The organism is Desulforhopalus sp. IMCC35007 (assembly GCF_005116575.1).
Classification (GTDB): domain Bacteria; phylum Desulfobacterota; class Desulfobulbia; order Desulfobulbales; family Desulfocapsaceae; genus Desulforhopalus_A.
Genome location: NZ_SWCN01000004.1, coordinates 230,687 through 346,029, shown reverse-complemented (window position 1 = coordinate 346,029; position 115,343 = coordinate 230,687). Strand labels below are relative to the sequence as shown.

Here is a 115,343-nt window from a genome sequence, read left to right as displayed (position 1 = left end):
ACCTTGCAATGGCATATTAAACGGAGAGGATGTGTTCACTCCCACTGATTACCACAAGTCCGGTGACAAGAATTCTCGATTATAAAGTGCTGCAGCGTTTTGGACTTGAGGAGCTGAAACATTCTCAGGATATTCTGATATTCAATAGGCACCCTTCTTTGATGGATGATTACACCTATCTCATCTATACAGTTTCTGGAAGAAAAGGCATTTGCTTCTTGCAGAGGCAGGAAACAAATATCTGCTCCATCTCGTCGAGACCCTTCAAAGTCCTATCCGCGCGGCTGATGTGATGTACTGAATTGTCGGCGACGAATATGTAGTTGACCTGTCCCGTTGTTCCAGAAAGAAAATTGAACAGTTGTGGGACTGTATCAACAGCGACATTCAACTGAAAAAACAGAGCAGAGTTATAACGATTCAAGCAAGTATCAGCATATGGCTATACTGAACTCGACCCGTATTCTCCGGTCACCCCTGAGGTCTTAATGGAAACGGAAGACCACAATAATTATCCTCGTAAAATGTCGAAAAAGGGTCAATTGTGGCGGCTGTAATGTCTTCCTTTTAAAAGGCTTGAGCATTGCGTGCCTGTGCCGCTCTAGTTGTCCTTTTTCGAAAATTCATCTTTTGATGCCCCACAGACCGGACATGTCCATGTGTCGGGCAGGTCTTCAAATGCGGTGCCCGGGGCAATACCGTCATCGGGTTCACCGAGAGCGGGGTCATATACATAGCCACAGAGGGCGCAAACATATTTCTTCATCGTAGTCTCCTGGGGGTGTTTTAATTAGGGGAAATTTGTGTTCTGGTTTTCGTCAATCCTGTGCGTTACTGATGAGCTACATATTTTGCCCGGAAACAGGGTAGTCTCTTTTTCCTGGTATAACTCCCCGAACTCCACCACGGGGAGAGGGGGTGTCACCGTCTCTACGAGGGATCAGATGAACATGACAATGGAAAATTGTCTGTCCCGCAGATTCTCCACAATTTACACCAACATTAAAGCCACTGACGGTCGGATCTTCTGACATGATATTTAACCTGCAGATCGCAAGTAGTGCATCGATATTTTGTTTTTCTTTGCTGGTGAGCAGGAAATAATCGACCACATGACGTTCAGGTAAAATGAGCAGGTGACCTCTGGTTACCGGGTTGCGATCCTGAATGGCCATCGCTGTTTTGTATTTTGCCACTACTGAATCTTGAACTGCAGACGAACAAAACCGGCAGCCTTCTTTTGCACTATGAATAGACTCTTTGGTCAAGAGAGGGGGGCTGTGCTTATGCTTTTGCTGACCCGTCATATCTTCTGATCCGTTGTTGTAATGGGGGCGTTCCAATTTCTCAATATTTGCCGACTGGTGCAAGATAGACGGCGAATTCGTCTTTACCATCTACCCCGAGTAAGGCGTCCATCGCTTCTTGATCGTAGGCTGCAATGGCACACGTCCCGGCTCCTATGTTTTCACAGGCCAGATAGAGATTCTGGCAAACATGACCAGCATCAAGCAGAATAACCCGGTGTGCCGCCTCAAGGTAGCGCCACTCCATCCGGTAAGGGACTGTGGTCCAGACAAAGGTAACGGCACTGCTGGCGATGAATTTTTGACCAAAGGTTGCCTTGGCAAGCTTTGAGGTAGACATCTGGTCACTTGCGTAAAGGAAAACGATTTCGCCTGAAAGCGGCAGAAAACGATAGAGGCCAGCAGGAATTGTTTCAACTCTTTGGATGAACAGATATGTTTCAAAACTGTGTCTGGCACCAGCTGATGGTACGGTGCGAAAATGAGGGGTCCGCCTGTCGGCGTTGCGCTGTCCTTGTGTAGCCCAGAGAAGAAAGCTGAGTTCTTCGATGGAAAGGGGCGCATTGTTAAAGCTGCGCCTGCTTTTTCGGTTTGTTATTGCACTTATAAGATCTGTCTTTGGGATGCAAGGCTGCCAATCTTTTTTCTGTGGTAACGCTATGCGGGGGAGGTCTTGAGCAAGTGGTTGCTGCGGAGGAGGCTCGGGTACTCCTCGGTTCTGGTCACTGTTGCGAAAATCAATTGATTTTCGCAGGCTGTCTTTGAGAAAATTGCGGTGAGCTGTAAAATCTTGCATATTGGTTCGCTCCCATGTCGATATGGTACATTTAATATTTTCAAAGCAGTCATCTTCAGCAACGGGCCGTTGGATAATGTACTTTTCCAGTAGTGGAGATTGTAACCAGTTACAGGTTTATTTTTCAACACAATTGTCTTTTGTCCGAATGCCTTTAGATGAAAAGTCCCAGATGTTCTTGTTCATTTTTCTATCAGAAAATAGATAGATTATCCGCATTATCAGAAAATTTGATGAGCCTTGATTTTTATCCGCTATTGTGTTAGGGCAAATTGACTTTCACTCGACAAAATTGTAGGATGACTGAATATCTATTCATCTTTTGCGTAACAGTTTCACCTTATCCTGGACCGGTTGGCGGCTGGGAGGGGCTTGTTCTTTTTACCTATTGGAGGAGAAATGCTTCACTTTACACGAGGAGTAGGGGTGGGTATGACGTTCCTGCTGTTGGTCGCAGGAAATCTATGGGCCAGTGACAATTGTATCGATTGTCACACGAAGGTTTCGCCGAGGATGGTAATGGATTGGGGGGCTTCCAAGCACTCCAAAAATGAGGTTACCTGCTCGACCTGTCATGGAGAAGACCACAAGACGGCAGAAGATTACAAAATGGCAAAACTGCCGGACGAAGCGGTTTGTGCGGAATGCCATGAGGAACAGTTTGAATCTTTTAAAATGGGTAAACACAATCTGGGCTGGACGGTTTTAAATGCGATTCCAGCAACGCATATGGCTCCCGATGAGTTGATTGAGGGTGGTCGCGGTTGTGGTGGTTGTCATAATATGGGTATTCGAACAGAAGAGCAAAAGAAAGATCAGTTAGATAAAGGGTATCGTTATCAGGTGAATTCCTGTGATGAATGTCATACCCGTCATGCCTTTTCTTTAAAAGAGGCCCAAAATCCGAGGGCATGTCAGCAGTGTCATATGGGCTATGATCATCCCCAATGGGAGATGTGGTCGAGTTCCAAACACGGCACCCGTTATTTTGCTAAAAAAGATGGAGACCTGCCTGAAGGAGCGGCGGCACCTACCTGCCAAACCTGCCATCTTCCTGATGGAACACATGAAAATCATACAGCATGGGGTTTTCTTGGTGTTCGACTTCCGCTTCCAGAAGATAAACAAGAGGCGGCAGACCGGGTAACAATCTTAAAAGCACTTGGTGTACTCAATCCCGAAACAGGCGAGCCCACAGCCATTTTGGATGCTGTAAAAGCGGCTGATATGGCACGACTTGACCAGGCGTCCTGGGAGAAGGAAAGGAATAAAATGCTCGCCACCTGCACCCAGTGCCATTCTCAATCCTATGCCAAAGAGCAGCTTGATATGGGAGATGCCATTCTTGGTAAAGCGGATCGGCTCATGGCTGAAGCAATAGAAACGGTAGCAGCTCTGTATAAAGAGGGCATTATTGAAAAGCCCGCCGGATATCCACATAACTATCCATTCCTTCTTACCATGATGCACACAAACGGTGCTAACTGGGACACAGACCTGGACAAATTGTCGTATATAGATCAGGTTCTGGTGCAAATGTATATGAAGCATCGTATGCGCGCCTACCAGGCCTTTTTCCATGTCAATCCTGATTATGCCTACTGGTATGGTTGGAATATGATGACTCAGGACCTGGGTGAAATTAAAGAACTTGCGAAAACAATGAGAGCGACCCATAAGAAATAGGGTTTCCTCAACAAAGCAGTAAGGTTGCAGTATGTAAAAACCGTAATTCCATAGATACACATGGAGTTACGGTTTTTGTGTTTTTTGGTCGTACCTCATATGGCAGCAGGTTGTTCTCAGACTCGGGTGGTATATGACATTTCCTGTAATCTACACATGTAACGTAGTTTTCATTAGGCTCAGTGAAATATATGGAGAGGTTGAAAAATATGCTTGAAATTATATTTAATAATTAGTTAAATAATATTGATATAAAATGGTTTTATTTTTCAAATCGCTTTGTCAAGCAGGCTGTAAATATTTCTAATACGTTGTCTTTTCAGGTATTGCGCTACATTTTTGCTCTCCGATAGAAAGTAATATGAAATTATCATCTTACAGGAGGTTCAATGGACGCTGCTCAAGACACCACCGCTACCCGCCAAAAATCTCGTACTCTTATAGCTGAGATTGACCCTCCTAAAGGTGTTAATCTTGATTCGTTTCTCAGTACTGCCCAGCAGATAAGGGGCCGTGTAGAGAGTGTCCGCATCACTGACTGTGAACACGCTATCATGAGAATGTCCCCGATTGCTCCCTGCCTTGCCTTAAAAGACAATGGTTACGAACCGGAGATGGTAATCACTGGCCGGGATAGAAACAGAATCTCCTTTCAGGCAGATCTTCTCTCCGCTGCAGCTCTTGGTATTAAAAATATCGTTATAAAAGAAGGCAATGATCCGGCAGAAGGGGATCAGCCTGTGGTGAGGACAAGTGGTGATCTTGATCTGGTCTCCATGCTCGAGTGTGTGAGTGCGCTCAATGGTGGCAAGGACCTGGGCGGTGAAGCGCTTGATGGAGCAACTGAGTTTAAGATTGGAGTGGCACTTGACCTGTCTGATGATGTGAATCTTAACAGGGCGCGTGCCGAATTTTTTAAACCAATGCAGAGGTACGGTGTGAGTTCCGTGACCCTGGGTCCAACCTATGATCTGAATATCATTGAGCCTTTTTTGCAATTTTCCGAGGAGACAGGGATAGAGCTCTTTGCCTCGGTGATGTTTTTAAAATCAGTCACCATGGTCCGCTACCTCAATAACCTGCCCGGTGTACCATCGATTCCCCAGGAATTTTTAAAGAAAATGATCAATGCCCCTGTTAAAAAGGATGCAGGTCTGCAGGCGGCAGCCGAGCTGATGACCGAGCTTGCAACCCTTACCAGCGGAACAGTTCTTCTTGCAATGGGAGGAAAAGACAGGCTCCCGGAATTTCTTGACCTTATTGGACGGTAATCGACGTGAAGAGTTCATTTGTTGTTTCGACAGCAAATAGGGACCCAAAATCGTTGATGGAAGAATTGGGGCCCTATCAATATCTGTATACCATTCTCGAACAGACTCCGAATGGTGTTCTCGTGGTGGCCCCTGACCACCGGCTGATCCACATCAATCCTGCGGCCAGAGGATTTTTAGAGGCGTCCTGTGGAGATTTGACGGACGCACCACTTGAACAAATCCTTGGCAAGGATCATGGGGATTTTTTTCTACTCATTCAGGACCAGGCTAAACTACAGGGGAAAAAGAAGGGGTTAAAGATACGCCATGAACTTGAGTTTTCCCATAATGGCACCCTTTGCATACTTGATGCAGTTGCAGTTTTTCCCGAATCCTGTCCAGATTATTATCTTCTCTATCTCATAGACATTACGCAGCAAAAAACCTTAGAGGGCGAGCTGCGCCGCCGCAATAGTTTCTTTCAGAACCAGATAGACAGCTCGGTTGATGGTATTATTGCCTCTGATAGGCAGGGCCGTATCATGCTCTTTAACAAAGAGGCTCTCTCTCTTCTCGGTTACGATGAAAAAGATCTAGAGACCCTTCACGTCAAAGCACTTTACAATGAAGGCGTGGCCTACGAGCTGAAAAAAAGGATGCGCAGTAAGCATTTTGGCGGCAAGGGAAAACTTCTGCGCCACGAGATGATCGTCAAACACAAGGACGGCCATGATATACCTGTGAGTTTTTCCGGGGGGATTATCTACGATCAGGGCGAGGAAATAGGTACCTTTGGTCTCTTCACTGATCTTCGTGCTATCCAGCAGGTGGAAGAAGACCTGCAGCAGGCCCAGCGACTTTTGATGCAGTCGGAAAAGATGGCCGGTCTTGGTCGGCTGGCCGCAGGTGTTGCCCATGAAATTAATAATCCGATGTCAGGAATCATGCTGTACGCCAACCTGATCAAGGAAGAGTTGGGCAATGAACATAAAGTAGCCTGTGATCTGGATACCATTATCCATGAAGCAGAACGTTGCAAGGTTATCGTCGCTGATCTCCTGGAGTTTTCCCACCAGACGAGCTACGAAATGGAGCCTACTAATCTCAACGAGGTGATACGAAAAACTCTCAGTATCCTGCAGCACCAGCCTCTCTTTCATAATATTGATTTCGTCATTGACCTCGACGAGGATTTGCCGACTATTTATGGCAACTCGATCAGGCTTAATCAGGTGGTTATGAACATCATAGTCAATGCAGCGCAAGCAATGGATGGCAACGGCAGGCTGGTTATTACCAGTAAAGTCCGGGCAAATAAAGATCTTGCTGAGGTTACCATTCAGGATTCAGGGCACGGAATCCCTCCAGAACTTCTTGAAAAAATATTCGATCCTTTCTTTTCCACTAAGGCCACAGGGGAAGGATCAGGGCTTGGACTGTCCGTTTCCTATGCCATTGTCAAGGAACATAAGGGCACAATCCGAGTGACCTCCACCCCTGAGAAAGGGACCACTTTCAGTCTCAGGTTTCCCGTTGTTATGGAAACATTGATGGGAGAAAGCCATGGATAAAACCGTTATTTCCCCAAAAACAAGAAATCGAAAATTTCTCCATAAGCTTGAAATGAGAAATGTTGATGTCCATGCCTGTTATCAGTGTGGCCGCTGCTCTGCCGGTTGTCCCATAGGTGATTATTTCGATATGAGCGTAATGCAGGCGGTACGTCTGGCTGCATACGGCCAGGAGGAAAAATTACTGCAAAGCGACATTATCTGGTTGTGTGCGGCCTGTGAAACCTGTGCAACAAGATGCCCGAACAATATTGATATCCCTGGCCTGATGGACGTACTCCGAGAACTGGCGGTTAGAAAAGGTGTGCCTGCTGATCAGCAGAGAGTTCCGGCTTTTCATAAATCTTTTCTTGGTTCTATACGGCGCTGGGGCAGGGCCTGGGAGGTTGGCTTGATTGCTGGCTATAAGCTGAGATCAAAAGACTACCTCGGTGATATGGGACTGGGCATGCAGATGTTGTTAAAGGGAAAATTGAAATTGAGCCCCCATGCCATCAAAGGAAAAACCGAGATCAAAGATATTTTTTCCGGAAAGGGAAAGGAGTATGACAGATGAAACTATCTTACTACCCTGGCTGTTCCCTTGAGGGAACAGCGCTCGACTACGACCATTCGGTCAGGGAAGTCTGCCTGACTTTAGACATTGAACTTATCGATATTCCGGACTGGAATTGCTGTGGCGCATCATCTGCCCATATGACAGACCACGAGGTAGGAATGCGTCTGCCAATACGGAATTTACTTCTAGCACGAGAGCTTGGACACAACATTCTGGTTCCCTGTGCTGCATGTTTTCAACGTTTGAAGGCAGCCGACCGCGCCTTGCGGGCAGACCCCTTGCGCTGGGACGTGCAGGAGTACGCTCCTGACTATGAGATCATCCATATCACCCGTTTTCTGGCAGGAGAAGATATTCTCCAAACCATCCACAGTGCCATTACCCGGAGCCTCGATGATCTGCCCCTGGCCTGTTATTACGGTTGTCTGTCTTTGAGAAATCCACATATCACGGGCGCCCCCAACTGGGAGATGCCAGATACCCTGGAGAGGATTGTGACCGCTCTGGGGGCACGCCCGGTCGACTGGTCTCATCGTACCGAGTGCTGTTCCGGAAGTCTTACCATGGCAAGACCTGATATAACGGAAAAACTTGTGGGAGATATTGCAGTTGCTGCAAGAAGAGCGGGGGCCCAAGCCCTCGTCACGGACTGCCCCATGTGTCAGGCCAATGTGGAAAGTCGCCAGGTATGTAAAATAGAAGGGGAAGTGTGTTTGCCTGTTTTCTTTGCAACGGAACTCATTGTCGCAGCGATAAGCGGCCATTATCCCGAAAGTCAGCAAAAAACACATCTTATCTCTCCAGAGATACTAAGAGGCACTCTTGCAGAAAATGCAACGGTAAAGGAGGAGTCGTTATGACAGGAAACCTCAAAAGTCTGCCTCAGCCAGGTCCCTCTCTCACTGGAGCGGTAATGGTTATTGGTGGCGGGATCAGCGGGATGCAGTCAGCGCTTGATCTCGCAAACTCCGGTATCAAGGTCTATCTGGTGGAGCGCTCTTCTTCCATTGGTGGGAAGATGGCCCAGCTCGATAAAACCTTTCCAACCAATGATTGCTCCATGTGTATCGTTTCCCCCAAGCTGGTTGAAGTTGGGCGGCACCGGGATATTGAGCTGCTCACCCACAGTGAAGTGAAGGGGCTTTCCGGGGAGCCTGGAAATTTTACGGCAAAGGTGGTTCGTCATGCGCGCTATGTGGATGTCGGTACCTGTACCGGATGCGGGTTGTGTGAGTTGGTCTGCCCGGTTACCCATATATCCACTTTTCCGCCACAACCTGAAGAGGGCGAAAAAAAGAAAAAACTCCGTGCTAAGGTGAAAGAAACCATAACCGGAGGTGGCTCACCCCAGCCGACCAGCCTCTATAAATGGACCTTTACTGTAGACGAGAGCGCCTGCTCCATGTGTGGAGGATGTTTTAACGCATGTCTACAGGGTGCCGTCAAGTGGGAGAAAAAAAGCGTCGCCACTATTGACCAGGACAAATGTACCGGCTGTGGCGCCTGTTATGTTGCCTGCCCTGAAAAATTTAAGGCAATAACAGTCTCGTATGCAGCCGATCTTGATAAAAGTATTGGCGCTGCGCTGTATGCAAGATCTGAACTGCTCAAAAAAGGGTTTGCGTCAAAGGGACAGAGCGATTGTCTGCGCTGTGGTCTTTGTGTTATCACCTGTGACAAAGTTATGAATATCGGCGCTCTGAAGATGGTTGAAACAGGTATTGAGGCAGGGGTAGACATCTGTCAGGTCTGCGGAGCATGTGTTTCCATGTGTCCTGTAGGTTTTCTGGCCATCGACAAGCTAACGAATAAAAGTGTTCATCTTCTGGAAAATGATTTCAACGAAGGCTTAAACGGGCGAAAGCCAATTAATATTCTCTATCCCCAGGCGGTCCCCCGGGTTCCTGTGATTGATGAGAAGAGTTGTGTTCATCTTAACACCGGTGCCTGCGGGACCTGTGCCACGATCTGTGGAGTGGGGGCTATCCACTATGAATCTAGAGAGGAAGAAATCGAAATCGAGGTTGGCTCCGTCATCTTTTCCCCGGGAATTGAAGTGTTTGATGCAAGAATCAGGGGAGAGTTTGGCTATGGCTACTATAAAAATGTGGTCACCAGCATTGAGTTTGAACGGCTGCTTTCCGCATCAGGGCCAACATCGGGTACGGTTGCACGACCTGGAGATAATAAACATCCAAAAAAGATTGCCTGGATTCAGTGTGTCGGCTCAAGAGATCACTCCTGCGATCGCGATTACTGTTCTTCAGTCTGCTGCATGTACGCGACCAAAGAGGCGTTTATCGCACGAGAACATGACTCCTCCATAGAGCCCACGATTTTTTATATCGATATGCGATCCTTTGGCAAAAATTTTGATGACTATGTGGAGAGAGCAAAGGAACACAAGGTTCGATTTGTACGGGCCATGGTTAGCCGAATCTTTGAGGATCCGGTCACGGGGGATCTGGAACTCCGTTATGTCGATGCGGCGGGACTCAAAAGGATCGAACAATTTGATATGGTGGTCCTCTCTGTAGGAGTTCAGGTGCCGCAGGCCGTGAAAGATCTGGCAGGCACCCTTGATATTGAACTGGATAAATATGGTTTTGCGGTAACCGATGGCTATACGCCTCTTGCGACCTCAAGACCTGGAGTGTTTGTCAGCGGTGCTGTCAATGGGCCAAAAGATATTCCGGAAACGGTATGTGAGGCGTCGGGTGCAGCAGAAGCGGCCTCGGCCGCTCTTGCCGGGGCACGGGGCAATTTGATTAGGGTCGAAGAGCTCCCACAGGAGCAGGTATTTTCTGATGATGATGAACTCAGAATAGGAGTTTTCATCTGTCACTGCGGTACCAATATTGCCTCGGTGGTCGATGTCGAGGCGGTGATGGAATACGCGAAGACGCTTCCCGGAGTGGTCTACGCAGAACATCCTCTCTATACCTGTTCCCAGGATAGCCAGGAACGGATGCGCTCAATCATTAAAGAACACAGACTCAACCGCGTCGTTACCTCAGCCTGTTCTCCAACTACCCACGAACCACTCTTTCAGTCAACGCTGAGACAGGCGGGGCTCAACAAATATTACTTTGATATGGCAAATATCCGTGATCAATGCAGCTGGGTGCATCCCGACGACCCGGTTGCTGCAACGGAAAAATCCAAGCGCCTGACCCGAATGGCGGTGGCCAATGCAACAGCGGGAAAACCGCTTGAAGAACTTGAGTTTTCAGTGGATTCCCGCCTGCTCATCGTGGGCGGTGGTGTTGCTGGAATGACCGCGGCCCTGGAGGCGGCAAAACAGGGTTTTGGGGTCTATCTTGTGGAAAGAGAGCCGATACTGGGGGGGCATCTCCGTAATCTGCAGAGAGGACCGGATGGCAGAAAATTCACCACATTTATTGATGAACTGGTTGAAGAGGTTCTCGTTGATGAGCGTATCAGGATTTTTACCAGCAGTGAGGTAGTGGAGCAGGCAGGCTTTGTGGGTGCATTTGAAACCGATATAGTGATGCCATCCGGAGCCACCAGAACCTTAAAGCATGGGGCTATTCTGATCGCCACCGGCGCTGAGGAAAACCGACCTGAGATTTATGGTCTTGGCAGCCTGGAGACGGTCATAACCCAAACGGATTTTGAACAAGCCCTTGAAGGTGGCGGTGGTGCAGGGTGGGAAAATCTTCAGGTTACCATGCTGCAGTGTGCAGGTTCAAGAGACAAAGAGTATCTCCCCTATTGTTCCAGGGTTTGCTGTAACCACGCGGTGAAAAACAGTCTCCACCTGAAAGAGATGTTCCCCCATGCCCGGGTTGATGTGTTGTACCGGGATATGCGCTGTTATGGTCTCGGAGAAATTGATTACCGCCTTGCACGCCAGGCTGGAGTCAACTTTATTCGGTTTGATCCTGGGGAAAATCCTCCAAAGATCAGGGCAACGGAGGAGGGAATTGAAATTACGATTACCGATCCTTCTGTCGGTTTTCCAGTGGAGCTCCAGCCTGACCTACTTGTACTCTCAACAGGAATGCGGCCAAGAGACACAGAGGACCTGGCTTCCATGCTGAGGGTGCCTCGAAATGATGCGGGATTTTTTATCGAGGCCCATGCAAAACTTCGTCCTGTGGATCTGCCCAGCGAGGGGCTCTTTATGGCAGGTACCGCACATGGCCCGAAAAGCAGCAGCGAGGCCATCGTTCAGGCCCAGGCGGCGGTGGCCCGGGCTGTAACCCTGTTGTCCCAAGAAAAACTGCAGATGTCTGGCGTCGTGTCGACGGTGGACCCGACGCACTGTGCCGTATGCCTTACCTGTGTTCGGGCCTGCCCCTATGGGGTACCGTTTATTAACGATCAGCACTCGGCCGAGATTAATCCTGCACTCTGTCAGGGGTGTGGTATCTGCGTTGCGGAATGCCCAGCAAAGGCAATACATCTTGGTCGTTTTGGTGATAGAAATATAAGGGCGAAGATTGAGGCGTACAGTGTGATGCAATCTTGAGTAATCCCCTAAAGGCTTTTGGGGTTGGTAAAGGAGTTTCACTTATGAAGGAATTTTCACCAAATGTCATCGTTTTCGCCTGTCGCCACTGAGCCTATTCTGCAGCGGACCTGGCAGGTTCGGAAAGAAGAGCGTATCCACCGGCAATCAGTATTGTCATGCTGCCCTGTACCGGAAGAATTGATGAGGCCCTGTTGCTGGCAGCTTTTGAGAACGGGGCGGACGGGGTGATGGTGATCGGCTGCCTGGAAGGAGATTGCCATTATATCTCGGGCAATATTCGTGCAAGGGCCCGGGTTGAGCGGGTATATAAAATTTTAGAGCAGATCAAGATCGGTCCGGATCGCATACGTATGTATAACCTCAGTGCCGGAGAAGGAGAGCGCTTTGCATCCTACGCCAATGCGTTTGTAGACCAGGTGAGAAACCTCGGCCCCAGTCCGATAAACCTGGTTCGTTCTACAAATGCACAGTCAGCAGTACAGACAGCCGTACAAGGGGAGGCAACATGATTACAGGAACACCAAAGCCCATCGAAGAGGTTCTGGAGATGCTTGAGCCATACGATAATATTATTGTGGCCGGCTGCCATGGTTGTGTCACCGTTTGCAGGGTCGGCGGGGAAAAGGAGGTGCAGGTGCTTGCCTCAACCATCCGTCTTGCCCGGGAGGCTGCGGGGAATAAGATCAACATTAAAGAGGTGAGTCTTGAGCGCCAATGTGACCCTGAATATGTTGAATCAATGCGTCCGTATGTAGGCGACTATCAGGCGGTACTTTCCATTGCCTGTGGCGCAGGTATCCAATTTTTAGCAGAAAAATTTACCACAACACCTCTTCTTCCAGGGATCAATACGGGGTTTCTTGGGGTAACAGAAAGACAAGGAGAATGGGCCGAGCGCTGTCAGGGGTGTGGAGACTGTGTTCTGCATCTCACCGGAGGAATCTGTCCTGTCACCCGTTGTGCCAAATCCCTCTTTCATGGTCCCTGCGGAGGTTCTGTCCGGGGAATATGTGAGGTGGATAAAGAGATTAAATGCGGCTGGCAGCTTATCATAGACCGGCTGAAGGCCCTGGGGCAGATGGAAAATTACGGAAAGCTCAAACCCTATAAGGGCTGGAGCTCTGCAAGAGATGGCGGACCACGCCGAATTATCCGGGAGGACATGATCTCATGAAATCTGGAAGCAATCTGGAAAAAGTACTGGCGGCAGGGCATTTTTCAGTTACAGCGGAATGTGGGCCACCCCGTGGAGCTGATCCTGAGATTGTCCGGAAAAAAGCAGCCTTTGTCAGGGGCCATGTGGATGCCTGTAACGTTACGGATAACCAGACCGCGATGGTGAGGATGAGCTCTCTTGCCGGTTGTATGCTGATTAAAGAGCAGGGGATAGAGCCCCTTATTCAGATGGTGGTACGCGACCGAAACCGTATAGCGTTGCAGTCGGACCTGCTTGGGGCATCTGCTCTCGGGGTGCGCAATCTCCTCTGCCTCTCCGGAGATCACCAGAAATTTGGTGATGATCCGCAGGCAAAAAATGTTTTTGATATCGACTCTATGCAGCTGATTCATCTGGTTAGAACCATGCGTGATGAGGGTGTTTTCCCCTCAGGAGACAAACTCGAAGGTGCACCGCAGTTCTTTATTGGTTGCGCTGTAAATCCCTTTGCCGATCCCTTCGAGATTCGTGTTCCCCGCCTGAAATTAAAGATTGATGCGGGTGCGGATTTTGTCCAGACCCAGTGTATCTACAACATGGACAAATTTAAGAAGTATATGGAAGATGCAAGAAAAGAAGGCCTGCATGAAAAGGTGAAAATTCTGGCAGGTGTTACACCTCTGAAATCAGCAGGGATGGCAAAGTTCATGCGCCGTATGGTGGCCGGCATGGATATACCTGAGGCTGTGATAGAGCGTATTGCTGCAGAGCCGAAAGATAAGCAGGCGGCCAAGGGCATCGAGATGTGTATCGAACAGATAGAAGAGCTCAAAGAGGTGGAAGGGGTTGCCGGCGTGCATGTTATGGCGATAGAGTGGGAAGAAAAATTAGAAGAGATCATTGGCGGTGCCGGGCTTTTACCCCGTCCCGTTCTGGTTTGAGAAGAGATATGCTACCAATCTTAGGGGAGGAACCTTATGTCTGAAAAAAAGAAAATTCTGTTAGTTGACGATGATCCTGACTTTGTTGAAGCCGTCAAGGTGATCGTGGAAAGTGGCGGGTATGAGGTGCGGGTTGCTTCCGACGGAAAGGAGGGACTGGAGGCGGTGGCCGCTGACAGACCGGATCTTATCATCCTTGATGTTATGATGCCGGTCATGGATGGACACCGGGCTTGCGCCGCCTTAAAAGGAGACAAAAAGACCGCAGATATTCCTATCATTCTCCTTACAGCTGTGGCCGACAGGGTAACGACCAGTACCTACACCCACCGGGACATGCTGGAGAGTGAGGCGGAAGATTACATGCCCAAACCCGTTGAGCCAAAGGAGTTACTGGAGCTCATTAAAAGCTGGCTGAAATAGAAAACGCACCCTTTTGTATGCAATTTTCCTGCAGACAGAAGGGTGTTGAATCTAAGTTATTTTTGTCTCCAGGTAATAAAGGAGATGTTTATGGATGAAGTGCGCATTCTGGTTATCGATGATGAACAGGTCATCAGAGAGGGTGTAGAACGTGCCCTTACCACAGAGGGTTATAGTATTGCAAAGGCGGATAATGGGGCGATGGGCCTTGAGATGCTGCAGAACCAGAGCTTTGATATTGTTCTCACTGATCTCATGATGCCTGGCCTGGACGGGTTTGCGGTACTTGACTGGATCCGTGAGAATCAGCCCCATGTTCAGGTGATTGTCATTACTGGCTTTGCAACGGTCACAAAGGCAGTGTCTGCCATGAAGCAGGGCGCCTTTGATTTTGTCGGTAAACCATTTACACCTGATTATATACGGCTGGTGGTGAAACGGGCGGCGGAAAGGCTGAGGATGCAGGAGGAAACCGCAAGGCTCCGTGTAGAAAAAAAAAGGGGCCTGGAGGCCATCGACAAATCTGAGAGTCGCTTAAAGACTGTTTTTGCCTGCATGGCGGAGGCGGTGCTGATCACTGATGCTGAAGGAGTTGTAGTGCTCCATAATCCGGCCGCTATTAAAAATCTGGAAATACAGACTGATCCATTTATTGGAAAACCACTTTACGCTTCGATCCGTGATCTTACGGCCGTGGCCATGGTCGAGGAGGTGGTGAAAAACTCTTCGGCTGTGATCCGTGAATTCAAACCGGGGAGTATCTCACGAAAATTCTTAAGGGCGTACTGCTCGCCGGTGATTACCGAACAGGGAAATGTGGTAGGCTCTGTTACCATTTTTGAGGACATCACCTCACAAAAAGAAATCGATCAGATGAAATCAGATTTTGTGGCGATGGTAGCCCATGAACTGAAATCTCCACTTGCCTCGGTGGAACAGATGATCTACGCCGTGCAGGTGGGTTGTGAGCATGAGCAGAGTGCCGCCTGTCATACACTTCATAGCAGAATGACCGCGAGAACAAAAGATCTCCTGCGACTCATCGAAAATCTTTTAAATCTATCTAAACTTGAAAGTGGTACTGTGGTCTTTAACTTAGAAGCTGTCAAAGGTGATGATATTATTAATGATGTGCTTGAAATTTCAAGACCGCAGGCAGAAGCGAAACACATAACCATCAGTTATGAACCATGTGACGAAGAATGGTGGTTCAAGGTCGATTACGATCATATGCGCAGGGCCATCATAAACATTATCTCAAACAGTATCAAATATACACCAGAACATGGCCGTATAACTGTCCAATCCAAAGTAAGCGCAGGTTTTGTCAACCTGCTTTTCTCAGATACCGGTATTGGTATCAGTCAGGAGGACCTTCCTAATATTTTTGACCGGTTTTACCGGGTTCGGGGCAAGGCTACCCGGAATATTATCGGTTCAGGACTCGGACTGTCCCTGGTCAAAGAGGTCGTCGCAACCCATCAGGGCTATATCGATGTACAATCCACTCCGGAGGTAGGTACAACCTTCACCCTCAGTTTTCCTTTGGTGCAGGAGAATGGCACTTCAATAAAAAATGAATATATCTATACCTGAATGCAGTAAATAGTCAGGGGTACAGATAAATGCCGTCGTATTTTCCGTCGCTTGAGGTATCTCTCTTGAAGGGGGAAGAACCGTATTCTGTACCGTTATTCGTTTGTTCCAAAAAGGAGATTGCGATGAAATTGCTCTTGCGTCTTGTACTGGTATTATGCCTGGTGGTTTCCAGCTCCAGCGTCTGGGCCGACAGTTTTGACGACACAAAAAAGATGTTTGAAGAAGCGGGCATCAAAGACATGTTTGAGACAGCCTTTGGCTACGCCCTTTTTCCAACCATTGGTAAGGCCGGTTTCGTTGTTGGTGGGGCCTATGGCAAAGGGCGAGTATATATGGGTGGTCAGTATTACGGAGACAGTGCGATGACCCAGGCTACAATAGGCTTTCAGCTTGGGGGAGCGGGTTTCAGTCAGGTTGTGTTTTTTGAGGATAAAAGAGCCTTTGGAGAGTTTGTTCGAGGTAATTTTGAATTCGGGGCAGATGTTCAGGCGGTAGCCCTCACTACGTCTGTCGGGGCCAAAGCGAACACCGGTGGAAGTTCTGCCACGGCAAGTGGCGGCAAGAACAACGCTGCAATAGAAGGAACGGGATACAACAGAGGCATGGCAACCTATACGATCACCAAAGGCGGGTTGATGTATGAAGCCACCGTCGGGGGGCAGAAGTTCAGTTTTATCAAGAGATGAAACTGGCTGAAAAAAAGCGTTGCAGCTGTTTGTTGCATTCGGTGTTTCGATTGGGCTAAAGAGCTGTGCCTTCCTTCATGATGTTCCCTTGACCGAAAAGATTGTATCCATGCTAACTCAAGATGTCAGGTATACGCTTAAACAGACCAAGACACCGGACGTTACAGAGGTAGCGCCTGTTCAGTCAATGGCCTATAGTTGTCGGTTACATAAAACGATAGCAAAAACGTCTTACAACATTAACAAGTACTTCGCCTATTTGTTTATGGGGATTACACCTCTTAAAATTCATGGGCAGAGTGAGTGGTGTTGTGTGGAGTCCGGCTGGCTGTTGTCACCTCAACAGAAGTGCCAGCAACAGATAAATACATTTTTAACTACAGGCAAAGGCATGGAGCGACCGCAGTTAGATATAATTGGCGTGGTTCATGATGATATCAAGCATCGTAAGGACGCACCTAAAAACTATAGTGAATCAAGACACACAGGGGTTCTGGAAATATATTCACAATATACTGAAGGGATAAGGGATATCGTTGCAGGTCAAACAATTGTTGTTCTTTTCTGGTTTCATAAGTCGGCGAGAGATGTCCTCACGGTTTACCCCCGGGGGGACCAATCCAAGGGGTTGCGTGGCGTGTTCTCTACCAGAAGTCCGGCAAGACCTAATCCTATAGCTATTTCTGAACTTGAGGTTTGTTCCGTAGAGGGAAATTTTCTCAAGGTAGTCGGTTTGGATGTGTTGGATGGCACTCCCATTGTCGATATCAAGAAAAAAATAGATTGATTGCAATGGAATCCTGGACAAAAACCATAGGAAAGACGTTTTTCTGGTTAATCTGTTGCATTATTATTAGTTCAGTACAGGTAGATTCAGCAGAACTTATGCTGCCCCAAACCTACGACGAGAGTGTCGATGTTTCGGGCTGGTTGATGAGCGAAAAATATGACGGAGTTCGTGGCTATTGGGATGGGCAGCGCATGTTGTCCAAAAATGGCAAGCAGTTTTTTCCGCCGGCTGAGTTTACCAGGGATCTCCCTCCATTTCCCATAGAAGGGGAGCTGTGGGGAGGGCGTGGCACATTTGAGAAAACAGTTTCAATCGTCAGCAGGTCGGAAGCCCATGATGGTTGGTTGGACCTGAGGTTTGCAATTTTTGATGTGCCGGAGGAGCCCGGTGGCTTTGAAAATCGAATCAGTCGAGCTCATCTTTGGTTTCAGAAGCATCCTTCTTCCTACGCCTTTGTTATTGATCAGATACCGGTAAATAACAGTATGGAGGTCCAACGCGAGCTAGAGCGGATAGAAAAACTTGGCGGCGAAGGCTTGATTGTCCGTAAGCCTGAAGCTCTGTACCTTGCGGGACGGAGCATGGAGATTCTCAAGGTCAAAAAGTACAAGGATGCTGAAGCGGTTGTTCTCGCTCTTTTGCCTGGTAAGGGTAAGCATAAGGGCCGGCTCGGAGCGCTATTGGTCGAGCTGGCCAATGGCGTTCGCTTTAAGATTGGCGGTGGATTCAGCGATGTGGAACGCCAGTCACCACCTCCTGTTGGAAGTGTAGTCACTTTTAAGTATTATGGTCTGTATGAGTCAGGAATTCCTAAATTTCCTTCCTATCTGCGCATTCGCAAGGATGCTGAATTTTGAAAGTATTGCAAGTTTGACCTACTGTTTTTTTAAAGGAGCAAGCAAGAGAGTGCGGTCCCTTCAAGGAGATACTGATCGCTGGGGTGTACCCTCTCAGGTTGTTTTAGCGAATTTCCTGCAGCGACGGTTGTAACCCTTTTGTCATTTTGAGCCTGGTCGCTTCTCCGAGAGCTTCTGCCTTATTTTGCCGGCCACTCATGGTGGTGATGAGGTAGCTGTTACTGCTGATTTTTAGGATTTTTACAGGTATTTTTTGGCGTAAGGCTCCGGCTTTTTGTTCTGCCTCCTGTCTGGAAGACGCCTGATCCAGAACCACCACATAGCTCGTTTGTGCCTTCATAACACCAAAATTAAAACCTGCCCGCTGTATGGTGTCTGGTGCTGCGTATGCCGGTGACACGAATGAAAATGTGATGTCGTTTTTTTTCTGCGACAGGTCATTTCCCATCGGTTCTGGTATCACTGCAGGCAGTATGGGGATTTCTGATATTGATTGAATGGTTTTCTGGTAGCTGCTGTTTTCCTGCTGGAGCTTTTTGATATCATTTACTGTGGCTGTGGTATTCAAGGCTCCAGAGAGGATTGCCGGGATGGCAAGAGCCGAGGTAAAGATGTCTTTTGGAGAGCGTGAGGTGTCCCACTCGAAAATAGTTATGACGACTCCTATAAATATTGAAAAGACGATGGAAAGAATGAGGTAGTTTTGGTTAAACAAGGAAAGTGCCTCTCCATTACCCGGTGTTGTGAGTTCTGCTACCAGGCGTGGGAAGAGAGAGGCGCATAATCCGGCAAAAAGGCCGATTGAAAATTTTAATGGGCGTGATTGTTTCATGGCTCATACTCCTTATGAAGATATTAACGCTATGAAATCATTTTTTGTATTATCCTCCGTGAAGGCAATTGTATTGGTAATGCGATATTTTATTTCCTGCCATCCAGTTTTTTCTTATGCTCAGCTCGAAAAAAGCTGGATATGGGAATGAGCTGTTCAGTGTTCTGCTGGTGATCTGTGCCCTATTACTGTTGCACTGAAACGAAAACAGCCGACTACCTTTTTGCGTAAAGGCAGCTCGGCTATCTCTGTGGATCCGTGGCTTTCCGGCCCTGGTAATCTCCAGGTGTGGCTTTATCTTTATTTGGCCTACTATAATAATCTTGGGATGAAAGTACAAGTCAGGCCCAGGATAAAAACTCTCCCAGGAAGGCCAAGGATGGGGGACTCTACATCTGCTGTTGACGTATGTTTTGCAGAAATATGTTGTACTGATGGGGCAGACTTCGTTTTGCGGGGGTGACAATATAGAAATGTCGCTTCATGGTCAGCCCCTCAACTGTAATCTCTTTCAGTTCACCATTTTTCAAGTCTTCAGCGATGGCATGCCGTGAGATAATCGAGACACCTAAATTTGCTTTTATGGCTTCTTTAACTGCGGCACTGGACCCCAGGGTCGCACAGATTGAAAGTTGCCTGAGGTTTACTTTCTCATTAGCAAGAAGCAGTTCTGTGCTTTTTCTCGTCCCTGATCCCTGTTCCCTTACGATGAGGGGCAGGGTTTTAATCCCTGCAATGGTGATCTCAGCTGCTCCACCGTAGTCTTTTGAGGCCGCCAAAACGAGGTCATCTTCCACAAAAGGTTCGTGGGCTACCTTGGAGGTTTGAGGCATTGCACCGACAATGCCAAGATACAGTTCATTTCTGGCGACAGCGTCTATGATTTTTTTTGAGTCCTTGATTCTGACTTCAAAGGAAATAGCTGGATATTTCTTTTTAAACGATGCGGCAAAGTGGGGAATAAGATAGGTGCCTGGAATGGTACTCGCTCCAAGAATCAGGTCTCCTGATATGGATGTTCTGGCGGCGACGATATCATACTGTAACTGTTGGAGATCATCCAAAATTGCAAGTGCACGGGGATTGAGTAGATCCGCTTCAGGTGTCGGCAGGATGGTCCTGCCGAGCCGGTCGAAAAGCTTGCACCCAAGCCTTGTTTCCAGATTTTGAATATGCTCACTGACCGTAGGCTGGCTGGTGTAGAGCTCTTCAGCCGCTTTGGTAAAGCTCCTGGTCCTGTAGACGGTGACAAATATTTTCAGATGTCTGGTTTCGATGGCGACTACCTCTTGTACAAATAGGGATTATTTATTAAAGCCATGGAAACATACTATGGGTGAGTGCATTTTACCAGTATAAATCAGCGGTAAAATGCACAGTTTGGTAGCTACAGCTACTGTTCAATAAGAGGAGTGCTCAGATATCGTTCACCTGTATCCGGGAGGATGACAACGATATTTTTTCCTTTGTTTTCCGGTCGCGCGCCAACCTGGATGGCGGCATACAGTGCAGCACCACTGGAAATTCCACAGAGAATACCCTCTGCTCGCGCTACTTCTTTTGCGGTTGCAAATGCGTTGTCGTTACTGACAGGTATTATTTCATCAATGATTTCTGTGTTGAGAATGGATGGAATAAACCCGGCACCGATGCCCTGAATCTTATGCGGGCCGGGTTTACCACCGGCAAGGACCTGCGAATCCTCCGGCTCAACTGCCACGATTGTAACTTGCGGATTTTCTCTTTTTAAGATTTCAGATACTCCGGTAATGGTTCCTCCCGTTCCCACGCCCGCCACAAAAATATCTACCTTGCCTTCCGTATCTTTTAGAATCTCCAGTGCCGTTGTTTTTCTATGGATTTCAGGGTTGGCAGGGTTGCCAAACTGATCGGGCATGTAGCTGTTTTCGGTGGTCTGCAGAAGTTCAGAGGCCTTTGCTATAGCGCCTTTCATTCCTTCTGCGGCAGGGGTAAGTACGAGTTCAGCCCCAAGATGTTTGAGGAGAGCTCTTCTTTCAATGGACATGCTTTCTGGCATGGTGAGTATGAGGCGTAACTTTTTATGGGCACAGACAAAGGCCAGGCCGATACCGGTATTGCCACTGGTCGGCTCGATGATGGTTGTCTCTTTGCTGATCAAACCATCACGCTCTGCGGTTTCAATCATGTTGACTGCAATCCTGCATTTTACGCTGCCAAGGGGGTTCCGGGATTCCTGTTTCGCAAGAATTGTTGCCCCGGTCTTTGCTGAATAGGTGTGCAGTTGAAGAAGGGGCGTGTTGCCAATGGATTCGAGTATTGTTTTGGACATGGTGATATCCCTATTTATAGTAGTTGATGAGGAGAAATTATGAGTTGGAGTAGATGAGCTCGGGGCGTTTGAGCAGGACTTTCGTGTTCGTCGCAACGCTCTCTGTGATCCAGATATTACCGCCGATTATTGAGCCTTCCCCAATGATGGTGTCCCCTCCAAGTATAGTGGTGTTTGAGTAGATGATAACGTTATCTTCAATGGTAGGATGACGTTTTTTATCACGCAGTTTCTGGCCGGCATCGCGTGGCAGGGAGAGAGCGCCCAGTGTGACGCCTTGATAAAGACGGACATTGTTACCGATAATCGTTGTCTCTCCTATAACCACTCCAGTTCCATGGTCAATAAAAAAGCCCTCTCCTATGGTGGCCCCGGGATGAATATCTATCCCGGTAAGGCTATGGGCGTATTCCGTCATGATTCTAGGGATGATTGGAACGTTGAGAAGGTAGAGTTCATGGGCCACACGAAAGATCAGGGTGGCCAGCAGACCGGGGTAACAGAAGATAACTTCATCCGGGCTTTTGGTTGCCGGGTCACCTGTCAGTGCCGCACGGATATCTGTCGCCAGCAGGGTCGTAATTCTGGGGAGAGACTCAATAAAATTGAGGGCCAGTTTATGACTACGCTCCTCACATTTGGTACATGGGAGTTCATTTCTTCTGCAATCGTGGCGGATCGCCATGGTGATCTGCTCTGAAACTTTATCGTACAGATCGGTTGTCTGTTTACCAATATAATATTCAATATTGGAGGCATGAAGCTTGGTGCTGGTGAAATATCCGGGAAAAAGAATACGTTTCGCCTGATCTACAATTTCAATGACTTTTTCATGGGAAGGGAGCGAAACCGGGCTGATATGTTCGAAACAATCCTCGGTATTCCAGGAGGCAAGTAACTGTTTTACGACGCGAGGAACCTTATCCTGCTGACTGCTGTTGGTTATTTCAATATGATCACAGGGAGCTGAAAGGTCCAGGTGGTTCCTGCTGTTTGTGTATGTTGATCCGGCCATGATATTTTTTTGTCCTTGGTTCTAAGGGGCAGAGTCCCGTTAACGTCGTACTTTCTCGATGATATAAATGCCGTAGGTGGCACGAAGATTGGTAAAATTGTGGACAACGTGTCCATCACTATTAGCGGGGTTTGTGTTGATCAGTATCTCTTTTGTAATATTATAACCAACATCACGGGAGAATTTTTTAAAGTCTCTGATTGTGATTACCCTGATATTTGGTGTGTCATACCAGGAGTAGGGAAGGTTGTCACTTTTGGGTGCGATCCCTTTGAAAAAGAGCTGAAGTCTGTTGGCGTAGTGACTGAAATTTGGAAAACTGACGATTACCTTTCTGCCGATTCTGGCAAGTGAATAGAGCAGCGCTGCCGGTTCAAAGACCTGTTGCAGGGTCTGGCTCAGGATAACATAGTCAAAGCAGCAGTCGGGATAGTCGCGGACCTCTTCGTTGAGGTCACCTTGGAGGACGGTGAGCCCGCGGGCGATGCAGTACGCTGCTTTTGCTTTATCATGTTCAATGCCAGTACCGCGTACGCCCTTGTTGGCTGTAAGCCAGGCAAGGAGGTCACCGTTGCCACAGCCGAGATCGAGCACCCGACTGCCTTCAGGAATTTCGGCACTGATAATAGACAGGTCAAAGCGGATAGCTGCAGGATCAGGAGATACCATTGATAAACCCCCTGATAAGTGAAATGAATCGTTCATCGGCTATGAGGAATGCGTCATGGCCGCAATCCGCTTCTATCTCGCAAAAGCTGACATCCTCACCTCGACGTTTGAGAGCCTGGACAAGTTCTTTTGCCTGATATGTCGGGTAGAGCCAGTCGGAGCTGAACGAGACCACAAGGTATTTGATTTTTTTGTCTGACAACTGTTTGGTAACCGGCCTGTTCATCAGGTCTACCACGTCAAAATAGTCTGCGGCCTTGGTGATATAGAGCAGGGAGTTTGCGTCAAAACGATCAACAAATTTTGAACCCTGGTGGCGCAGATAACTCTCTACCTGAAAATCACCGTCAAAGCCGTAGGATAAGGTTTCTTTGTTTTGAAGTCTTCGACCAAATTTCCGCCGCATGGCCTCGTCGGAGAGATAGGTGACGTGGCCTACCATCCGGGCTACGGCAAGGCCCATTTTCGGAGGTTGCGAGCCGTAATAGTCACCTTTGTTCCAGTTGGGATCAGAGATAATCGACTGCCGGGCAATTTCATTAAAAGCTATGGCAAGTGCTGAATGGCGCATGGTCGTGGCAATGGGAATCGCTGCCTGGACCGCTTCAGGATATTTCACGCACCATTCCTGAACCTGCATCCCACCGACGGAGCCGCCAACAACCGCCCGCAACCGCTTGATGCCGAGGTGATCGATCAATATTTTTTGAGTGACCACCATGTCGCCTATGGTCATCATGGGGAATTTCAGACCGTACGGTTTGCCGGTTTCCGGGTTGATGGAGCTGGGCCCCGTAGAGCCCATACAGCTGCCGAGAATATTAGGGCAGATGACAAAATATTTATTGGTATCTATACCTTTTCCAGGACCCACCAGAAAATCCCACCAGCCGGGCTTGTCCCCCTCTTTGTCCGAGGCATAATGACCCGCCACATGGGAATCCCCTGAGAAGGCATGGGCTATTAAAATTGCATTATCTTTTTTCTCAGAGAGCGTACCGTATGTCTCGTATGCAATGGTGACAGGTCCAAGCGTTGCACCGCTCTCAAGGGTAATCTGGCGGGGTGGCTCTGCAAAGGTGTAGAACTGTTTTTCAACTATGCCAACAGAATTTTCCATGCTCCTCATTTCTTCTTTCAACACATCTATGCAAGCAGACACCGTTGGTATCTGCTTTAGGTTTCAGACCGCTTTTTCAAGAGCCTGACTGAGATCTTCTATTATATCGTCAATATGCTCTATGCCAACAGAAAGACGAACCATGCCTTCATCGATATCCGCCGCTTTTAACTGCTGCGGTGACAGTTGAGAATGGGTGGTGGATGCCGGATGAATGGCAAGTGATTTTGTATCACCCACATTGGCCAGGTGGGAAACAAGCTGCAGGGAGTCAATAAAGGCCTTTCCCGCCTGCAGACCGCCCTTGATACCAAAGGTAATCATACCGCCAAAACCATTTTTCAGGTATTTTGCAGCGGTTTTGTGTCCGGGAGAATTGCTGAGACCGGGATAATATACCCAATTGACCCCTTCATGGCTATCGAGATATTGAGCAATGTGCATCGCGTTTTCGTTATGTTTGCTCATGCGCAGGCTGAGTGTTTCGATACCCTGTAGAAAAGACCAGCAGTTATCCGGACTGATAGAAGCCCCGAGGTTTCTCAGAGGAACCAGGCGCATTCGAAGGGCAAAAGCAACAGGGTTGAGATCTCCGAGGTCATGGGCGTAGCGCAGGCCATGGTAGGATGGGTCCGGTTCGTTGTAGAGGCTGAATTTCGGGTCCTGCCAGTTGAAAGTTCCTGCGTCAATGGCGATACCCCCGATTGCCGTTCCATGGCCGCCAATCCATTTCGTGAGAGAGTGGATGACGATGTCTGCCCCATGGTCAATAGGTCTGAGAAGACATGGTGGGGTAAATGTTGAGTCGACTACAAGGGGCAGGTGATGTTCTTTTGCAATTGCTGCCAGGGCGTCGAGGTCTGTCATGCCAAGAGAAGGGTTACCTAAGGTCTCACAGTAGAGTGCCCGGGTTTTCTCGGTAATTGCCGCCTTGAAGTTTTCTGGGTTGGCAGGGTCGACAAAGTGTACCTTAATCCCAAGCTGGGGAAGAATTGTATCGAACTGGGTATAGGTTCCCCCGTAAAGATTATTGGCAGCCACGATCTCATCCCCTTGGGCACAGATGTTAATCATGGTGTAAAAGATAGCTGAGGTGCCTGAGGCCAGAGCAAGGGCCGCTGCACCTCCTTCCAGTTTTGCCATACGCTGCTCTAAAACATCCTGAGTGGGATTGCCTATGCGGGTATAGATATTTCCAAGCTCTTTTAAGGCAAACAGATTTGCAGCATGCTCGGTATTTTTAAAGGTATAAGCCGCGGTTCGGTAAATAGGGACGGCCCTTGACCTGGTTTCCTGGTCAATATTCTGTCCTGCATGCAGGGCAAGTGTTTCAAATTTCATAGAGAGCTCCTTTTGAGCGTAGAATGTTCAGGATGTTTGGGGGTCGGCTTACTTTTTATCCGCAAGCTCTTTTTTCATCTGTGTTATAAAGTCTCGGACGGTTTCGCCACTCCCCGTTCTCGCATCGGGATCAATAGCGAGGATTGATTCCCAGCTGGTGATGGCCCCTTTCGCATCATCGAGGTCATACATAAGCACAATGCCTTTGTTGAACCTTGAGGGAAGGTGGCTACTATCCAGGGCAATAGCCTTGTTAAATGCTTCGATAGCTTTTTTCGGCTGATTTGCCCTTCTGTACATGACCCCTAGGTCGGTAAAAATATTGGCATTGCCGGAATGGAGGTCGAGGGATTTGTTGTACGCGGTAATAGCTTTTTCTGGTTGGTTTGTATCAAAATACAGATTGCCAAGCTGTACCCATGTTTGAAAATTGTCTGGATTGGCAGTTACTTCCGCCTCCAGATTCAAAAGAGCCTGACTTGTTTCTGTATCGTGCTCGTGTTCTTGCTGCTGATTGGCAACAGGTACAGCGACTGTGTCTGATGATTTATATATGGTGAATGCGATCCCACTCAAAAAACCGGCGATAAAGATTACCGCGTAAATTATCAGACTGTTATCAGACTTTTTTACAGCCGGAGATTCTGGTGTTTGCGGGGTTGATTTCCTTTTGCTCATTTTTTTTAATAATCCTGTTGATGTTGTTTGATTCTGATGATTATATCAAGCTGTGGTTCGTTTAATTGTTTGTTTTAGGGAGTTTTACGTACCACATGGTGGTGTTTTGTTCAACTGTAATCCAGAGATATCAATGCCTGTGGCCTTATCTTCCATAAATGCAAGTTTAAAAAATTAGTGTGGAGTCTACAAATGGTGAAAAGAGACTTATATTGATCAGCATGTTTTGTCGGAGAAGCTCAGCCGTGCTGGAAATTAAACCAGAACAGGAGGATTCTCGTCAAAGAGTGTATTTTCAGTGGTGCTTGCCGGAGTTCCGTTTTTGGTTCCCGGGTAGTTACATTAGATATATCCATTGTAAAAGTTTGTCCAGTGCGCAAAGCAGACTGTCTCCATCGGGGTGGACACTGAGTGTAATCTGGAACAGACTGTTATTGTGGGAAACATCCATCAGGAGGAGCCTGAGATGAAGATATTGGAGAAGATGAAAGCACAGGCGGAAACAGAGAGAGAGGCCGGGATTATTGATGCCTACCCTCCAACTGTGACCGCAATTAAAGAGAGTATTATCCACCACCTGATGAGTTTTCAGGGGAGGGATCCAGAGCGTTCCGGAGCTCAGGATGTTTACAAGGCTCTGGCCTACACCATGCGTGACATCATGGTACAAAAATGGATAGCCACCCAGAAGACCTTCTATGCAAAAGAAAAAAAACGGGTGTATTACCTTTCCCTTGAATTTTTGATCGGTCGATCTCTTGGCAACAGTGTCAGTAATCTTGGTTTGTTTCACGATGTGAAAACCGCCGTGGAAGAACTTGGTTTTGACATGGAGGAGATCAGAGACCAAGAAGAAGATGCGGCTCTTGGTAATGGTGGTCTTGGTCGTCTTGCCGCCTGCTTCATGGATTCAATCGCCACTCTCAAAATTCCAGCCTATGGCTATGGCATTCGCTATGAGTACGGATTGTTTTTTCAAAAGCTGATTGATGGTTATCAGGTGGAAGGGCCGGACAACTGGTTACGAAATGGCTGCCCCTGGGAGTTTGAACGTTCAATGCCAATCTTTAAGATACAATTTTTCGGCAATGTGACTTCCTACCAGGACGCAAACGGCAGATACAGAACAAAGTGGGTGAATACCAAGAATGTAATGGCCAAGGCGAGTGACATCATGGTTCCTGGCTACAAAAATGATCATGTGATTAATATGCGCCTCTGGTCAGCCTCATCTTCCAGGGAGCTTGATCTTGCGGACTTTAGTCGGGGAGACTACATCGGCGCGGTTGAGTCAAAGGTGAGTTCTGAGACCATATCAAAAGTTCTTTATCCCCCCGATCATAACTACGCAGGCCAGGAGTTGCGTCTTAAACAGCAATACTTTTTTGTGGCGGCCACATTCCAGGATATTATGCGGCGATACAAGAAAAAGCATGGGAATTTTGAGAGATTCCCGCAGCTTGTCGCCGTACAGCTTAACGACACTCATCCTTCCATTGCCATTCCTGAACTGATGCGGTTGCTGCTCGATATCGAAGGTCTGAACTGGGAGCAGGCGTGGAAGATCACCGTTGATACCTTTGCTTTTACCAATCACACCCTCATGCCTGAGGCGCTGGAGCGTTGGACGGTTGATATGATGGGCCGGGTACTTCCCCGTCATCTTGAAATAATCTATGAGATTAACCAGCGATTTTTAGATGAAGTCACTGAACAGTATCCGGGTAATGAGCGGAAGCTTCGCGATATGTCCATAATTGAGGAAGGCCCTGTCAAGATGGTACGGATGGCTCACCTTGCAATTATTGGCAGTCACAGCGTCAACGGGGTGGCCGAGTTGCATTCGCAGCTGTTAAAGGATCGTATTTTTCCAGACTTTCATGAGTTTTTCCCGGGGAGATTCAATTCGAAGACCAACGGTATTACCCCGAGAAGGTGGCTGCTTGATGTCAACCCCAATCTGGCGACACTCATCACGGAAAAGATCGGGGTCGACTGGGTGACCAATCTTGATCTATTGCGCGGACTGGAACCTTTTGCGGAAGACCCGGCGTTTTGCAGGGCCTGGGAAACCATTAAGCTGGATAACAAGACCCGACTTGCAGGATATATCAAAAAACACTGTAATGTCGTGGTGGACCCCACAACCATGTTTGATATTCAGGTGAAGCGTATCCATGAATACAAGAGACAGCTGCTCAACGCCCTGCATCTGATCCACCTGTATCATCGTATTATCCATGGTGAGGCAGAGGGTGTTGCGCCGCGAACTGCTGTTTTTGCTGGCAAGGCTGCCCCTTCCTACTGGCGGGCCAAGCTCATTATTAAACTGATCACCTCCATCGGCGATGTTATTAACAAGGACCCAAGGGTTAAAAATCGTCTCAAGGTTGTTTTCCTGCCCAATTATAATGTTTCCCAGGCAGAGATCATCATGCCGGCGGCAGACCTCTCAGAGCAGATTTCAACCGCGGGTACCGAGGCTTCGGGTACGGGGAATATGAAATTTTCTCTCAACGGAGCTTTGACCATCGGGACTTTGGACGGGGCGAATATTGAGATCCGTGAGGAAGTGGGGGAAGAAAATATCTTCATTTTTGGCATGACTGCAGAAGAAGCTGAGTTTGAAAGAAAAAATATCAGCCGCACCCCATGGCAGGTCTGTCAGATGAATCCTGCCATTAATGCGGTTATAGAATCCATCGAAGACGGATCGTTTAGCGGCGGGGATCGGGAACTGTTCAAACCACTTGTGGACAGTCTCATGGATCGGCATGATCCCTACCTCCTGCTTCTGGATCTCGAATCTTATATCTCCTGCCAGAATCAGGTCAGCGAGGCCTTTCTGGATCCGAAGACCTGGACGAAGAAATCCATCCTCAACGTGGCCAGGATGGGGAAATTTTCAACAGATCGAACAATTAAACAGTATTCAGAAGAGATCTGGGGAATTCCTGTGGAGTAAGGCGGGAGAGGCTGCAGGGTGTGATGTAGCTTGACCTTGCAAGCAATATGGGTTATTTCTTGCGCCAGCGCACCAGGCACGCTATGGGCTTACGTATCCCATGGGTGTCTGGTTGCGGTATCATCCACAGACTGAGTGGAGCCCGTTGACACAGGACAAAAAAAGGGATTACAGATTGTTATATCTGTAATCCCTTTAGAATTCCTGGAGGCGGCGATCGGAGTCGAACCGATGAATAATGGTTTTGCAGACCACTGCCTTGGCCACTTGGCTACGCCGCCCCTGTGAAGGACACCTTTATACCATACTAAAAAAATTTGACAAGGAAAATTTATAAAAATGGGATTGAACATTGATTCGATGGTACGAATGAACAAAGACAGACTGTGTGAGTTTGAAAAAATACTTGAATATCGATTCACAGATTTACGTCTGTTACAGCGTGCTCTCGTCCATTCCTCCTATGCTTTTGAACAGTCGCAGGATATTGAAAACAATGAAAAACTCGAATTCCTCGGCGACGCAGTGCTTGACCTTGTCATTGGTCATATTCTCTCTAACCGCTACGAAGAAATGCGGGAAGGGCAGTTGACCATGCTGCGAGCATCTCTTGTCAATGAACAGCATCTGGCAAAAATGGCCAGAGAGATCAGCCTTGGGGACTTTCTTTATTTAGGTAAAGGCGAAGATGCTTCGAAGGGGAGACAGAAAGCCTCCATTCTTTCCTGTGCCTATGAAGCTGTTGTCGGAGCAGTTTTTGAAGATGGCGGCTATGAAGTGGTTGCAAGTCTTGTAGAACGTTTTTTTCTGCCCACATTCGATGGCAAAAAGGAAGAGCTACTCGTTGCTGATTCAAAGAGTCGACTTCAGGAACTTCTACAGGAAAAATATAATGAAGCGCCTGTATACGTCCTCGACGGGGAGGAAGGCCCTTCCCATAAAAAACTTTTTTCCATTTCTGTAATTTTTCGTGAGCAGGTTCTTGGTTCTGGTCAGGCGGGGTCAAAAAAAGTAGCGGAGCAAAGGGCCGCTGCCATGGCGATTGCTGAACTGCAGGCAAACAATACATGAAAAACGTCCTTGTCATCCCGGTCTTTATTCCCCATAGAGGCTGTCCCCATGATTGTCTGTTCTGTAATCAACAGGAAATCTCAGGGACAAAAAGGCAGGAAAAGGCCAGGGTACCGGTCCAGGAGATCATTGAGGAATGGCTGGAGCACCAGGGAGCGCGGGAGCAGGTACAGGTTGCTTTCTATGGAGGATCTTTTACCTGTCTGGAAAGAGAGGAACAGGCAGCTCTTCTTCAGGCAGTACAACCTTTTATCGCAGCAAATAAAGTCCATTCAATCAGGTGTTCCACCCGTCCTGACTGTGTGGATCAGGCGGTCTGCGATCATTTGAGGCAATACAATGTAACCACTGTAGAGCTTGGGGTGCAGTCGCTGGACGACACTGTTTTGCAACGTTCCAGACGCGGCCACACTGCGGCGGACTGCGAAAAAGCATTTAGAATGTTGAAAAAGGATGGTATAGAAATTGGCATTCAGCTGATGCCGGGATTGCCGGGTGATACAATTTTTTCATTTTTAAAAACTGTTGAGCAGGTCATAGGACTGGGGCCTGATTTTGTGCGCATCTATCCTTGTCTTGTGGTAGAAAATTCAGGCCTTGCCCAGCTCTACAGGCAGGGTGGCTTTCTCCCGTTAAGTCTGTCCAAGGCCATAGCCCTTACCGCCTATAGTTATGAAAAATTTAGCCGGGCAGGAATCGGTGTTATTCGCATGGGTCTGCAGCCCTCGACAAGTCTTGAAAAAAGTCTCATTGCAGGACCCTATCATCCCGCCTTTGGGGAACTTGTACAGTCAAGACTCTGGTTAAAGCAAATAAGGAAACAACTGGCCATGCTACAAAGCGGGGAAGTGCTTGAAATACACCTTTCAGAACGTGATCTCTCTTCTATGATTGGTAACAGGAAACAAAATATGAACCGTCTGGAGGAACTCGGTTTTAAAAATCGTTTTACTTTGGTGGTCGACAGGAATATGCAAAGGGGATGTACAGAGTATGTTGTCAGTAAATAACCTCGATCTACGATTTGGCGAGAAGTATCTTTTTAAAAATATTTCCATACAGGTTCACAAGGGCAACCGTGTCGGCCTCGTGGGGGTTAATGGTGCAGGAAAGACCACTTTACTCAAAATCATGGCTGGAATAACCAATACCGATGATGGTGTTGTAAGCTGTTCGAAATATTTTTCCATCGGTTACCTGGCTCAGGAATCCACCGAGTTCTTTTCTGAAAGGACCCTTTTTGCCGAGGCAGAAACAGCCTTTGCGCCTCTGCTTGCTCTACAGGCAGAGGCTGACCGCCTTCATGAAGAGATGGAATCCGCCGATCATGAATCAGAAGGGTTTCAGCAGCTACTGCTCGATCATGGCGAAATCATGCAACAACTCGAAGGCAGTGATATCTATTCCATCAGCGGCAAGATTGAAAAGGTACTGCTGGGGCTTGGTTTTAGCCGGGAAGATATGGAAAAGCCGGTTGCCTCTTTTTCCGGTGGCTGGCAGATGCGCCTCAAACTTGCCAAGATGTTACTGGAATCACCCTCACTTCTGTTGCTCGATGAACCCACCAACCATCTTGATATAGTCTCACTCACCTGGGTTGAGCAGTTCCTGAAAAATTATAAAGGTTCCATGGTTATTATTTCCCATGACAGGACCTTTCTGGATAAGACCTGCGAGCGGATATGGGAATTGAGCTTTGGTAAAATAGACGTATATAAGGGTAACTACACCTATTACACCCAGGAAAAAATAGAACGACGAGCCATAGAAAAAGGCGCCTATGACAACCAGCAGGCAAAGATCAAGCAGACCATGCGCTTTGTTGATAAATTCAGAGCCAAGGCCACAAAAGCGCGGCAGGTACAGAGTCGGGTTAAACAGTTAGAAAAGATGGAACTTATTGAGCTTTCCGATGAAGAAAGTCAGATTAGATTCCGTTTTCCTCCGGCACCCGATAGCGGCAGAGATGTGCTGAAGGTTACTGGTTTGAGTAAAACGTTTGACCAGCAGAAGGTCTTTAGTGGGGTAGACCTCCTGTTAAACAGGGGCGATAAGGTTGCGGTCGTTGGTGTCAATGGTGCTGGAAAAACAACCTTTTTAAAGATTGTGGCCGGTGAAATGGAGCCCGATGAGGGCAACATTGTTTTTGGCGCCAATGTAAAAATGACCTACTTCGGCCAGCATCAGGCCCAGGAGCTTTCACCCCAGTATTCAGTGCTTGAGACCATGTCTTTTGCAGGTGAAGATATGACCATAACCCGAATCCGCTCACTGCTCGGGGCTTTTTTGTTTCGTGGAGAAGAGGTCGATAAAAAGGTTGCTGTTTTGTCCGGAGGTGAAAAGAGTCGTCTGGCACTGGCCAAGATGATCGCCATACCCGCCAACTGTATGCTGCTTGATGAACCGACCAACCATCTGGATATGAGTTCCCAGGATGTACTCATGGAGGCAATGGCCCAGTACGACGGTACAATTGTTGTTGTTTCTCATAATCGCTATTTCCTCGATAGCTTTGTGAACAAAGTCCTTGAGGTTCGGGATGGTAATATCACCATGTTTGAGGGTAATATTACAGAATATCTTACCAAGGTTGAAGAACTTGAGGCCCAGGAAAAAGATCTAAAAACAGCTGATGAGAAAGTGACCGACAATGGCAAGGCTGGCTCATCTGAAGGCGTTGAGAACCGTAAGGAGAAAAAGCGTCTGGAAGCCTTGAAACGCCAGGAACGCAGTCGTCGTGCGGGACCTTGGTTGAAAAAGCTTTCCGAGGCAGAGGCCCAGGTGGAGGAGTTCGAAACCAAGAAAGAGCAGCTCGAGACAAAGATGGCAGACCCTTCGCTTTATAGTGATGAAAAAGGTTGGACCGATACTTCAAAAGAGTATGAAGAATGTAAACGGCATCTGGACAGATGGTACGCTAAATGGGAAGAAGCCCAGGAAAAAATAGATGCAATCGATCTTGAACTGGAAAAGATGTCCTAACTACTTCTGTATATTTAATCTCTGAAGGTATAGTAAAAACATACTGACTGTAAAAATATAAAATTGGCCTGATAACTTTGATATCTCACATCGGTCTAACAACTTAATGGACCGCGGCAAAGGGTCCGCTCTCACATCAAGGCTCTTTAGACCCGTATGGACAATAGAATTGCTATAGTATTAGAGGATGGTGGAAAGCTTGGAATTAACGACTACTTCACATGAAAACACCTACAATCACTCTTCTTTTTTACCAAGAGTAGTATCCATCATCTCCTGATACCAGCTCTCATTTGCATACAGTTTTTCAGCACAATCTTCACATATACCATGAGTGAAATCCGCTAGAGAATGTTCTCTGATATATTGTTCGAGCAGTGTCCAAGAACCTTCTTTACCACGAACTTTTTTACAACACGAACAGATAGGAATAATCTCTTTCAAAGTTTTGAGTTCTTCTAGAGCTTTTTCGAGCTCTAAATGTGCAATTCTCAACTTCGCATCAGCTGCCGCCTTGTTCAGCGCCATTTCTATAGTTGAGCTAAGGTCTCTGATGCGATATGGTTTTATAAGATAGCCATATGGTTCAGAGAGCTTTCCCTTGTTCAAGGTTTTTTTGTCAGAATAGGCTGTTACAAATACTACAGGTACATGAGTTGCTTCAAAAATTTTTTGAGCAGCTTCTGTACCATCTATAGCACCATCAAGCTGAATATCCATCAAAACAAGATCCAAAGACTCTTTTTCATTGACAACGATTGCTTCTTCACCAGAGGCCACATTGGCACATACTTCGTACCCCAAACCTACAAGCTGTTCCTCTAGATCTGCTGCTATAATTCTTTCGTCTTCGACAATCATTAAACGTGGGGTTGCCATAATCACATCACCAATATTAAAGGGAAGATGGAAATTTTAAATTAAACTCCAAACCTGTTTCCAAACTATTAATCTCCAACTCCCCATGCAGTTGTTCCGTTAAAAGTGAGATGATCTTTAACCCCATGGAACCAGAACTACTCTTTGCAGTTTCAATATCCTTAATGCCAATACCATTGTCACTGACTTTCAGTTCAATAGCATTATTCGTAGAACGTTTAACCTCGATATAGACGGTCCCTGCTTGACTTGGAAAAGCGTGTTTCAAAGAGTTTGTTATAATTTCATTTAAAATCAAGCCAAATGAAACCGCCTGACTTAGTTCAAGAAATATCTCTGAAGACTCAATCTCATAGTGTACGACTCTATTCTCATCAGCCGTAAAGACATTGTCTAAGCACAATACTAATTTTTTAATGTAGTCATTGAGCAATACTTTACCAAACTCATCAGAACGATAAATTGTATCATGAATAAGTGCCATCGCCTGGATTCTGTTCTGTGCTTCTTGTAGCGCACCTGCAACTTCACTATTCTTGGATTTACCAGACTGAAGGTTCAGCATACTTGAGATCACTGCCATATTATTTTTTACTCGGTGATGTATCTCCCTTAAAAGTACTTCTTTTTCCGCAAGTGAGGATAATATCTGTTTATTGGAGTCCTGCAATCTCAGACTCATGTCTTGCATGGACTCAGCAAGGACATTTATTTCGTCAGTTCCCTTTAAGTCTATTGTAGCAGAAAAATTTCCTCGTCCTATTTCTTCTGCCACCTTCAACAATTTCCCGACAGGTATGACAATAGTACGTCTGAGAAATTCTCCGAATAATTTCATTGTGATCAATATGGTCATTACCGTGAAAAACGAAACAAGCAGAGCTAGACGTTGTCTGGCTGCTCGGTGCTCATTTTCTGGAAGCACCGCGAACAAGAATAGATCGTCACCTAGAGTTCTACCTTGGACAATCGAAGAACGTCCATCAATTTTTGTCTCTAATCTGGCCTCCTGACGTATAGTCTCAACAATATTTTGAAAGAGAATTGGTGGTAAGTTGGTCCTGATTTTCTCCATGTTGACATGGAACAACACTTTGCCGCTGTTATCCGTGAGAAACATATAGCCACTCTCTCCAATGGGATTGTCGAGAATCAGTTGTTGTAGAAAATCCAAGGCAACTGTGAGAACAAGGTAACCATACACCTGGTGATTTTGTACTGTAGAATCTGGATTCTGATCATATGGCCGAAGACGTATTTTTTTTATAACAAACAGTTCGGTATGGCTGTTGTCGTGATTTTCTAAAAATAGGGAATTGACATCTCGTTTGGAGGTTTGACTGATTTTAAAAACAGAAGTGTCAGATTCATTTACTGAGTTCTTATTGAGGCTGTTAACAGCATAGCGGGTATCTTCTGTACCGTCAGGTGAAAGAACTCGAATCTCATGATAATAAGGATATGCCGATTGATAACTAGCAAATTGTCTAATCAGAGGTGGCTGCATGAGGTAAAAGCGTTGCCACTCATTTTCCGTGCGTAAATATTGCTCCAGAATATCTGACTTAGAAAACAGCTCTATATTGGCCTCGGCCGTCTGACGAATGAAACGGATCTGTGTTTCAAGTTGAGCCATCTTGGTATTTATTTCTACCTGGCTGGCTTTTTCAGAGATGTTTTTCAGAGTAATATACGAAATCAAGCCAATGGCAAGTACCGGTCCTACAATAAGAGGAATCAGAAAATAGCGTATTTTGGTTTGTAATTTCAAGCAAGCCCCTATTTCTGTAGAATGCGACTCAAAATACTGTTTTTCATTTTCGTTATATTAACAGGCAACGGCAGATATATTTCAGATTTTGCCAGAACCTCTTGAGAGGGATATATCGTAGGGTTGTTGAGAAAATCTTCCGGTAATAATTTCTCTGCAGCCTTGTTCGGTGAGGCATAATAGGCAGACACCGCAATACGTGCAGCGTTTTTGGGTATATTCAGAAAATTTATAAATTTTGCAGCCAGTTTTTTATTATCTGACGACTGCATTACACAGAGGTAATCGACCCATATGTTTCCACCTTCATCTGGGACAATGTATTCGATCGAGGGCTGATATTCCATGAGCGCAATTGCGTCACCGTTATATATCATTGCCATCCAGACATCGCCTGTGACGAGAACCGATGATTCGTCAAGGGAAATATAGCCATAATTTCTGACGAACGGCCTTTGGCTGACAAGGAGTTTCTCGACCTCTTCATAGTTCTCAGGGTCTGTACTGTTTGCTGAATACCCTAATAATTTAAGTGCCATACCAAAGATATCACCAACATCATTTACCATCAGAATTTTTTGACGTAATTCTTCATTCGGCTGAAATAAAGCCTTCCAGCTTTTCACAGGGGTAGTAACCTTATCTTTCCTATAGGCTATACCGGTGGTTCCCCAAAGATAGGGGACGCCATACCGCTGACTTTCTGGGGATAGTTTTTGCCATCTGGGATCAATATATTTGAGGTTAGGAATTTCTTCTCTAGCCAGTGGCTCAATCCAGCCAATTTTAGCATATGCTCTGATAGCAATATCGTTGCAGACCACTAAATCTATTTTTTTACCAGTTGCCCGAAGTAACATGTCGGTCCGCAAATCCTCTGTTTCAAAATACACTTCTTTTACCTGAACATTATACATTTCTTCGAATTCACGAATGACTTCAGAATCCATATAGTCAGACCAGTTAAGAATGGTCAGTATTTCTTTTCCATCCTCTTGAGGTTGTAATGTTTCTTCAGCATGGCTCAAAGATGAAAACAAAAGGACTGTTATTGCAACAGTCAAGAAATATAGATGGTTTTTTTAAAACATTGGATTTTTTTTGGCTGATTTATTGTTCACGTAAACGTCAAAAAATATAGTATGATCAAATAATCGGGCAACCCTGGAATATTATCTACTCAGTAGGGTTGATTCATCGAGAAAAGAACCAAACTGGAACCAAAAGAGGGATCTTAGCCTCCCCCATACACAACCTAACATGTTAATGAGTATTTGAAGGCAAATCAACAGGGATTTTCTGTATTGGTGTGTGACCAAAAGAGGGATGAATACAGATCGATCTGTTCCTGCAAAGATTCCCGCTGGCAATGCCAAGCTCACGTCAGTGTAATTCAGTAAGGGCTTTCCGGTGCAGGTAGGCCTGTCTATTTATATGGAATAGTTCAGAAATGGCGTAATTTCAGGCCGAGCTTTATCAAAGATAGTTTAAAAATGAGCAAAGCAATAAGGGCACTAGAGTTACCCTGATCAAGTGGTTTGAAAATGTCGACCGATAAGAAAGTATCAACGCCGATGATGGTCAGAAATTGAGTAATCGTCTCGGTTGATTTTTTGGAAGTATACGTAATCTGAAATGCTTTATATCACACTAGGATCTCAATGAATATTTTGATCTTCCAGAGATTGAAAGTATCTTTTTGAATTCTGATTACCCCTAAAGTTCAGTAGAGGTGAAAAGAGTATTGAGGTAGGACACTATTTGTCCTACCAGGTGTGTCATAATACCTCTAAAAAACAGGAGGAGGGATATGCCTAAAAACAAAATACAATTTCAAAAAGGTTTGAGCTTGCAGAACTTTCTAAAATCATATGGTACTGAAGAGGATTGTAGAAATAGGCTCTTTAACATGAAATGGCCTACTGGGTTTTGCTGCCCTCAATGTGGTTGCAACCACTATTATACCATAACAACACGCAATCTATATCAATGCACTACTTGCAAACATCAAAGCTCTCTCATAAGTGGAACAATCTTCGGATCGTCTAAACTTCCCCTTACTACTTGGTTTCTGGCTATCTACTTCATAACTCAATCTAAAGATGGCTTATCGGCTCTCCATTTGAGAAGGCTACTTGGAATTTCTGTAAATGCGGCCTTCAGGTTGAAGCAAAAAATTCAGCATGTCATGAAGAGTTCTGATGATTCTCTACGTCTTGATAACCTTGTTGAGCTTGATGATGTGTACTGGGGTGGTAAAAAAAGTGGAAAACGAGGTCGCGGAGCATCTGGTAAAACACCATTTCTCGCAGCAGTCTCCCATAACGATAATGGTCACCCAATTCACATGCGGATGAGTAAAGTTAAAGCATTTACCTCCAATGAAATTGAGAGATGGGCTTTAAGGCACCTCGACGATAATTGTGTCGTCGTTACAGATGGCTTTAGGTCATTTTCTAGTATTTGCCATGTAGTGGATCTTCATCACTCAATCAACACTGCTGGGATATATGAAGATCCAGACAACAAGTTCTTTCATTGGGTCAATACCATGATTGGCAATGTCAAAAGGTCTATTCACGGCACATATCATTCTGTGAGTTGCAAGCACTTGCCTAGATGTTTAGCTGAATTCAATTTTCGATTTAATAACAGGTTTGATATGGGCTCCATGATTGAGATTTTGATTAAGCAGGCGATTAAAACCCAACCTCTACCTCAGTATAAATTAAAACGTGCTGAAGAATGGGGGTAATCAGATTTTGAATTGTTAGGTTTTTGAGACAATTTCTTAAATACACACAGGGGAAACTTCCTCGGCTCATCTCCATTTTATCGGCCACCATTTTCTAGAGACCTTCTGCATGGTCAGGCAATGACAGTAAGGTGTAACCGAGAACGACGGCGAGGGCCAGCAACATTATCAATAACAGCCGACGATCCCTAGCTATATCACCGGTTTTGTGAGGCTTCTCTGAAATTTCATGCCTGTAGAGGAAACTACGAAGTAACCAGCGACGAGGGCAAGAATAATGACCCCAATGCCGATGAGTGTCAAGCCACTATATTTGTCAGGCTCTAGAATTATGATCTTTCGGCCAATGGCAATCAGTGCGACGGTAAAGATCACTTTCAGTTCGATCTTGCCTTTGAGGTAATAACATTTAACTGTTTCTAGCAGTTCGAGGCCAATGAGGACTAGGAGGAAAACACCGAATATTTCTAGCAAATCTCCTATCTCAAGAATGAATAATGGGGGCTTCAAAATGTCCTGAACCAGAAGCCAGCCAAGATCGATCAATGCTAAAACGACCACCAAAGCCAACATTATAACCAATAGCCCAGTAACGATACGTTCAAACTTTTTCAGTAAATCAATCATCTTTCCTCGTTCCGTTTTTAGGATCTCATTGAAAGCACTGTGAATGTGTGACTGAACATCCTCGGCGCTAGACGCAATTATATTGGCACCCTGGAGTCGCCGCCAGGACTGCTATCAGGCGCATCCAAACGTACCCATGTCAGCGCACAGAAGCAAGAGGCCAAAAAGAGATGAACAACATAATGGACCTGAACAGAGCTGCCCTGGCCAACGCTCATCAAAGCCAACCACAATACCCCCAAACCGAATAGGCTATCAAATGTCAACTGCAACGAGGTTACCGGAGTTAGCTTTTATCTCTGATACGAATGGCATAACCAAAAAGATATGTGCAAAATGGTACACCTAAAAGCAACCCCCCAAAACCAAACAGTTTTCCACCTATTGTTAGAATAATGAGGATAATGACCGGATTGATCCTCATATATGAACCATAGATTCTCGGATTGAGTATGTATCCTTCAATCAGATGAATAAAAGCGATGAGCAGCACCGCTAAAAACATGATTTGAATTCCAGAGGTCTGTAGAGCTATCAGACAGATTGGTACTGAGCTGATAAAAACACCGATGACCGGAATGAAACTGCAGAAAAAAACGATCACTGAAAGAAAAGCCACATGTTCGCCAATCCCGAGTATTGATATACCTATGGCGGTCAAAATGCTGTTGACTGTGGCGATGATCAACTGCGCCTCAAGTGCTCTCCCCAGGACTAGAGAGAAGTCGCGGATATCATCGGCAACACTCAGGTAGATGAAGCGAAGTTTGGTATTTTCCAACTCCCGGACGCTTGCCGCCAATCTCGGCAGATCTAGAAGGATAAGAAAAGAAAACAATATTGAAAGAATAAACGTTGAGGTCACAGCGGCAATTTTCCCGCCAATATTGCCCAAAGTCCCAAGGACATGATTGACATTTTCGATGCCACCGGATTCTTCACCGACCTTGAGGAGCTGTTGGAGCATTGATCGGGATGGCGAATACTCAATGACATTGGTTTCCACCGCCTTTTTGTTATTTTCCGGCGCTTCGACGACTAATTCCGGAAGGATTTCGGCGAGCAGGGGATAGTTGATGCTCAGTTCATGAATCTCCTGATCGACCCGTTTTAGATAGGAAGGGAACTGACTCATAAAGAGTTCCGTTTGCACCTTTACCTTAGGCAAAAGGAATACGCCTACCATACTCAGCACGGCAAGGAACAAGATTTCTACAAGGAATACCCGGAACGTCCTGTTTTTGATGAATTTATCTAAACGAGCGACCCCGTTAACCTGTATCGTTGAAAAAACAAAGGTCAGAAAAAGAAGAAGAAAGAACGAGCGAAGTAGAAAAACTAAGGCAAACAGCAAACCCCAAACCATAACGATGGCAATATGAAGAACAATTCGATCCCAGGGGTGAGGCAATGAACTGAATGGTGGATGGCTGGTTTTCATGAAAGCTTCGTGTAGTTTTTATTATAGAGTTCCACAAAAACAATTTGTGAGATGCTAATGCTTTTGTAACCAAGGAGCTTATACTGTTACTCCGTGTACTGCAATGGTATTCAATTTACGGAAATTAAGAGTCTCAATTAATCTCAGGATAACACTGAAGACGACCTGACTCCGCTATGCTACGCAGGAGATCTTCGGTGTTGGGCATCAATCACACACTAGCTTGGGGTTCTTATGTCAATTTTCTTTTTCGTCACTGGGCTGGTTTCTTTAATTGTCGGTGCAGAAGCATTAGTGCGGGGTGCATCCCGCTTAGCGGCCGTTATTGGTATATCACCACTGGTTATCGGGCTGACTGTCGTGGCGTTCGGTACCAGTTCACCTGAACTTGCGGTAAGCGTCAATTCAGCACTATCCAATCAGGCGAGTCTTGCCGTTGGAAATGTTGTCGGAAGTAATATTTTCAACGTTCTCTTTATCCTCGGCCTTTCAGCCTTGATTGTGCCACTTGTTGTATCGCAACAACTGGTGCGGTTTGATGTACCTATAATGATAGCGATCTCGATTGTTGTGTTCATCTTCTCGCTGGATGGGAACTTCAGTCGCACTGACGGTCTCATGCTGGTCGTAGGTTTAGCTATCTATGTCTCGTTTTTGATTAACCAAAGCCGCAGAGAAAACGCCGCTGTGAAAGAGGAGTATGCGAAAGAATTTGGGACTGAGGCGAGTGTAAAAAGTAGCTGGGCTAAAAACATAGTCATGGTCCTTGGCGGCCTCGTACTATTGGTGCTTGGCTCGCGCTGGCTCGTCAATGGAGCAGTTTCCTTTGCCAAATATCTAGGTGTCAGCGAATTGGTTATAGGGCTGACGATTGTCGCAGCTGGTACATCTCTGCCTGAAGTTGTTACCTCAGTCATTGCGGCGGTTCGCGGCGAGCGAGACATTGCTGTTGGGAATGTTGTCGGTAGTAACATCTTCAACATTATGGGCGTGCTAGGATGTGCTAGTATAGTGGCGCCAGCGGGCATCGAGGTGGCCCCTGCGGTCTTCAGGTTCGATATTCCGGTCATGATCGTTGTAGCGTTCGCATGCCTACCCATATTCTATACAGGTGGTTTGATTAGTAGGAAAGAAGGTGTGTTGTTTCTCGGGTACTACGCGGCTTATACGTTATACCTCGTCTTAGCCGCATCTGACCATGATGTATTGCCTAGCTTTAGTGCAGCCATGCTGTTCTTCGTAATTCCGCTAACTATGGTCACATTGATTATTGTAGCGTTGGGGGAAATGCGCAGTAGGAAGAGTCGTTCGGAATGATTTCGGGGTTTTGGGGTCTGGGGAGTAATTGAACGTAACAGCTGGATAAGAATTTGGATTGTCGTGGTTTTGTAATGACTGCAACTCACCTCGCTTGATCGTTTTTCTGGCACCTTAAAGCTTGGAGGAGTATTGTCTCAATAATTGTTGGACTCCCGCCCAGCAAGGCGTGGCGCATTGCAAAAACCTATTGCAAATTGACACTATTTCATAACCGAATGTCACGATCGAAATGGAGCGCCGTGGTACTTCCGAGAAATCGAGAATACTTCCAATAGAATAGCCATGAATGGAGCATTTTGAGGTTCTGGATTGTTCCAGAAAATCCTTGCTGACTACCCCAGAAATAGCGTTAGGCATTGTGGTTGATACTAACTGACAGTCGTGCAGGCTCGGGTTAAAGATTTGCACTGCCAACGCAAAGGGATTCTTGGACTCATTTGGTTTAGGTTTTTCCTGTATGCAGGAAGCTCTGCTTTTTCAAAACTCCTAACAACAACCAGGTGATCTGATATCAGAATATATCCATTGCGCATCTCAATATGTTGTTTTTGAGGTTAAATCTGATGCAATTGGTAAAATCGGTATGCTATACCGCATAGGAAGAGAAGGGCTACCGCACTGATTTTTATGAGAAATAGAATTGTTCGGGGGTTTCAAGCATATCTCCCCGGATCGACGTTTCCACAAGTGACTTTACCTCGGCGGGGTCGTTTGTTTTCCCCAGAGCCCACATGAGTTTTGGAACCAGTGCCTCGGTATTCATGTCTTTGCCGTAGATGATTTTGTCAAGTGGCATTGATCTTCCCACCTCGTAGATCTGCAGGTTTACCCCCTCAAGTAAACATTGGGTCGTGAGGACAACGGCAACTCCTGCCTGCGTCAGTTCGTGCACCTTTGACGCAATATCAAGGACCTCAGATGACACACCACCAATTCCGTAGCTCTCAATAACCACCCCTTTCATTTTTTCTTTCAGGTAGTCAAAAATGGTCGGATCAAGGCCTGGAAAAAGCTTGAGTACAAAGATCTTTTCTTCAATTTTTGGTGCAATAGTGAGGGGAGTGGTGGTTGACTGCGCGCTGGACAGTTGTTTCTGAAAATGGCTGCAGACGGATTGATTATAACTGATTCGGTTATGTTTTATCGCCGCAACGGGAGGATAGTTGACACTATGAAAAGCATCATAGCTTTTTGTTTTTGTTTTAATTGCCCTGGTGCCATTAATAAGTTTGCCGTCAAAAACGATGAAGACCCCGACAAGTTCTTCTTTTGCAAAGAGAATGGCATCGGTGAGGTTTTGAATTGCATCGGTCTCATTGTCCATCAATGAGTATTGGGAACCGGTTATGATAATCGGCTTATTCAGTCCTTCAATAATATAGGTCAGGGCAGCGGCTGTGTAGGCCATGGTGTCGGTTCCATGGGTGATAACAAAGCCATCAAACTTTTGATATTCTGCCTCGATGGCGTGGGCGATATTCAGCCAGTACTGCGGTGTCATATTTGAACTGTCTATGTTCATCACCATCTTACCCGAAAGAGAAACACGCTTGCTGACGGGTTGGATACAGTGAATGAGGTCTTCGACCGTGTAGTGGGGCGATAAGCCATGTTCAGACTCGGCGCAGACAATTGTCCCTCCTGTGGCGAGGATGAGGATATTTTTTTTGGGGTCTGTGTTCTGCATGGATCATCCTCTTTGTGTTGCGCTATTATAAAAATACTCTGGGGCTATAGAAGCGCGGTCTCACTTAAATTTCGTGCAATACCTCATCTTCGGCGGAAATCATGTCCGCATCCACCTGACCATGGTTAAACAGCAGGGTGTAAAGGAGCCATCCATAGCAGATGATTGCCCCAATTGCAGGAAGAGGATAGAAAAATCCCAGAGGGCAGAGAATGAGTACAGTCAGCCAGTGGAGCAAAAGCACCTTTTGGGAGTGCAGTCTGATCGGGAAGTCTCCATGGCGGCTGATGACTGCAAGACCGCTGAGATTCCAGCCGTAAAGAGCGGTAAAGGCATGCATCCTGAGCAGGGGTAAGGCTCCTTCGTGGGTATAGGTGCTGGAAAATTCCATGAATATATAGATAATTCCAGTAATCGAGGTGATCACCAGAAAAAGGATTCCGGAGGTGAGAAAAGACTTCTGCTGCAACCTGATCCCCTGGCGCCAGTAGAGATAAAGAATGAGGCTTACGGTAATAAACAACAGGGACGCAATGAAAACCTGGGGAAGAAACCAGTTGGCAAGGATAAAGAGAAAAAAGATGATAACCCCCAGGTTGATTATCCAAAATGAGATTTCTTTTAAATACTTTGCGGTCAGCCCACCGTTGCTTTTCATCAGGGCGAAAATGACCGACATGGAAATAAGGGAGATAGGAAAGGAAAATCCGAGAAAAAAGGTGTCAAGGGTCAGTTTTTCCAGTTTGAACCAGTGGGTGTATTGACTGTTTACTATGGCCAGACTTGAGATGACCAAACCTAAAGAAAGACAGAGCAGTGAGGCCTGGTGAAACTTTCGGGAGGTGGATTCTTCTTTCGAAAACAGTGCGTAGGGGATGCAACTGCCAAAGTGTTCCACCCGCACCGATTCAATAATTGCCGATAGCAGCAGAGGTATTGCCAGGGTTGGCGGGTACCACTCCATAAAGGCGCAGAAAGCAAAGAGGAGGGAAAGGAGCAAAAATAAAAGCCCCCGCCTGCTGAGGCTTCTGGTATTTTCGGTAAAATAGACAAGCAGGGTTCCACCGCTTACCAGGTTGAAGAGGAAGATATGCAATCGCTCAAAATTCATCACAGAGGGTGGAATAAGATGATGAAGAAAGCCACAGGTAAGGGCTGCGAGCATGATACACCACAAGGTGACCTTAAATGTTTTATTCACTGCAATTTTCCATATTAAGTGATAGTGGCCGGTTAATAACGTCCTTGCCAAGTAATTTTTTCAGGGCGAGTTCCAGATTTGGATGGCGGAACTGAAAACCGGATTCTTCAAGTTTTCGGGTTGAGACATGACAGCCAGAGAGGATAATTTCTGATGCCATCTGTCCATATACAATTTTTAAAAGTGATGCTGGGATTGGCGCAAGCAGGGGGCGCCTGGCAACCCTGGCCAGAGTCCTCATGAACTCTCTATTTGTAACAGGCTCGGGAGCTGCAATGTTGACGGGACCAGACAGAGAGGTACAGGCAAGGCAGTGGAGCATTGCTGAAATCATGTCATCGGTACTGATCCAGCTGAGATATTGATTTCCTGAGCCCAAACGCCGCATGAAACCGAAAGGGGAGGTTTGAAGGATTCGCTCCAGGGCACCACCTCTTGGGGTGAGTCCTACCCCAAGCCGTAAAAAAACTGTCCGGATCTTTGCATCTATTGCGGCCTGGGCGGCGGCCTCCCAGCGCCCGCAAACCTCGGATATAAAATCGTTACCCTGTGGATGGCATTCTTTCAGACCCTTGTGCCCTGTATTGCCATAGTAACCAACCGCCGAAGCACAAAGAAAAACCTTGGGTTTTACCTCAAGAGAGCTGATGAGGCGGCTGATAAGAGTCGTACCGTTAACCCTGCTGTCAATGACCCGCTGTTTTTTTTCTTCGGACCAGCGGTACAGGCCGATATATTCGCCCGCCAGATGAATTACCGCGTCGATTTCAGGGAGCTGGGAGCTGTCCAGGATATTGTTTTCCGGGTCCCAGAAAATTTCGTTTTTGCTGGAGTCAGGAGTTCTTCGCACCAGCGTCCAGACCTGATGACCACCTGTTGTAAGAAATGGAATGAGTTCCCGGCCAAGAACTCCACTGGCTCCTGAAACAAGGATTCTCAACGGTTTACTGCTGCAGCGAAGATGAACCTTGATGTCCTCACTGATGATGTTTTCCCGGTGGTGAAAGACCTGCTGCAGGCTTCTGTGGACATAGTTTTGCAGGAAATTCGGCAGATAGTTGCCAAAAGGCAGGCTGTATTCAACTTTATCGTAAAGTTTACAACCGGTTACCGTATCCGTGAAAAAATGGGAGTGGGACCAGCTGGAAAAAGGGCCTTTTTCCTGGATATCACGAAACATCTTGCCCGGAATGTTTTCAATATGGTGGGCGTGGTAGTGGAAAGGGATCAGGCCTGTACGCATTTTCAGTACAACCCGTCCCCCTGGATCGATGCCACCTTGTCTGGAGACTATGATCGTTTTTTCCCAGGGAGGTAGAAGCCGTTCCAGGGCTCCAAACCTGCTGTGCCAATCGTACAGCTGTCTTGCTGTACATGGATAGTTTGAATAGTATTCGAAGAGATTGTCTGCAGGTTGATTTTGCATGTAATGGTCTGCCAGGTTGAGCTATTTATTTCGTTTTTTTGCCGAAGAGGAGTTTGCTGATTTCTTTTTACTTCTCTTCTTCGCTAAAGCCCTTCTTCCGGCAGCTGACCGTTTTTCTGCACTTTCAATGAGAAAACGATGGACGCAGACACTGTCATTTTTATTGTTTGAGCGAAGCTGGGTATATCCTCCATCTTCGTTCATCTCCCAGACATTCCGCTTATTGTTGAGTTGCAGGTCCAGAAGTTCACGGAGGAGTTTTTTGTTTTTTGGCAGCTCAACAGGGGTACAGACCTCAACCCTGCTCTCGAGATTTCGTTTCATGAGGTCAGCCGAACCTATGAAATATTCTTCATTGCCTCTGTTTTTAAAGTAAAAAATACGGGTATGTTCGAGGAATCTGCCGACGATGGATATCACTCGGATATTCTCGGACAGACCCTTGATGCCCGGACGGAGTCGGCAGGTATCCCGGACGATCAGGTCGACATGGACGCCTGCCTGTGATGCTTTATACAGTGCTTCTACAATATCACTGTCTTCAAGGGCGTTGGTCTTAAATTGAATGAGTCCCTGATTGTTATCCTTGTTGCTTGTGATTTCCCGTTCTATTTTATTTAAGAGGGCCTTTTTGAGGAGTTTGGGGGAGGGCAGAAGTTTCGTGTACTGCCGCATTGGCGTATAACCACTGGTCAGATAATTAAACAGCTCAGTGAGATCTGCGCCTATGTCGGGATTGCAGGTGAGTAGTCCAAGGTCCGCGTAGGCTCTGGCGGTACCGGCATGGTAGTTTCCCGTGCCGATATGGGCGTAACGGCGCAGCCCGTTGTAATCTTTTCGGATGACAAAAATGAGTTTTGAATGGGTTTTCAGCCCAACAACTCCATAGGTTACGTGGATCCCTGCTTCTTCAAGAAAACCCGCCCATCTGATGTTGGCTGACTCATCAAAACGTGCCATAAGCTCGACGACCACGGCAACCTGTTTGCCGTTCTGGGCCGCTTCAATGAGGTATTTGATGATTTTAGAATCCTTGGCGGTTCGGTACAGGGTCATTTTGATGGCGAGAACTTTAGGGTCCTTACTGGCCTCTCTTAAAAACCTTTCCACCGAGGTCTCAAAGGACTCGTAGGGGTGCTGCAGCAGGATACTACCATGCTCCCGGATGGTATGGAAAATATTAGGATCATCTCCCAGCAGTTCAGCATTATCGATAGGATGATGCGGGGTGAAATGAAGGTCGGATCTGTCAATGGCAGAAATCTCGAAAAGATCACGGAGTCCGATAATACCATCAACCTCAAATACATCCATATCCTCATCGACTCCAAGCTCTGCGGCGAGTTTGCCCTTGTGGATATCAAGCATGTTAGGACCCACTTCCAGACGAACAATTTCTGCAAATTTTCTTTCCCGTAGAGCGCTTTCAATCATGCCAAGCAGGTCGTTTGCCTGTTCCTCATGCCTTTCAGTGATAGCATTTCGTGTAACCCGAAAGGTTGCGCAGGTTTCTATTTCCATGCCAGGAAGAAGGAGTTCGAGGTTATTGGCGACCAGATCTTCAAGAAGAAGAAATGTGTCGGATTTTCCAATTTTCACAAACCTAGGCATTTCTGAACTAATGGGAATCTTAATACGGTTTAGGTAGCTGTGATCATTGTCTGGATAGCTGCAACTCACCAGAAGATTGATGGAGAGGTTAGAAATAAAGGGAAAAGGATGGGCAGGATCCATCCCCTGGGGTGTTAAGAGCGGATAGATTTCATTGACGAAATGGGCGTCGATACTGTGTTTCTCCCGCTGAGACAGTTCTGAGTAACGTTTGATGAATATCTTTTCTTTTGTCAGAAGCTGCTGAAGGTCTTTCTCAAGGGTGAGCTGCTGGTCGAGAATCTCCCGAACGGAGTCGTAGCAGATGTCTATCTGCTCCTGAGGGAGGCGTCCGTCAATGGAGAGTTTTTTTACACTTGCGCCGACCTGTTGTTTGAGTCCACCAATCCGCTTCATAAAGAATTCGTCTAAATTAGAGCCTACAACCGCCAGGAAAAAAACCCGTTCCAGAAGTGGATTACGGTCATCTTGTCCCTCGTGCAATACACGTTTGTTAAATTCAAGCCAGGTAAGCTCACGGTTGAGGTACCATTCAGGGGACTTGAGGTCAAAGCTCTTTGCCGGAACATCAGGAGAATCAGTTTTCAGGGGTATTTTAGGGTCCATAGTCGCTGCCATTTGTTCTGCGGGTGGGGTAAAATTTTCTGGGGGAGTGCTTGTCTTGTCGCTCATATTTCACGTCTATTGATTGTATTTTAACAGGTTTTTACCAAAAGTTATAATGTTAACTCTGTTAAATTAGAGAAATATTAGGATTTTGTTAGATACAGGAAAGGTGGTTTACTATTTGAGAAAGTAATGTAACTTATTTGATGGCATCAACAGCTCATGAATACATGACGTCAATACTGCAGGTGTTCCCCTGCCAGGTGGCTGTGCTGATAAACAGTAGACAAGGAGTGGGCTTTTGGTAGAAGGAGATTGGAGAGATCTCTGAAAAAACAAGTCCCAGGAGATGTTGAACGTACTTTTGCCTCAGATAGGCAATAAGAGGAGTTACGACAATTTTTTCGTTTTCCGGATTTTTACATGAGGTGGATACAGTGGAAAAAGAGAAAAAAAAGAGCACTACTCTTAGGCTCGACGCCAGAGTCTTGAAGAAATTAAAACTGCTCGCAGTGGAGCAGGAGACAAGCATTCAATCGATAGTTGAGGCGCTGGTTATTGATTATATCGAAAAACATACTACGAGGAGGTGAAACAATATGGAGTCATTTGTCTATATTGTTCATTCAGATGTATCTGAAAAAAAACTCAACAAACTGCTTCCAGCAAAGACAGATTATAACATCCAGATAGAGACAGGCGAGGTGGTTCAGGGAGTAGTTCTTGATACCTTTGACAACGCCGCTTTGGCGCAGTCTCTTTTACTCCTTGGTCTGGAAGGCAGACTGGTACTCATGAATCTTAAAACGGGTGAGTTTCTGGAACAGGAGGTCGCGGGAGAATGGCGGTTTGCAAAAGATTTGTCTGCAGGATTGGTGAAGGAACTTCTTTCAGGGCTCGCCGATCTGAGGGCCTTTTTACCCGTTGCCAAGGTAACATTTCATAGGGACAGGGGAGCCCTGCTCGATGATGAGGGAAAAACCCGGGCTCGCTACTCCAGTCTTGTTGTTCATCATAAAAAATCCATCACATGCCTAGGTTCTGCCACCTCTCTTCGCGGCTATCAGAGTGGTTATGAGGAGCTTGTGTCACTTCTTCAAAACGCTGGTGCCAAGGAGCTGACAGACGTTTTTGCCTTCTACCGGCAGCTTGGCATCAAACGCGAGTTGTATACAAACAAACCGGTTCTGACCCTCGATGCAACGGCGCCTGCAAGTGAAACTGCCGCTGTAATCATCCGGGCTTTTATACAGATTGCACGGCGTAATGAATCAGGAATTGTTGCTGACCACGACACCGAATTTCTCCATGATTACCGCGTCAGTTTTCGTAAAGTCCGCTCTGTACTCAGTCTTTTTAAAGGGGTGTATGAACCGGAAAAAACCAGCGAGCTGAAGGCTGACTTTGCTCTGATAATGCAAAGCACCAACCGTCTGCGGGATTTGGATGTGTATCTCATGGAAAAGGAAAACTATTATAAAATGGTGCCTGATCCATCGGTGGCTGGCCTGGAGCTGCTCTTTGAATATCTGGCAAAAGAAAGAAAAAAAGAGCTGAAAAAGGTTGTGAAGGATCTCCAAAGTGAAGAATATGCTGCAAGGGTGGCTGCCCTGACAAGCCTTTTCAAGTCCAGTGACAAGATACCGACAGGACCAAAAGGAGCTTTACCATCCAAGCTCCTTGCTGCGCACCTGGTACTGAAACGCTACAACCAGGCGTGTAAAATCGCCTGCAGTATTGAAAGAACCACCCCCGACAGTGTGGTCCACGATCTCCGTATCAGCTGCAAAAAATTACGGTATCTGATGGAATTTTTTACTCCCCTGTTTGACGAGGAGAGTATCAAAAAATTGATTAAAACCTTGAAAAACCTGCAGGATAATTTGGGTAAATTTAATGATTACTCGGTACAGCAGGCCTTTCTTCGCCATATTCTGGATCACGACCTCGGACAATTTAAAGGCAATGAAATCCAGATCTCAGAAGCTGTTGGCGCATTGACAGCCATGCTCTTTCGCTTGCAGAAAAAAGAGCGGAATCAGGTGATGAATAATTTTTCCCGTTTTAACAGCGAAGAGACAGGGTTGTTGTTCAAACAGTTATTTGAGATTGCGGAGGTGGAATAAATGAAAATTATTGCCTGTTACAGTAACAAGGGAGGGGTAGGAAAAACAGCGACCTCTGTCAACCTTGCCTATGCCTGTGCCCGTAGTGGCAAACGAACACTGCTCTGTGACCTTGATCCTCAGGGAGCCTCAGGGTTTTATTTTCGTATAAAACCGTCCAGGAAACTAAAAGATCGGGCTTTTTTCAAAGATGTTGAACGTTTTGTCGATTCCATTAGGGCCAGCGACTATGATAATCTTGATCTGGTTCCGGCCAACATGACCTTTAAGGATTTTGACATCTTCCTGTCGCGGATGAAAAACAGCAGGTCCCGTCTTAAAAAGGCCCTTAAGGCTGTCGACAGTGACTATGACGTCATCATCCTCGACTGCCCGCCCAATATCTCCCTGCTCTCTGAAAATGTTTTTAAGACGGCCGATAAAATAGTCGTCCCTGTGATCCCCACCACCTTGTCTTCCCGGACCCTGGAGCAGTTGTACAGCTTTTTTAAAGACAATGGCTACCAGACCAAGAAGCTTTTGCCCTTTTTCTCCATGGTTCAGTTGAGCAAAAAATTGCATAAAGAGAGCATGCATATATTGCGAAAAAAATATAAGGGCTTACTTAAACCATATATACCTTTTTCCTCAGAGGTCGAGCGAATGGGGGTGCATAGAGCGCCGGTGATAACCTACGCTAATAAAAAATCCATTGGTGACGCCTATGCGGAGATGTGGAAAGACATCGAGATTAAAACTAAAATAGCATGAGTCCTACTTGGTGCAAGGTGCTCCGTGCAGATGTCGGGAGCTGCTGCTTGGGTAGAATGCTTTACTGATTGAGGTGTTATATGGGAAAAGAAAAAAAAAAGTGCTGTGGTAAATACAAAAAAAAAGATAAATGCTGTAAAAAGTGCCCTGAGGCAGAAGCTTGTAAGGTAAAGAATAAGAAGTAAGTTTTCCTTCCATACCTGATAATTATGGAGGAATCGTCCTCTTAATACGCTGCTACAGACAGCTGACAAAGCCTGGGAGACCTTTGTGAGGTTCTCCATTCTGAAAAGCCAGGTGTTCCTGGCGGAAGTCCTCAGTCTGAACAACTCTTCGAGGTGCACTCCACCGTAAGGATTGTAATAATTTCGGTGTGTTGTTTTCTTATTTTTGACGACAGCTATGGATTGTTTTTTAGCTGGCAGCTGTCTTAGTTTAAATCCCCCGCTTTTATCGCGCTGTTAGGGCGGATTCTGTGTGGCCGTCGATTCGTTTGTTGTTGACTCTGATCTTCTCTGGTAATATTCCCGCCGATCTTGCACCTTGCCAGTGGTGCGCTGTCCGAATTTGTTGATAGAGCATGAAGTAAAGAGTGTTCATCTCTTTGTTCGTATACCTTGAAAATGCCATGGAGCTGGGCTGAAAAAGATCCTGTAATGTCAGTAAGTTGTCCTGACTTATTTCCCCTCAACTGCGTTTGATTTTTTTAATGAATATTCTTCTTATAAATCCGCCGAATTGTGGCCGCAGTATACCGGAGGAGCGCTACGGTATCGTTTCATTAAAACAGATTTTTCGCGGCGAACCCTTAGCTCTTGAAGAACTGGCCGGAAATCTGCTTCAGCACAATGTTCATATTGTGGATCTTAAAGCGAACCCCGCTGGCCTTGATGAAATATTGTCGGGCCTTCGTCCTGATATCGTAGGGATTACCGGGGTAACATGTGAAGCAAACTCTATGCTGAAGATTGCCTCGCAAGTAAAAAAACACTGTGCCCCGATTGTCGTGGTAGGGGGTATTCAGGCAAGTAACGATCCTGGTTTTTTCAACCATCAAGATGTTGATTTTATCGTCGTTGGTTTAGGGAAAAAAACATTTGCTGATTTGGCAGCGTTACTTGAGGCAGGGCAATATCATGACATTATTTTGCCTGGTCTGATACCAACACGGCCGGGACAGGTGATTCAGCGGCCGCTTTTTTGCAGTTCGGTTGGCGATCTGGTCGAAGACAAGCCTCCAGCCTATGAGTTGGTGAAAAAATACCGCTCCCACTATGTGTTGGAAAAGTTGGGTGTAAATATGGGTTTTGTCGCTTCGGCCTGCGGCTGTACCCATCGCTGTTCTTTTTGTTGCATTACGGGGCAGACGGGTGGGAAATACCTGACAAAATCCATTGATGCTGTGGTAAGAGATATCAAACTTCTCGGTGACATCCCGGTTATCAGACTTGTTGATGCAAACACCTTTGGAGATATTGAACGGGCGAAAAATCTTTGCCGGGCTCTGGTGAGATCAGAGTTGAAAAAGCAGTATCTTGCCGATATCAGATCCGATACCGTTGTGCGTCACCCGGAAATGCTCCGTGAGTGGAAAGAAGCAGGTTTGCGGGCTGTTATTATCGGCTTTGAAGAGACCAGCGATGAAAGTCTTTCGGCCATGAACAAGGCGAACAAGTCAAGTATCAATACAGAGGCTATCTCGATTCTCAACGATCTTGGAATCACTATTGTCGGAGACTTCATCATTTCCCCCGATTATGATGAGGGCGACTTTGAGCGTCTTGGCATCTACCTTGATCAAAATCGTATCGATCTGCCGATGATCACAGTCATGACCCCATTGCCGGGAACTCCCCTATACCAGCAGCAAAAGAACCGGATTGTAAATCATAATCTTGATTATTATACCCTGACCAATGCTGTCACAAAAACCAGGCTCAATGAAAAACTCTTTTATACACTCTACGCTGAACTTATCTCAAGCAGCCATAAAAATGCACGGATTTAGACGATGAATGCTTTTATCACAGCAGTTTCTGCTTTCCTTCCCGGCAAGCCTGTAGAAAACGACAGGCTTGACGATTATCTCGGCGATGTGAACAGGGTTTCGGCCAGGACCCGGCAAATTATACTTGCCAATAACGGTATCAAGACCAGGTATTACGCAGTGGATCCTGAAACAGGTAAATCCAGCTACTCCAATGCACAGATGTCAGCCGAGGCGGTTCGCCGGTTGCTCCACGACAAGGATGCCTCGGGACTGGCAGTAGAGTGCCTTTGTTGCGGCACCTCTTCTGCGGATCAAATAATGCCGGGACATGCCTCTATGGTGCATGGGGAATTATCGGAAGTTGCCTCCTGCGAGGTGGTATCTTTTGCAGGGATTTGTCTGTCCGGTCTTACTGCCATGAAATTTGCCATGATGTCTGTGGCATTGGGCTTGAGCCAGAATGCAGTTGCAACGGGTTCTGAACTTGCTTCAACATTTTTGCGAACCTCGTTTTTTTCAGGCATGACGGGAAACACGAGAAATAAGACGGAAAAAAAACAGCATTCTGCCTTTTCTTTTGAGGCGGAATTTTTGCGCTGGATGCTCTCTGATGGTGCAGGGGCGGTGCTCATAGAGAAAGAACCAGCCGCTCAGGGCCTGAGTCTTCGGATTGACTGGATTGAGACCATTTCACATGCGCAAAGACTGGAGACCTGCATGTATGCAGGCGCAGTGAAACGGGAGGATGGGAGTCTCATGGGCTGGCGGGAGTGTGCCGTGGCCGGAGGATTGGAAAAGCAGGGTGTCATGACCATTAAGCAGGATGCCCAGTTGCTTAACCGCGAAATAATCAACGTCACCGTTGGCCAGAGTTTGCCGCCGATAATTGCCAGGCATGACCTCAAGCCAGAGCATTTCAACTGGTTTTTGGCACATTATTCTTCTGAATATTTCCGGGAACCACTCATGAAACAACTTGAGGAAATTGGTTTTCCGATCCCAGAGGAACGGTGGTTTTCTAATCTTACCACTAAAGGTAATACAGGCTCAGCTTCATTTTATATCATGCTGGAGGAACTTTTTTCTTCTGGGAAATTGCAAAAAGGAGACCGAATCCTGGGGATGGTCCCGGAAAGTGGTCGGTTTTCCGTCGGCTGGATCTCTTTAACGGTGGTGTAGTGGTCGTCGAACTGCGGGTTTAATGAGACCTGTTATTTAGAGTAACCCTGGAATAAACATCTTTGTTCTTTGCATGTACTTTTCATAGGCTGTGCCGAAAAACTTTATATTCTCGCGCTCTTCCACTTTAGCGACAGCGATAAGCAGAGCGCTCACTGCTAAAATCAGGAAAGTGGATAATGTGCTGATATGTTTTAAAAATGCACCCCAGGCAAGGAACAGCAGGGAGCTGTACATGGGGTGCCGGACGAAACGGTAAAGGCCTGTCTCCACGAGATGGACCGTATTCTCAAAGGGAAGGTTCTCCGGCATATCATGTCGCTGAGCATGTCCTCCCCGTTGCCTGAGGGTCACAAGAGAATTGACAATAAAGAAAACTGAGGTGAGTAACAGGGCCCAGGCTAAAAGATGCACAGCTGAAAAGGGGTCCACAAACCAGTAAGGATAGTTGAGTAAGAGTAAAAGTAAAATCCCCTCAAAGACAAAAAAACGGTAAAAACCGTGGGCCCTTGAGTTACCTAAGGCCCGGCGGGAAAAGTTGATAAGAAAAAGGGTGCAGAGAACAAATAGTACAACTCGAATCATGGCCGGTTCCTTACAAATGGATCATTTTGTTAAACTCGTCTGGGCCGAGAAGTAATTTTACAGTACTGAAAGAGCCCATGATGCTGCCTATGATCCCGGGTGCTGTCACGTTTTGTCCGGCAAGGTAGAGACCTCTTACGGCGGTACGATTGAGAAGAGCTGTGGCGAGAATCTGACTCGACGACCGTGATACTCCATAGGCACTTCCACCTGGGCTGTTAACCCAGTCTCTTATGGACAAAGGGGTGTATGCGTCAAGGAGTTTAGCTCCTTCAAAAGAGCCAAAGAGTTGTTCTGCCTCTGCAATCAATGTCGAGGCGTGTTGTTCTTTTGCTGCACGATATTCTTCACCCCGCCGACCGCTTCGGGTTTGTTCCCAGGCAGCCCATAGCTCGTCTTTCCCAGAGGTGAGGATGGAAAGAAGATTAACGTCTTTTTTTTCACTTTCCCGTATTTGATAATATTTGAGATCGGCTACGTTGCTTCTTTTATCGGTATCGACCTTGAAAATATTGTATGGGATTTCGCCGTGGGTTGTAGCATCGATCTGGACATGGGCTGAAAAAATGCCATGGGTATCTTTTAAATTACTGATCCGCTTTCGGTAGGATGGTTTCACATCTTCTTGAGCCAGCATCTGCAAAACCAGTTTCGGGTGAACTGCACCTATGACGATGGAGGCCTTGAGGTTTTCTCCGGATTTCAGTTGCAGCCCCTGGACAACACGTGACTGGACATTGATTTTGCAGATTTCCTCTCCTGTGATGATTTTTCCTCCCAGTTGTTTTAACCGCGCACCAAAGGCATCTGCCATGTCAGAGCCCTTCTGGTTGAGACGCCAGGAGGAGGAAAGGTATGAGGCGAGGGCCATATTGTGATAGTAGGCGGGACAGTCATCCAAAGGGACACCGAGCCAACAGGAAGGTATGGATATCACACTTTGCAGCTCTGGTGAGCATTGAAGCTCGCTTAGAATATTACCGAGTGGTTCAAATTGGTCGGAGAGGGAAAAGCCGCTATCCTTTGCATATAAAAATTCCAGCCCGTGGAGTTGTTTCGCCGCACTATGGAGTGGAACCACAAATTTGGCTATCTTGTGCTGCTCCAGCGGAAAAGCCCTGCTGAGGTTATCAGCGTACGCATCGATCCCCTGGGGCATGTCAAAGGGTGACTGGATGCCAGTGGAGGAGTCGAAAATATACCTGTCGATTATCCCGTTTTGGCCCATTCTTGTGACTGGAATCGCCGTTGTTATTCCGAGATAATCAAAGAAAGTCCGGAGGATTTGGCCTTTGTCGAGCGACCCCAGGTAGTGTACCCCTACAGCACAGTCGATACCATTACGACTATAGCTTCGCATCAGTCCGCCCGGCTGTGCGTTTTTCTCAAGAACGGTGACATCAAAGCCAAGTTTTGCAAGAATTATGGCTGTGCTGAGACCTCCGACGCCAGCTCCGATAATCAGTATTTTTTGCGTTGTAATAAAGAGAACCTCACAATGAATGTATTGTTTTTATGACTTACCCAGCTAACGGATAAGATGTTCCCAGAGCGGCCCGGTATGTCCACGGGAATACATCTTATTGACGGCTCTAATCTCATCCGGGCCACTGGAACCAACGAGGCAGTTAATTCGCTTGCCAACCCGTGCCCTGACCAGCTCCTCAATGGTATGGCGATCAATGTCATCTGCCTCATAAAATATTGGTTTGAGCAGATTGGTACTCGTTGTGATCTTGCCCTCGCGAAGCGCGATGTCATACATGGCAGTTTGGGGCAAAATTCTGATACCAATATAAAAAAAACAGAAGGTCTTGTTAAGCCTGTCGATGTTATCCAGGCTTTCTGTGACGGTGGCGGCCGATTCTCCGGGGCTCCCAAAGAGAAAATAATGGGCCACATGCAGCCCGGCGTCGATGGCCTGCCTGTGGGCAGTAAAGACATCGCTCACACCAAATGGTTTGCGATAGGTCTTCAGTACAGACTCCGCCATGGATTCTGTACCAAACTCTACATGGGCAAGGCCGGCGCTTGCCAGTGTCGAAAAATAGCTTTCAGGGAGTTTCATTGGTGCAAAAAAACTTCCCCAGGGGATCGAAACTCCGGCGGCTTTGAACGCTTTGGCCACTGCCAGTGAGTGTTTTATGTCAGAATTAAAGGCGGAGTCGGTTATAAAGAAATATTTTGCTCCGGCGTCCTGTAATTCAAGGGCAGTTCTTGCCACCTCATCGGGGGCAACCAAACGATGCTTGCCCCCCTCAATATGAGGGTAGGAACAGTAGATGCAGTTAAAGCAGCAGCCTCGCTTGCTCTGAAGATTGAGCATGCCACCCTGGGTGAGATAAAAACTGTTATGGGTCGCGTTGCGGTGAAAGTCGCGGACAATCGGTCCATCCCAGGGAGCTGGAATGATGGTCTCTATCTCAGAAGAAGCAGAAATCACTCCGGGGATCTGCAGTGGGTCCCGCTCTTCTTTAATGGCTTCAACGAGCAGGCCGAATCGTTCTCCCTCTCCGATAATACCGTAATCAGCGCCCAAGATTGAAAGGATTTCTCGTGGCATGATAGTAAATGCGCTGCCGCCAATGACAATTGTGGCTTTTGAATGTGAGCGCATAAGGGAAACGACTGCAGCGTAATCCTGAATAAAAAAACGAGAATCACTGGCATCGATATTATCAATGTTGCGACAGGACAAACCTATGATGTCGGGACAAAAACTCGTCAGAATCTTCTCAAGTTCCAAGAGTGAGAGCGTATTGAGATCTGCAATCTGCACCTCGTGCGCATGCGACACAGAGGCGGCAACATAATCCAGACCAAGAGGGTAGACCGGGTAAGGAACGGTGAGGGTATTGGGTGATACAAGCAGTATTCTCATGGTCTGAAAAGTTCCATGGCTGTAACATACTCTCCCAGGCCGAGTATGAGGATTTTACCCGTTGTGCGAGTTACATCAAGATCGTGTCCATCCAGCAGCTTACCGGGGACAATTCCCGATTCCAGAAAGGAAGCGGCAAGAGCGGCTGCCACAGCAGAGGCGGAACCGAACTCACCGGTAATTGTGCGGTAGCGGATAATGGGTGTTGTCAGGTTTGACAGTTCCATAAAGCGGGTGAGTTGTTTTTCGCCATCCTTCTTTGTGGCTGCTGGGATACCCGCCATAATCACGGTGTAGGCGTCGGTTTTTTGCTTTGCCACCAGGGAATTGACCAGCGAGGCAATCACGTCTTCTGTTTTGCTGCTTTGATAAAAGGGGAGGGAAATGATGCATTTGGCGTTTTTTGTGTCTCTATTAACATATAGCGCCCCACCGCCGTCACTAAGAGCTGTTCCTGGTGTGATCGAAGGGTCAAAAAGTGGAGAAAACGTTTGATGTCCTTCGTCTGCTCCAAGGATAAGAGCTGGGCTGACAGCATCATCTCCCATAAGTTCTGCGCTCAGAAGGGCCTGTTCGAAAGAATAATCCCCGCCGCTGGTGGTAATGTTGGGGCCGGTGGCGCCAAAGAGGATGGCAACCTGACTGGCTGGTCCGTTATGAACAGAGCCGACAAAATCGGTGGGGCTCGGAAATTGTTCTTTGGATTCTGTCAGGCGGCTTAAAAAATCGTGGGTTTCGGAAAGAGCCCCCCAGCTGGTGCCCATAAAAACTGCAGCAGGTTTTTCTTCCAAACCACAGTTCTCATAGGCTTTTGAGGCCAGGGAAAGAGTCATCCTTGGCAATCGTTTGAGCCGACGCACCAATTTGGAGGGCAGGTTCTGGGAAATAATCTCCAGTCCTGCCATGCCGCTAGCGGGGAGTCCATCACGAATTTGTTCGCAGGTTGCAAGAATGTCACCGGCTCCGGTCAGGCAGGCGTAACCGTGAATGGCAAGGCCTGGAGTTGCTGGTTGGTATGTAGACTGAGCAAAGGTGTCGATTGCACCGAAGATTAAAGAGCCGTTATTGCCGCCAAAGCCAAAGGAATTCGAGAGAACCGCCGTTGCAGGCTGCAATTGTGGGCTGGTTAGTGGACTGAGGTTGAGTGCAGGGTCGACCGTATGCAAACCGGTATTAGCGGGCATAAGGCCCTTGGTTATTGTAATTGTGGCAACCACCGCTTCAATGGCTCCGGCTGCAGCCAGGCTATGACCGGAAGCCCCTTTGATTGATGAAAGCGGAGGTGGATTTGTAAACAGCCTGCGCACGGCTTTGGATTCCGCCAGGTCATTATCCGGAGTCCCTGTGCCGTGAAGATTGATATAGCTGATATCGTTTGGCTGCAGTCCAGCATCGGTCAGGGCTTTTTGCATGGCCGTGAAGGCTCCCTGACCTTCCGGGTGTGGGGCCGCAGGGTGGTAGGCGTCACAGGACAGCCCTGTGCCAAGAAGCTCGACGGAACAGGTTGCAGTTTTTTCTGTGCTGAGCAAAAGCATGCCAGCACCCTCTGCTACGGCCATACCCTGACGGTTTACATCAAGGGGCTTGCAACCGTTCTGGTCAACGAGCTGCAGGGAATGAAAGCCAAAATAGGTAAGACGACATAGAGAGTCCACACCCCCTGCAAGAACCGATTTGACCTGTCCGCTGCGAAGCATTTTCATGGCAAGGGAGATGGCCACAGCACCGGAAGAGCAGGCAGTGGAAACAACAATCACCCGGCCGGTGCACTTCAGGTTTTCTGCAAGGGTACTGGCTACGGTGTGTAAGCTGTGATACTGGTAAAATTCTTTTCGCTGTTCACCACTCTTTAACAATTGTTCCGTAGTGAGGATACCGCCGGTTGTGGTGCCGAGAATTATTGCCTCGGGAGGCTGTTCAGCTCCCTCCATGGCCTGGGCCGCTGCAATACCGGCCAGCCTATGTGTTCTGGGCAGAAGAGACGAGGCCTGATCGATGTCCTGCACGGCACCGACAGGCAGCGGTGAACCCTGGAGCAGGGGAAAGAGTTGCAGAGGCTGTATTGCCGAACGGTTCTGGCGGAGAGTGGTTTCTGTTTCTACCAGGCCTGTTCCCAGGGAACTGATTATTCCACTTCCGGTAATATAAACCACTGGGTCGCTCAAGATATTGTTTTGGAAGAATTTTCTTGAATATATTCGGCGAGATTGGCAAGGGATGCAAATATTTTCTGGCCGACTTCCTGATTGTTGATAACAACCCCATAATCTTTTTCGACCATGACCACCATTTCTAAAACATCAATGGAGTCTATACCAAGTTCACCACCCACCAGTTGACTGTTTTCATCAAAATCTTCAGGTTTTACGTCGACAAGATTGAGAATTTCTATAAGTTTAACTTTGAGCTCTTCTATCAGTGGACTCATAATTTTTTGCTTTTATAGTTCTGTTGTATTAATAAAACCGTCAGTAGCGTGGCAACGAGACAAGCTCGGTTTTATGGTAATTGTTCCTGCTGTCAATTCAGGAAAAGACATAATGCCAATAATCTCTCATAATGCCAACAGGAATTTGTCATTTGATTTGATGGCGGTTCTCCATATATTAGGGTATCTTTTAAGTTATAGAATAATGAATAACATAACAATTTCCGATCTGACTCTGGACGACCTGCTCCCCCACCGAGGCCATATGATGTTGCTGGACAAGGTGCTTGAAGTTGACAGCAAACATGCCCTGACCCTTTGCCGGGTGAAAAAATCCTGGCCCATGGCAGACGAGACAGGGGTACATCCGCTTATCCTCATCGAACTTGCGGCCCAGACGGCAGGAGTGTGCAACGGCTTGGACAGAATACAGACCCAGGGGATTGATTCGGACCAGATGGGCTGGCTGGTGGGCGTAAAAAAGACGGAATTTTTTATCAATACTCTGCCATTTGGCAGCGAAATCATGGTCCAGGCAGAAAACACCTACAATTTTGAGAACCTTCGGGAAGTTTCCTGCCAATTGCATTTGGATAATACACTTATTTGTACAAGCCTCTTACAGCTCTTCCAGGCATAATAGAAATGACAGTTGAAAACGAAAAGAACACAGAAACAGAAAAGAAAATTGCCATCGTAACCGGTGGCAGTAAAGGGATCGGCAGGGCCATCTGCATCGAGTTGGCAGGATGTGGCTGTTATACTGTCATTAACTATATGGCTGATAAGGCTGGGGCTGAAGAGACGCTTCGTCTGGTTGAAGCGGCTGGCGGCTGTGGCGAGGTTTATCAGTTCGATGTCCGGGACGGACAGGTTGCGGAGAAGGTGGTTGATGATATCGCCAGGCGACTTGGCGGTATTGATATCCTGATCAATAATGCAGGGATTGTCGCAGATGGCCTGTTTATGATGATGTCTCAGAACAGCTGGCAGTCCGTAATAGATACCAGCCTGAATGGTTTTTACAATATGACCCGGCCGGTTATTGAGCAAATGGTCCGCAGGCGAAAAGGGGCCATCGTTTCAATTTCCTCGGCCAGTTCTCTGATGGTTAACCGTGGACAGGCAAACTATTCAGCCGCCAAGGCTGGTTTGAATGCAGCCAGTAAGGTTGTTGCCTCAGAAGTGGGCCGACTGGGCATCCGGGTCAACGTTGTGGCTCCGGGCCTGATTGAAACAGACATGATTGCCAAGGCTCCAAAGGCTGAGCTCAAGGCGATGATTCCCATGGCCCGGATCGGCCAGCCGGAAGAGGTTGCCAAGGTGGTGGGCTTTCTCTGTTCCGATGCGGCTTCCTACGTGACTGGCCAGGTTATTTCAGTCAACGGTGGAATGTTTTAATGAAGTTTCAGCCGTTGTTGAACACCCTGTTATTGTTCATTGTCCTCGTTTCATCCTGCCCGGCCGCTGTTCAGGAACCGATTCACATTCAGTCCATTCAGGCAGGGTTCGTCCAGGAAAAACACCTGAAAATTCTTGCCCGGCCTCTTGTCTCCACGGGGACTTTTACCTTCCAGGCTCCTGGTTCCCTGCGTTGGGAGTATAAGACTCCTGTTGCATCTGTCCTGCTCATGTATGGCGGCAGGATACGAAAATTTGTTGAACGGGATGGTCAGCTTGTGGAAGATAAAGGGCTGGGACTTGATTCCATGCAGGTGGTGCTGGGCCAGATCAGTAGCTGGCTTGATGGCCGTTTTACAGATAACGATATTTTTCGTGTATCTGAGGTTGATGAGCACACTGTCCTGCTTACTCCAAAAGATCAGGCTCTTGCCGGTTTGATCAGCAAGATTGAACTCAAGCTTGCTGACCATAAAGGAATTCTTGATGGGGTCATTATTTATGAAGGTCCTGAGTCGTATACTTCAATGATTTTTCAAAACCCGGTTTTAAATCAGGATATTTCTGCTGCCGTATTTACAGAAAAATAATGGTTTTTTTGGGCCTGCATCTTTGGAGCAAGGTTCACTATTCTTGGGATGAGCAGGCGGAACCACTAGAGCGGTGAAAGCTACATGATTTAAAGAGAGAGCTTTTTATCATCTCTCACAAAGCAGAAGGTTTTAAAAGATTGACACAAATGAAGCAGTTTCTCTATCTATCCGCCTTTCTGTTTTGCCTTGTCTCCTGCACAACAGGGCCCTATTCCCCCCTGCCTGAACTGACCGCAGGCACAGATGGACCGTTTGAAGAAAACTGCGCGACTGTTTTCCCTCAAGGAAAATGGCAGTTTAGTCACGCCATTGATTTTGTCATGGGCAGTAAAACCGGTACTCCCGTTATAGGAGTGACCAGTCTTGATGGAAAGGATATTTTTTGCGCCCTGGTAACGGTGGAAGGACTGACCCTGTTTGAAGCGAATTTTCACCCCAATGGGGGCATGGATGTTAAGCGAGCCATCCCGCCCTTTGACAGTGCAAACTTTGCTGCAGGTCTGCGAGAGGATCTGCGAGCTATCTTTGAGCCGCCCGCAGGCAGCATGAAGGCAGGGCGTGTCGGTACAATGCCTGTGTGTCGGTACATTGACGAAGGGGTTGGGATCGTTGATGTACTGCCGGATGTGGATGGCTGCTGGCAGATAAAAAGCTATACTCCCGAGCTGAAAATGAATCGTTCTATTATCGGGCAATCCTGTAAGAAAAAAGGACCCAGCCTGATACCAGATTACCTTGAGCTGAAAACCTACGGCCAGACCGGCTATACCCTGAAAATGACCTTGATAACCGCTGATAATATTAAATGAAATTTAAACTGATATACCCCAAATGGGCCAAGCTGGACCGCCAGACAGAGTTTCACCTCCCTCCCCATGGACCGGTGGTCTTTGCCGCGACCCTGCCCGATTATGTCGATATTGATTTTGTCGACGAGAATCTGCAGGAGATAGATTTTGACGAGGCGGTGGACTTTGTCGGTATCTCCATGATGCTGACCGTTCAGGTCAAGAGAGGCTGGGAGATTGCCGACAGATATCGGGAAAAAGGTATTAACGTTATCTTCGGTGGGATTGCTTCCATGCTCCACGCCGAGGAAACCATGGAACATGCAGACGCCGTTTTTCTTGGTGAGGCGGAAGGACGGATGGAACAGGTTCTGGACGATTTTCGAAAGGGTCGCCTGCAGCACTGTTATGATTTTATCAACGACAGGCCGGATATTGCACTTGTTGGTCCAGCAAGACGGGATATCCTTGACCGTAAACTCTACAATTATAAAGGCGTGCAGATGGTCGATCTGGTGCATGCCTCGCGCGGCTGTCGTTTTAACTGTTATCCCTGTGCCGTATCGTATCTCGGGGGCAGAGTGTTTCGACCTCGGCCGATCGACAAGGCTGTAGCCGAGATTGCCGGTATCGATAATAACAGGCTCTTTATTGTCGACAACTCCCTGGCCCAGGACACAAAGTGGGAGATGGACCTGTTTCGGGAGATGATTCCCCTGAAAAAAAAGTGGTGCTCACATCCAATAGAAGATAAGCCGGAGGTCCTTGATCTGGCAGCCCAGGCAGGGGCCTGGTATGTCTATCAGGCGGTTTTTGACACCTCGGATTATATTAAAGAGCGGATTAAACGCTATCACGACTATGGTATCGGGGTGGAAGGTACCATTCTTCTTGGCCTGGACAGTCACACGGAAGATGATATCAAGCGTCTTATTGACTTTTTGCTTGAAATAGAACTCGATCTTGCCGAATTTACAGTGCTGACTCCATTTCCTCACACCAGGGCCTACGATGAGCTGAATAAACAGAACCGGATTCTATCCAAAAACTGGGATGATTTCTCAGCGGATCAGGTTGTCTATCAGCCTAAGAATATGAGCCCGGGAAAACTTCAGGAACTGCTCGACTACGCCTGGAATACCTTCTATCAGGACGAACCCCAGTCGATAAAAATGGCCAAATTGTTTCAACAGGTCGTAAAAAAAGAAATGGCGGACAACACCTTTAAGCCCCGTGACAGGGAGTTGAGCGGCCAATCTTTTGGCAGGACGGTAACCAGGGAAGATGAGCGCTGATTTTGCCATAGATATACATAAGGCCATAGACAACCTCCTGAAAGGGCCTGAGCATCCGGACAAAGAATTTGTTCGTGCTGCTACTGGAGTAAGCTTTGCCGTGGTGTATTCCATGGCAGCCTCCCTGCGAGCCCAGCTGGCAGGGTCAGAGCACCGGGGTGCAGCGGTCTGTCTTGCAACGGATAATAAGGCGATCATCGCTGCAGCTCTTTTAGCCTCGCTTGCCGGGGGGCCAAGTCTTCTTTTACCCTATGCTTTTTCAGCGCAGGCTCTGGCTAGGATGCAGCAATCCGCCGGTTTTACAACCGCTATTTCTGATACGAAGAGAGATTTTCCTAAAGGGGTACAGGTAATCTGTCCAGAGGCTACCGGGACTGCTGCAGAGCTGCCGATTCATCAATCCGCTCCCAGCACTGAACTGCTGAAAATCTTCACCGGTGGGTCCACTGGTACGCCACAAGTTTGGACGAAAACAAGGGAAAATATTTTCAGTGAAGGTTTTTTCCATGCAAGACGTTATTCTGTGACTGAAAAAGACTGTATTATGGCCACGATCCCCGCTTATCATATTTATGGCCTTCTTTTTTCTGTTGTGCTGCCTCTTGTCTCTTCTGCGACTGTGATTGATGAGACGCCATCCTTTCCCAGTGAAATTGCCCGGCTCGCCAAAGAAAACCAGATTACCATCCTGGCAAGTGTTCCAGCCCATTACCGAGTTCTGGGGGAGGCAGAGCTACATAGGTCTCTGCGCCTCGCCTTCTCATCTGCCGGTATGTTAGATAAAGCTGATAATGAGGCCTTTTGCAGGAGAAATAGAAAGGGTATTGTGGAGGTGTACGGTTCCACCGAAACCGGTGGTATTGCCACCAGAAACAGGGGGCAGGGAGAAGAAGGTTTCACCCCCTTTCCGACCATTGACTGGAAAATTATAGAGGGGCGTTTGGCGGTACGTTCGGCGTACATCTCAACGGACCTCCCCCTTGACGAAAATGGATATTTCAGGGCCAGCGACAGGGTGGAGACCCTTGGAACGAATGAATTTTCTTTAAAGGGCCGGGCTGATACCGTAACCAAGGTGGGTGGAAAACGAGTGGATCTTGAAGAAATTCGACTGCTTGTTAAAAATATATCAGGGGTTACTGATTGCATGGTAATGGCCCTGCCGGAGACTGGTGGCCGCGAAAATCTGATTGGCGTTTTGCTTCAGGGCGACAATGTTGATGTGGAGCTCATCAGAAAAAATCTGGCTGAAACACTGGAGCCATATGCCCTGCCTCGGTGCATAAAGATAGTGGACCAGATTCCCATGAAAAGTAATGGTAAATATGACCGACTTGCCATCACCAGGCTTTTGAAAAGATGACTGATTTGAGGCTGAGTTTTGCAGCAGGGTATGCCTGTCTTTCTGCCTGGTCCGATCTTCTTGACCAGATTAATGTTTTTCCCGTAGCCGATAGCGATACGGGAACGAACCTGCGCATCAGCCTGGCACCGCTTCGTGACAGTGGCAGGGAGAGCAAGGCGAGCATAGACCTGCTGGCCCGGTCAGCCACTGGAAATTCCGGTAATATTGCGGCGGCTTTTTTTCAGGAATTTTGTCAGGTCAACAGTTATTCTGAGCTTGCAGAAAAGGCTGCATCTGGAAATGAGAAGGCCAGGCAGGCGATCGCCAGCCCCCGGGAGGGGACGATGCTCACCGTGTTTGACAGTCTCGCTCAGGAGCTACAGTCCCGGGTTGAGTTAGATGCCATCTATAGCCCTCTGTGTCTTCAACTTCAGGAAGCCGTTCAGAATACAACCCGGCTCCTTCCAGAGCTTGAGGAGGCTGGGGTTGTGGATTCCGGAGCCCTGGCCATGTATGTCTATTTTGAGGGTTTCTTCAGGCATCTTACCGGTCAAAAAGGTAAACCTGAATCTATTTTGAATCTTTTTGCTGGAAATCTTACCATCAACAGCTCTTTTTACCCCCAGACTACTGACTGCTATTGTGTTGACCTGATCATTGAGCCGGATGAGGAGCATGCTTCTTTGAAATCCAGTATTGCTGAACTGGGAGAGAGTGTGGTGGTCGTGGAAGATGAGGCCAGGCTCAAGGTACACATGCATACCCCGGATCCAACACTGTTACGGGGACAACTGGGAATGTTTGGTGATATCCTCCATTGGTCCGCCGAAGAAATCGACCAGGGGACGCAACTGCGCGCTTTAACATCAGGGGAAGCGGCCGCTCTGCATATCGTAACCGATGCTGCCGGCTCTATCACAAGGGAAACGGCCCAGAAGAATGGTATCACCCTGCTCGACAGCTATATCATTGTCGGTGACACCTCAAGGCCCGAGAGTCTCCACGACGCGGCACAACTCTACGACTTGATGCGCCAGGGGACAAAAATAACCACAGCCCAGGCCGCAACCTTTGAGAGACACCAGCACTATGAGAGTATTTGCCAGCAGTTCGGCCGTTCCTTGTATCTCGTTGTCGGCTCGGCCTTTACCGGTAACTTTGAGACCGTCATGGCCTGGAAGAAAGACAATGATCCGGATAATTTGTTGATGGTAATCGATACCGGAGCTGCTTCAGGCCGACTGGGTCTCATTTCTCTACTCACCGCCAGAAGTGCAAAAAATACGACAAACCCTGAAGAGGTGGTCGCTTTTGCCAAAAAAGCAATTGCTGACTGTATTGAGCTGGTCTTCATAGATGAGCTGAAGTATCTGGTTGCCGGGGGCCGGGTCTCCAGGGCAAGTGGTTTTTTCGGGGACTTATTGTCCATGAAGCCGGTTATCAGTCCAACCGAAGCTGGGGTGCGAAAAGTTGGTGTTGTGCACAGTAGAAAGGGACAGCTCGCCTTTGCCCTGGAAAAACTGGCTGAACGCTTTGGTTCGGAGGACGCGCCGGTTATTATGCTGCAATACTCTGATAATAAGGAATGGGTGTCAGGAGTCGTCTTGGAGAAGGTCAAATCGCTACTGTCCCAGGCGGAAATCCTCCTTAGCCCGCTGTCGCTTACCTCAGGTGTTCACATGGGGCCGGGGACATGGTCGATGGCCTACTGTTCCACCACAAACGAAAACGGTAACCTTCAGGATTACAGATGAGACCCGCTATTATAATACCGGTTTATAACCATGGCGAGCAGGTCAGAGATGTTATTTGCAGATCTCTTTCGCTTGGGTATCCTGTTTTTGTGGTTGATGATGGCTCAACGGATTCCACCGGCCAGGTGCTTGAGACGGTGGATGGAATTACCTGTCTGCGTCACTCCGTGAACCAGGGCAAGGGTGCTGCCATTCTCACAGGCTTTGCTGCAGCTGCGAAAAAACAATGTGACTGGGCAATCACAATTGATGGGGACGGTCAGCATAATCCTGTGGATGTGGGGAACCTGCTCCGGGCAGTAAACGATGGAAAACGTTGTATCGTCATTGGCAAACGGCAGGGAATGGATGGTGCAGTCAACGTACCCTGGACCAGTAGATTCGGCCGCAAATTTTCGAACTTCTGGGTATGGGCAGCCGGTGGACCGCTGGTTGATGATTCGCAATCCGGGTTCAGAATGTATCCACTACCAGAAGTATTGAATCTTGGAGTGAAAGCCAGGCGCTACCAGTTTGAAGTGGAAATATTGGTTAAAGCCAGACAGCAGGGTATTACAACAAGGGAAGCTCCGGTGTCGGTCATCTATCAGGCAAGGGGAGAACGGGTGAGTCATTTTCGACCCTGGCTCGATTTCTGGCGGAATTCGGTCTGCTTTAGCAGGTTGATTTTTGCACGGATCTTCAGGATTTTTGGCTTATGAACGGTTTTTGGTACAAGCTGTTGAACCGAATTTCCGGCCTCTGTGGTTCCTGGTTCTTTGTCCTCGTCTCCCGGATTATTGCAGCGGGATATTTTATCTTTTCCAGGCGTGTTCCCATAAGTCGAAGTTTCTATGGTGCACTGTATCCCGAGCGGGGGGCACTGTATCATCTCTGGTGTACTTTTAAACAATATCAAAATTTCACCACGATTCATTTTGACCGGTTCCTGGCAGGGCAAGCAAAATCGGCGACCTTTGTCTCCGAGGGATGGGAAAATCTGGAAACAGTTATTGGCCGGGAGGGAGCGATTCTTCTCATGTCTCATCTTGGTAACTGGGAAATGGCTGCGACCCTGTTAAAGCAGCAGCGAGAGGATCTTGAGCTTCTGCTGTACATGGGAGTAAAGGAAAAGGAGGGAGTGGAGCGGATGCAAAAAAATGATCTGCGCAACTCCGGAGTAACCATAATCGGTGCAGACCAGCAAAACAATTCTCCGTTTACGGCCATAGAAGGTATCCGATTTTTGCAAAAAGGTGGCCTTGTCTCCATGGCGGGTGATATTGTCTGGCGTAGTGATCAACGCAGGGTTCGTGTCAGGTTTTTGGGGCATGACGCGTACCTGCCCGAGTCGCCGTTTATTTTCTCTCTGGTTTCAGGTGCGCCGCTCCTGGTATTTTTTGCCTTTCGTACCGGTAAAAACAGCTATCGTTTCACCTTGTCAGACCCTATCTCTATCCCGTCCGCGTCTCGCAGGGATAGAGAAAATGTGATCGCAGACGCCGCCCAGCAATATGCCGATCTTCTGGAACAGTCACTGCAACAGCATCCTTTTGAGTGGTATCATTTTGATCAGTTTATATTCCCACAAAATTCTTAACACCTTCATGTTGCTTGCTATTGGATCAATTCATCCTATGATGAACGATGTCTGGTCGAAGGAGTTTTGAGGTATTTCACCCTGCGACAGCCTCAGGCCTTCTTGCGGGAAGGGGAGTGGCACCGCTTCAATTATTCCTTTTGAAATTAGAGTAAAACTGTGTAGTATCGGCGTTCAATCGTAAAATATAACATTTTTCTTAGGATCTTTTTGGGCCAATATAACCGATATGACTAGAGACGAATTTAAAGATAAAATATTAGCAATTCTTGTTGACGATTTTGAATTTGAAGAGCCGGGCCTTGAGGATAACCTTCGGGATGATCATGGTTTTGACAGCATTGATGCCATTGAGTTGCTGGGTAAAATTGAACTGATTCTCGGATTTTCCTTTACCAGAGAAGAAAAGGAAAAAGCTATGGGGATCAGAACGATCAATGATATTCTTGACTATGTGGAAGCAATTCAACAATCTCGAACCAAGTAGCCTGGCAGGATTTACTTCATGAAACGACGCGTTGTTATCACTGCCTGTTCGGCCATCACTCCCATCGGCTACGACAAAAACGATATCATAGAAAGCCTTAAAAAAGGCAAGTCCGGGGTGGGGGTATTGCGCGATGACGGGCTCTTGTCAAAGCACATACATTCCCGTGTTTTTGGGACGGTGGATTACCCCATTAATTACGACTTTAAACGGCAATATCGTAAAACCATGGGACCCGTTGCCTATTATGCCTGCCAGGTGGCGAAAGATGTTCTGGAACGATCTGGTCTGAGTGAGGAGTTTATCACCTCCGGTCGCCTTGGTGTGGCCTTTGGCTCAACCCATGGCAGCCCAACGGTTCAGCGAGAGATCTACAAGACATTTTTCAGTGATCTTGATTCAAAATTTTCTTCCATCGGTGCGGTGGATTATCTGCGCTCCATGGTTCACACAACGGCGGTGAACATCAGCCGCATGTTTGGAATCACCGGACGAATTATCGCTTCATCCACCGCCTGTACCACCAGCAGCCAGTCCATCGGCTATGGATATGAATCGATTAAATACGGCATGCAGGATGCCATGATCTGCGGCGGGGCGGATGAGTATGATACAACCACCGTCGCGGTCTTTGACAACCTCCTTGCCTGTTCTGTGAATTATAATACAACGCCAGAGTGTACTCCCCGGCCTTTTGATGCCAATAGGGATGGTCTGGTGGTGGGTGAGGGCGGTGGAGCTGTCCTGCTTGAGGAATATGAATCTGCTAAAAAGAGGGGGGCGGAGATTCTGGGAGAAGTTCTCGGCTTTGCCTGTAACAATAATGGTGGTGATCTGATCCTGCCAAACCTTGATGGGATTACGGCAACCCTGCGCCTTGCCCTGGCTGATGCAGAGATGAATCCGGCTGATGTTGATTTTGTCAGTGCCCATGCCACCGCCACAAAAATGGGGGATGTCATCGAGTCCCAGGCCATTGCTGCAGTATATGGTAAGGGGCCGCTTGTAACCGGGCTGAAAAGCTATATGGGACACACCATGGGAACCTGCGGGGTGATAGAGACCATTTTGTCCCTGTACATGATGGAGCAGGGTTTTATCGCTCCCACCCTCAATCTCGATAATGTTGATAAACGTTGCGATATGCTCAGGCATACTCCGGGACTGACGGAAACAGAGACCAAAATAGCCGCCATCCAGAATTTTGCCTTTGGCGGGGTAAACACCTGTCTGATTATAAAAAATGGCCGAGATGCAGTCCAGTAACAATTCTTTTTCTCTTCGGCGTCTTAGCGCTGAGTGTATTGATTGCCTTGTCACTCTTGTCTGCTGGATCTGGTTTATTTTTGGTTTTCTGCTGTTCTTTTCCTGGTTTTATCTGGCCGCTGCACTATTCAGGAAAAAAACCGAGCTGTATTTTCAGCGGTTGAACAGTTACTTCTATGCAATATTCTTTTGTATTGTCAGGGTGACAGCACCTCGGCAGCGGATGGTGATTGATGAAAAAATTGCAGAGATCAGGTCTTCTGTCATCGTCTGCAATCATCTCTCCTATCTTGATCCTCTGCTGCTCATAGCCCTTTTTAGACAGCAGAAGACTATTGTTAAATCGCGCTTTTTTAAGATGCCTGTTTTTGGTCTGATCATTAGAAAATCTGGCTATCTGCCCGCCTCCAGTGAAGGACAATTTGCCGCTATGATGATAAAGCAGATGGATACCATGGGGGTTTATCTCAAGTCCGGGGGTAATCTCTTTATATTCCCGGAAGGCACCAGAAGCCGGGATGGAAAGATCGGCAAATTAAACAAAGGAGCATTTAAAATCGCCCGGATGCACAAGAGACCCATCTATGTCCTGAAAATTTGCAACACCGATAAACTTTTTACTCCAGGCAAGTTTTTCTTTAACACCAGGGTTAAAAATGAAATCAGCGTTACAATTGCTGATTGTATAGTACCGGATTACCATAATCACCCTCCAACCATCGCCGACCTTGAACTGCGGGTGAGGGCGGCTTTAGGTGAAAAATAAAGATGAAAGTTCTGTTGATATCTATGCCCGATGTGGTACCTGTGCTTGTTCACGAAGCAGCGGTTCATCTGCCCAACCACGGCATTGCAAGCATTGGCGGAAATATCGATGAAGAACACGATGTCTTTCTTGTTGATCTTGTGCGCAAGCGCCGTTCGATTAAAAAATATCTGACCAGGATCATTGGAAAAATACAACCTGATCTCATAGGTCTTTCCTCCATGGCCTGGCAGTTTGATACCTGTGTCAAGATTGCCCACCTCATTAAAACCCTCCAGCCGGGAGTTAAAATAGTTGTCGGCGGCTATCATGCCACGTTGATGTCTCAGGAGACGGCCGCATCTAAAGAGGCCCGGTGGATCGACTTTTTGATCAGGGGAGAAGGTGAAGAGGCCTGTCGTCGTCTGGTCAATGCATTGGCGGGCCGTGACAGGCTGGCTGACATTGCGTCCCTGTCGTACAAAGTGGATGGGGTCTTTATTCACAATGGGCCTGGAGAGAACCTTGATCTCAGCACTCTGAAATTACCGCTGCGGGATAAGCGGAGACTGACATGGGGCTATCATCTGTTTCATTCGAAAATTGAACTCATTGAGACTTCCCGCGGCTGCACCCGAACCTGTAATTTCTGTTCCATGCGACATATGTATGGCCGAACCTTCAGGACCTTCCCCATCAGCCGGGTTCTCGAGGATATCGACGATATTTATTATAACAAAAAAACCAGATATATCTTTATCACCGATGACAATATGGTCCTCAAACCCGACAGGGTCATAGAGCTGTGTGATGCGATCATTGCCCGGAATTACAAAGGCCTTCGTCTCATTGTTCAGGCGGATTGTCTGTCCATGGCTAAAAACGAGGTGATGGTTGCCAAAATGGCCGAGGCAGGTTTTTGTTCTGTTTTCTTAGGTATCGAGAATATATCGAAAAAGAGTCTGAATATGGCCGATAAAGGGGATACCGGCTCTTTTGCCAAACAGGCCGTGGATAATTGCCATAAACACAACATGATGGTTATCGGCGGGCTAATTTTTGGTTTTCCTGAAGATGATGAAGCCGCAATTCGGGAAAATTATGAATTCTTTAACCAGCTCCAGGCAGATGCCGCCTACTGTCAGGTGTTGACGCCGTACCCGAAAACCGGGATGCGTGAGCAACTTCTGGAACAGGGTTTGGTAACCAATGCCTTGGATTATAAAAGATATAACGGCCTGTGGGCGAACGTTCGGACCAGGTATTTAGATTCCGAGCAACTCCAATACCAGTTCTGGTATCAGCGTCAAGTCGTTCTGGGCTGGTGGAATCCTCCTGCCCAGGTCAGAAGTCAGGGCTGGGCATGGATATCCATATGGCGGTTTATCTTTAAACCGTTCTTAAAAATTCGCTACAGACGGATTATGAAAAAATATGGTTGGCAGGGACGTTACCAAAAAGAGATGCAGCGCTGGGAGAAGATGAACAAATTTCATGATCTTGAGGAATATTAACAATAATGCAGATATATAATCTTGAATTTACCGAGCAGGAAATCCGTGAGGCTGTGGCTGCGGACAGATTGCTTTCCATGGAAGTCGAATTCAGCCGTATCTGCAACTTTCACTGCTCCTATTGCTATGTCGATGAAAAGACAGCAGGGGCACGGGAACTCTCTAGAGAAGAAATCAAGGATGTCATCCTCCAGGCGAAAGCCCTTGGCGCACGAAAAATTATCATCCTGGGCGGAGAACCCTCTATCTATCCGCACCTTGTGGAGATGTTGACTTTTCTCGGTAATGAGGGTCTGGAAGTGGAGATGTTCACCAATGGTTCAGGTATTGATGCAGCATTGGCCGCTATACTCGCCAGGGAGAGGGTGCGGGTTGCTTTAAAATTAAACTCTTTGGATGAAGGTATTCAAGATCAGCTTGCCGGGAAAAAGGGTGCATTCGCTATCATCAACCGCGCGTTTGCAGCCTTAAAAGAGGCTGGTTATCCTTCAAAGGATTTGTTTCTGGCTGTCAGCACGGTTATCTGCCAGCAGAATATCAAAGAATTACCCGCCATCTGGGAGTGGCTTCGAGCGGAAAATATAGAGCCGTTTTTTGAGGTTCTCACCCCCCAGGCCCACGCTGTTGAAAACAGCTGGCTTAATGTGTCACCAGCTGAATTAAAGACATTATTTGCAAGGCTTTCAGCAATTGATCAGGAAAAGTTTGGTAGGACATGGGAGCCTCAACCGCCCTTGGTCGGCAACAAGTGCATGCGCCATCAGGTGTCCTGTGTGGTGACAGCTACAGGTGATGTTATGCCCTGCGTAGGGGTGACCATTGCTCTTGATAATATTCGCAACAATAGTCTGGCTTCTATTTTAAAAAACAGCGAAGTTGTCCAGAATCTGAAGAATTACAAAGAGACAATCAAGGGGGAATGCCAAAGTTGTGAGAAAGCGGCAGAATGCTATGGGTGTAGAGGGGCTGCATACCAGCTTACAGGCGATTATCTTGCCTCGGACCCCACCTGCTGGCGAAATGCAGCAGCAAAAACCTCATAACGATATTGTTGCAGAAACGTATGCAGCTTTAACCATTACTTTCAGAATAATCTGCGAGGAGCCAGAAGATGTCTGTTGCCAGTAAGTCTGAGTAACTCTGGTGATCTGGCTGAGAAAACACAAGAGGACAGCCTGTCTGTGTCGCAGGGGCGACGCTCTTATGGTTTCCCTGTTGTGTATTGGAAGTTCAGGTGGTATAAACTTTTCTTTGTCATTTTTATGAAATGGACTTGGTGATACCTGTAGATTGGAGGCGGGCTTCAGTCTTACCTGGGATTTGCCGTTGGGTGATGGACCTGCCTGTTGATGCATTGAGATTAGTTGAAAAAAAAATGAAAGAAGGTAAAATGGTTGCTTCCGTGGCAACTGATAGTAATTCTTATTGGTTTTCTGGGCACTTTCCTGATAACCCCATTTTGCCCGGAATTGCCCAGTTGAAGATGGTTGTCGATCTCATATCCAATTCCTGCGAAGGGGAGCTGTGTCTTACGTCTTTGGCCCGAGTCAAATTCAGAAAAATAGTCAGGCCTGGAGAAGTACTCGATATACATGTCACCCCAGGCAATAAAAAAGATCAATATATATTCACAATTACCAGCGGCGATCAAGACGTTTGTTCCGGCTGGATGTTTTTCACCTTAAACGAAACAAAAAACGTAAAAGAACACATTCATGAGCAACGACATTAATCAAACAATTACTCGAATCGCCGAAATCATCATCAATGAGCTTAAACTTGAAGATGTCACCGCCGAGACCTTTGATGCGGACCTGGACCTGGTGAATGAGGTGGGGATCGACTCCATGGACATGGCAACAGTTGCCCTGTTTTTAAGAGATGAATACGAAATACAGATCGACGAAGACGATTACCCCAAGCTGACTACTGTTCGTATCATTGCCCAGTATATCGATAATAAACGAAACAGTAACGAATAGATGGCTGCCCAGCAAAAATATAAATTCTCCGATATCATTGCCGATCCGATAATCAACGAACGCTGGGAAAAGGTTCGTCGGTATTTTTTTCTGCGGGAATCCACCTATGATATGAGCAACCGATGTAATATCCGTTGTGATGGATGTTATTATTTTGTGGGCGAAAAGCAGTTCGCCGAGGAAAATAACAGTGAAAGCGACTGGAGACAGCTGTTTCTTTCTGAAAAAGAACGGGGAATAACTTTTGTCGTGCTTGCAGGGGCTGAACCCTCTCTTGTACCTCAACTGTGCGCCGCCTGTTATGAGGTGATTCCGCTGGGAGCGATAGCTACAAACGGTCTTAAACCCATTCCCAAAGAGATAGATTATCGAATTCATATCTCGGTCTGGGGTAACGATCAGACCAGCCAGGCAATTCGAAAAGCTCCGAATATGCTGACCCGGCAGATGGCTAATTATCAGGGTGATGCCAGGGCCGTTTTTGTTTACACCTTTACTCCATTTAACATTGATGAAGCCAGGGAAGTAACCGAAATTCTTGCAGCTCATGGTCATAAAATTACCTTTAACATGTTTTCCGCACCTGTTGGCTACGATGGCTCTCTTCGCCACACTCCCCAGTCACTTGCGAAAACGCGGATGATGATGCGTGAACTGTTGGCGGATTATCCACAAACAGTTCTCTTTTCACCCTATAACATCGTTGCCCATACCAACGAAAAGGGGTTGCATGATCTGTTTTCATGCACCTATCCCCGCATGAATCCCTCTACGGATATTGGACTTGGCAGATCGTTCCGGCAATATCGTACGGATTTACAATGGAATCGAGATGCCGCCTGTTGTGTGCCGGACACCGATTGCAGTGACTGCAGGCATTATGCTGCAGGCAGTGCGGTGGTCACGGCCAGGATGTATCGACACGCGACCGATCCTGTGACCTTTTCTGCCTGGCTCGATTACGCAGACACGTATCTTGCCGTCTGGGTCAGAGGCTATGAGAAGGGACAGAATCTCTGTCCTGCTTTTGTCAATCCGCCTCCAAATGATTAGTGTCAAAGCATTGTCGCTTGTCATAAAAACAAGAAAATGGCATTCACGAACAACAGCAATACGTTAAATTTTCCGCCAAGGTATTTATATATCCCACAAGGATTATCTATAAGAATTCCTGGCTTATTTTCCCTTTTTCAGGGGTAGTAGAATTATGATAACAGTAAGCTCCCTGCTTGATGACCATTGGTATGAGCGTTATAAAAAAATTTCCAAGCTCAACATCCGCAGTTCCATCTATGATGTGACAGACCGCTGCAACCTGCGCTGCAAGGGCTGTTTCTTTTTTTCCTCTGGGGAACATGAAGTTGCTTCCGAAGAAAAGGACGTAGATAAATGGCATTCTTTTGTGGAAAAAGAGATGGACCGCGGGGTGAATCTGGCTATCCTGATTGGCGGCGAACCAACGCTCTGTCTTGACCGGGTTGAGGCCTTTTACAAAAGGTTACCCACCTTCTGCGCCACCAATGGTTTGATCAAAGTCCCCAGGGATCGCTTTCCGGATATGATGGTCGGTATTTCTCTCTGGGGTGATGCTGAAGATGAAACAATTTTGCGTGGTAAAGACACCTTTAAAATCTCCAGTGCCAACTACCAGGGCGATCCCCACGCCTACTATCTGTATACCATCACCCCCAAGCAGCTCGGGAAAACCGAAAAGATTGTTCGTAAGATTCAAGATGTCGGCCTGAAGGTGCAAATGCAGCTCCTCTCCAATGATGAGGATGTCGATGGGTTTTCATGGCAGCCGGACGAACTGGTCGCCATTCGCGCTGAAATGGATGATATGCTGGATAAGTATCCGGAAACGGTTATTTCCTGCAAATATTATCATGAGATCATCACCACCGGGAAAATGCTGGACCGACCTTTCGGCTGGATGGAATGCCCCTCCGTTACCGAGCCCATTGACAATAGAGAGCCCCGACCCAGACGGTTGACCAACTTTATTCGCTGGTCCTCAGATTTACATACCATGCACCGCTGTTGCACCTCTGAAACCCGCGATTGCAGTACCTGCAAGGACGGCGCAGCCCATATGAGCTGGGTAATGGTCAATAAACGGGCTCATATTAAAACGACCAAGGATCTTCAGAACTGGATCGAGGTCTATGAAATGTTTGCCAAGCTCTATCAATTCATCCCCTGGTAAGTGAAATATGGGAGGAAAAGATCCGGTCATCGTCGGCTATGATGCTATTTCTCCTCTGGGCAGTGATCTGGGGAAGCAGTGGCAACAGGCTCTTGTCGGCAGAAGTGGCATAGGTGAGCTGAACCGCTTTGAGTTACCGGCTAACTTCCCTGTCCATATTGCCGGGCAGGTTCCAGATATTGATGAAGAGGACTATCCTTTTCTGTCTGCCAGACACCAGGCAGCCTGGACATCCCCGGTCTTTAAATATTCCATGCTCTCGGTGGCAAGAGCGATCAAACAAAGTGGGATAGAGTTATCACCGGACATCGCTCTTCGGACAGCTGTCACCTACAGCTCAGCCATCGGCGGACTGGACGCCGTTCTCAGTGCTGACAGACGGCTGCAGGCGGAGAACAAGCTCCCTTTGCCCTATGTTAATCCCAATTCCTGTATCAATATGGTCGGTGGTAAAATAGCCATTCTGACCGGGGCACGCGGCCCGATCACCTCGACCATTGCCGCCTGCGCCACAGGTCTGACCTCCATGATTATCGGGGCCATGTTTCTGGCCCAGAACCGTGCCGATGTGGCCATCTGCGGGGCGGTGGATTTTGCCTTGGTTGAACCAATTGTCGCAGGCTTTTACACAATGAACGGGGTCTATAGCCCTCAAAAAGGACGGGAAAACGATCCGCCGTCAGCCGCCAGCAAACCCTTTTCTCTGGATCGGCGTGGTTTTGTCATTTCAGAAGGTGCAGGCGCAGTAATTCTTACGACCAGGGAGTTTGCCGAGGCCCATGGGCTGAGCTATAAAACCGAATTGGCCGGCTGGGGCATGACTTCAGATGCCCATCATTTTGTTGCTCCCTATTTCGATACTGTGAAAAAATGTATGCAGGACGCAATTGCCGATGCCTCGCTTGCGCCAAAAGATATTGCGGCAATAAATGCCCACGCGGCCTCAACCAAGGTTGGCGACAAGGTTGAATATGAGGCGATGCAGGCAATATTTGGCAAGGGCCTGCCACCTGTGTGTGCCAATAAATCCATTATTGGTCATGCTATGGGCGCGTCCAGTGTCATTGAATCTATCTTTGCTCTCAAAGGCATGGAAGAAAGTATTCTACCACCCACTATTAATTATACGGCTGACCCGGAAATTGATTTAGACTGTGTCAGCGAAGGTAAGAGGTCTCTTGAGCAAGAGTTTGTTTTAAAAAATTCCTTTGGCTTTGGCGGCTGTAACGCCTGTGCAGTATTCAAAAAAGTATAACGAATCAGTAACAAGCCCAATTCACACGATCAGGAAAGCTCAAACGGCTGGCTCGACTTCTTCAATCCATAACACGTCAATGGATCGAGTTTGAGTTACCCTAAACACAACATGAAATTAATATGAAGGCTCCACTTAATAGAAAGGTCATGGTCGTCGGTTACGACGCCGCTACAGCTCTTGGCAACACCTTTGCCAAAACATGGCAGGGAGCTGTGGCAGGACGAGCCGGTTTTCGCCGGCTCACCCGTTGCGAATCGAAAAGCCGCAGTAATATTGTGGGCGAGATACCGGACTGGGACCCAAGCCAGTTTCCCTATGTGAATCGGAAAGAGGCATCTCTTTGGAATGCGGATTATGTTTTTTTGACCATGGAGGTCTGCCGAAGAGCACTGCTCCATGCCGGGCTTGAGATAAATGAAGAGATCGGCGCCAGAACCGGATGTCTCATTGGTTCAGCTTTGAACGGTACTGACTCTTACCGGATAGCAATGGACAACTATGTAAATAAAGGTCCTTTGAAAGTCAGCCCATATCTGCTGCCAAATGTGTGTGCCAATCTGCCTGCAGGTAAGGCCGGAATGCTCATGGGCTTTACCGGACCTATTTTTTCTCCACAGGGAGCTTGTGCCTCCGGCAACCATGCTATCGCCATTGGAGCGAGAATGATTCGGGATGGTGACTGCGATTTTGTTCTTGCCGGTGGTGTTGAGACCTGTCTTGTCCCCGAGATAATTCAGGGATTTTCTAACATGCAGGCAACCATCAAGGTCAGTGCCAATGATCGTGCCGCCGAAGATCCCAGCCAGGCATCCCGGCCTTTTAGTCTTGATCGCAGAGGTTTTGTTCTCTCAGAGGGGGCGAGTGTCCTGGTGCTGGCAGCCGAAGAGGTGGCCCAATCCCTTGGGCTGACGCCAAAGGCTGAAGTCGCCGGTATCGGCTGGAACTCAGATGCCCTGCATTTTACACGACCAAACAGTACGACCATAATCAAGGCGATACACGAGGCGATAGACGATGCCGAAATTTCCCCTGTCGATATTGGAGCAGTGAATGCGCACGGCACCTCAACCCCAACGGGGGATGGTACGGAGGTCGATTGTCTTCGTGCTGTTTTTGGTAAAAATGTATCAAATATTCCAGTTTCATCGAACAAATCCCAGGTCGGCCATTCCCTTGGTGCTTCTGCTGCCATAGAAGCAGCTCTTGCGATCGAGGCTATGGGACAGGGAATCGTCCTGCCCACTGTCAATCATATTCCGGACCCGGCATTCAGTGACCTGGATGTGGTCCCCAATATAGTACGTAAACATGCACATGAATTTGTTCTTTCCAATTCTTTTGGTTTTGGTGGCACGAATTGCTGCATTGTCTTTCGAGGATTATAATGCGCCCAAAACCCTTTATTCCCGAATTCCTGGATAAGCCCAACTATATAAGAGATGCCAATAGCGGCCTGATCTGGCATCGCAGTGAGTTGCGGACTCTTTATGTTGATACAGATCGTTCTCAAGTTGTCTATCATGCCAATTATTTGAAATATTTTGAATTTGGCCGGGCTGAATTGATGCGGGCGGCAGACTATCCCTACAAGAAGATCGAGGAAAGCGGTTATATTTACCCTATTATCAAAACAGAGCTCAACTATTACTCCCCGCTTTTCTATGATGATCTGATGTATATCTACACCCGTCCAGCTAAGCTTGAGATGGTGAAGCTGCAGTTTGATTATCTGATCACCAGAGCCGATAACGGTGAAACCTGCTGTACCGGTTTCACAAGGCATTGTGCGGTCAATGGTAAGAGTATCCCTGTTGAAATTGATCAAAAAACCATCAACCTCTGGCAAGGGTTTCCCCGTTCATGAGTGAAGGGCGTCTTCCTCTTACAATTCCTGTCAAACCCTGGTTTTCTGATCACTGTTTTGCGGGAAAAACTGTCCTGCCCGCTGTGGAAACCATGCTTTTGCTTGCCGCAAGAGTTGCAGAGAGTTATGGAGAACTTGATATCAGGGTGATGGAGAATGTCCGTTTTGTAAAGTTTCTGGAGATCCCTGAGGGTATTTCCGCAATGGACGGGCTTATTGATTGCGAGATGAGAAGTGATGGGAGTCTGGAGATACAACTGCTCAGCCGTATACAATTTAAGGCGATGAGTAGAATTAAAGAACATGGCTCTATTGTTTTTTTCCCGGTCAAAAGCCACAGCCATAAGCCGCTGAAGATGGATTTGACACAGCCCGAGGAGGCGATGACGGAAATCAAGGTGGACGATCTGTATAGAGAGCTGGTCCCCTTTGGTCCGTACTACCAGTCGCTCAAAAAAAACCTTTACCTGTTGGGAGTTGAGGCCTGGGGCGAGCTCAGAGCCCCTGATGTGACCAGTGACCCCGTCCAGGAAATTATTGGTTCACCATTTCCTCTTGATGGCGCTTTTCATGCCGCCTGTGTTCTGGGACAGCAGACGGTTGATTTCGTGCCTTTTCCTGTCGGTTTTGACAGAAGAGTGATCGTGACACCAACCCGACCAGGTTGCGATTACCGGACAAAAGTAAGGCTGGTGCATAAAACTGAGGATGAACTGGTCTTTGACCTTGTGATTTTCGACGATACTGGAACGGTTTACGAGACGGTTGCCGGGCTGCGTATGCGAGATGTCAGTGGCGCACTGGGAAGGTAATCTTGGTACCCGTCAGCAAGTTATCGATCTGCCCAGGCAAGCAACCTTTCCATGGAAATTTTGGTCAGCCAGCGGAGGAAGATGACCGAGTATTTCGCCCCGGAAAGATACATACCAAGAAGAAAAACAAGATGTGACAGCCCGTAGGTGAGAGGCCCTCCAACTGCGACAAGCCAGGGGTTCTGTAGTTTGACGGAGAGAATGCCCAAAGCTGCAATTGCCGGCCATCCCAGAACAAAACTAAAGCTGATGGCAAAGATACCGGTGAGAACCTGCGGAGTAGGTTTTTGTTTGAAGGCGGAGAGATCAGCCTGCTCCAGTATGGCAGTGCGGACAAAGTCCAGATCACTTATTTTGAATATACTCTGCCTGATTAATCGAGTCATAATGCAATAGCTAAACGGTTTCACTGTCCAGTTGCCCTGCGGACACCTTAAATACAATATGGAATTATTCAAAGCACCCATGATGCGTGGATCTCTTTTGAGCAATAAGATATACCACATACGTAACGTAATCAACAGTGAACAAAACCGGCAACGTGAATCCACCAGAATTCAGACAGATTGATAGCTGGGCCTTTTTTGACAAGATCTACTGTATTTCTCTGGACTCTCGACCAGACAGAACGGAGCAGGCCAGGATTCAGTTTGCACGGGTTGGTGTACTGCCACGCGTTGAGTTTGTTATTGTCACAAAGCATTCCACCAATCGGGAGGAGGGTATTTTTAACTCCCACATGAGTTGCTTGAAGAAGGGTCTTGAGGACAATGCCAGGCATATCCTCATTTTTGAAGACGACGTTTTTTTTCGACGTTTTGATGATCATGCTTTACGAGTAGCCTGCAGTTCGCTGGACTCTGTCGGTACATGGAATGGTCTGTTTCTTGGTTGCATTACAGATGGGAGCAGGAAGGCTCAACAGGCGAAACTGGCCCGAATTACCTATCGCTGTCTGGCCCATGCATATGCCTTGAATGCGCCTTTCGCGAGCCATATTGTTCAACAGCAATGGAGCGGAATTCCCTATGATGAGTTGTTACGGCGTCATGGCATGGAGTTTTACGCACTTTTTCCCATGTGTGCCTTTCAGGGGTTGGCAGGTTCGGATAACCAGACGGTGGTCATCGACCGAGCAAGAAGACTGTTTGGCGGGCTACCATTTATCCAGAAGGCAAACGAATTCTATCAGAATAATAAAATGATTCTACTCCCGGTTTCTTTGGCCGTTGCACTGGCTCTTCTTACTTTTATAATTTTCAAGGTGTGCTAAAAGAGTCATGATCAATTCCCGTATCCTCATAGGCGTTTCACTGCTGGTTTTTGTTTTGGCTGCACTGGGTTTGTGGCGTCTTGAAATTGACACAGATGTAGTTCGATCCCTGCCCTCTGGAGAAAAGGTCATCGCCGATGGTCTTGATATTTTTGAACATCATCCTGTCCATGACCAAATTGCTGTTGATATCATGGTCGATGGCGGCGATGCAGATACTCTGGTTGAAATCGCTTCTCTGTTTGAAAAAAACATGACTGCGAGCGGTTTGTTCGCCCAAGTTGGTACAGATGCGGTTGGGGAGCTGATTCCGCAACTGGCTCTGCACACTGCAGGCAACCTTCCCATACTCTTTTCCCAAAAAGAGTTAGAACAAAAGGTTGCACCGCTTCTGGAAAAGGAGCAGGTTCATAAACGGCTGCTGCACCTGTATCAGGACTTGAGCAGTATGGAAGGTATTGGGCAGGCTGGCTTTATTGATCTCGACCCCCTGGGTCTGAAAGATCTGGTTCTTGCCAAGATGGCTCCACTGGCCCCTTCCTTGAACTCCAGATTTTATCAGGGGCATCTCCTTTCTGCGGACAATAAACACCTGCTGCTGGTTGCCAGACCTCTCTCAACGGGCACTGATACCGCCTCCGCCCGCAAAATCGACGAACTTCTTTCCAAGAACTCCACAGAACTCAGACAAAAATATGCCCAGCAGGGATACCATGTGGTATTTACTCCGGTTGGAGCCTATCGGGCGGCTCTTGATAACGAGAATATCATCCGTCATGATGTCCAGCTCGCGCTTTTGCTGGCGACCGTGGGTATTGGCTTACTTCTGCTTTTTGCCTTTCCCAGGCCGTTGATCGGACTGTTATCCCTGGTTCCGGCTCTAGCCGGTACGGGTGCGGCTCTTTTCAGCTATTCTCTTTTCCATTCATCCATCTCGATTATGGTGCTCGGGTTTGGCGGGGCGATAATATCCATCACTGTCGACCATGGTATTGCCTACCTGCTTTTTCTTGATCGCAGTCATCAGACCAGGGGAAGGGACGCTGCCCGTGAGGTCTATGCAATTGGTCTTATGGCTGTTGTTACCTCAATTGGCGCCTTTTTAATTCTGAGCTCCAGCGGTTTTTTGATTTTTGCAGAACTCGGTCAATTTACCGCCCTTGGAATTTTCTTTTCCTTTCTGTTTGTCCATTCAATTTTCCCCAAAATATTCCCGGTGATGCCCCCGGCCAGCAGTCGTGCCCTGCCGCTGCGTGGTCTTGTCAATAGTCTCTATAAAACAGGGAAACCTGGTGCCTGCGCTGCGGCTCTTCTGGTGGCTGTCCTGCTGTTTTTTGCCAAACCTCAATTTGAGGTAAGTCTGAGCAGTATGAACACGGTGACTGAGGCAACTCTTGCGGCGGATGAACTGTTCACCAGAGTCTGGGGAAATATCGACGAAAGGGTCATTTTGATGAACTCGTCGGATGTCATCGAAAGTGTTCAGGCAAACAATGACCAGCTCCTGGAAAAAATCGAACAGGATCTTGAAGATAAGGTTCTGGCAGCGGCATTTGTTCCGTCGATGATCTTTCCTGGCAGGGAAAGGGCGGAGCAGAACAGGGCTGCCTGGTATGGCTTCTGGTCTGATGAGAGAAGGGCGCAGGTCACAGAAGCATTGAGTACTGCGGGAACTGAACTCGGTTTCGCCTCTGAGGCCTTCAGACCATTTCTGTCTCTGCTGGAACAGACAATAGCTTTGGAACCCCAGCCCATTGATACAAAATACTATAGCCTGCTTGGCATTTCAGAAAAAAGGGAGGAGGCCGGTCTCATCCAGTTTGTCACCGTTCAACCCGGGAAAAATTATGATGGGCCAGCATTTTTCGATCGGTATGACCAGGATAATAAGATCTTTGATGCCAAGTTTTTTACCAAAAGACTTGCCGATATCCTCTTTTCGACCTTCACGACCATGCTGGTGATCATTGCTGTCAGCGTGGTTGTGCTCACCTTTTTCTTCTATCTGAATCTGCAACTGACTCTGCTCACTTTGCTGCCGCCATTTTTTGCCTATATTTGTACCCTGGGAACCCTGAAACTTCTTGGCCATCCCCTCGATATACCTGCCCTTATGCTGTCGGTTGTCATCCTCGGGATGGGGGTTGATTATTCAATTTTTTGTGTACGTGCCCATCAGCGCTACCGTGATATCAACCATCCTTCCTATGTTCTGGTTCGGGTGGCTGTATTTATGGCCGGAGCTTCTACCCTGATCGGTTTCGGAGTGCTTGCTGTTGCGGAACATTCCCTGCTGAGAAGTATTGGTGTTACCTCCCTGCTTGGGATTGGCTATTCTCTTGTGGGGACGTTTTTGTTGCTTCCACCTCTGTTGAATAATTATGTGGCCCGGGAAAAAAAGAGAAGCGACCGGCTATCGACACGCAACAGTACCCACAGAATCCGGGAGCGTTTTCGCACCCTGGAGGCCTATCCACGGATGTTTTCCCGCTTTAAATTACAGTATGATCCGATGTTTAACGATCTACCGCGGATGCTGGTTGGAGCGGACAAGGTTACAACTATTATTGATATCGGGTGCGGCTATGGAGTTCCAGCCTGTTGGTGTCTGGAGCGGTATCCCGGTGCCGAAGTGTATGGGATCGACCCCAACCCGGAAAGGGTAAGGGTAGCCTCTCTTGCCATCGGCAGTCAAGGTAATGTCACCGTTGGTTGGGCCCCTGAAATGCCCGCGGTTTCCCGCCCGGCTGATATCGTTTTGCTGCTGGATATGCTCCACTACCTCGATGACGAGACGGTATCGACCGTGTTGAAACGAAGTTACCGGGCCCTTGGAAATCGAGGACTTCTCGTGATGCGGTTTGTTATTTTACCGGCTGGCAGGCCATCATGGTCCTGGCGTCTTGAGGATGGTCGGATAAAACTTGCCGGGGGCTCTGTATGGTACCGATCTATTGAAACAATAGCAGGATTTATTCAAGAGGCGGGTTTTGAAATCATCGTAAACGAGGTATCGACTGCGAATCCGGAGTTGGTGTGGTTGGTTGGCCGGGCAGAGAAAGGGACGATCAGTGGTAAAGAATAGTTATAAAACGTCTTTTTCTCTGGGTGAGAAAGTTGGCGCAGTTGCTCTGCTTCTTGCTTTTCTTCTTTTTTTTGTTAGTCCAGCCCTGGCAATTTTGCCACTGGTTGTGTTCCTTATTCTCTGCCTTGGGGCTCCATTTTTCCCGGGATTGAGTTTTTTTCTCCCTGTCATCAGCCGTGGGAAAAATGAAAGCCGGAAAGTGGCTGTAACCTTTGACGATGGACCATCTCCGGAGTCTACACCCGTTCTGCTTGATCTGTTGGAACGTCACAACCTGCAGGCGACCTTTTTTGTGGTGGGTGAAAAAGCAGTTCAATACCCTGATTTAATCCAGAGTATTCTTGATAAGGGCCATACCTTAGGCAACCATTCCAGAAACCACGACAGTTTTCTCATGTTACGCAGCCATAAAAGATTGTGCTATGATATCTACAGCACCCAGGAAATATTAAAAAACTTCGGGGTGAAACCGCTTGTTTTCCGGCCACCTGTTGGGATCACCGGGTCTCGCCTTAAAAAGGTGCTGGCAGAGATAGGTCTTGTGACAGTGAATTTCAGCTGTCGGGCCTATGACCGGGGAAACCGAAATATCAACAACCTTGCCGGAAAAATCCTGAGTAACCTTCATCCAGGAGATGTTATCATGCTCCATGACCTGCCTCCATCCCGGAAAGACATGATGGCTTACTGGCAAGAAGAGCTTGATATTTTGTTTGAGGCCTTGCAGACAGGATATACTGTCGTGCCTTTGGAGCAGTTGATAGAGCGTCCGGTAATGCAGTTTTTATAGGCCGCCGCAATCTCCTTGCAAAGGGGATTCCTTTTCAGTATAAATATTTTCCACTGACGGCCCGGTTTTGAGGGCGTGTTGAAATCAACAAATTGTCTCCGCTAAGGGGGAAAGCAGTAACTCTGTCGTTCGCTCCTCGAATTGTAGTGTTTATCTGATGGCCGAAAGCATCTTTGTGGCTATTCTATGGATATCCGTTTTTTATCACAGGCTTTTTTAAAATAAGGTACAGATGATGGCATACTCCAACAAACACCTGACAATACAGAAATGTCAAACGACAAGGCGAAGTCTCATTCTCAGCTTTTTGTTTGGTCTCTTTTTAAGCTGTTCTCCTGTTCATTGTTGTTTGGCCGAGGCGGCCGGTCTTGACCTGAGCAACGATAACTGGGCCTTTATCGGAGGTTATGGGCAAAGCTTTCCCGGTTGGGGTGAGACGACGGAACGGGTTGAAACCATCGATTTTATTCCGCGTTATAACCATCGTATTTTCGATAATCTTGGCTCTGGCTGGTACAGAGGTTTTCATTCAATTTTAGTCGAGCTTCCCGTCTCTGTTGTTGTCAGTCCTGAAAATTCTGCGATGGTCGGTACTAATTTTCTGGCTGCGTATACGTTTACAGCAGGTCTGCAATGGCAGCCTTACCTGTTTGGTGGAGGAGGGCCGGTGTATAGTTTTGCAGACATTCCAGGAATGGGTGCGGAATTAAATGGAAATTACCAGTTTGGCATAGGTCTGAAATACCCATGGGAGTTCAGCCGTCAGTTTCTCGTTGAGCTGCGTTATCATCACATCTCAAATGCAGGTTCAGAAGAACCGAATGCCCCCCTTAACTCGATCAAACTCTTATTCGGGGTGACCTTCTAAGAATTCCATGGGACAGCTCAATGAAATACCGGAGAGTGATATCACTGGTGCGGTGAAAGTTGTCAGCTATGTTGCCAATAAAAATGGCAACCAGGAGCTGGTTCAGGGCTCCATGTGGTCTCCTGTGGATGTCGTCAACCATCAGGCCTGGCTTGAGATTGATAAGCATATCGGGGCATCAAAAAAGAAGGTTGCCGCAGGCCGGGTCAGCTGCCTGCACTATTATATGACCGCCAATCAAATGGACACCAGTCTTTTAGCGAGTTACACCAGACAGCCTCGCTGGTTGGTGTGTCTGCATTTATTTCCTTTTTTTTTCAGAAGGTTGGGTGCGAAAAGCTTAAAAAAGTATGGTGAAGTATTTAAGGTTTCCCCTGATGACCTGAGGCATGGGATCCTCAAACCACCCGTCTATAACCAAAGAGAGTGCGAGGGCGATTCTGTTGATTGATTTTCCTCATCTGCAGTCAGCCCACTGTGAGAGCGGTGTTGCTGCCAACCTGCTCAGTCACAAGGGCATTGCTTTTTCAGAAGCCATGGCCTTTGGTGTCGGTGGCGGCCTGTTTTTTGGCTACCTGCCCTTTATCCGGATAAACGGCCTGCCACTTGTTACCTACCGCTCTGCCGCCGGACATATTTTAAAGCGAATCGGCAGAATTCCAGGCGTTGGCATATATCAGAAGACCTTTCGGGATAAAGGGCAGGCAATGGCAGAATTGGATGCCGCTCTTGACCAATCGATTCCAGTGGGTCTGCAGACGGGGGTGTACTGGTTGCCGTATTTTCCGAAAGCCTTACGTTTTCATTTTAATGCCCATAATCTGGTCGTCTATGGCAAGGATGGTGATGAATACCTGATAAGTGATCCGGTCTTCCCCGGTCCGGTTCGGTGTCCTGCTGAAGATTTGATCCGGGCTCGTTTTGCCTCCGGGGCTCTTGCCCCAAAGGGGAAAATGTACTACCTGACCCAGGTACCAGATCAACTTCAGCGAAGACCTCTGATTGTCGATGGAATTACTGTGGTCTGCAAAAACATGCTCGACAGCCATTTTCCTTTGATCGGTGTTAAAGGAATACAATTTATGGCAGGCCGGCTCGAAAAATGGCCCGAGCGACTGGGCAGAGAAAGAGCAGATCTGCACCTTGGTCATGTCGTTCGCATGCAGGAAGAAATAGGTACAGGTGGTGGCGGATTTCGTTTTATGTATGCCGCTTTTCTCCAGGAAAGTGCCAACGAGCTGCAGGATACTCCCCTTGCTGAGGCTGCATCAATGCTGACTGCAGCCGGTGACAGTTGGCGGGAATTTGCTGTTATGGCGGCCAGAATCTGTAAAAACCGAACACAGCCACAGGACAGCTATGTGGCTATGGCGGAGCAGATCCGTGAGTGCGGTGCACTGGAGGAAAGGTTTTTCCGGAAGCTGGAACAATGGCTGAAACAGCAATCATGAAGAGTATCGATTCGTGCACTCTAAAGAACGGACAGGTCGATGCCATTGCGGCCTGCTCTCTTATGAAACGTTATAAAGGCAGTGGACACCAAGCCCTGAATGATCTTAGCCTGCAAGTGACTAAGGGTGAGTTCTTTGGTCTGCTTGGGGCAAACGGTGCCGGTAAAACCACGGCTGTTTCACTTTTCAGTGGCTTTATGTCACCGGACAGTGGGACCGTCTCGATCATGGGCATGGGATTTCGCCGGGACGCCAAGAAAATCAGGCAAATATTAGGGTTGGTTCCACAGGAAATAGCCTTGTATGATCAATTGACTGCCCGGGAAAATCTTCTGTTTTTTGGCAGGCTCTATGGTTTTAGAGGGAAAAAATTACAGGAGCGTATTGATCAATGTCTTGAATTTTCCAGGTTGACCGAGCAGGCATCGCGCCTTGTCTTCAGCTATTCCGGAGGAATGAAACGGCGCCTTAACCTTGCAACCGGTTTGCTGCATCTCCCTGAAATTCTCTTTTTAGATGAGCCGACTGTTGGAGTTGATACCCAGTCCAGGCACTTGATTCATCAACAGCTTGTGGAGCTCAATCAAAAAGGAACCACCATCCTTTACACAACGCACTATATGGAAGAAGCTCAGGAGCTTTGTAGCCGGATAGGTATTCTTGACGCCGGTAGTATTATTAAACAGGGTTCACCCGATGAGCTCCTGAAGCAAAGTGACTGCCGCAATCTGGAAGATCTTTTTCTGCAGCTGACAGGAAAGCAACTGCGCGACACCTGATATCTGTTCTTGAATTACTCTGGTTTACCATTTGTCTGATATGCTCAAAATAATTACAGCCACCTGCAAAGAACTTATTTTGCTGAAACGTGACCGCGCAGGATTGCTTGTACTGTTTCTCATGCCAGCCCTTCTGGTTATCGTAATCACTCTTGTGCAGGAAAATGTCATGGAGCTTACCGGGCAGAAAAGCACCCAACTCCTGCTTCTTGACCTTGATGAGGGTGAGCTTGGTATCAATTTGCGCCAAAGGCTTGCCGGCGAGCAGATTGAAATCGTGGCCTGGGACAAGCAGTTGAAGACGAGCGTCGATGTTGAAAAAGCAATTGCTACGGGCAACTATCAGGTCGGCCTTATTATTCCGGCAGGTAGCTCTGTTACCATGCGTGAGGCGGCAACACAGTTGCTGCAAACGACCGTTCAGTCAGGCAATGATCAGCCAGCGCTTCGTCTTTATCTGAAGGTGTTTTTTGATCCAGGTATCATGCCAGGGCTTCGTTCCGGGATAACGGCCCAGCTGCAAATGGCTCTTGGTGCTATCGCAATGGAAATGAAAATCGAGAATCTGGGCAAGGAGATCGGAAAACTGGTGACCCAGCTCGGCATCCCGCAGGATGCCCTGCCCATCGACAACCTCTCTGAGCATATTGGCCAACCTCTGTTTACCTTGGATGAAAACCGTGATGGAGCGGTTGATAGCGAATCTCCACCCTATAACCCGGTCCAGCAAAATGTGCCTGCATGGGCGCTTTTTGGAATGTTCTTTACCGCTGTTCCCCTGGCGGGATCGATTTTACAGGAACGCAGATCAGGCATCTGGATCCGTCTGGCATCTCTGCCGCTTTCTCATCTTGTCCTTTTTGTGGGCAAAGTTATCGCTTTTGTGGTTGTCTGCCTCTGCCAGTTTGTACTGGTTGGACTCATCGGTGCTTTTTTGTTTCCAGGTATTGGCTTGCCTGCCTTTAGTATTTCGCAGAATCCTGGAGCTGTGTTGCTTGTTGTCTTTTTGTCGAGTCTTGCGGCCTGTGGGTTCGGCCTTTTTCTCGGGATGGCCTGCAGCACCTATGAGCAGGCATCAACGCTTGGATATACGGCAATTGTCGCTTCAGCGGCCCTTGGTGGGGTAATGGTTCCGGTTTATGCAATGCCGCCGCTTATGCAGGAGCTGGCAATAATATCACCTCTTAACTGGGGGCTGAACGCCTTTCTTGATATACTGGTGAGGGGTGATGCTCTTTCTGCAATTTGGAGCGATCTTGGGCGACTCACGCTGTTTTTCTTTCTGACAATGCTTCTTGCCTGGAATCTGGTTCGAGCACGAAAATAGTATTCACAATAATTAATCTCAAGCTGAACATACCTAAGAATCTTTTATGGAATTATTTGAACAAGAGCTGTTGGAACTGATTTGTAAAACCTGTAATCTCGATGATGTGGAGATGGATGTAATCAAGGCTGACGATCCCTTAATTGGCCCAGACTCGATTTTGGGACTCGACTCTCTGGACGCCCTTGAAATTGCGGTAACTATTCAGCAGGAATATGGTGTACGGATGGATTCTGAAAATACCAGCAGGGACGTTCTGCAATCACTGGGTACATTGGCGGAGTATATTAATCAGAAAAATTAGCAGTTTTTCATTAAAACCAAAGCATCATTTGTTCTAGTGGATTGCGTGGATTTTCAGGCAATTTGCAATCAAAAGGCTTTGTAAAAAGGTGCAGATCCTTTAAAAACGACTTGCCCTCTTTACCACAGTTCGCGCAATTACTTGATCTATTGTTGACAACAGCCTTCAGCCAGAACCTATTTTCTGTGAAACAATGCTGCCGATGCATTTTATTTGCCGGGCATGCGGCCCGTGTACGCTGATCAGGCAACTTCTCAGCAACCCTTCAACGACAATTTTCTCTGTTATATTATATTTCAAATCCACAAGGCGCTTTATATCCTGTGTCGATCTTTTGTCTGAGGTATCTCATCAGAAAAGAGCACTTTTTCACCCTTTCTCAATAGTCGGTTTGCTGCAAAAAATTTAAATCATGGTAGAGTGTATGTAATAGGTAAGCACAGGAATCTTTATTTTTTCTTTAGGAGGTGATGTATGAACAGGCGACAATTTATTCAGCAGGCGCTTGCCTTCTCGGCCGGTTTCTCCTTTTCTCTCCCGGAAGTCTTTGCGGCACCTGTGACGAGACCAGATCTGGCCATAGTTACCGGTAAAAATTATAGAGACGTTGTGGTGCAGAGCATCGAACTGCTTGGTGGCATAGAACAGTTTGTTCATACAGGGGATACGGTGGTTGTGAAACCCAATATTGGCTGGGATCGTAACCCGGAGCAGGCGGCCAACACCAATCCACTGGTTGTAAAAGGCCTCATCGAACTGGCCCTCGATGCAGGGGCGTCCAGAGTGGATCTCTTTGATCATACCTGCAACGAAAAAAGACGATGTTATCAAAACAGCGGTATGGTGGACATGGTGAAGTCCTTTGGTTCAAAAAAAGTTCGCCTTGAACATATTGACCCAAGAAAATTCATCCCGGTGCAAATTGAAAAAGGCAAGTCTCTTACGAGTTGGGAGATATATGAACAGGCCATTTCTGCTGATGTGTATATCAACGTACCTGTTGCCAAACATCATGGGCTGGGAGTCTTGAGTCTGGGCCTTAAAAATTCCATGGGTGTGATTGGCGGAAACCGCGGTAAATTACACCATGATCTGGGACAGCGTCTCGCCGATCTTGCCACGGTTGTGTCTCCCACCTTGACCGTAATTGATGCCACCAGGATACTTTTACGCAATGGACCCCAGGGAGGGAGCCTCGATGACGTGAAACAGCTCGATCAGGTCATCGCATCAGTTGACCCCGTTGCGGCAGATGCTTACGGTACGACTCTTTTTGGCCTGGTTCCAGAAGATATAGCTTCAACGGTTGCAGCCAATAAAATGGGGCTTGGCCAGATGGATCTTACCAAAGTCAATATGCGGAAGAAAACACTGTGACAGATATGGGAAAAGCAGGATCTGTAAACCGCTATAGGCTCTGGTATTGGGCAAGGGTCCTGGTGCAGCTATGTTCTCTGCTGCTTTTTCTCTTTCTGTTTATTAAGACGGATTACAGTGGTTCTGACACGATTGAGTACGCGGTCAATATTCTCTTTAGGATCGATCCGCTGCTGGCCTTTTGTACGATGCTGGCTGCCAGAACTTTTATAGCACTGATGATCCCGGCGCTGATCCTCGTGGTTCTTTCACTGTTTTTCGGGCGGTTTTTTTGTGGCTGGTTGTGCCCCATGGGCGGTTTTCTTGATTTTTGGAGATTTTGCTGGAGGATCAAGACAAGCAGAAAAGAGACGAGATACCCACGCTTACCCCGTATTCTCCTGTTGTTTCTCCTGGTTTGTGCTCTCTTTGGTCTGCCGTTTGTTGGCTACTTTGATCCCTTTTCAATTTTAGTCCGAGGCCTGGTGCAGGCGGTATATCCAGCCATACGATTTATTTCAGATTCTTTTTTTGGCTACACCTATCACAATTTACCGGCTGCAGTCAATCTTGTTACAGAACCGGTCTATGCATTCATGCAGGCGACGATTTTGCCCTTTGAGCAGCGTTTTTATGAGCTGACTCTGGTCAGTGGTCTGATTTTGGCGGCTGTGTTTTTCAGTGAGTTTTTCCAGAGTCGTTTTTTTTGTCGTAATGTCTGTCCTCTGGGTGCTTTACTTGGCCTATTTGGCCGCTATGGAACCATGTCGCTGCGGGGTGGTGATGAGAGTTGTGGGAAGTGTACTCTCTGCAGGACGGGGTGTCGCATGGGGGCTGTCGATGAAAACAGAAAGATCCTGTCATCTACCTGCATATTATGTATGGACTGTATGTTGAAATGTCCAAAGCAGATTATCCACCCGCAACTGCGTGCACCTTTGACTACAGCTGCTGGCGACACAATGACAAACAGTAGAGAAGCCTCCATTTCAAGAAGGCAGTTTCTTGTCTGCCTGTCAGCAGGTGCCGCTCTGCCACCACTTTTAGCTGTGCGGAATCATGGTGGAAAGGGGCAGGGCACACTTATTCGGCCTCCGGGGGCTCTCATCGAACAAGAGTTTCTCAGCTCCTGTGTACGTTGTGGGGAATGTATTCAGGTCTGTATCACCAACGGGCTGCAACCTGCCTTTTTCCAGGCAGGGCTTGAAGGGGCTTTTACTCCTTATCTCCTTGCAAGAAGTGGATATTGCGAATTCAACTGTACTCTTTGTGGCCAGGTCTGCCCGACAGGTGCTATTGAGCCACTTGAGCTGGATCAGAAACATACAAGAAAAATCGGCCATGCATGGTTTGATAAAAATATCTGCCTGCCTTTTGCCAAAAATATTCCCTGCATTGTCTGTGAAGAGCACTGCCCAACTCCTGATAAGGCTATTAAATTTAATCTTGTTGAAGTTATCACAGGCCAAGGTGAACGGATAACCCTCAAACAACCCTATGTGGTTGATGAATTATGTATCGGTTGTGGAATATGTGAAACCAAATGTCCTCTGCCTGGTCGCGCTGCGATATTTGTAACCAATACCGGAGAGGATCGGGATCCTGAGAACAGATTACCAGGTGCTGAGACGGCAACTATCGACGGATATTCGTAAGGCAAAAATCATGGGAGCTTCTGACTGTTTAGATAATGGTCTGAATTGTAGTGAGGAGTTCTCCCATGCTGAAAGGCTTAGGTAAGACCCTGGCGAAATCGTAATCGTTCAAACGCCATGGGGTGCCGGACATTCCCACGATCGGAATGTTGTTTTTGTTGGAAGAATCCAGATAGTGAAAAAGCTCATCCAGTGTGCCGCCTGGTATGACGATATCTGTGACAATCATGTCGTAGGGTGCTTGATCGAGAAGGATCGTGGCGTTTTTGAAATTCTCAGAGCAGGTGACATTATAGCCTTGTCTGGAAAGTGCTCTGCAGAGCAGTTTGGCAATTGCAGGTTCATCGTCGATAATCAATATGGATATTTGGTTATCAACGACCTTGTCTTTTGCCATAACAGATTGAAATGTAAGTTTTTTAAAGTAAAACCAAAAATAAAATCTCGAAAAAAGATTATACCTTTATGTCTCTGTTTCGGCAAGTACGTACAGTACACTTGTAACACTTATTTTGAGTAAATCGGTTAAAGTTTTTCTCACAAGAAATGTTCTCAGGCTTAATTTCTTGTTCGCAAAGTCGAGTTTTGCATATTTTCAGGATGAACTATAGCGATGCAACTATTGAACAGGTTGTACGCTCCAAGAGAATTGCCTGTAAAAACCTAGAGCAGTCCATGTCAATGCTCCACGCTATAGTTATCCAGGGTGTCCTGAGGTTTATTTTTCGATATGATGAATACGAAAAACATTATCGTCATCGAGCATGAGATGGAATTTTACCTTATCGCCTACCTTGATTACGCTCAGGTCAACATCCTTGGCAACCGCCAGATCCATTGTCATCTCAGGCCAGTTCAGTTCTGGAATAGGGGAGTGGGTTATATTCACCATTCTGTTGAGTTTGCTGATACTGTGAATTACGCCTTCCCCCATTGCCATGGAGTGCTTTTGTTCCATGGTATCGCCACTGTTCTTGTCGTGGTTCATCGTTTCATGATTCATGGTGCCATGGTTCATCTGGGAGTGGTCGGTGGATGCGGCAAGAGCCATCGATGCGCTTAAGGTGAGAGCCAAAGCAGCTGCAAATATTTTTTTCATCATAATATTCCTCATATGTGTTGGATTGAAAAAATTGCTTCTAGTATAGTTACGAAGTAAACGAAACAACCCCTCAGATTATTTTTAAAACTTTCGTGATTCCCAAATATAGTAGACGACCGGAATGATGATAAGGGTCAAAAGGGTTGTGGTAAACATCCCCCCAATCATGGGAAGGGCTATGCGACGCATAACATCTGAGCCGAGCCCGTCTGTGAGAAAAATCGGGGTAAGCCCTATCATGGTGGTCGCAACCGTCATCAGTTTTGGGCGGACCCGAAGAGCGGCACCTGTAATGACTGCCTGATAGACACCAGCGCGCTCTGTGGGAGGATGATCAATCATCTGTTGATCGATATAGAGGAGCATGACGACAGCAGTCTCCACAGCAATGCCGGAAAGGGCAATAAAACCGACACTTACCGCCACTGAGAAATAATAACCAGCAAGATAGACAGCCCAGACCCCGCCAATAAGAGCAAAGGGGAGGGACAGCATGATCATGAGGGTTCTGTCTAACCTGCCAAAATGTATCATGAGCAGGGTAAAGATGAGAAGAATAGCAAGGGGAACGGCTACACGCATCTTCTCTTCTGCTTCCTGCATCTGTTGGAACTGTCCTGACCAGACGATGCTATATCCTGCTGGAAGCTCGATGGTTTCAGCGACAATTCTGCGGGCGTCTTCCACATAGCTGCCGATATCCCGGTCTGCAATATCAACAAAGACCCAGCCGGTAAGCCTGGCATTTTCAGATTTGATCATCGGAGGACCCTCGGTATAGGCAATGTCGGCCAACTCCCCCAGAGGAATATGCTGTCCCTGAGGCGTAGGTATAAGGATTTCCTGAAGATCACTGGGGTCTTCGCGAAAGGCCCTGGTGTAACGGATGATGATATTATAGCGTTCTCGCCCCTGAACTGACTCGCTGACTTTCATCCCCCCAAGAGCGGTCGCAATAACGTTCTGAAACTGGGCGAGATCAATGGAATAACGGGCTATTTTATCCCTGTCAGGTGTGATTTCCAGGTACTTGCCCCCCTGGACCCTGTCTGCAAAAACTGACCGGGTTCCGTTTATACCCTGTACCTTTGATTCGATAGAAAGAGCAATTCGGTTAATAGTGTCAAGGTTATCACCACTTATCTTGATGCCGATGGGCGTCCGAATACCCGTTGAAATCATGTCCATGCGGATTTTAATGGGATAGCCCCAGGAGTTGACAAGGCCTGGCACCTTGACTGTTGTATCGAGGATTTTAATTAGATCATCCTTGGTCATCCCGGTTCGCCACTGCTCCTGGGGTTTTAGGCGGATCCAGCTCTCAATCATGGAAATAGGAGCCGGATCGGTGGCTGTGTTGGCACGCCCTAATTTGCCAAAGACCGTCTCAACTTCCGGGACTGCCTTAATCATCTGGTTGGTTGTCTGTAAAATCTCCTTAGCCCTGGTAATGGATACCCCGGGAAGGGTTGTCGGCATGTAGAGCAGTTCACCCTCATAGAGTGCAGGCATGAATTCTGATCCCGTTTTACCAAGAGGGATGACAATCGAACCAAGAAGTACAAAGGCCAGGATCAGAGAGAGCCATTTTAGTCGTAACGCAAGCTGGAGTAGAGGCATGTAAAGGAAAGTGAAAAATCTGTTTATCCAGTTTTCATCTTCTCGTCGAATCCGGCCCTGAACAAGCCAGAGCATGAGGACCGGTACAACGGTTACCGAGAGCAGAGCGGCAAAGGCCATGGAGTAGGTTTTGGTGTAGGCAAGCGGTGAAAACAACCTATAGGACTGACCGGTAAGGGCAAAAACGGGCAAAAATGATACGGTAATAATCAGTAGAGAAAAAAACAGCCCCGGACCAACCTCCTGGGCTGCTGAAAGGATGATCGCCCGTCGTTCCCCTTTAGCGATTGTATTGCCTCGATCTGAGAGTTTACGGTGGGCGTTTTCCACCATGACGATGGAGGCATCCACCATGGCCCCGATCGCGATAGCAATGCCACCCAGGGACATGATATTTGCGGTGATCCCCTGGGCGGTCATGACAATAAAGGCTGCAAGAACGGCAAGTGGCAGGGTAACAATTGCCACCAGTGCAGATCTCGCATGGAGGAGGAAAATAAGAGAGACAAGGGCGACGACAATACCTTCTTCCACAAGTTTGTCGCGCAGGTAGGCAATAGAACCTTCAATGAGCGGTGCCCGGTTATAAACAGTTACAATCTCTACACCTTTTGGAAGGCTGACAGAAAGTTCCTTGAGTTTTTTTTCTATATCTCGGATTACTTTTAAGGCATTTTCTCCCGCACGCATCACAACGATGCCGGCAACGACCTCGCCCTCCCCGTTAAGCTCGGTCACCCCTCGGCGAAGTTCTGGTCCCTCAAGGATCCGTGCCACATCTTTGAGCATTACCGGGGTGCCAGCATGGGAATAGAGGACAACCTTTTCGAGGTCTTCTTTTTTGGTCACATAGCCCTTGGAGCGAATCATAAATTCGGTCTCACCACGTTCAATGAGGCGTCCACCTACTTCAAAGCTTGCCCGCTGTACCGTTTCAATTACTCTTGCAAGCGAAATATCAAAGGCTCGAAGTCTATTGGGGTTGATGAGGACCTGGTATTCTTTGACAAAGCCTCCGACCGAGGCAACTTCAGCCACGCCGGGCACCGTGGCCAGTTCGTAGCGGAGAAACCAGTCCTGCAGGCTGCGCAGTTGTGACAGGTCATGGGTATTGCTCTTATCAACGAGAGCGTATTGATACACCCAGCCAACGCCTGTGGCATCGGGACCAATCTGTGGCCTTGCAGCGGCTGGAAGGTCCGCACCAATCTTTGATAGTGCTTCAATGACGCGGGAGCGGGCCCAGTACTGATCAACCCCGTCTTCAAAAATGATATAGACAAATGAGGTGCCGAACATGGAAAAGCCACGAACGGCTTTGCTTTTCGGTAAACCGAGCATGGTTGTTGAAAGTGGATAGGTGACGAGGTCTTCAACAATCTGAGGGGCCTGACCGGGAAACTCGGTGCGGATAATCACCTGGGTGTCACTCATGTCCGGGATGGCATCAAGAGGCATTTCTTTGATGGCCCGAATCCCTGCTGCCAGCAATACAACGACAAAGAGCGCCACTAAGAGCTGGTTGTCTACTGACCAGCCAATAACACGGGCAATAAAACTCTCTTGTTTTTTGAGGTTATTGTCCATCCTGGACCTCACCCGCTGGTTGGGGGTTACCTAGGACAACTTCTGTAAACGTACCATCGCTGTAGGGGTTGTGGCCATCGCCTGCAAACTGCAGCCAATACTCTCCGCTGTCATTTTTGTAAAGGGCAAGACCGAGTTCACGGTAGTATTCCGGTTTTGCCTGGGTTATCCATGGCAGAAGCGCATCGTTGAGTTGCGCAAGAAGCGCGCGCCAGTGGCTGAGTGTTATTTTTTCTTCGAGGTTGGATAGAAGTTTCTCGGTATCTTTTACGATATAGGCAAGGCGTGTTCCCTCGACCTCGGGTAAAAGTTTTGTTGCTGCGTGTGCGCCTGCACTGAGCGTCTCGGGGGAGGGGAGCTCTTTTGCTGCAAGTTTTTCATGAATATACAATCCTGCTTCAACGATATGGTTCATCAGGACCATTTGTTCGTTGCTCAGCTTTATCTCTGAGAGACTTGCTGCCATTTTCTGCATTTTATGAAAAGACTCCCGCAGAGACGATTCCGAATCAATGAGAAATTGGCCGCTGGTAACAATGGTCTCACCCTCTTTCAGGCCAGTCTGTACTTCTATCCTGCCTTTGTTTTTCATACCAAGGACAACCGAACGGGCCTGAAATTCGCCTTTTATAAGTTCTACAATGACATAGTTGCCTTCTTTATTTTGCAAGACACTCTCATAGGGGATGGAGAGGCGCGGACGGATATCGGTGCTGATTTCTACATCAGCATAGGCTCCAGGACGAATGCTGCCGTTGCTGTTTTCAACGAGAAGTCGAAGCTCTGCTGTTCGGGTTTTCGGATCGACGGTTGGTGAGATATAATCAATCGGCACTGCATCGATATGCAGGCCAAGGCTCGGCAAGGTGACGTTTACCTTTGAGTTGGTTGTCACAAAAGAGATATCCTGTTCCGCAAGGCTTACATTTACCCAAACGGTATCATAGTCTTGGATGAGCATGGCCATGTCGCCTGGTCGCAGGTAACTGCCTTTGCGTATTGTTAAGCTTTCAACCCGCCCCCCTCGCGGGGCATAGTAAGGAACCGCTCGAAGGGGTTTTCTCTTTTCCGCCACGGCCTTAATCGCAGAATCGTGAACCCCTAAAGATGCGAGCCTGCTGCGGGTAATATCGATACGTTCCTGGTTATTTCGTTGAAGCGCTGAAATATAATCCTGCTGTGCTGATACAAGATCGGGGCTGTAGAGGCGAAAGAGAATATCACCAGCACGAACTTTATCGCCCGGCGCATCGACGATTAACTCTTCAACCCATCCGGCAGTCCGTAAAGAGATCTCTGTCTGTAGACGCTTATTCGCCACAACCTCTCCAAAGCTGCGGATCAGCCGGCCAAAAGATGCCATCTCCGCAGGTTCCGTGCGAAAACCTGTTGTCTGCACGAGACGTGAACTCAACTGCAGCACCGTCTCATCATTTCCAGGTGTTTTGTTGTTGCTTCCCGCCTGAATCGGAACCAGATCCATTCCGCAAATGGGGCAACTGCCAGGGGTATCAGAAATATAGTGCGGATGCATAGGGCAGGTATATTTGGTGTCTTCGGCCTGAAGAGGTACCAAGAGCAGCACCAGCAACAGGGGAAACAAAAATATGGACACAATACATCTATTCATGGAATTTTCCTGTCTGTGCGGTCTGAACGGCCTGTAATGTCTGAACGTTCTTGAATATGGGAGTTTGCTTCCTGAAGGTTACGGATGTATGTTTCTTCTTCTTTAGCAATTTGAGAAAGCAGGGAAAGATGGTTGAGTTCGGCGAAAAGACTTGGCTCAAGGCTTGTTCTTCCGGATTCGTAGGTGCTTTTCAGGGTCTCAATGCTCTCCTCCAGGGCACGTTGTTTTTTCTTAAGGGTCGCGATATTGCTCTGAGACGCTTCTTTCCGGCTCTCTATACTGGTCATCTGCATCTGCCAGGAGCGCTTGACATCCTCGTAATTATATAGGGCGCTGCGCTTTCTGCTGTGGGCGGCAGCGCGCATGGGCTCCTGATTGCTCGAAGCCCAGAGCGGTATCGTCATTTTCACCTGCAACGAAAACCAGTCATCCCCATCAAACATGTTATTTTCACCGTCTTCGCGGTTTTTATAAACGGCGGCCACACCGAAGTTTGGCTTAAATGCAGCATCTGTCACCTTTATATTTTCTTCTGCCAGGCGGGTATTCTGCTGGGCGAGAAGCACTGGATAAAGAGCGTCCGTTTGTCCAGACCACATTTTTTCAAGGTGGGGAACGTCAACAGGTCCAGGGACCTCGCCTACCAGTTGGATAAAATTGGCCTTCACCATTTGCAGTTCGGCGTTCAGGTCATTGATGCTTTTTTCCACATCAGAGAGCTCAAGGTCGATGGTAAAGGTTTTCTGCAAGACGGGTTCTCCTGCATAAACTTCTCCTTCATAAAATTGTTTAAGTTCGTGGATGACACGTTTCTTGTTTTCTTCAATTGCCAATTGTTCTCCAATGCGTTTGTACTCGGCGAGTCGTATATAAAAAAGTGCGTAAAGGCGTGAGCGCCTATATTCGGCCAATATTTCCTGCGTTGCTGCAGATTGGTACATGACACTTTGTTTAGCTTTTCTCTGGGTCGGGTTGGGGATGTCTTGCGAGAACCCTATTGTTTTTGAAGAGGGGAGGTACCTGTCAAAGGATGGATCTGAAATAGGAATGTTTTCTACCCCGAGGGAGACGACAGGATCGGGCAGGCCAAGTGCGCCATCTGCCTGAAACTCGAGAGCCTCTTTTTCCTGGAGAATGCCTTGTATGCTGGGGTGGTTATCCAGAATGGCAAGGTAATGATCGATATTGGCCGCAAGTGCGCTATTTGATTGCATTAGTATGGCAAAAAATACAGTGAGAATGGAACGCTTCATTCAAATCTCCTTCAAAGTTGATCTCTTCTTCTATTACGCAGCTGAAATCACTTTCCCTCAGATTATTGTTTGATTTTCTTTTTCAGTATTTTTTTGGCTCGGTATATTCTTGTTTCTATGGTCTTGGGGCTGACACCTAAAATCTCGGCGGCTTCAAGCTGGCTTTTTTCTTCAAGCGAAAAAAGGATAAGTGCACTTTTTAGTTTATGGGGGAGTTTGGCAATTTCTTTTTGCAGTAGTTCTATGTCATCTTTTGTCTCATTTTTCTCTTCGATACCGGCATCGTATCCAGTGAATCCTGCTTCTTTTTCTTTGGCCTCGTCAAAGGAAAAGAAACTGCGCAAAGCTCTTTTTCGGCCTCTGTCCCTGCATAAATTAAGGGCTATTTGGTAGAGCCAGGTTTTGAAGCGATACTCCGGGTTAAAGGATGTGGCACGGGTATAGACCCGGACAAAGGTCTCCTGGACAATGTCGTAGGCTAGATGTTCGTCATGGATGTAGCGAAGAACAAAATTATAGAGAGGTTCCTGATGACGCTCCATGAGCATGTCCAGAACAAGGTTCTCTCCAGCGCACAATCTACTGAGCAGCTGCTTATCACTGTCCTGTATGTCGAGCCCACCGGTGGTCATGGGTTTTGGCGCAGCCTCATTACCACATGGTCTTTAAGGCGTTCGGCCTGCTCTGGTGTTAATACGCTTTTTACTCTGGCCAGATGCTGCAGGGTAAGGTGCTGCAGGGATCCCATAGCACGATGGATTTCCATAACGACGCCAGCAACTTCCGGGTCTTCGTAACCTTTTTGTTCTAGGATGTCTGCAAGCTTGTGGTTCGCCGCCGCCATCTGATCAATATAGGTCTGCTTTTCGATAAGATACTCTTTTTCGATAGGCGCCAGAAGTTGTCTCTGTTCTCCTGTGGCCTCAAGTGTTTTTGTGTAAAAAGAGTCTAGATCATCATGGGATGCGGGCACGCAGTTCATCTGCTGGGGTTTTGGTGCAGTCTTCTGGCCAACGAATAGACCGATGGAAGCACCAGAAAAGAAAATAACCAAAAGCAAAATGACAGAAATCGGTTTCATGGAAGCAGTCCTCAGTCGTTCATGGATAACAGGGTAGTGGTGGTCAGGCTCTGATATGAGAAGTAGCGTAGATCAAACAGATCCGGTTCAACACTTTTGTTAAAAGAAATTTGTGATAACGCAAGGCTGGCCCCTAACAGCAAGACAAGAGAAAACGCCTTGATTGCAGGAGTCAGTGTAAAATTGAGCCAAGCCTCTGTGTTTTTATCGCCCCTGCTGCCCCGGATACTTTGCCACACATCATGTCCAAGCCCGTCTAAACAGGTGTAATCCGGATCCTGCTGAATAGTACGCACTAATTTTTTATCAAATTTTTCCATATCGTCACCTCTTTATGAGAATTGTATCACTAGTACGTTCAAAGAATAAGAATCCCTCCGATTTTTTTTGCGACAACGATGAATCGTTACGTTTAAAAGAAAAGTGAGGGAAGAACTTATCCTTAGCGTACAAAGGGTATAAAATAAATGTAAAACCATAAATCGCATGCCGTGTGTCGTATGGTGACCTCTGCTCATTCTTGTCATGATACAACTGAGAAGCCTTAAACAAAAAATAGCATTTTTAGTTATCCTGCCTCTGTGTCTTGTTATGCTCATCGCCGGAAGCCTCGGGATGCGACTCATAAGTGATGTATTGCTGAAACAATGGGAAGAGACCGCCATCAGTAAAATGCAAAGATCTGCCCACAATGTCGATATGAGATTGATGCGCCCTAAAGAGCTTTTTCGTTTTTTTCAACAAAAGAGAGAAAAACAGCTCTCCTGGAAGGATGCACAATTACTTATTGACCAGTTAAAGGCAGTTAATGGGGTTTTGGAGGTGAAATATGATTTCACAGAAGACAATCCGCATGCGATGGGAGGCATGTATAGCCTGCAGAAGATAATTATCTCCTCCCTTGGTTTTAATAGCACACTAAACAGTCAGACCGTGTCTGTTGTTGCCCAGTTTGTAGATACATCAGGAACAAAAATCTCTCATATCGAGGTGGTGGTGGAATTCTATGATCTTGTGGAGCAAATAGTCAAAGCGCCATGGTGGAGGGGAAACAAGGCTTATATAATTGATCAAAACGGGACAATACTGGCAAGTACAGAGCGCGGAGAGGAGCTCACAAAAAACACAAGTAACACCCGGCAGGTCTTTGGCTTGGCAAGTGAACTGGAAGCGAGCACATGGCAGGCAATACAGGATAACGATTCAGGTACAGTCTTTTCTCCAGGCAGACCTCCCAAAATTGTGAGTGGCTTTTACCACCTCAAAGAAGCCCCGTGGACGATTGTTGTTATGGCCCGGGGGGCAAGTGTTTTGCAACCCATAATCACCTTTAAAAAATATTTCTACCTTATATGTGCCATTGGTATTCTCTGCATACTTCTCTATTTATGGTTCATTTCAAGTAAAATAACACGTTCCATAAATAGAATTTCAACTGCGGCCAATGGCCTTGCAAAGGGAGTTTTCGGTGTACCTCTTCGTGTTGAGAGCAGAGATGAAATTGGTGATTTAACCCATAGTTTTAATCTCATGAGTCGTCAGCTCAAAGAACGTATCCAACTTCGGGAGGAGATGAGTCTGGCAGGGGAGGTTCAAAAAAATCTGCTCCCTCAAAGTGGTTTTAAGGCTGAAGGCCTGGATATCGCGGTCGCCACAAAATATTGTGACAAAACAGGTGGCGATTATGTTGATATCATAAAAACATCACATGCAGAAAGGCGGGCAACCGTTGTCGTTGGTGATGTCGTAGGCCATGGTATTGGAGCATCACTGCTCATGGCTACGCTGCGCGCACTTTTGCGGGGGCGGGCAAGTATGCCGGGATCACCAGTAGATATTGCCAATGATGTGAATATACTTTTATGCAAGGACACCCTTCGCTCCGGCAATTTTGCGACTCTTTTCTACCTCACTATTGATTGTTCTCTGAGAACTATAGAGTGGGTACGCTGTGGTCATGAGCCCGCTTTTCTCTTTTGTCCTGAGTCCAGTACTTTCAAGGAACTGAAAGGACCTGGCCTTGCGATGGGGGTCGATAAAGCTTGGCAAGCAAGCTTAAACAGCAGCATTTTTTTAGATGATAATCAGATTATCCTGATAGGCACAGATGGTATCTGGGACTTAGAAAATGATGAGGGTGAACGCTTTGGCAAAGAGAGACCTCAAGAGCTCATAAAAAAATACGCCCAACTCTCAGCCCGGGAGATAACAAACAGCATCCTTGAAGCGATAGAGATATTTCGTGGAGGGCGATCTCAAAATGATGATATCAGCTTGGCAATTATCAAAACACAGGAAATTCCATGAATTCCTCCTTTGCTGTTCATAGCGGGTCGGTGGCCAACGCTTAATTTAGGGGACCGCCGACAAATGAGGTTTTGACCTGTTGTACGTTAGCTATTACTGGCTGTTAAACTCGTTTATGCTACGTATGTATGGCTAAGACCGAAGCCCAAACTCGTTAATGTTCAGTGAATATCCTTTTCCGTCAGTCAGGATTAATCCTGTAGCTGTGTCATATTTGTAAAACATTTTACCAAGATCTACATTCCTGTTTATGACATTGACGACATAGCCGCTGGCAGCCAAATCAATAATGGTTGTTCTCATCTCTTCTTTTTTAACAAACATCGTTGTTTTAGGATCATAGACAAAAACGTTCCCGACGATTCGACACGCTGTGCCATCTGCTTTTTGAACTTCACCCAAAAAGTGCCGTCTGTTGGACTTTTCATACATAGCTCTATAAACGATATGGACCTTTTCTCCAATTTCGATGATCATGATTGTCTCACGTGTATGAGTTCATATAAATGGGACAAGAGCCCCTCGATTTTTTTCTTTCCACATTACCTTACCTGGAATCCGCTTTACCGTGGCGAAGTGGCAGATATTGTCATACCACCAGTCAGTCCATGAGGGCAACCCTTGATCAATGCAATTGATTTCGGGCGTGCGTTATGAAGGTCTCATCTGTGGTTGCCGTTGTCTTGTCGTCAGAGGCTGTAAAACAATGAAAAAGTCACAACCTGAAGACCCAGGAAAGCTTGCGAAGAAAATGATGCAGGATCACTGAGCTTCACTATCTGTTTTTCCTTTCTGAGGTGCAGAGATTGAATCTGAACTCCGGTCCCAATATGGAGGATTGCCGTAGCATTTTCCCAGATAGTCGATAAATGCTCTTACCTTCGGGGCCAGGAGTCGTGAGCTGGGATAAACCGCCCAGACCGCGGCCTCGGAAACAAATGGATAATCCTGCAGGATCTGCACCAGTTCCCCACGCTGCAAATGTTGATACACACTCCAACGAGAAGACATGGCGATACCTAATCCACTGGCACAGGCATCGCGGACCGCTTCTCCATGATCCGATCGAAAGACTCCTTTTGTTTTAATGCTCAATTGGCCCTGGGGTGTCTCGAAGACCCAGTTTTCAAGACCCATCAGATTAATGCACTTATGGTCACGCAGGTCACTGGGAGTCATTGGTTCACCAAACTCTTTCAAATATGCAGGAGTTGCACAGATTATTCTCGTGTCGGATGCCAGTTTTCTGGCAATCATGGTCGAATTTTTCAAGTCTGCATTGCGAATGGCGATATCAAAGCCACCCTCAACCAGATCGACGATCGAATCAGACAGGTGTAAATCTATTGAAAGGTCCGGATAGAGGGTGAAAAATCCTTGTAATATGGGGATGAGATGCATTCTGCCAAATGAGGAAGGGGCCGTGACCCTTAAGTTTCCTTTAGGCAGGACATCACCCACTCCTACAGATGAGAGGGCGGCCTCAATGCTCAATAATACTTCCTGCGCGTGGGGGAGAAAGGCAAGTCCTTCCTCTGTCAGTGAGACTTTTCGGGTGGTTCGATGAATTAAACGGATGGCAAGATCATCTTCCAGTTTGCTTATATGCGCACTTGCCACGGCAGGAGACAGTCCCAGTTCTTTGCCGGCCATACTGATGTTATTGGTGCTGGCCACGCGTACAAAAAGTTTCAGGTGTTCTGTATTCATCTTTAATTATCAATAAATTCTATAAACTGATTATTTGTTTCTCTTTATTATCAATTATTATATTGGCAATTATAATCCCATTATGCAATCAAAAAGAGTACGGAGGCATCAAAGTAGACAACAGATCTTCAAGTGAAGTCTGTAAGTTAGAAATCAAAAGCAACAAAAAACGCAAAGGACATGATCATGAAAGCAATAGGATACAAAAAAGCAGGACCAATTGATGCAGCAGACGCATTAATCGAATTTGAGGCAGAGGCACCCGTAATTGGGCCCCGCGACCTTTTGGTTGAAGTTAAGGGTATTTCGGTAAATCCTGTGGATGTAAAGGTTCGTGCTATCCCCGAACTGGGGCCAGCAGAAGGGCAGACTAAAATCCTCGGTTATGATGCGGCAGGGATTGTACGAGAGGTTGGTAGTGATGTGAGCTTTTTCAAGGTTGGTGATGAAGTGTATTACGCGGGCGAATTTACCCGGCCGGGAAGTAACGCCAAATTTCAGGCAGTCGACGAGAGAATCTCAGGTATAAAACCAAAATCCCTCGGTTTTGCAGAGGCTGCAGGTCTTCCGTTGACCTCCATTACCGCCTGGGAAATTCTCTTTGACTCTTTGGGGCTAAAAGAAAATGAAGGAGAAGGGGAAAGCCTGCTGGTTGTTGGTGCTGCCGGAGGTGTCGGTTCTATCCTTATCCAGCTTGCTAAAAAGCTCACTGGCCTTACCGTCATCGCCACTGCGTCCCGCCCGGATACCATAGAGTGGGTGAAGAAGATGGGTGCTGATCATGTGATCAATCACCGGGAATCTTTAGTGGAGCAGGTCAAGGCGCTGGGACTTGAACCGCGTTATGTTGCGAGCCTTAATGGAACCGAGGGTCATTTTCCTGCTATTGTCGAGTTGATCAAACCTCGCGGTCATATTGCACTCATCGATGATCCTCAGTCTCTTGACATCAATTCGATCAAGTTGAAATCTCTGAGCTTTAGTTGGGAGTTTATGTTTGCACGGTCAATGTTTCAGACGGAGGATATGGACAAGCAGTACGAGCTTCTCAACCGCGTATCAGAACTCATCGACGAAGGTACCCTGGTTTCAACAGTTACAGATAATCTTGGGACGCTCAGTGTTAAGACTCTGAAAGAGGCCCATGTCCAGCAGGAAAGTGGACGGGTTATCGGCAAGAACGTACTGAACGGTTTTGAAAATTAGAAACATACGCTGTATAAGCAACAGCCCCAGTCTTCACTGGTTGGAATAGAGGGGATAGTATGCAAAAAACAATACTTATTACAGGTTCAACCGACGGTATCGGCCTGGAAACTGCCAGAATGCTGGTGTCACTTGGTCACAAGGTCTTAGTGCATGGACGAAGTGCGGCAAAGCTTGCTGCGGTGGAGCAAAAGCTTCTTGCCATTGCCAATGCTTCCGGGCAGGTTGAAAGCTATGTCGCCGATCTGTCAGTCATGGCAAATGTAGAGACGCTTGCAAAGGTTGTTGCCCAGAAACATAAAGAACTTGATGTTCTTATCAACAACGCTGGCGTTTATGGGGTGGTAGAGAATGTTACAAAAGAAGGACTTGATACCCGGTTTGCAGTAAACACGATTGCACCCTACCTGCTGACAAAACGACTGCTACCGCTTCTTGGCAGGTCTGGACGAGTCATCAATCTGTCATCTGCGGCCCAGTTCCCGGTGGACCTTCAAGCTCTGGTTGGTAGAGCCGAACTCTCTGATGGTGCCGGGTATGCACAAAGTAAGCTGGCGATTACCATGTGGTCTCGCAGTATGGCTCTCTCACTGGGAGAAGGTGGTCCTGCAATTATTGCCGTTAACCCGAGGTCGATGCTCGGTAGTAAAATGGTGAAAGAGGCGTATGGGGTAGCTGGCAGCGATCTTCGAATCGGTGCGGAAATTCTCTGTCGGGCAGCGCTGTCAGGTGCGTTTGCTGCGGCTTCCGGTCGATATTTTGACAACGATATTGGGCAATTTACTTCACCCCATCCCGATGCCCTTGATCCACAAAAATGTGAAGCTCTTGTTGGCACTATTGAGACGATCCTGGCAGATATACTAAAATAGGATGATACGGATATGTATTACGAAGGAAAGATATACAGGCCCTGGCCAGAGGCAAACAGCCTGCTGATACAGACAACAATTGGTTGTACCCATAACAGGTGCACATTTTGTGATATGTTCCGGGAAAAGAAATTTCGTATCCGTGAGCTTGATGATATTTTCAAGGATATCGAGGAGGCAAGAGGTATCTCTCCTCGTATCGAATCTATTTTTCTCATTGATGGAAATGTCCTTGCCCTGAAAACCGAGTTTCTTGTCAGAATCCTCGAGAAGATCACGACGACTTTACCGGAGTGTTCAAAGATTTCACTCTACGCCGGGCTCAACGATCTGAGGCGCAAGTCTGTTCACGAGCTGAAAGAATTAAAGGCGGCAGGGGTGACAATGGCGTACACCGGTTTGGAATCCGGAGACAGCGAAACACTTTTGCGGATAAAAAAAGGATTGACGCCTCGGCAGGCTGAGGAAGGAATGGCAAAGGCAAAAGCTGCAGGAATTGAGGTTCTCATTTCAATCATCTTTGGAATTGGTGGCAGGGAACGCTCCAGAGAACATATCCTAAAAACCACAGACCTGCTGAATATCTTGCAGCCTGAAGAACTCGCTCCCATGGCACTGGCCATCCAGCCGGGTACCGAATTGGACAGGGAGGTGAGGTCTGGGGATTTCATACTGTCGACGCCCTTGCAGATTTTGGAGGAGGAAAAGTATCTTCTGGAAAATTTGAGTGGTTTTACAACCTATTACTGGGGGGATCATGGCAATAATGTTGTTCCCATGAAAGGCTGGTTGCCAGACTCCAGGGAAAAATTTTTAGCAAATATCAACAAGGCTATTTCCACCAATCCGATCTGTAAAGAGGAAGTCCTCAGGACATTCTCGTGGTAACGGGCAAGGTGATCTTTTTAGAAGCTGGCCTTCGCCTTGTTAGAACCTCATGAGGAATTCATTTTTTCTTCATGAATTGGTTATGACTTGTTTGCGCATTGATAGTATTTACGGTAAAGTAGGTCCTTTCGATGTGATTACTTGTGTCATGATTATTCATTCTATTGAGGAGCAGCCATGAAAAGAATTCTTGTTTTAGCCGTGATGCTGACGCTATCCCTGTCGTCCAGTGCATTCTCTCAGGAAACCTTAAAAATTTTGACCTGGAAGGGCTATGCCCCCCAGCAGTTAGTCGACAAGTTTGAAAAAGAAACAGGAATAAAAGTTGAGTTGACCCTATCCAACAATGAAGAGATGATTGCAAAACTTCGGGCCACCCGAGGCGCAGGCTTTGATCTGGCCCAACCCAGTCAGGATAGAATTTCTTCCGTACAGGAAAAATATCAAATCTATCAGGCAATGGATTACTCAAAAATCAACGCAGATCAGTTGATTGGCTCCATGCTGGATGCGGTAAAAAAGAATACAGCAGTGGGTGGAGATTCTTTCGGTGTTCCTTTTTGCTATGGAACCTCAGGCCTGATTGTTAACAAAAAACTGGCTGCTGAAGCCAAAGATTACAGTGACCTCCTGAATAAAGCCTATGAAGGCCGAATCAGCTATCGTCTCAAGCGCCCAACCCTGATTGGTCTGGCCTTTGCGATGGGCGATGATCCTTTTGCTAAATACAACGATGCTGCGGCCTATGAAGCTTTGATGAACTCCGTTGCTGAGAAGATGGTTGCAGCCAAGCCTCTGGTTAAGAATTACTGGTCCAATGGAGACGCCCTTCTGGAAATGGTACGCAGCGGTGAAGTTGCCGTTGCCATGGGCTGGGATAACGGGGGCTGGAAACTCAATGCAGAAAACCCTGATATCGATTTTGTAGCCCCTGCAAGTGGTGCTCTTGGTTGGATTGATACATTTGCAATCCCTGCAAAAGCGAAAAATGTGGAAGCTGCCTATAAATGGATCAACTTTATTCTTGCTCCTGAAAATGCCGCGATTTTCACCAATCTTGAGAAATATGGAACCGCCTCAAAAGGTGCGGACAAATTTCTGGATAAAGAGATTGCCGATAATTTCAAACGGTCTTTTAGTGAGGCGGACATAGACAATATCAAGTGGTACCCACCTGTTCCCGCCAACCTTGAGCAGATTGAAGGAAAGATTTTAGATAAAGTTAAAGCAGCCCAATAAAGAAAATTGCACGAGTCCGCATTTCTCGTTACTATTGAGAAATGCGGGCGACAATCCCACGTTCTCTCCCACTGAAGTCGCAATATTGAAGATATATTGCTTTTTTTGTTTCAGCAGTCCACAGTGAGTATCCCCTTATGCCAGTTGTTCTTGATATTGTTGATTTAACAAAGAGGTTTGCCGATTTTGTTGCCGTGGATAATGTCTGTTTTCAGGCGGAAGAGGGAAAGTTTTTCTCCATTCTCGGTCCCTCCGGGTGCGGAAAAACCACCTTGCTTCGGATGATTGCAGGTTTCCTTGAACCTACCTCAGGCTCCCTGCAGATTCGAGGAAAAGATATGCTGGGAATACCTCCCAACAGACGTCCTGTGAACCTTGTCTTTCAGAACCTGGCACTTTTCCCCATGATGAACGTTGCAGATAACATAGGCTTTGGTCTGAAAAGACAGCGATGTCCCAAAAAAGAGATCGCATCGAAAACCGAGGCTATGCTGGAACGTGTTCATCTGAGTGGTTACGGCTCAAAAGATATCAGCCAGTTATCAGGCGGGCAAAAACAGCGCGTGGCCATAGCCCGAGCCCTGGTGCTTGAGCCGTCCATTCTTCTTCTTGATGAACCACTTGGGGCACTTGATCTGAAATTACGCGAACAGATGAAAATCGAGCTCAAAAATCTGCAGCGGGAAGTGGGGACAACATTTATCTACATAACCCACGATCAATCCGAGGCCCTTGTCATGTCTGATACTGTCGCCGTAATGAACGCCGGCAGGTTTGAGCAGATCGATACCCCACGTAATCTCTACAGCAGACCGGCTAGCAGTTTTGTCGCTGGATTTGTTGGGGAAACAAATATTTTTGCAGCCTCGGTTGAGGATATAAGTCCGACACTTCGCCTGCGTGCAGAAAACGGTGTACTCTTTAAAGCAACAGCCATGCAGGAAATGGCAGGCGCAAAAAAAGGCCGTCTTTTTATCAGGCCCGAGGCAATAATTTTAGAACCTGATAGCGGGCTGGATAATCTCAATCGTTTTGAAGTTACCGTTCGTACCATTTTGTTTGATGGATCCAACACCAAAATTCTGGCCATGCTCGGCGACAGGGAGATAACAGTGGCATTGCCGCAAAATCAGCAGTTTGCCCACATTACCCCTGGAGAAACAGTTTCTGCCGGGGTGCATATAGACGCATGTAAATGTTATCCGGGAGAGTAAGGGTGAAATTCAAGCTTAGCTCAGGCCTGTTCATTTTTTTGACTCCGGTGCTGCTCTGGTTGTTCCTGCTGATTGTCATTCCCCAGATCGAACTGCTGCTTATGTCCCTGCGCGGTGAAAACAACCTGGGTGAGCCAATCTGGACCTTTGCCAATTATCTCCATTTTTTCACCGAGGAGATTTACTGGTATACCTTTGTCAGAACAGCGACGTACGCCATAATTGTTACCGTTCTCACCTTTATTGTCACCTTTCCTGTGGCCTTTTATATCACTAAAGTGGTCTCAAAGCGGCTGAGTGTCTTTCTGACGATCCTGCTTCTTGTACCGTTCTGGGTAAGTGAGCTTGTGCGGGTATACGGCTGGATGATTCTTTTGAGGGAAAGCGGTGTCCTCAACCATATTATGCTGAGCCTGGGGCTTATAGATAAGCCAGTCGAAATGCTCTACAATGATATCTCAATGATTATGGGGCTGGTCTATACTTCGATGTTATTCATGGTTGTGCCGTTGATCTCCTCTCTTGAAGGGATGGATGACAGCCTGATAGAGGCAGCACATGATCTTGGTGCTTCTAAATGGACGATTTTTACAAGAATTGTCATTCCCTATGCTGCACCCGGTATTACCTCCGGCTCAATCGTTGTTTTTATGCTGGCGCTTGGTAACTATCTAACCCCAAATCTCATGGGTGGTAAGAACTCACTCTGGTTTACGGAACAGATCTACAACCAATTTATAGCAAGCTTTAACTGGAACCAGGGGGCCGCTTTTGGCTTTCTCCTGCTTCTACTCTCCTCACTCATTATCTGGGTTGGCCTGAAAATGAGCAAACAACAGCTGGGGAGGGTGTTGTCATGATACGATCGTTGCCGCAGGACAGAGGTTACTCTTTTGGCTTTAAATTCTATATTATCTGCTACTTTATCTTCTTGTTTGCGCCCTTACTGGTCACATGTGTCCTGGCCTTCAACGATTCAAATTTTCCTTCACTACCGTGGAAGGGCTTTAGTCTGGACTGGTTTTTTGCCAACACAGGGGAGCGGGTCGGTATCTTCCACGACAGCAGCAATCTCTCTTCCATCTGGGTGAGCGCACAGACGGCATTTATCGTTTCCGTGCTGTCTCTTATCGTTGGTACTATGGGTGCTTTTCTCTTTGAACAGCAGGACTTTCCCGGAAAGCAGGGACTCTATTTTCTCGCCCTGACCCCGCTGGTGATTCCAGGTGTTATTCTGGGCATTTCTCTTTTATTGACGGCCAATGCACTCGGTCTTTTTATCGAGGAGAGTACGGGCCTAGATATTCCTCTGTTGCGTCCAAGTTTCTGGCTTGTCGTTTTCGGCCAGTTTTCTTTTATCTCAACCTTTGTGCTGCTGGTTGTTTCGGCTAGACTAAGGAAATTTGATCATTGCCTGGAAGAAGCTGCACTTAACCTCGGAGCCTCCAGGTTTGATGTTATTTGTTCCATCACCATTCCTTTTCTCCGGCCAGCCCTGATTGGTGGCGGCGCCGTTGCGTTTCTCATGAGCTTTGAAAACTTCAACACCACGCTCTTTCTTGTTGGCTCAGATACAACCCTGCCTGTGAACCTGTATCTGCAGGTGCGTGATGGTTCAAGCCCTGTCATCAATGCGGTCTCTCTACTGCTTATTGTTTCAACGTCTCTGCTTGCAATGATAAATCTGCTCATCAACAGGGATAAAAAAGTTGAATGAACGACGCAGGAAAGGCCATCTTCAGGTGTTAGCCCGGATTTCTTCCATCGATACAATTTTTCGCAGGTCGAGACACAAACCATACCGCTGAAGCACATTGCTGCAGGTGGCTTGTAACGCTGCACCTGGGTAAAAATCTATTGACTCGAAGGGTGAGCTTTGGATGTGCAACGAAAAACACATTTTATTACGCAACAGTCAATTTAAAAAATGAAATCATGCCTTTGCGTTTGTAATCAAAATGTTCATCAGAAACGCGGCTTATAGATGTTGCTCCGACGCCTGACAATTTTTTAGCCCTGATACGACCACCTCTCCTCCCCCAAAAAAAGTACCTCAGGTTGACAGGATTTTTCCTTTCTTATCCTGCTTATAGCAGTCTTTTCGGACTTCCTGATTGCTGAACTCTTTCGAAATATTGAGGGGGAAAGTATCTATTTTCCCACAGAAAATAATAACAAATAATAGATTTGTTGTGCGCTTAAAAAAAATTTCAATCCTCCTGATATTTGTGATAGGCTTTATTTCAGGTTGTTATTTTTGGGTGGTATTTCATGATATGGGAGGCGTTGATGGTATCGATGTTTAAGAAGGTTTTTCCAAAAAAAGTTAAAACAAAGCTGCTATTGATTGTTGGAGTTTTGATCACAATTATGGTGGCTGCCCCGGTGTATTTTTCCTACCAGAAAACGGTAGATAATGCAGTTGATGGTTTCAAGGATGAAGTAACACACACTCTGAAGCAGGTACGTTATCTGGTAACCGATGGCAAGGCGCAACAACTTCTTCTCCTCGCACAAACGGTAGCGGAGATGCCTACGGTACAGGATAATGTGATGTATCAGTCCCGCTCAAAACTGCTGGATATCATGGGACCTCTTTTTGTGAGCCTACAAAAGATAATAGACCTCAATGTCTTTCATTTTCATCTGCCACCCGCGACCTCTTTTTTACGCCTGCAAAAACCTGAAAAATTTGGAGATGATCTCTCCAGTTTCAGGAAAACAGTGGTTCAGGTAAACCAAACCCTGCAACCGGCTGTGGGACTTGAAGTCGGTAATGCCGGTCTTTCTGTTCGTGCAGTTGTCGCTGTTCAGTATTTAGGCAGAAAGCCAGCAGGTTCAGTGGAGTTCGGTGCACCGCTCAATGATAAATTGCTCAACGAAATAAAGACCAATCTTGGGGTTGATTTATCGCTTATTATTCCCGATGGGCAAGGGTTCAAGTACCAGGCCAAAACCCATGATCTGGCAATCCCGGAAAATGACTACCCATTGTTGCAGGAGGTTATGGGCTCTGATCAGGTAAAAACCGTACGTCACGAAATCAATGGCAGACAGTTTATAACCTCTTATGTGTCTCTTCAGGACTATTCCGGTGAGAGTGTCGGTATACTCTCTATTCCAAAAGATATAGAGGGGATACTGTCTGGTGCCAGGAAAACGGCCTTGAACTCTATTATTGCAGGGCTCATAGCACTTATTCTCGTTCAAGGCTTTGTCTACTATATCTTTACCAGGCTGATTGACCGGCCGATACAGAAATTTACCACCATCCTGGAGCGGGCAAGTGGAGGCGATTTAACCCAGGAAGTGGACGTAAGTTCTATTTCACAGGTGAACTGCTCTGAAATTTTGGCATGCGGAAAAGAAGATTGCTCAATGTATGGACAAAAAGGGTTTTGCTGGGAGGAAGCGGGGTCCGCTGCCAGCAATGTACAATGTCCGAAAATTTTATCTGGAGAATTTAAGTCGTGCTCGGAGTGTAAGGC

104 protein-coding genes, 1 tRNA gene and 1 riboswitch (2 of these 106 running past the window's edge) are annotated in these 115,343 nt (G+C 47.1%); of the genes, 68 read left to right on the top strand and 37 right to left on the bottom strand.

Features of this window, described 5'->3' with window-relative positions:
- On the top strand, window positions 1-20 hold the end of the coding sequence (locus FCL48_RS06525) for a hypothetical protein (RefSeq protein ID WP_136871441.1). 181 nt of this gene lie to the left of the window's left edge; 20 of the gene's 201 nt are visible here — the last part of the coding sequence; its start codon lies beyond the left edge, outside the window; the stop codon is at window positions 18-20.
- Window positions 21-601: 581 nt separating this feature from the next.
- On the opposite strand, the gene rd is transcribed toward FCL48_RS06525, so the two are convergent.
- The 3 genes from rd to FCL48_RS06510 form a co-directional block, all read right to left on the bottom strand.
- Window positions 602-766: a rubredoxin gene (rd, locus tag FCL48_RS06520; protein WP_136871440.1), complete on the bottom strand. Its 165-nt coding sequence runs from the start codon at window positions 764-766 to the stop codon at window positions 602-604.
- Between the two features lie 76 nt (window positions 767-842).
- On the bottom strand, window positions 843-1,268 hold the full coding sequence (locus FCL48_RS06515) for an HIT family protein (RefSeq protein ID WP_371418665.1): 426 nt from the start codon (window positions 1,266-1,268) through the stop codon (window positions 843-845).
- A gap of 79 nt (window positions 1,269-1,347) precedes the next feature.
- The gene (locus FCL48_RS06510) at window positions 1,348-2,103 is read right to left on the bottom strand and encodes a SagB/ThcOx family dehydrogenase (protein WP_136871438.1); all 756 of its coding nucleotides are present in this window, start codon (window positions 2,101-2,103) and stop codon (window positions 1,348-1,350) included.
- 432 nt (window positions 2,104-2,535) lie between these two features.
- On the opposite strand from FCL48_RS06510, the gene FCL48_RS06505 reads away from it, so the two are divergent.
- The 14 genes from FCL48_RS06505 to FCL48_RS06440 all read left to right on the top strand — a co-directional run bounded on the left by FCL48_RS06505 (window position 2,536) and on the right by FCL48_RS06440 (window position 18,122).
- Window positions 2,536-3,789 (top strand): multiheme c-type cytochrome, encoded by a 1,254-nt coding sequence (locus FCL48_RS06505; RefSeq protein WP_136871474.1) that lies wholly within the window; start codon window positions 2,536-2,538, stop codon window positions 3,787-3,789.
- A gap of 389 nt (window positions 3,790-4,178) precedes the next feature.
- Window positions 4,179-5,060: a methylenetetrahydrofolate reductase gene (locus FCL48_RS06500; protein ID WP_136871437.1), complete on the top strand. Its 882-nt coding sequence runs from the start codon at window positions 4,179-4,181 to the stop codon at window positions 5,058-5,060.
- A gap of 5 nt (window positions 5,061-5,065) precedes the next feature.
- On the top strand, window positions 5,066-6,613 hold the full coding sequence (locus FCL48_RS06495) for an ATP-binding protein (protein ID WP_136871436.1): 1,548 nt from the start codon (window positions 5,066-5,068) through the stop codon (window positions 6,611-6,613).
- Window positions 6,606-7,169 (top strand): 4Fe-4S dicluster domain-containing protein, encoded by a 564-nt coding sequence (locus tag FCL48_RS06490; RefSeq protein WP_136871435.1) that lies wholly within the window; start codon window positions 6,606-6,608, stop codon window positions 7,167-7,169. Before FCL48_RS06495 ends, FCL48_RS06490 begins: the two co-directional genes overlap by 8 nt.
- Complete coding sequence (locus FCL48_RS06485) at window positions 7,166-8,032, top strand: CoB--CoM heterodisulfide reductase iron-sulfur subunit B family protein (RefSeq protein ID WP_136871434.1); 867 nt, start codon at window positions 7,166-7,168, stop codon at window positions 8,030-8,032. Before FCL48_RS06490 ends, FCL48_RS06485 begins: the two co-directional genes overlap by 4 nt.
- On the top strand, window positions 8,029-11,667 hold the full coding sequence (locus FCL48_RS06480; protein ID WP_136871433.1) for an FAD-dependent oxidoreductase: 3,639 nt from the start codon (window positions 8,029-8,031) through the stop codon (window positions 11,665-11,667). The genes FCL48_RS06485 and FCL48_RS06480 overlap by 4 nt, the downstream gene beginning before the upstream one ends.
- Before the next feature lie 44 nt (window positions 11,668-11,711).
- Complete coding sequence (locus FCL48_RS06475) at window positions 11,712-12,179, top strand: hydrogenase iron-sulfur subunit (RefSeq protein ID WP_136871432.1); 468 nt, start codon at window positions 11,712-11,714, stop codon at window positions 12,177-12,179.
- Complete coding sequence (locus FCL48_RS06470) at window positions 12,176-12,844, top strand: methylenetetrahydrofolate reductase C-terminal domain-containing protein (protein ID WP_136871431.1); 669 nt, start codon at window positions 12,176-12,178, stop codon at window positions 12,842-12,844. The genes FCL48_RS06475 and FCL48_RS06470 overlap by 4 nt, the downstream gene beginning before the upstream one ends.
- On the top strand, window positions 12,841-13,767 hold the full coding sequence (locus FCL48_RS06465; RefSeq protein ID WP_136871430.1) for a methylenetetrahydrofolate reductase: 927 nt from the start codon (window positions 12,841-12,843) through the stop codon (window positions 13,765-13,767). Before FCL48_RS06470 ends, FCL48_RS06465 begins: the two co-directional genes overlap by 4 nt.
- Before the next feature lie 36 nt (window positions 13,768-13,803).
- Window positions 13,804-14,190 (top strand): PleD family two-component system response regulator, encoded by a 387-nt coding sequence (locus FCL48_RS06460; protein ID WP_136871429.1) that lies wholly within the window; start codon window positions 13,804-13,806, stop codon window positions 14,188-14,190.
- A gap of 90 nt (window positions 14,191-14,280) precedes the next feature.
- The gene (locus FCL48_RS06455) at window positions 14,281-15,786 is read left to right on the top strand and encodes a response regulator (protein ID WP_169309109.1); all 1,506 of its coding nucleotides are present in this window, start codon (window positions 14,281-14,283) and stop codon (window positions 15,784-15,786) included.
- 125 nt (window positions 15,787-15,911) lie between these two features.
- On the top strand, window positions 15,912-16,475 hold the full coding sequence (locus tag FCL48_RS06450) for a hypothetical protein (protein WP_136871427.1): 564 nt from the start codon (window positions 15,912-15,914) through the stop codon (window positions 16,473-16,475).
- Window positions 16,476-16,584: 109 nt separating this feature from the next.
- A complete protein-coding gene (gene tsaA / locus FCL48_RS25385) occupies window positions 16,585-17,262 on the top strand; it encodes a tRNA (N6-threonylcarbamoyladenosine(37)-N6)-methyltransferase TrmO (protein ID WP_240744769.1) in 678 nt (225 codons plus the stop codon).
- 5 nt (window positions 17,263-17,267) lie between these two features.
- Window positions 17,268-18,122 carry a DNA ligase gene (locus tag FCL48_RS06440; RefSeq protein WP_136871426.1) on the top strand — a complete coding sequence of 285 codons (855 nt, stop codon included), beginning with the start codon at window positions 17,268-17,270 and terminating at the stop codon, window positions 18,120-18,122.
- A gap of 103 nt (window positions 18,123-18,225) precedes the next feature.
- On the opposite strand, the gene FCL48_RS06435 is transcribed toward FCL48_RS06440, so the two are convergent.
- The 8 genes from FCL48_RS06435 to FCL48_RS06395 form a co-directional block, all read right to left on the bottom strand.
- A complete protein-coding gene (locus FCL48_RS06435) occupies window positions 18,226-18,954 on the bottom strand; it encodes a hypothetical protein (protein ID WP_136871425.1) in 729 nt (242 codons plus the stop codon).
- Between the two features lie 229 nt (window positions 18,955-19,183).
- A riboswitch (cyclic di-GMP riboswitch) is annotated at window positions 19,184-19,257 on the bottom strand.
- Window positions 19,258-19,343: 86 nt separating this feature from the next.
- The gene (locus tag FCL48_RS06430; protein ID WP_256374277.1) at window positions 19,344-20,216 is read right to left on the bottom strand and encodes a selenium metabolism-associated LysR family transcriptional regulator; all 873 of its coding nucleotides are present in this window, start codon (window positions 20,214-20,216) and stop codon (window positions 19,344-19,346) included.
- Window positions 20,217-20,347: 131 nt separating this feature from the next.
- Complete coding sequence (cysK, locus tag FCL48_RS06420) at window positions 20,348-21,265, bottom strand: cysteine synthase A (protein ID WP_136871423.1); 918 nt, start codon at window positions 21,263-21,265, stop codon at window positions 20,348-20,350.
- A 37-nt stretch (window positions 21,266-21,302) separates the two neighbouring features.
- Complete coding sequence (locus tag FCL48_RS06415) at window positions 21,303-22,280, bottom strand: serine O-acetyltransferase (RefSeq protein WP_136871422.1); 978 nt, start codon at window positions 22,278-22,280, stop codon at window positions 21,303-21,305.
- A 39-nt stretch (window positions 22,281-22,319) separates the two neighbouring features.
- On the bottom strand, window positions 22,320-22,949 hold the full coding sequence (metW, locus tag FCL48_RS06410; protein WP_205747659.1) for a methionine biosynthesis protein MetW: 630 nt from the start codon (window positions 22,947-22,949) through the stop codon (window positions 22,320-22,322).
- A complete protein-coding gene (locus FCL48_RS06405; protein ID WP_240744767.1) occupies window positions 22,936-24,069 on the bottom strand; it encodes a homoserine O-acetyltransferase in 1,134 nt (377 codons plus the stop codon). The genes metW and FCL48_RS06405 overlap by 14 nt, the downstream gene beginning before the upstream one ends.
- 63 nt (window positions 24,070-24,132) lie before the next feature.
- Complete coding sequence (locus FCL48_RS06400; protein ID WP_136871421.1) at window positions 24,133-25,410, bottom strand: O-acetylhomoserine aminocarboxypropyltransferase/cysteine synthase family protein; 1,278 nt, start codon at window positions 25,408-25,410, stop codon at window positions 24,133-24,135.
- A gap of 48 nt (window positions 25,411-25,458) precedes the next feature.
- Entirely contained in the window at window positions 25,459-26,088 is a 630-nt protein-coding gene (locus FCL48_RS06395; protein WP_136871420.1) for a tetratricopeptide repeat protein, read from the bottom strand.
- A 466-nt stretch (window positions 26,089-26,554) separates the two neighbouring features.
- Here FCL48_RS06395 and FCL48_RS06390 point away from each other — a divergent pair, with 466 nt between their 5' ends.
- Complete coding sequence (locus tag FCL48_RS06390; protein ID WP_240744766.1) at window positions 26,555-29,053, top strand: glycogen/starch/alpha-glucan phosphorylase; 2,499 nt, start codon at window positions 26,555-26,557, stop codon at window positions 29,051-29,053.
- A 205-nt stretch (window positions 29,054-29,258) separates the two neighbouring features.
- Here the strand turns inward: FCL48_RS06390 and FCL48_RS06385 are convergent.
- Window positions 29,259-29,334 (bottom strand) — tRNA-Cys (locus tag FCL48_RS06385).
- Between the two features lie 58 nt (window positions 29,335-29,392).
- Here FCL48_RS06385 and rnc point away from each other — a divergent pair.
- Genes rnc through FCL48_RS06370 form a run of 3 tightly spaced genes read left to right on the top strand, consistent with a single transcriptional unit; the run spans window position 29,393 to window position 33,106 of the window.
- A complete protein-coding gene (rnc, locus tag FCL48_RS06380; protein WP_136871419.1) occupies window positions 29,393-30,124 on the top strand; it encodes a ribonuclease III in 732 nt (243 codons plus the stop codon).
- Window positions 30,121-31,134 (top strand): elongator complex protein 3, encoded by a 1,014-nt coding sequence (locus tag FCL48_RS06375; protein ID WP_136871418.1) that lies wholly within the window; start codon window positions 30,121-30,123, stop codon window positions 31,132-31,134. The genes rnc and FCL48_RS06375 overlap by 4 nt, the downstream gene beginning before the upstream one ends.
- Window positions 31,118-33,106, top strand: coding sequence for an ABC-F family ATP-binding cassette domain-containing protein (locus tag FCL48_RS06370; protein WP_136871417.1), 1,989 nt, complete (start codon window positions 31,118-31,120; stop codon window positions 33,104-33,106). Before FCL48_RS06375 ends, FCL48_RS06370 begins: the two co-directional genes overlap by 17 nt.
- 237 nt (window positions 33,107-33,343) lie before the next feature.
- Here FCL48_RS06370 and FCL48_RS06365 read toward each other — a convergent pair whose 3' ends face one another.
- From FCL48_RS06365 to FCL48_RS06355, 3 genes are read right to left on the bottom strand one after another with little or no spacing between them, the layout of a single operon-like run.
- Window positions 33,344-33,985: a response regulator gene (locus tag FCL48_RS06365; protein ID WP_136871416.1), complete on the bottom strand. Its 642-nt coding sequence runs from the start codon at window positions 33,983-33,985 to the stop codon at window positions 33,344-33,346.
- 16 nt (window positions 33,986-34,001) lie between these two features.
- A complete protein-coding gene (locus FCL48_RS06360) occupies window positions 34,002-35,756 on the bottom strand; it encodes a sensor histidine kinase (protein ID WP_136871415.1) in 1,755 nt (584 codons plus the stop codon).
- 8 nt (window positions 35,757-35,764) lie between these two features.
- A complete protein-coding gene (locus FCL48_RS06355) occupies window positions 35,765-36,796 on the bottom strand; it encodes a PotD/PotF family extracellular solute-binding protein (RefSeq protein ID WP_136871414.1) in 1,032 nt (343 codons plus the stop codon).
- A gap of 770 nt (window positions 36,797-37,566) precedes the next feature.
- On the opposite strand from FCL48_RS06355, the gene FCL48_RS06350 reads away from it, so the two are divergent.
- Entirely contained in the window at window positions 37,567-38,511 is a 945-nt protein-coding gene (locus FCL48_RS06350; RefSeq protein ID WP_136871413.1) for an IS1595 family transposase, read from the top strand.
- A 192-nt stretch (window positions 38,512-38,703) separates the two neighbouring features.
- Here FCL48_RS06350 and FCL48_RS06345 read toward each other — a convergent pair whose 3' ends face one another.
- A complete protein-coding gene (locus FCL48_RS06345) occupies window positions 38,704-39,138 on the bottom strand; it encodes a phosphate-starvation-inducible PsiE family protein (protein WP_136871412.1) in 435 nt (144 codons plus the stop codon).
- A gap of 286 nt (window positions 39,139-39,424) precedes the next feature.
- Window positions 39,425-40,579 (bottom strand): AI-2E family transporter, encoded by a 1,155-nt coding sequence (locus tag FCL48_RS06340; RefSeq protein WP_136871411.1) that lies wholly within the window; start codon window positions 40,577-40,579, stop codon window positions 39,425-39,427.
- A gap of 234 nt (window positions 40,580-40,813) precedes the next feature.
- Here FCL48_RS06340 and FCL48_RS06335 point away from each other — a divergent pair, with 234 nt between their 5' ends.
- Window positions 40,814-41,896, top strand: coding sequence for a calcium/sodium antiporter (locus tag FCL48_RS06335; RefSeq protein ID WP_136871410.1), 1,083 nt, complete (start codon window positions 40,814-40,816; stop codon window positions 41,894-41,896).
- A gap of 628 nt (window positions 41,897-42,524) precedes the next feature.
- Here the strand turns inward: FCL48_RS06335 and FCL48_RS06330 are convergent.
- The 4 genes from FCL48_RS06330 to ppk1 form a co-directional block, all read right to left on the bottom strand.
- Window positions 42,525-43,586 (bottom strand): asparaginase, encoded by a 1,062-nt coding sequence (locus FCL48_RS06330; protein WP_136871409.1) that lies wholly within the window; start codon window positions 43,584-43,586, stop codon window positions 42,525-42,527.
- Window positions 43,587-43,650: 64 nt separating this feature from the next.
- A complete protein-coding gene (locus FCL48_RS06325; RefSeq protein WP_240744765.1) occupies window positions 43,651-44,787 on the bottom strand; it encodes a hypothetical protein in 1,137 nt (378 codons plus the stop codon).
- Window positions 44,780-46,213 (bottom strand): TIGR01777 family oxidoreductase, encoded by a 1,434-nt coding sequence (locus FCL48_RS06320; RefSeq protein ID WP_136871408.1) that lies wholly within the window; start codon window positions 46,211-46,213, stop codon window positions 44,780-44,782. The genes FCL48_RS06325 and FCL48_RS06320 overlap by 8 nt, the downstream gene beginning before the upstream one ends.
- A gap of 21 nt (window positions 46,214-46,234) precedes the next feature.
- Complete coding sequence (gene ppk1, locus FCL48_RS06315) at window positions 46,235-48,430, bottom strand: polyphosphate kinase 1 (protein WP_371418664.1); 2,196 nt, start codon at window positions 48,428-48,430, stop codon at window positions 46,235-46,237.
- 437 nt (window positions 48,431-48,867) lie between these two features.
- Here ppk1 and FCL48_RS24940 point away from each other — a divergent pair, with 437 nt between their 5' ends.
- The 5 genes from FCL48_RS24940 to FCL48_RS06295 all read left to right on the top strand — a co-directional run bounded on the left by FCL48_RS24940 (window position 48,868) and on the right by FCL48_RS06295 (window position 54,475).
- Window positions 48,868-49,023 carry a hypothetical protein gene (locus FCL48_RS24940; protein ID WP_169309108.1) on the top strand — a complete coding sequence of 52 codons (156 nt, stop codon included), beginning with the start codon at window positions 48,868-48,870 and terminating at the stop codon, window positions 49,021-49,023.
- A 6-nt stretch (window positions 49,024-49,029) separates the two neighbouring features.
- Window positions 49,030-50,556 (top strand): CHAD domain-containing protein, encoded by a 1,527-nt coding sequence (locus tag FCL48_RS06310; RefSeq protein WP_136871407.1) that lies wholly within the window; start codon window positions 49,030-49,032, stop codon window positions 50,554-50,556.
- Window positions 50,557-51,306: a ParA family protein gene (locus FCL48_RS06305; RefSeq protein ID WP_136871406.1), complete on the top strand. Its 750-nt coding sequence runs from the start codon at window positions 50,557-50,559 to the stop codon at window positions 51,304-51,306.
- Window positions 51,307-52,015: 709 nt separating this feature from the next.
- Window positions 52,016-53,314 (top strand): B12-binding domain-containing radical SAM protein, encoded by a 1,299-nt coding sequence (locus FCL48_RS06300; RefSeq protein ID WP_136871405.1) that lies wholly within the window; start codon window positions 52,016-52,018, stop codon window positions 53,312-53,314.
- Between the two features lie 3 nt (window positions 53,315-53,317).
- Complete coding sequence (locus tag FCL48_RS06295; protein WP_136871404.1) at window positions 53,318-54,475, top strand: beta-ketoacyl-ACP synthase III; 1,158 nt, start codon at window positions 53,318-53,320, stop codon at window positions 54,473-54,475.
- 36 nt (window positions 54,476-54,511) lie between these two features.
- Here FCL48_RS06295 and FCL48_RS06290 read toward each other — a convergent pair whose 3' ends face one another.
- The 5 genes from FCL48_RS06290 to FCL48_RS06270 all read right to left on the bottom strand — a co-directional run bounded on the left by FCL48_RS06290 (window position 54,512) and on the right by FCL48_RS06270 (window position 60,369).
- The gene (locus tag FCL48_RS06290) at window positions 54,512-55,060 is read right to left on the bottom strand and encodes an isoprenylcysteine carboxylmethyltransferase family protein (protein WP_136871403.1); all 549 of its coding nucleotides are present in this window, start codon (window positions 55,058-55,060) and stop codon (window positions 54,512-54,514) included.
- 10 nt (window positions 55,061-55,070) lie between these two features.
- A complete protein-coding gene (locus FCL48_RS06285) occupies window positions 55,071-56,519 on the bottom strand; it encodes an NAD(P)/FAD-dependent oxidoreductase (protein ID WP_256374276.1) in 1,449 nt (482 codons plus the stop codon).
- Window positions 56,520-56,588: 69 nt separating this feature from the next.
- Window positions 56,589-57,941, bottom strand: a complete 1,353-nt coding sequence (locus FCL48_RS06280) for a lipid biosynthesis B12-binding/radical SAM protein (RefSeq protein ID WP_136871401.1) — start codon at window positions 57,939-57,941, stop codon at window positions 56,589-56,591.
- Window positions 57,938-60,094, bottom strand: coding sequence for a beta-ketoacyl-[acyl-carrier-protein] synthase family protein (locus tag FCL48_RS06275; RefSeq protein WP_136871400.1), 2,157 nt, complete (start codon window positions 60,092-60,094; stop codon window positions 57,938-57,940). Before FCL48_RS06275 ends, FCL48_RS06280 begins: the two co-directional genes overlap by 4 nt.
- 8 nt (window positions 60,095-60,102) lie before the next feature.
- On the bottom strand, window positions 60,103-60,369 hold the full coding sequence (locus tag FCL48_RS06270) for a phosphopantetheine-binding protein (protein ID WP_136871399.1): 267 nt from the start codon (window positions 60,367-60,369) through the stop codon (window positions 60,103-60,105).
- Between the two features lie 205 nt (window positions 60,370-60,574).
- Between FCL48_RS06270 and FCL48_RS06265 the strand changes: the two genes are divergently transcribed.
- From FCL48_RS06265 to FCL48_RS06160, 22 genes are all read left to right on the top strand, one after another.
- Window positions 60,575-61,009 carry a hypothetical protein gene (locus FCL48_RS06265; protein ID WP_136871398.1) on the top strand — a complete coding sequence of 145 codons (435 nt, stop codon included), beginning with the start codon at window positions 60,575-60,577 and terminating at the stop codon, window positions 61,007-61,009.
- Between the two features lie 5 nt (window positions 61,010-61,014).
- A complete protein-coding gene (gene fabG, locus FCL48_RS06260; protein WP_136871397.1) occupies window positions 61,015-61,770 on the top strand; it encodes a 3-oxoacyl-ACP reductase FabG in 756 nt (251 codons plus the stop codon).
- On the top strand, window positions 61,770-62,360 hold the full coding sequence (locus FCL48_RS06255) for an outer membrane lipoprotein carrier protein LolA (RefSeq protein ID WP_136871396.1): 591 nt from the start codon (window positions 61,770-61,772) through the stop codon (window positions 62,358-62,360). Before fabG ends, FCL48_RS06255 begins: the two co-directional genes overlap by 1 nt.
- A gap of 149 nt (window positions 62,361-62,509) precedes the next feature.
- Window positions 62,510-63,172: a hypothetical protein gene (locus FCL48_RS06250; protein ID WP_136871395.1), complete on the top strand. Its 663-nt coding sequence runs from the start codon at window positions 62,510-62,512 to the stop codon at window positions 63,170-63,172.
- Entirely contained in the window at window positions 63,169-64,446 is a 1,278-nt protein-coding gene (locus FCL48_RS06245; protein WP_136871394.1) for a radical SAM protein, read from the top strand. Before FCL48_RS06250 ends, FCL48_RS06245 begins: the two co-directional genes overlap by 4 nt.
- Window positions 64,436-65,809 carry an AMP-binding protein gene (locus tag FCL48_RS06240; protein WP_136871393.1) on the top strand — a complete coding sequence of 458 codons (1,374 nt, stop codon included), beginning with the start codon at window positions 64,436-64,438 and terminating at the stop codon, window positions 65,807-65,809. Before FCL48_RS06245 ends, FCL48_RS06240 begins: the two co-directional genes overlap by 11 nt.
- Window positions 65,806-67,545, top strand: a complete 1,740-nt coding sequence (locus tag FCL48_RS06235) for a DegV family protein (protein WP_136871392.1) — start codon at window positions 65,806-65,808, stop codon at window positions 67,543-67,545. The genes FCL48_RS06240 and FCL48_RS06235 overlap by 4 nt, the downstream gene beginning before the upstream one ends.
- Window positions 67,542-68,246, top strand: coding sequence for a glycosyltransferase family 2 protein (locus FCL48_RS06230; RefSeq protein ID WP_136871391.1), 705 nt, complete (start codon window positions 67,542-67,544; stop codon window positions 68,244-68,246). Before FCL48_RS06235 ends, FCL48_RS06230 begins: the two co-directional genes overlap by 4 nt.
- Window positions 68,243-69,124: a lysophospholipid acyltransferase family protein gene (locus FCL48_RS06225; RefSeq protein WP_136871390.1), complete on the top strand. Its 882-nt coding sequence runs from the start codon at window positions 68,243-68,245 to the stop codon at window positions 69,122-69,124. The genes FCL48_RS06230 and FCL48_RS06225 overlap by 4 nt, the downstream gene beginning before the upstream one ends.
- Before the next feature lie 229 nt (window positions 69,125-69,353).
- On the top strand, window positions 69,354-69,611 hold the full coding sequence (locus FCL48_RS06220) for an acyl carrier protein (protein WP_136871389.1): 258 nt from the start codon (window positions 69,354-69,356) through the stop codon (window positions 69,609-69,611).
- 18 nt (window positions 69,612-69,629) lie between these two features.
- Entirely contained in the window at window positions 69,630-70,877 is a 1,248-nt protein-coding gene (locus FCL48_RS06215) for a beta-ketoacyl synthase (RefSeq protein ID WP_136871388.1), read from the top strand.
- Window positions 70,855-71,643 carry a 1-acyl-sn-glycerol-3-phosphate acyltransferase gene (locus FCL48_RS06210; protein WP_136871387.1) on the top strand — a complete coding sequence of 263 codons (789 nt, stop codon included), beginning with the start codon at window positions 70,855-70,857 and terminating at the stop codon, window positions 71,641-71,643. The genes FCL48_RS06215 and FCL48_RS06210 overlap by 23 nt, the downstream gene beginning before the upstream one ends.
- Window positions 71,644-71,645: 2 nt before the next feature.
- Window positions 71,646-73,136 carry a B12-binding domain-containing radical SAM protein gene (locus tag FCL48_RS06205; RefSeq protein WP_136871386.1) on the top strand — a complete coding sequence of 497 codons (1,491 nt, stop codon included), beginning with the start codon at window positions 71,646-71,648 and terminating at the stop codon, window positions 73,134-73,136.
- Window positions 73,137-73,141: 5 nt separating this feature from the next.
- A complete protein-coding gene (locus tag FCL48_RS06200; RefSeq protein ID WP_136871385.1) occupies window positions 73,142-74,179 on the top strand; it encodes a radical SAM/SPASM domain-containing protein in 1,038 nt (345 codons plus the stop codon).
- Between the two features lie 290 nt (window positions 74,180-74,469).
- Entirely contained in the window at window positions 74,470-74,868 is a 399-nt protein-coding gene (locus FCL48_RS06195; RefSeq protein ID WP_169309107.1) for a 3-hydroxyacyl-ACP dehydratase FabZ family protein, read from the top strand.
- Window positions 74,852-75,118 carry an acyl carrier protein gene (locus tag FCL48_RS06190; protein WP_136871383.1) on the top strand — a complete coding sequence of 89 codons (267 nt, stop codon included), beginning with the start codon at window positions 74,852-74,854 and terminating at the stop codon, window positions 75,116-75,118. Before FCL48_RS06195 ends, FCL48_RS06190 begins: the two co-directional genes overlap by 17 nt.
- Window positions 75,119-76,171 carry a radical SAM protein gene (locus FCL48_RS06185; RefSeq protein WP_136871382.1) on the top strand — a complete coding sequence of 351 codons (1,053 nt, stop codon included), beginning with the start codon at window positions 75,119-75,121 and terminating at the stop codon, window positions 76,169-76,171.
- Between the two features lie 154 nt (window positions 76,172-76,325).
- Window positions 76,326-77,324: a radical SAM protein gene (locus FCL48_RS06180; RefSeq protein ID WP_136871381.1), complete on the top strand. Its 999-nt coding sequence runs from the start codon at window positions 76,326-76,328 to the stop codon at window positions 77,322-77,324.
- 7 nt (window positions 77,325-77,331) lie between these two features.
- Window positions 77,332-78,579, top strand: a complete 1,248-nt coding sequence (locus FCL48_RS06175) for a beta-ketoacyl synthase (RefSeq protein ID WP_136871380.1) — start codon at window positions 77,332-77,334, stop codon at window positions 78,577-78,579.
- A 122-nt stretch (window positions 78,580-78,701) separates the two neighbouring features.
- On the top strand, window positions 78,702-79,967 hold the full coding sequence (locus tag FCL48_RS06170) for a beta-ketoacyl synthase (RefSeq protein ID WP_136871379.1): 1,266 nt from the start codon (window positions 78,702-78,704) through the stop codon (window positions 79,965-79,967).
- Window positions 79,967-80,446 (top strand): thioesterase family protein, encoded by a 480-nt coding sequence (locus FCL48_RS06165; RefSeq protein WP_136871378.1) that lies wholly within the window; start codon window positions 79,967-79,969, stop codon window positions 80,444-80,446. The genes FCL48_RS06170 and FCL48_RS06165 overlap by 1 nt, the downstream gene beginning before the upstream one ends.
- Entirely contained in the window at window positions 80,443-81,258 is an 816-nt protein-coding gene (locus FCL48_RS06160) for a polyketide synthase dehydratase domain-containing protein (protein WP_136871377.1), read from the top strand. Before FCL48_RS06165 ends, FCL48_RS06160 begins: the two co-directional genes overlap by 4 nt.
- Window positions 81,259-81,278: 20 nt before the next feature.
- Here FCL48_RS06160 and FCL48_RS06155 read toward each other — a convergent pair whose 3' ends face one another.
- On the bottom strand, window positions 81,279-81,644 hold the full coding sequence (locus FCL48_RS06155) for a hypothetical protein (protein ID WP_136871376.1): 366 nt from the start codon (window positions 81,642-81,644) through the stop codon (window positions 81,279-81,281).
- Between the two features lie 137 nt (window positions 81,645-81,781).
- Here FCL48_RS06155 and FCL48_RS06150 point away from each other — a divergent pair, with 137 nt between their 5' ends.
- The 11 genes from FCL48_RS06150 (at window position 81,782) to FCL48_RS06100 (ending at window position 94,146) form a co-directional block, all read left to right on the top strand.
- Window positions 81,782-82,531: a glycosyltransferase family 25 protein gene (locus FCL48_RS06150; protein WP_136871375.1), complete on the top strand. Its 750-nt coding sequence runs from the start codon at window positions 81,782-81,784 to the stop codon at window positions 82,529-82,531.
- 7 nt (window positions 82,532-82,538) lie between these two features.
- Entirely contained in the window at window positions 82,539-85,616 is a 3,078-nt protein-coding gene (locus FCL48_RS06145) for an MMPL family transporter (protein ID WP_136871374.1), read from the top strand.
- Window positions 85,603-86,406 carry a polysaccharide deacetylase family protein gene (locus FCL48_RS06140; RefSeq protein WP_136871373.1) on the top strand — a complete coding sequence of 268 codons (804 nt, stop codon included), beginning with the start codon at window positions 85,603-85,605 and terminating at the stop codon, window positions 86,404-86,406. The genes FCL48_RS06145 and FCL48_RS06140 overlap by 14 nt, the downstream gene beginning before the upstream one ends.
- Before the next feature lie 232 nt (window positions 86,407-86,638).
- On the top strand, window positions 86,639-87,274 hold the full coding sequence (locus tag FCL48_RS06135; protein ID WP_136871372.1) for an acyloxyacyl hydrolase: 636 nt from the start codon (window positions 86,639-86,641) through the stop codon (window positions 87,272-87,274).
- 7 nt (window positions 87,275-87,281) lie between these two features.
- Window positions 87,282-87,725 carry a hypothetical protein gene (locus tag FCL48_RS06130; protein ID WP_136871371.1) on the top strand — a complete coding sequence of 148 codons (444 nt, stop codon included), beginning with the start codon at window positions 87,282-87,284 and terminating at the stop codon, window positions 87,723-87,725.
- Complete coding sequence (locus FCL48_RS06125; protein ID WP_240744763.1) at window positions 87,718-88,725, top strand: BtrH N-terminal domain-containing protein; 1,008 nt, start codon at window positions 87,718-87,720, stop codon at window positions 88,723-88,725. The genes FCL48_RS06130 and FCL48_RS06125 overlap by 8 nt, the downstream gene beginning before the upstream one ends.
- Window positions 88,704-89,504: an ABC transporter ATP-binding protein gene (locus FCL48_RS06120; RefSeq protein WP_205747658.1), complete on the top strand. Its 801-nt coding sequence runs from the start codon at window positions 88,704-88,706 to the stop codon at window positions 89,502-89,504. The genes FCL48_RS06125 and FCL48_RS06120 overlap by 22 nt, the downstream gene beginning before the upstream one ends.
- A 40-nt stretch (window positions 89,505-89,544) precedes the next feature.
- A complete protein-coding gene (locus tag FCL48_RS06115) occupies window positions 89,545-90,831 on the top strand; it encodes an ABC transporter permease (protein ID WP_136871370.1) in 1,287 nt (428 codons plus the stop codon).
- 46 nt (window positions 90,832-90,877) lie between these two features.
- Window positions 90,878-91,135, top strand: coding sequence for a phosphopantetheine-binding protein (locus FCL48_RS06110; protein WP_136871369.1), 258 nt, complete (start codon window positions 90,878-90,880; stop codon window positions 91,133-91,135).
- Window positions 91,136-91,609: 474 nt separating this feature from the next.
- Window positions 91,610-92,512: a DUF362 domain-containing protein gene (locus FCL48_RS06105; RefSeq protein ID WP_136871368.1), complete on the top strand. Its 903-nt coding sequence runs from the start codon at window positions 91,610-91,612 to the stop codon at window positions 92,510-92,512.
- A gap of 5 nt (window positions 92,513-92,517) precedes the next feature.
- Window positions 92,518-94,146: a 4Fe-4S binding protein gene (locus tag FCL48_RS06100; RefSeq protein ID WP_136871367.1), complete on the top strand. Its 1,629-nt coding sequence runs from the start codon at window positions 92,518-92,520 to the stop codon at window positions 94,144-94,146.
- A gap of 28 nt (window positions 94,147-94,174) precedes the next feature.
- Here FCL48_RS06100 and FCL48_RS06095 read toward each other — a convergent pair whose 3' ends face one another.
- From FCL48_RS06095 to FCL48_RS06060, 8 genes are all read right to left on the bottom strand, one after another.
- Window positions 94,175-94,543 (bottom strand): response regulator, encoded by a 369-nt coding sequence (locus FCL48_RS06095; RefSeq protein WP_136871366.1) that lies wholly within the window; start codon window positions 94,541-94,543, stop codon window positions 94,175-94,177.
- A 321-nt stretch (window positions 94,544-94,864) separates the two neighbouring features.
- The gene (locus FCL48_RS06090; protein ID WP_169309106.1) at window positions 94,865-95,248 is read right to left on the bottom strand and encodes a copper-binding protein; all 384 of its coding nucleotides are present in this window, start codon (window positions 95,246-95,248) and stop codon (window positions 94,865-94,867) included.
- Between the two features lie 81 nt (window positions 95,249-95,329).
- The gene (locus tag FCL48_RS06085; RefSeq protein WP_136871364.1) at window positions 95,330-98,455 is read right to left on the bottom strand and encodes an efflux RND transporter permease subunit; all 3,126 of its coding nucleotides are present in this window, start codon (window positions 98,453-98,455) and stop codon (window positions 95,330-95,332) included.
- Window positions 98,445-100,085, bottom strand: a complete 1,641-nt coding sequence (locus FCL48_RS06080) for an efflux RND transporter periplasmic adaptor subunit (RefSeq protein ID WP_136871363.1) — start codon at window positions 100,083-100,085, stop codon at window positions 98,445-98,447. The genes FCL48_RS06085 and FCL48_RS06080 overlap by 11 nt, the downstream gene beginning before the upstream one ends.
- Entirely contained in the window at window positions 100,082-101,338 is a 1,257-nt protein-coding gene (locus FCL48_RS06075; protein ID WP_136871362.1) for a TolC family protein, read from the bottom strand. The genes FCL48_RS06080 and FCL48_RS06075 overlap by 4 nt, the downstream gene beginning before the upstream one ends.
- A gap of 62 nt (window positions 101,339-101,400) precedes the next feature.
- The gene (locus tag FCL48_RS06070) at window positions 101,401-101,970 is read right to left on the bottom strand and encodes an RNA polymerase sigma factor (protein WP_136871361.1); all 570 of its coding nucleotides are present in this window, start codon (window positions 101,968-101,970) and stop codon (window positions 101,401-101,403) included.
- Window positions 101,967-102,419, bottom strand: coding sequence for a Spy/CpxP family protein refolding chaperone (locus tag FCL48_RS06065; RefSeq protein WP_136871360.1), 453 nt, complete (start codon window positions 102,417-102,419; stop codon window positions 101,967-101,969). The genes FCL48_RS06070 and FCL48_RS06065 overlap by 4 nt, the downstream gene beginning before the upstream one ends.
- 11 nt (window positions 102,420-102,430) lie before the next feature.
- Complete coding sequence (locus tag FCL48_RS06060; RefSeq protein ID WP_136871359.1) at window positions 102,431-102,739, bottom strand: hypothetical protein; 309 nt, start codon at window positions 102,737-102,739, stop codon at window positions 102,431-102,433.
- 205 nt (window positions 102,740-102,944) lie between these two features.
- Here FCL48_RS06060 and FCL48_RS06055 point away from each other — a divergent pair, with 205 nt between their 5' ends.
- Window positions 102,945-104,726, top strand: coding sequence for a SpoIIE family protein phosphatase (locus tag FCL48_RS06055; protein ID WP_136871358.1), 1,782 nt, complete (start codon window positions 102,945-102,947; stop codon window positions 104,724-104,726).
- 132 nt (window positions 104,727-104,858) lie between these two features.
- Here FCL48_RS06055 and FCL48_RS06050 read toward each other — a convergent pair whose 3' ends face one another.
- Both FCL48_RS06050 and FCL48_RS06045 read right to left on the bottom strand, forming a co-directional pair.
- Window positions 104,859-105,203: a hypothetical protein gene (locus FCL48_RS06050; protein WP_136871357.1), complete on the bottom strand. Its 345-nt coding sequence runs from the start codon at window positions 105,201-105,203 to the stop codon at window positions 104,859-104,861.
- Window positions 105,204-105,488: 285 nt separating this feature from the next.
- On the bottom strand, window positions 105,489-106,436 hold the full coding sequence (locus tag FCL48_RS06045; RefSeq protein WP_136871356.1) for a LysR family transcriptional regulator: 948 nt from the start codon (window positions 106,434-106,436) through the stop codon (window positions 105,489-105,491).
- A gap of 186 nt (window positions 106,437-106,622) precedes the next feature.
- On the opposite strand from FCL48_RS06045, the gene FCL48_RS06040 reads away from it, so the two are divergent.
- The 8 genes from FCL48_RS06040 to FCL48_RS06005 all read left to right on the top strand — a co-directional run.
- Window positions 106,623-107,642, top strand: coding sequence for a zinc-binding alcohol dehydrogenase family protein (locus FCL48_RS06040; protein ID WP_136871355.1), 1,020 nt, complete (start codon window positions 106,623-106,625; stop codon window positions 107,640-107,642).
- Window positions 107,643-107,701: 59 nt separating this feature from the next.
- Window positions 107,702-108,514, top strand: coding sequence for an SDR family NAD(P)-dependent oxidoreductase (locus FCL48_RS06035; protein WP_136871354.1), 813 nt, complete (start codon window positions 107,702-107,704; stop codon window positions 108,512-108,514).
- Between the two features lie 12 nt (window positions 108,515-108,526).
- Window positions 108,527-109,402, top strand: coding sequence for a radical SAM protein (locus tag FCL48_RS06030; RefSeq protein WP_136871353.1), 876 nt, complete (start codon window positions 108,527-108,529; stop codon window positions 109,400-109,402).
- Window positions 109,403-109,579: 177 nt separating this feature from the next.
- Window positions 109,580-110,641: an extracellular solute-binding protein gene (locus FCL48_RS06025; protein ID WP_136871352.1), complete on the top strand. Its 1,062-nt coding sequence runs from the start codon at window positions 109,580-109,582 to the stop codon at window positions 110,639-110,641.
- Between the two features lie 137 nt (window positions 110,642-110,778).
- Window positions 110,779-111,855, top strand: coding sequence for an ABC transporter ATP-binding protein (locus tag FCL48_RS06020; RefSeq protein WP_136871351.1), 1,077 nt, complete (start codon window positions 110,779-110,781; stop codon window positions 111,853-111,855).
- A gap of 2 nt (window positions 111,856-111,857) precedes the next feature.
- Window positions 111,858-112,715 carry an ABC transporter permease gene (locus FCL48_RS06015; protein WP_240744762.1) on the top strand — a complete coding sequence of 286 codons (858 nt, stop codon included), beginning with the start codon at window positions 111,858-111,860 and terminating at the stop codon, window positions 112,713-112,715.
- Complete coding sequence (locus FCL48_RS06010; RefSeq protein ID WP_136871349.1) at window positions 112,712-113,572, top strand: ABC transporter permease; 861 nt, start codon at window positions 112,712-112,714, stop codon at window positions 113,570-113,572. The genes FCL48_RS06015 and FCL48_RS06010 overlap by 4 nt, the downstream gene beginning before the upstream one ends.
- A 572-nt stretch (window positions 113,573-114,144) precedes the next feature.
- Window positions 114,145-115,343, top strand: the 5' portion of a protein-coding gene (locus FCL48_RS06005) for a methyl-accepting chemotaxis protein (RefSeq protein ID WP_169309105.1). 964 nt of this gene lie beyond the right edge of the window; the window shows 1,199 of its 2,163 coding nt (coding positions 1-1,199); the start codon lies at window positions 114,145-114,147; the stop codon falls past the right edge of the window.

What these genes read in the sequence shown, in the direction of transcription:
- FCL48_RS06320 (WP_136871408.1), bottom strand. Translation starts at nt 46,213, where the DNA reads ATGCAAAATCAACCTGCAGACAATCTCTTCGAATACTATTCAAACTAT.
- FCL48_RS06075 (WP_136871362.1), bottom strand. Translation starts at nt 101,338, where the DNA reads ATGAAGCGTTCCATTCTCACTGTATTTTTTGCCATACTAATGCAATCA.
- FCL48_RS06110 (WP_136871369.1), top strand. Translation starts at nt 90,878, where the DNA reads ATGGAATTATTTGAACAAGAGCTGTTGGAACTGATTTGTAAAACCTGT.
- FCL48_RS06245 (WP_136871394.1), top strand. Translation starts at nt 63,169, where the DNA reads ATGAAATTTAAACTGATATACCCCAAATGGGCCAAGCTGGACCGCCAG.
- FCL48_RS06230 (WP_136871391.1), top strand. Translation starts at nt 67,542, where the DNA reads ATGAGACCCGCTATTATAATACCGGTTTATAACCATGGCGAGCAGGTC.
- FCL48_RS06400 (WP_136871421.1), bottom strand. Translation starts at nt 25,410, where the DNA reads ATGAAATTTGAAACACTTGCCCTGCATGCAGGACAGAATATTGACCAG.
- FCL48_RS06465 (WP_136871430.1), top strand. Translation starts at nt 12,841, where the DNA reads ATGAAATCTGGAAGCAATCTGGAAAAAGTACTGGCGGCAGGGCATTTT.
- FCL48_RS06345 (WP_136871412.1), bottom strand. Translation starts at nt 39,138, where the DNA reads ATGATTGATTTACTGAAAAAGTTTGAACGTATCGTTACTGGGCTATTG.
- FCL48_RS06200 (WP_136871385.1), top strand. Translation starts at nt 73,142, where the DNA reads ATGCAGATATATAATCTTGAATTTACCGAGCAGGAAATCCGTGAGGCT.
- FCL48_RS06290 (WP_136871403.1), bottom strand. Translation starts at nt 55,060, where the DNA reads ATGATTCGAGTTGTACTATTTGTTCTCTGCACCCTTTTTCTTATCAAC.
- FCL48_RS06115 (WP_136871370.1), top strand. Translation starts at nt 89,545, where the DNA reads ATGCTCAAAATAATTACAGCCACCTGCAAAGAACTTATTTTGCTGAAA.
- FCL48_RS06335 (WP_136871410.1), top strand. Translation starts at nt 40,814, where the DNA reads ATGTCAATTTTCTTTTTCGTCACTGGGCTGGTTTCTTTAATTGTCGGT.
- FCL48_RS06460 (WP_136871429.1), top strand. Translation starts at nt 13,804, where the DNA reads ATGTCTGAAAAAAAGAAAATTCTGTTAGTTGACGATGATCCTGACTTT.
- FCL48_RS06235 (WP_136871392.1), top strand. Translation starts at nt 65,806, where the DNA reads ATGACTGATTTGAGGCTGAGTTTTGCAGCAGGGTATGCCTGTCTTTCT.
- FCL48_RS06080 (WP_136871363.1), bottom strand. Translation starts at nt 100,085, where the DNA reads ATGAATAGATGTATTGTGTCCATATTTTTGTTTCCCCTGTTGCTGGTG.
- FCL48_RS06405 (WP_240744767.1), bottom strand. Translation starts at nt 24,069, where the DNA reads ATGGAAAATTCTGTTGGCATAGTTGAAAAACAGTTCTACACCTTTGCA.
- FCL48_RS06040 (WP_136871355.1), top strand. Translation starts at nt 106,623, where the DNA reads ATGAAAGCAATAGGATACAAAAAAGCAGGACCAATTGATGCAGCAGAC.
- FCL48_RS06455 (WP_169309109.1), top strand. Translation starts at nt 14,281, where the DNA reads ATGGATGAAGTGCGCATTCTGGTTATCGATGATGAACAGGTCATCAGA.
- FCL48_RS06210 (WP_136871387.1), top strand. Translation starts at nt 70,855, where the DNA reads ATGGCCGAGATGCAGTCCAGTAACAATTCTTTTTCTCTTCGGCGTCTT.
- metW (WP_205747659.1), bottom strand. Translation starts at nt 22,949, where the DNA reads ATGGTATCTCCTGATCCTGCAGCTATCCGCTTTGACCTGTCTATTATC.
- FCL48_RS06070 (WP_136871361.1), bottom strand. Translation starts at nt 101,970, where the DNA reads ATGACCACCGGTGGGCTCGACATACAGGACAGTGATAAGCAGCTGCTC.
- FCL48_RS06415 (WP_136871422.1), bottom strand. Translation starts at nt 22,280, where the DNA reads ATGGCCGGATCAACATACACAAACAGCAGGAACCACCTGGACCTTTCA.
- FCL48_RS06180 (WP_136871381.1), top strand. Translation starts at nt 76,326, where the DNA reads ATGATAACAGTAAGCTCCCTGCTTGATGACCATTGGTATGAGCGTTAT.
- FCL48_RS06190 (WP_136871383.1), top strand. Translation starts at nt 74,852, where the DNA reads ATGAGCAACGACATTAATCAAACAATTACTCGAATCGCCGAAATCATC.
- FCL48_RS06160 (WP_136871377.1), top strand. Translation starts at nt 80,443, where the DNA reads ATGAGTGAAGGGCGTCTTCCTCTTACAATTCCTGTCAAACCCTGGTTT.
- FCL48_RS06510 (WP_136871438.1), bottom strand. Translation starts at nt 2,103, where the DNA reads ATGCAAGATTTTACAGCTCACCGCAATTTTCTCAAAGACAGCCTGCGA.
- rd (WP_136871440.1), bottom strand. Translation starts at nt 766, where the DNA reads ATGAAGAAATATGTTTGCGCCCTCTGTGGCTATGTATATGACCCCGCT.
- FCL48_RS06215 (WP_136871388.1), top strand. Translation starts at nt 69,630, where the DNA reads ATGAAACGACGCGTTGTTATCACTGCCTGTTCGGCCATCACTCCCATC.
- FCL48_RS06050 (WP_136871357.1), bottom strand. Translation starts at nt 105,203, where the DNA reads ATGATCATCGAAATTGGAGAAAAGGTCCATATCGTTTATAGAGCTATG.
- FCL48_RS06100 (WP_136871367.1), top strand. Translation starts at nt 92,518, where the DNA reads ATGGGAAAAGCAGGATCTGTAAACCGCTATAGGCTCTGGTATTGGGCA.
- FCL48_RS06270 (WP_136871399.1), bottom strand. Translation starts at nt 60,369, where the DNA reads ATGAGTCCACTGATAGAAGAGCTCAAAGTTAAACTTATAGAAATTCTC.
- FCL48_RS06020 (WP_136871351.1), top strand. Translation starts at nt 110,779, where the DNA reads ATGCCAGTTGTTCTTGATATTGTTGATTTAACAAAGAGGTTTGCCGAT.
- FCL48_RS06500 (WP_136871437.1), top strand. Translation starts at nt 4,179, where the DNA reads ATGGACGCTGCTCAAGACACCACCGCTACCCGCCAAAAATCTCGTACT.
- FCL48_RS06105 (WP_136871368.1), top strand. Translation starts at nt 91,610, where the DNA reads ATGAACAGGCGACAATTTATTCAGCAGGCGCTTGCCTTCTCGGCCGGT.
- FCL48_RS06025 (WP_136871352.1), top strand. Translation starts at nt 109,580, where the DNA reads ATGAAAAGAATTCTTGTTTTAGCCGTGATGCTGACGCTATCCCTGTCG.
- FCL48_RS06145 (WP_136871374.1), top strand. Translation starts at nt 82,539, where the DNA reads ATGATCAATTCCCGTATCCTCATAGGCGTTTCACTGCTGGTTTTTGTT.
- FCL48_RS06435 (WP_136871425.1), bottom strand. Translation starts at nt 18,954, where the DNA reads ATGAAACAATCACGCCCATTAAAATTTTCAATCGGCCTTTTTGCCGGA.
- FCL48_RS06095 (WP_136871366.1), bottom strand. Translation starts at nt 94,543, where the DNA reads ATGGCAAAAGACAAGGTCGTTGATAACCAAATATCCATATTGATTATC.
- FCL48_RS06165 (WP_136871378.1), top strand. Translation starts at nt 79,967, where the DNA reads ATGCGCCCAAAACCCTTTATTCCCGAATTCCTGGATAAGCCCAACTAT.
- FCL48_RS06085 (WP_136871364.1), bottom strand. Translation starts at nt 98,455, where the DNA reads ATGGACAATAACCTCAAAAAACAAGAGAGTTTTATTGCCCGTGTTATT.
- FCL48_RS06130 (WP_136871371.1), top strand. Translation starts at nt 87,282, where the DNA reads ATGGGACAGCTCAATGAAATACCGGAGAGTGATATCACTGGTGCGGTG.
- FCL48_RS06175 (WP_136871380.1), top strand. Translation starts at nt 77,332, where the DNA reads ATGGGAGGAAAAGATCCGGTCATCGTCGGCTATGATGCTATTTCTCCT.
- tsaA (WP_240744769.1), top strand. Translation starts at nt 16,585, where the DNA reads ATGCTAACTCAAGATGTCAGGTATACGCTTAAACAGACCAAGACACCG.
- FCL48_RS06065 (WP_136871360.1), bottom strand. Translation starts at nt 102,419, where the DNA reads ATGAAACCGATTTCTGTCATTTTGCTTTTGGTTATTTTCTTTTCTGGT.
- FCL48_RS06155 (WP_136871376.1), bottom strand. Translation starts at nt 81,644, where the DNA reads ATGACTCGATTAATCAGGCAGAGTATATTCAAAATAAGTGATCTGGAC.
- FCL48_RS06340 (WP_136871411.1), bottom strand. Translation starts at nt 40,579, where the DNA reads ATGAAAACCAGCCATCCACCATTCAGTTCATTGCCTCACCCCTGGGAT.
- FCL48_RS06365 (WP_136871416.1), bottom strand. Translation starts at nt 33,985, where the DNA reads ATGGCAACCCCACGTTTAATGATTGTCGAAGACGAAAGAATTATAGCA.
- FCL48_RS06240 (WP_136871393.1), top strand. Translation starts at nt 64,436, where the DNA reads ATGAGCGCTGATTTTGCCATAGATATACATAAGGCCATAGACAACCTC.
- FCL48_RS06170 (WP_136871379.1), top strand. Translation starts at nt 78,702, where the DNA reads ATGAAGGCTCCACTTAATAGAAAGGTCATGGTCGTCGGTTACGACGCC.
- FCL48_RS06300 (WP_136871405.1), top strand. Translation starts at nt 52,016, where the DNA reads ATGAATATTCTTCTTATAAATCCGCCGAATTGTGGCCGCAGTATACCG.
- FCL48_RS06330 (WP_136871409.1), bottom strand. Translation starts at nt 43,586, where the DNA reads ATGCAGAACACAGACCCCAAAAAAAATATCCTCATCCTCGCCACAGGA.
- FCL48_RS06205 (WP_136871386.1), top strand. Translation starts at nt 71,646, where the DNA reads ATGAAAGTTCTGTTGATATCTATGCCCGATGTGGTACCTGTGCTTGTT.
- FCL48_RS06195 (WP_169309107.1), top strand. Translation starts at nt 74,470, where the DNA reads ATGGACCTGCCTGTTGATGCATTGAGATTAGTTGAAAAAAAAATGAAA.
- FCL48_RS06255 (WP_136871396.1), top strand. Translation starts at nt 61,770, where the DNA reads ATGAAGTTTCAGCCGTTGTTGAACACCCTGTTATTGTTCATTGTCCTC.
- FCL48_RS06185 (WP_136871382.1), top strand. Translation starts at nt 75,119, where the DNA reads ATGGCTGCCCAGCAAAAATATAAATTCTCCGATATCATTGCCGATCCG.
- FCL48_RS06220 (WP_136871389.1), top strand. Translation starts at nt 69,354, where the DNA reads ATGACTAGAGACGAATTTAAAGATAAAATATTAGCAATTCTTGTTGAC.
- FCL48_RS06390 (WP_240744766.1), top strand. Translation starts at nt 26,555, where the DNA reads ATGAAGATATTGGAGAAGATGAAAGCACAGGCGGAAACAGAGAGAGAG.
- FCL48_RS06225 (WP_136871390.1), top strand. Translation starts at nt 68,243, where the DNA reads ATGAACGGTTTTTGGTACAAGCTGTTGAACCGAATTTCCGGCCTCTGT.
- FCL48_RS06090 (WP_169309106.1), bottom strand. Translation starts at nt 95,248, where the DNA reads ATGATGAAAAAAATATTTGCAGCTGCTTTGGCTCTCACCTTAAGCGCA.
- FCL48_RS06010 (WP_136871349.1), top strand. Translation starts at nt 112,712, where the DNA reads ATGATACGATCGTTGCCGCAGGACAGAGGTTACTCTTTTGGCTTTAAA.
- FCL48_RS06295 (WP_136871404.1), top strand. Translation starts at nt 53,318, where the DNA reads ATGAATGCTTTTATCACAGCAGTTTCTGCTTTCCTTCCCGGCAAGCCT.
- FCL48_RS06035 (WP_136871354.1), top strand. Translation starts at nt 107,702, where the DNA reads ATGCAAAAAACAATACTTATTACAGGTTCAACCGACGGTATCGGCCTG.
- FCL48_RS06055 (WP_136871358.1), top strand. Translation starts at nt 102,945, where the DNA reads ATGATACAACTGAGAAGCCTTAAACAAAAAATAGCATTTTTAGTTATC.
- FCL48_RS06280 (WP_136871401.1), bottom strand. Translation starts at nt 57,941, where the DNA reads ATGAGAATACTGCTTGTATCACCCAATACCCTCACCGTTCCTTACCCG.
- FCL48_RS06120 (WP_205747658.1), top strand. Translation starts at nt 88,704, where the DNA reads ATGGCTGAAACAGCAATCATGAAGAGTATCGATTCGTGCACTCTAAAG.
- fabG (WP_136871397.1), top strand. Translation starts at nt 61,015, where the DNA reads ATGACAGTTGAAAACGAAAAGAACACAGAAACAGAAAAGAAAATTGCC.
- FCL48_RS06480 (WP_136871433.1), top strand. Translation starts at nt 8,029, where the DNA reads ATGACAGGAAACCTCAAAAGTCTGCCTCAGCCAGGTCCCTCTCTCACT.
- FCL48_RS06375 (WP_136871418.1), top strand. Translation starts at nt 30,121, where the DNA reads ATGAAAAACGTCCTTGTCATCCCGGTCTTTATTCCCCATAGAGGCTGT.
- FCL48_RS06485 (WP_136871434.1), top strand. Translation starts at nt 7,166, where the DNA reads ATGAAACTATCTTACTACCCTGGCTGTTCCCTTGAGGGAACAGCGCTC.
- FCL48_RS06305 (WP_136871406.1), top strand. Translation starts at nt 50,557, where the DNA reads ATGAAAATTATTGCCTGTTACAGTAACAAGGGAGGGGTAGGAAAAACA.
- FCL48_RS06450 (WP_136871427.1), top strand. Translation starts at nt 15,912, where the DNA reads ATGAAATTGCTCTTGCGTCTTGTACTGGTATTATGCCTGGTGGTTTCC.
- FCL48_RS06470 (WP_136871431.1), top strand. Translation starts at nt 12,176, where the DNA reads ATGATTACAGGAACACCAAAGCCCATCGAAGAGGTTCTGGAGATGCTT.
- FCL48_RS06310 (WP_136871407.1), top strand. Translation starts at nt 49,030, where the DNA reads ATGGAGTCATTTGTCTATATTGTTCATTCAGATGTATCTGAAAAAAAA.
- FCL48_RS06370 (WP_136871417.1), top strand. Translation starts at nt 31,118, where the DNA reads ATGTTGTCAGTAAATAACCTCGATCTACGATTTGGCGAGAAGTATCTT.
- FCL48_RS06490 (WP_136871435.1), top strand. Translation starts at nt 6,606, where the DNA reads ATGGATAAAACCGTTATTTCCCCAAAAACAAGAAATCGAAAATTTCTC.
- FCL48_RS06440 (WP_136871426.1), top strand. Translation starts at nt 17,268, where the DNA reads ATGGAATCCTGGACAAAAACCATAGGAAAGACGTTTTTCTGGTTAATC.
- FCL48_RS06395 (WP_136871420.1), bottom strand. Translation starts at nt 26,088, where the DNA reads ATGAGCAAAAGGAAATCAACCCCGCAAACACCAGAATCTCCGGCTGTA.
- FCL48_RS06505 (WP_136871474.1), top strand. Translation starts at nt 2,536, where the DNA reads ATGACGTTCCTGCTGTTGGTCGCAGGAAATCTATGGGCCAGTGACAAT.
- FCL48_RS06045 (WP_136871356.1), bottom strand. Translation starts at nt 106,436, where the DNA reads ATGAATACAGAACACCTGAAACTTTTTGTACGCGTGGCCAGCACCAAT.
- FCL48_RS06030 (WP_136871353.1), top strand. Translation starts at nt 108,527, where the DNA reads ATGTATTACGAAGGAAAGATATACAGGCCCTGGCCAGAGGCAAACAGC.
- FCL48_RS06060 (WP_136871359.1), bottom strand. Translation starts at nt 102,739, where the DNA reads ATGGAAAAATTTGATAAAAAATTAGTGCGTACTATTCAGCAGGATCCG.
- FCL48_RS06265 (WP_136871398.1), top strand. Translation starts at nt 60,575, where the DNA reads ATGAATAACATAACAATTTCCGATCTGACTCTGGACGACCTGCTCCCC.
- FCL48_RS06135 (WP_136871372.1), top strand. Translation starts at nt 86,639, where the DNA reads ATGATGGCATACTCCAACAAACACCTGACAATACAGAAATGTCAAACG.
- cysK (WP_136871423.1), bottom strand. Translation starts at nt 21,265, where the DNA reads ATGTCCAAAACAATACTCGAATCCATTGGCAACACGCCCCTTCTTCAA.
- ppk1 (WP_371418664.1), bottom strand. Translation starts at nt 48,430, where the DNA reads ATGGACCCTAAAATACCCCTGAAAACTGATTCTCCTGATGTTCCGGCA.
- rnc (WP_136871419.1), top strand. Translation starts at nt 29,393, where the DNA reads ATGGGATTGAACATTGATTCGATGGTACGAATGAACAAAGACAGACTG.
- FCL48_RS06250 (WP_136871395.1), top strand. Translation starts at nt 62,510, where the DNA reads ATGAAGCAGTTTCTCTATCTATCCGCCTTTCTGTTTTGCCTTGTCTCC.
- FCL48_RS06350 (WP_136871413.1), top strand. Translation starts at nt 37,567, where the DNA reads ATGCCTAAAAACAAAATACAATTTCAAAAAGGTTTGAGCTTGCAGAAC.